The 115,343-nt window shown below is 60.3% G+C and carries 109 protein-coding genes (1 of these 109 running past the window's edge); 85 read left to right on the top strand and 24 right to left on the bottom strand.

Annotated features, from left to right (window positions below; all coding sequences use genetic code 11):
- A partial coding sequence (locus B5G40_RS00005; RefSeq protein ID WP_087398369.1) for a glycoside hydrolase family 3 protein occupies positions 1-1,073 on the top strand: 1,073 nt, incomplete at its 5' end.
- A gap of 60 nt (positions 1,074-1,133) precedes the next feature.
- Here the strand turns inward: B5G40_RS00005 and B5G40_RS00010 are convergent.
- Positions 1,134-1,718: a dipicolinate synthase subunit B gene (locus tag B5G40_RS00010; RefSeq protein WP_087331443.1), complete on the bottom strand. Its 585-nt coding sequence runs from the start codon at positions 1,716-1,718 to the stop codon at positions 1,134-1,136.
- Positions 1,719-1,720: 2 nt separating this feature from the next.
- Positions 1,721-2,593 (bottom strand): dipicolinate synthase subunit DpsA, encoded by an 873-nt coding sequence (gene dpsA / locus B5G40_RS00015; protein WP_087331445.1) that lies wholly within the window; start codon positions 2,591-2,593, stop codon positions 1,721-1,723.
- 137 nt (positions 2,594-2,730) lie between these two features.
- Here dpsA and B5G40_RS00020 point away from each other — a divergent pair, with 137 nt between their 5' ends.
- The 9 genes from B5G40_RS00020 to aroE all read left to right on the top strand — a co-directional run bounded on the left by B5G40_RS00020 (position 2,731) and on the right by aroE (position 12,372).
- Positions 2,731-4,095, top strand: coding sequence for an MATE family efflux transporter (locus B5G40_RS00020; RefSeq protein ID WP_087398370.1), 1,365 nt, complete (start codon positions 2,731-2,733; stop codon positions 4,093-4,095).
- A 337-nt stretch (positions 4,096-4,432) separates the two neighbouring features.
- A complete protein-coding gene (gene aroF, locus B5G40_RS00025) occupies positions 4,433-5,452 on the top strand; it encodes a 3-deoxy-7-phosphoheptulonate synthase (RefSeq protein WP_087398371.1) in 1,020 nt (339 codons plus the stop codon).
- Positions 5,453-5,518: 66 nt separating this feature from the next.
- Entirely contained in the window at positions 5,519-6,583 is a 1,065-nt protein-coding gene (aroB, locus tag B5G40_RS00030) for a 3-dehydroquinate synthase (protein WP_087398372.1), read from the top strand.
- Complete coding sequence (locus B5G40_RS00035; protein WP_087398373.1) at positions 6,580-7,809, top strand: 3-phosphoshikimate 1-carboxyvinyltransferase; 1,230 nt, start codon at positions 6,580-6,582, stop codon at positions 7,807-7,809. Before aroB ends, B5G40_RS00035 begins: the two co-directional genes overlap by 4 nt.
- Positions 7,806-8,840 carry a chorismate synthase gene (gene aroC, locus B5G40_RS00040; protein WP_343286351.1) on the top strand — a complete coding sequence of 345 codons (1,035 nt, stop codon included), beginning with the start codon at positions 7,806-7,808 and terminating at the stop codon, positions 8,838-8,840. Before B5G40_RS00035 ends, aroC begins: the two co-directional genes overlap by 4 nt.
- Before the next feature lie 15 nt (positions 8,841-8,855).
- A complete protein-coding gene (gene pheA / locus B5G40_RS00045; RefSeq protein ID WP_087398374.1) occupies positions 8,856-10,019 on the top strand; it encodes a prephenate dehydratase in 1,164 nt (387 codons plus the stop codon).
- Positions 10,016-10,510, top strand: coding sequence for a shikimate kinase (locus tag B5G40_RS00050; RefSeq protein ID WP_087328887.1), 495 nt, complete (start codon positions 10,016-10,018; stop codon positions 10,508-10,510). The genes pheA and B5G40_RS00050 overlap by 4 nt, the downstream gene beginning before the upstream one ends.
- Positions 10,507-10,938, top strand: coding sequence for a type II 3-dehydroquinate dehydratase (gene aroQ / locus B5G40_RS00055; protein ID WP_087398375.1), 432 nt, complete (start codon positions 10,507-10,509; stop codon positions 10,936-10,938). Before B5G40_RS00050 ends, aroQ begins: the two co-directional genes overlap by 4 nt.
- Positions 10,939-10,974: 36 nt before the next feature.
- Positions 10,975-12,372, top strand: coding sequence for a shikimate dehydrogenase (gene aroE, locus B5G40_RS00060; RefSeq protein WP_087398376.1), 1,398 nt, complete (start codon positions 10,975-10,977; stop codon positions 12,370-12,372).
- Positions 12,373-12,425: 53 nt separating this feature from the next.
- Here the strand turns inward: aroE and B5G40_RS00065 are convergent, their stop codons facing one another.
- Positions 12,426-12,674: a helix-turn-helix domain-containing protein gene (locus tag B5G40_RS00065; RefSeq protein ID WP_087187779.1), complete on the bottom strand. Its 249-nt coding sequence runs from the start codon at positions 12,672-12,674 to the stop codon at positions 12,426-12,428.
- A gap of 120 nt (positions 12,675-12,794) precedes the next feature.
- Here B5G40_RS00065 and B5G40_RS00070 point away from each other — a divergent pair, with 120 nt between their 5' ends.
- The 35 genes from B5G40_RS00070 to B5G40_RS00240 all read left to right on the top strand — a co-directional run bounded on the left by B5G40_RS00070 (position 12,795) and on the right by B5G40_RS00240 (position 32,790).
- A complete protein-coding gene (locus tag B5G40_RS00070; protein ID WP_087398377.1) occupies positions 12,795-13,634 on the top strand; it encodes a hypothetical protein in 840 nt (279 codons plus the stop codon).
- Between the two features lie 327 nt (positions 13,635-13,961).
- Positions 13,962-14,276: a 30S ribosomal protein S10 gene (rpsJ, locus tag B5G40_RS00075; RefSeq protein ID WP_006573401.1), complete on the top strand. Its 315-nt coding sequence runs from the start codon at positions 13,962-13,964 to the stop codon at positions 14,274-14,276.
- Between the two features lie 131 nt (positions 14,277-14,407).
- A complete protein-coding gene (rplC, locus tag B5G40_RS00080) occupies positions 14,408-15,133 on the top strand; it encodes a 50S ribosomal protein L3 (protein ID WP_087187781.1) in 726 nt (241 codons plus the stop codon).
- Positions 15,134-15,150: 17 nt separating this feature from the next.
- Complete coding sequence (gene rplD, locus B5G40_RS00085) at positions 15,151-15,771, top strand: 50S ribosomal protein L4 (RefSeq protein ID WP_087187782.1); 621 nt, start codon at positions 15,151-15,153, stop codon at positions 15,769-15,771.
- A complete protein-coding gene (gene rplW, locus B5G40_RS00090; RefSeq protein ID WP_087187783.1) occupies positions 15,771-16,070 on the top strand; it encodes a 50S ribosomal protein L23 in 300 nt (99 codons plus the stop codon). Before rplD ends, rplW begins: the two co-directional genes overlap by 1 nt.
- A gap of 15 nt (positions 16,071-16,085) precedes the next feature.
- Positions 16,086-16,919 carry a 50S ribosomal protein L2 gene (rplB, locus tag B5G40_RS00095; protein WP_087187784.1) on the top strand — a complete coding sequence of 278 codons (834 nt, stop codon included), beginning with the start codon at positions 16,086-16,088 and terminating at the stop codon, positions 16,917-16,919.
- A gap of 15 nt (positions 16,920-16,934) precedes the next feature.
- Positions 16,935-17,207 (top strand): 30S ribosomal protein S19, encoded by a 273-nt coding sequence (gene rpsS, locus B5G40_RS00100; protein WP_087187785.1) that lies wholly within the window; start codon positions 16,935-16,937, stop codon positions 17,205-17,207.
- A gap of 14 nt (positions 17,208-17,221) precedes the next feature.
- On the top strand, positions 17,222-17,554 hold the full coding sequence (gene rplV, locus B5G40_RS00105; protein ID WP_087398378.1) for a 50S ribosomal protein L22: 333 nt from the start codon (positions 17,222-17,224) through the stop codon (positions 17,552-17,554).
- Positions 17,555-17,569: 15 nt separating this feature from the next.
- Complete coding sequence (rpsC, locus tag B5G40_RS00110; protein WP_087187787.1) at positions 17,570-18,433, top strand: 30S ribosomal protein S3; 864 nt, start codon at positions 17,570-17,572, stop codon at positions 18,431-18,433.
- A complete protein-coding gene (gene rplP, locus B5G40_RS00115; protein WP_087269167.1) occupies positions 18,433-18,867 on the top strand; it encodes a 50S ribosomal protein L16 in 435 nt (144 codons plus the stop codon). The genes rpsC and rplP overlap by 1 nt, the downstream gene beginning before the upstream one ends.
- A gap of 2 nt (positions 18,868-18,869) precedes the next feature.
- On the top strand, positions 18,870-19,067 hold the full coding sequence (gene rpmC, locus B5G40_RS00120; protein WP_204220740.1) for a 50S ribosomal protein L29: 198 nt from the start codon (positions 18,870-18,872) through the stop codon (positions 19,065-19,067).
- Between the two features lie 17 nt (positions 19,068-19,084).
- Positions 19,085-19,345 (top strand): 30S ribosomal protein S17, encoded by a 261-nt coding sequence (gene rpsQ / locus B5G40_RS00125; RefSeq protein WP_050617190.1) that lies wholly within the window; start codon positions 19,085-19,087, stop codon positions 19,343-19,345.
- Positions 19,346-19,357: 12 nt separating this feature from the next.
- Positions 19,358-19,726, top strand: a complete 369-nt coding sequence (gene rplN, locus B5G40_RS00130; protein WP_087187790.1) for a 50S ribosomal protein L14 — start codon at positions 19,358-19,360, stop codon at positions 19,724-19,726.
- A 16-nt stretch (positions 19,727-19,742) separates the two neighbouring features.
- Positions 19,743-20,060: a 50S ribosomal protein L24 gene (rplX, locus tag B5G40_RS00135; RefSeq protein ID WP_087398379.1), complete on the top strand. Its 318-nt coding sequence runs from the start codon at positions 19,743-19,745 to the stop codon at positions 20,058-20,060.
- A 19-nt stretch (positions 20,061-20,079) separates the two neighbouring features.
- Positions 20,080-20,634: a 50S ribosomal protein L5 gene (gene rplE, locus B5G40_RS00140; RefSeq protein ID WP_087187792.1), complete on the top strand. Its 555-nt coding sequence runs from the start codon at positions 20,080-20,082 to the stop codon at positions 20,632-20,634.
- A 14-nt stretch (positions 20,635-20,648) separates the two neighbouring features.
- The gene (locus B5G40_RS00145) at positions 20,649-20,834 is read left to right on the top strand and encodes a type Z 30S ribosomal protein S14 (protein ID WP_006573415.1); all 186 of its coding nucleotides are present in this window, start codon (positions 20,649-20,651) and stop codon (positions 20,832-20,834) included.
- A gap of 372 nt (positions 20,835-21,206) precedes the next feature.
- A complete protein-coding gene (gene rpsH / locus B5G40_RS00150) occupies positions 21,207-21,605 on the top strand; it encodes a 30S ribosomal protein S8 (protein ID WP_007494638.1) in 399 nt (132 codons plus the stop codon).
- 16 nt (positions 21,606-21,621) lie between these two features.
- Positions 21,622-22,170, top strand: coding sequence for a 50S ribosomal protein L6 (gene rplF, locus B5G40_RS00155; protein WP_087269164.1), 549 nt, complete (start codon positions 21,622-21,624; stop codon positions 22,168-22,170).
- A 14-nt stretch (positions 22,171-22,184) separates the two neighbouring features.
- Positions 22,185-22,544 (top strand): 50S ribosomal protein L18, encoded by a 360-nt coding sequence (gene rplR, locus B5G40_RS00160; protein WP_087187794.1) that lies wholly within the window; start codon positions 22,185-22,187, stop codon positions 22,542-22,544.
- Between the two features lie 17 nt (positions 22,545-22,561).
- Positions 22,562-23,062, top strand: a complete 501-nt coding sequence (gene rpsE, locus B5G40_RS00165; RefSeq protein ID WP_087328901.1) for a 30S ribosomal protein S5 — start codon at positions 22,562-22,564, stop codon at positions 23,060-23,062.
- Positions 23,063-23,076: 14 nt separating this feature from the next.
- Positions 23,077-23,259: a 50S ribosomal protein L30 gene (gene rpmD, locus B5G40_RS00170; RefSeq protein WP_087187796.1), complete on the top strand. Its 183-nt coding sequence runs from the start codon at positions 23,077-23,079 to the stop codon at positions 23,257-23,259.
- A 13-nt stretch (positions 23,260-23,272) separates the two neighbouring features.
- Positions 23,273-23,713, top strand: coding sequence for a 50S ribosomal protein L15 (gene rplO, locus B5G40_RS00175; protein ID WP_087187797.1), 441 nt, complete (start codon positions 23,273-23,275; stop codon positions 23,711-23,713).
- A complete protein-coding gene (gene secY, locus B5G40_RS00180) occupies positions 23,714-25,036 on the top strand; it encodes a preprotein translocase subunit SecY (protein ID WP_087398380.1) in 1,323 nt (440 codons plus the stop codon).
- 12 nt (positions 25,037-25,048) lie between these two features.
- Positions 25,049-25,681, top strand: a complete 633-nt coding sequence (locus B5G40_RS00185) for an adenylate kinase (RefSeq protein WP_087269159.1) — start codon at positions 25,049-25,051, stop codon at positions 25,679-25,681.
- A 12-nt stretch (positions 25,682-25,693) separates the two neighbouring features.
- Positions 25,694-26,446, top strand: coding sequence for a type I methionyl aminopeptidase (map, locus tag B5G40_RS00190; RefSeq protein WP_087328960.1), 753 nt, complete (start codon positions 25,694-25,696; stop codon positions 26,444-26,446).
- A gap of 2 nt (positions 26,447-26,448) precedes the next feature.
- On the top strand, positions 26,449-26,727 hold the full coding sequence (locus B5G40_RS00195; RefSeq protein ID WP_087187800.1) for a KOW domain-containing RNA-binding protein: 279 nt from the start codon (positions 26,449-26,451) through the stop codon (positions 26,725-26,727).
- Positions 26,728-26,731: 4 nt separating this feature from the next.
- Positions 26,732-26,950 (top strand): translation initiation factor IF-1, encoded by a 219-nt coding sequence (gene infA, locus B5G40_RS00200; RefSeq protein WP_009258089.1) that lies wholly within the window; start codon positions 26,732-26,734, stop codon positions 26,948-26,950.
- Positions 26,951-27,064: 114 nt separating this feature from the next.
- The gene (rpmJ, locus tag B5G40_RS00205; RefSeq protein ID WP_006573428.1) at positions 27,065-27,178 is read left to right on the top strand and encodes a 50S ribosomal protein L36; all 114 of its coding nucleotides are present in this window, start codon (positions 27,065-27,067) and stop codon (positions 27,176-27,178) included.
- Between the two features lie 19 nt (positions 27,179-27,197).
- Positions 27,198-27,566, top strand: coding sequence for a 30S ribosomal protein S13 (rpsM, locus tag B5G40_RS00210; protein WP_087187801.1), 369 nt, complete (start codon positions 27,198-27,200; stop codon positions 27,564-27,566).
- A 15-nt stretch (positions 27,567-27,581) separates the two neighbouring features.
- Positions 27,582-27,983 (top strand): 30S ribosomal protein S11, encoded by a 402-nt coding sequence (rpsK, locus tag B5G40_RS00215; protein ID WP_007494608.1) that lies wholly within the window; start codon positions 27,582-27,584, stop codon positions 27,981-27,983.
- A 20-nt stretch (positions 27,984-28,003) separates the two neighbouring features.
- On the top strand, positions 28,004-28,633 hold the full coding sequence (gene rpsD / locus B5G40_RS00220) for a 30S ribosomal protein S4 (RefSeq protein ID WP_087398381.1): 630 nt from the start codon (positions 28,004-28,006) through the stop codon (positions 28,631-28,633).
- 79 nt (positions 28,634-28,712) lie between these two features.
- Positions 28,713-29,660: a DNA-directed RNA polymerase subunit alpha gene (locus B5G40_RS00225; protein ID WP_087398382.1), complete on the top strand. Its 948-nt coding sequence runs from the start codon at positions 28,713-28,715 to the stop codon at positions 29,658-29,660.
- 148 nt (positions 29,661-29,808) lie between these two features.
- Positions 29,809-30,150, top strand: a complete 342-nt coding sequence (gene rplQ, locus B5G40_RS00230) for a 50S ribosomal protein L17 (protein ID WP_087269154.1) — start codon at positions 29,809-29,811, stop codon at positions 30,148-30,150.
- 256 nt (positions 30,151-30,406) lie between these two features.
- Entirely contained in the window at positions 30,407-31,687 is a 1,281-nt protein-coding gene (locus tag B5G40_RS00235) for an HlyC/CorC family transporter (RefSeq protein ID WP_087398383.1), read from the top strand.
- 11 nt (positions 31,688-31,698) lie between these two features.
- Positions 31,699-32,790, top strand: coding sequence for a M20 metallopeptidase family protein (locus B5G40_RS00240; RefSeq protein ID WP_242959093.1), 1,092 nt, complete (start codon positions 31,699-31,701; stop codon positions 32,788-32,790).
- Between the two features lie 33 nt (positions 32,791-32,823).
- Here the strand turns inward: B5G40_RS00240 and B5G40_RS00245 are convergent, their stop codons facing one another.
- A complete protein-coding gene (locus tag B5G40_RS00245; RefSeq protein ID WP_087389655.1) occupies positions 32,824-33,306 on the bottom strand; it encodes a hypothetical protein in 483 nt (160 codons plus the stop codon).
- Between the two features lie 12 nt (positions 33,307-33,318).
- Positions 33,319-34,293, bottom strand: a complete 975-nt coding sequence (locus tag B5G40_RS00250) for a lysine exporter LysO family protein (RefSeq protein ID WP_087269141.1) — start codon at positions 34,291-34,293, stop codon at positions 33,319-33,321.
- A gap of 340 nt (positions 34,294-34,633) precedes the next feature.
- Here B5G40_RS00250 and B5G40_RS00255 point away from each other — a divergent pair, with 340 nt between their 5' ends.
- Positions 34,634-35,962 carry a uracil-xanthine permease family protein gene (locus B5G40_RS00255; protein ID WP_087398385.1) on the top strand — a complete coding sequence of 443 codons (1,329 nt, stop codon included), beginning with the start codon at positions 34,634-34,636 and terminating at the stop codon, positions 35,960-35,962.
- 53 nt (positions 35,963-36,015) lie between these two features.
- Here the strand turns inward: B5G40_RS00255 and B5G40_RS00260 are convergent, their stop codons facing one another.
- Positions 36,016-36,654 carry a helix-turn-helix transcriptional regulator gene (locus B5G40_RS00260; protein WP_087187810.1) on the bottom strand — a complete coding sequence of 213 codons (639 nt, stop codon included), beginning with the start codon at positions 36,652-36,654 and terminating at the stop codon, positions 36,016-36,018.
- Positions 36,655-37,081: 427 nt separating this feature from the next.
- On the opposite strand from B5G40_RS00260, the gene ssnA reads away from it, so the two are divergent.
- The 8 genes from ssnA to arcC all read left to right on the top strand — a co-directional run bounded on the left by ssnA (position 37,082) and on the right by arcC (position 50,358).
- Positions 37,082-38,422 carry a putative aminohydrolase SsnA gene (gene ssnA / locus B5G40_RS00265; protein WP_087398386.1) on the top strand — a complete coding sequence of 447 codons (1,341 nt, stop codon included), beginning with the start codon at positions 37,082-37,084 and terminating at the stop codon, positions 38,420-38,422.
- 65 nt (positions 38,423-38,487) lie between these two features.
- Positions 38,488-41,484, top strand: coding sequence for a putative selenate reductase subunit YgfK (gene ygfK / locus B5G40_RS00270; protein WP_087398387.1), 2,997 nt, complete (start codon positions 38,488-38,490; stop codon positions 41,482-41,484).
- 158 nt (positions 41,485-41,642) lie between these two features.
- On the top strand, positions 41,643-42,194 hold the full coding sequence (locus B5G40_RS00275; protein WP_087398550.1) for a 4Fe-4S binding protein: 552 nt from the start codon (positions 41,643-41,645) through the stop codon (positions 42,192-42,194).
- Positions 42,195-42,210: 16 nt separating this feature from the next.
- A complete protein-coding gene (xdh, locus tag B5G40_RS00280) occupies positions 42,211-44,781 on the top strand; it encodes a selenium-dependent xanthine dehydrogenase (RefSeq protein WP_087398388.1) in 2,571 nt (856 codons plus the stop codon).
- 298 nt (positions 44,782-45,079) lie between these two features.
- The gene (gene dpaL / locus B5G40_RS00285) at positions 45,080-46,315 is read left to right on the top strand and encodes a diaminopropionate ammonia-lyase (RefSeq protein WP_087269129.1); all 1,236 of its coding nucleotides are present in this window, start codon (positions 45,080-45,082) and stop codon (positions 46,313-46,315) included.
- Positions 46,316-46,380: 65 nt separating this feature from the next.
- Positions 46,381-47,772 (top strand): YgeY family selenium metabolism-linked hydrolase, encoded by a 1,392-nt coding sequence (locus B5G40_RS00290; protein ID WP_087328920.1) that lies wholly within the window; start codon positions 46,381-46,383, stop codon positions 47,770-47,772.
- Positions 47,773-47,877: 105 nt separating this feature from the next.
- Positions 47,878-49,077, top strand: coding sequence for a knotted carbamoyltransferase YgeW (ygeW, locus tag B5G40_RS00295; protein ID WP_087328922.1), 1,200 nt, complete (start codon positions 47,878-47,880; stop codon positions 49,075-49,077).
- A 339-nt stretch (positions 49,078-49,416) separates the two neighbouring features.
- The gene (gene arcC, locus B5G40_RS00300; RefSeq protein WP_087328924.1) at positions 49,417-50,358 is read left to right on the top strand and encodes a carbamate kinase; all 942 of its coding nucleotides are present in this window, start codon (positions 49,417-49,419) and stop codon (positions 50,356-50,358) included.
- Positions 50,359-50,470: 112 nt separating this feature from the next.
- Here arcC and B5G40_RS00305 read toward each other — a convergent pair whose 3' ends face one another.
- The 7 genes from B5G40_RS00305 to B5G40_RS00335 form a co-directional block, all read right to left on the bottom strand.
- Positions 50,471-52,204: a sensor histidine kinase gene (locus B5G40_RS00305; RefSeq protein ID WP_087398389.1), complete on the bottom strand. Its 1,734-nt coding sequence runs from the start codon at positions 52,202-52,204 to the stop codon at positions 50,471-50,473.
- An 88-nt stretch (positions 52,205-52,292) separates the two neighbouring features.
- The gene (locus B5G40_RS00310; RefSeq protein ID WP_087398390.1) at positions 52,293-52,961 is read right to left on the bottom strand and encodes a response regulator transcription factor; all 669 of its coding nucleotides are present in this window, start codon (positions 52,959-52,961) and stop codon (positions 52,293-52,295) included.
- 29 nt (positions 52,962-52,990) lie between these two features.
- The gene (gene phoU, locus B5G40_RS00315; RefSeq protein WP_087398391.1) at positions 52,991-53,641 is read right to left on the bottom strand and encodes a phosphate signaling complex protein PhoU; all 651 of its coding nucleotides are present in this window, start codon (positions 53,639-53,641) and stop codon (positions 52,991-52,993) included.
- 12 nt (positions 53,642-53,653) lie between these two features.
- Positions 53,654-54,415: a phosphate ABC transporter ATP-binding protein PstB gene (pstB, locus tag B5G40_RS00320; RefSeq protein WP_087187821.1), complete on the bottom strand. Its 762-nt coding sequence runs from the start codon at positions 54,413-54,415 to the stop codon at positions 53,654-53,656.
- Positions 54,416-54,427: 12 nt separating this feature from the next.
- Positions 54,428-55,294: a phosphate ABC transporter permease PstA gene (pstA, locus tag B5G40_RS00325; protein WP_087398551.1), complete on the bottom strand. Its 867-nt coding sequence runs from the start codon at positions 55,292-55,294 to the stop codon at positions 54,428-54,430.
- Positions 55,295-55,303: 9 nt separating this feature from the next.
- The gene (gene pstC / locus B5G40_RS00330) at positions 55,304-56,170 is read right to left on the bottom strand and encodes a phosphate ABC transporter permease subunit PstC (protein WP_087187822.1); all 867 of its coding nucleotides are present in this window, start codon (positions 56,168-56,170) and stop codon (positions 55,304-55,306) included.
- Positions 56,171-56,256: 86 nt separating this feature from the next.
- Complete coding sequence (locus tag B5G40_RS00335) at positions 56,257-57,147, bottom strand: phosphate ABC transporter substrate-binding protein (protein ID WP_087398392.1); 891 nt, start codon at positions 57,145-57,147, stop codon at positions 56,257-56,259.
- A 350-nt stretch (positions 57,148-57,497) separates the two neighbouring features.
- Between B5G40_RS00335 and B5G40_RS00340 the strand changes: the two genes are divergently transcribed.
- The 5 genes from B5G40_RS00340 to B5G40_RS00365 all read left to right on the top strand — a co-directional run bounded on the left by B5G40_RS00340 (position 57,498) and on the right by B5G40_RS00365 (position 69,997).
- Entirely contained in the window at positions 57,498-58,070 is a 573-nt protein-coding gene (locus B5G40_RS00340; protein WP_087398393.1) for an inorganic diphosphatase, read from the top strand.
- 138 nt (positions 58,071-58,208) lie between these two features.
- Positions 58,209-59,378: a UDP-galactopyranose mutase gene (glf, locus tag B5G40_RS00345; protein WP_087398394.1), complete on the top strand. Its 1,170-nt coding sequence runs from the start codon at positions 58,209-58,211 to the stop codon at positions 59,376-59,378.
- A 12-nt stretch (positions 59,379-59,390) separates the two neighbouring features.
- Positions 59,391-60,419, top strand: coding sequence for a glycosyltransferase family 2 protein (locus tag B5G40_RS00350; RefSeq protein WP_087187826.1), 1,029 nt, complete (start codon positions 59,391-59,393; stop codon positions 60,417-60,419).
- A gap of 307 nt (positions 60,420-60,726) precedes the next feature.
- Positions 60,727-61,932: a LuxR C-terminal-related transcriptional regulator gene (locus B5G40_RS17515; RefSeq protein ID WP_087398395.1), complete on the top strand. Its 1,206-nt coding sequence runs from the start codon at positions 60,727-60,729 to the stop codon at positions 61,930-61,932.
- A gap of 436 nt (positions 61,933-62,368) precedes the next feature.
- Positions 62,369-69,997 (top strand): InlB B-repeat-containing protein, encoded by a 7,629-nt coding sequence (locus tag B5G40_RS00365; protein ID WP_087398396.1) that lies wholly within the window; start codon positions 62,369-62,371, stop codon positions 69,995-69,997.
- A 193-nt stretch (positions 69,998-70,190) separates the two neighbouring features.
- On the opposite strand, the gene B5G40_RS00370 is transcribed toward B5G40_RS00365, so the two are convergent.
- Positions 70,191-70,901, bottom strand: coding sequence for a DUF554 domain-containing protein (locus tag B5G40_RS00370; RefSeq protein WP_087398397.1), 711 nt, complete (start codon positions 70,899-70,901; stop codon positions 70,191-70,193).
- A 149-nt stretch (positions 70,902-71,050) separates the two neighbouring features.
- Here B5G40_RS00370 and B5G40_RS00375 point away from each other — a divergent pair, with 149 nt between their 5' ends.
- A complete protein-coding gene (locus B5G40_RS00375) occupies positions 71,051-72,580 on the top strand; it encodes a putative polysaccharide biosynthesis protein (RefSeq protein ID WP_242959094.1) in 1,530 nt (509 codons plus the stop codon).
- Between the two features lies 1 nt (position 72,581).
- Here the strand turns inward: B5G40_RS00375 and B5G40_RS00380 are convergent, their stop codons facing one another.
- A complete protein-coding gene (locus B5G40_RS00380; RefSeq protein WP_087398398.1) occupies positions 72,582-73,499 on the bottom strand; it encodes a CPBP family intramembrane glutamic endopeptidase in 918 nt (305 codons plus the stop codon).
- A gap of 163 nt (positions 73,500-73,662) precedes the next feature.
- Between B5G40_RS00380 and B5G40_RS00385 the strand changes: the two genes are divergently transcribed.
- The 10 genes from B5G40_RS00385 to B5G40_RS00430 all read left to right on the top strand — a co-directional run bounded on the left by B5G40_RS00385 (position 73,663) and on the right by B5G40_RS00430 (position 85,584).
- Entirely contained in the window at positions 73,663-76,020 is a 2,358-nt protein-coding gene (locus B5G40_RS00385; RefSeq protein WP_275533045.1) for a vitamin B12-dependent ribonucleotide reductase, read from the top strand.
- A 123-nt stretch (positions 76,021-76,143) separates the two neighbouring features.
- Positions 76,144-77,115, top strand: coding sequence for a choloylglycine hydrolase (gene bsh, locus B5G40_RS00390; RefSeq protein ID WP_087328944.1), 972 nt, complete (start codon positions 76,144-76,146; stop codon positions 77,113-77,115).
- Positions 77,116-77,415: 300 nt separating this feature from the next.
- A complete protein-coding gene (locus B5G40_RS00395; RefSeq protein WP_087398400.1) occupies positions 77,416-78,192 on the top strand; it encodes an enoyl-CoA hydratase-related protein in 777 nt (258 codons plus the stop codon).
- Positions 78,193-78,483: 291 nt separating this feature from the next.
- Positions 78,484-79,335 (top strand): 3-hydroxybutyryl-CoA dehydrogenase, encoded by an 852-nt coding sequence (locus B5G40_RS00400; protein ID WP_087398401.1) that lies wholly within the window; start codon positions 78,484-78,486, stop codon positions 79,333-79,335.
- 92 nt (positions 79,336-79,427) lie between these two features.
- Positions 79,428-80,588 (top strand): acyl-CoA dehydrogenase, encoded by a 1,161-nt coding sequence (locus tag B5G40_RS00405; RefSeq protein ID WP_087398402.1) that lies wholly within the window; start codon positions 79,428-79,430, stop codon positions 80,586-80,588.
- Positions 80,589-80,611: 23 nt separating this feature from the next.
- A complete protein-coding gene (gene acrB / locus B5G40_RS00410) occupies positions 80,612-81,412 on the top strand; it encodes an acryloyl-CoA reductase electron transfer subunit gamma (RefSeq protein WP_087398403.1) in 801 nt (266 codons plus the stop codon).
- 19 nt (positions 81,413-81,431) lie between these two features.
- Positions 81,432-82,535 carry an acryloyl-CoA reductase electron transfer subunit beta gene (gene acrA / locus B5G40_RS00415; RefSeq protein ID WP_087398404.1) on the top strand — a complete coding sequence of 368 codons (1,104 nt, stop codon included), beginning with the start codon at positions 81,432-81,434 and terminating at the stop codon, positions 82,533-82,535.
- 137 nt (positions 82,536-82,672) lie between these two features.
- Complete coding sequence (locus B5G40_RS00420; RefSeq protein ID WP_206407195.1) at positions 82,673-83,542, top strand: DMT family transporter; 870 nt, start codon at positions 82,673-82,675, stop codon at positions 83,540-83,542.
- Positions 83,543-83,647: 105 nt separating this feature from the next.
- On the top strand, positions 83,648-83,896 hold the full coding sequence (locus tag B5G40_RS00425) for a DUF6514 family protein (protein WP_087328954.1): 249 nt from the start codon (positions 83,648-83,650) through the stop codon (positions 83,894-83,896).
- A gap of 302 nt (positions 83,897-84,198) precedes the next feature.
- On the top strand, positions 84,199-85,584 hold the full coding sequence (locus B5G40_RS00430; RefSeq protein WP_087389601.1) for a sodium-dependent transporter: 1,386 nt from the start codon (positions 84,199-84,201) through the stop codon (positions 85,582-85,584).
- Between the two features lie 41 nt (positions 85,585-85,625).
- Here the strand turns inward: B5G40_RS00430 and B5G40_RS00435 are convergent, their stop codons facing one another.
- The 3 genes from B5G40_RS00435 to B5G40_RS00445 form a co-directional block, all read right to left on the bottom strand.
- The gene (locus tag B5G40_RS00435; RefSeq protein WP_242959095.1) at positions 85,626-86,351 is read right to left on the bottom strand and encodes a polysaccharide deacetylase family protein; all 726 of its coding nucleotides are present in this window, start codon (positions 86,349-86,351) and stop codon (positions 85,626-85,628) included.
- Between the two features lie 78 nt (positions 86,352-86,429).
- The gene (locus B5G40_RS00440; RefSeq protein WP_087269249.1) at positions 86,430-87,107 is read right to left on the bottom strand and encodes a DUF2461 domain-containing protein; all 678 of its coding nucleotides are present in this window, start codon (positions 87,105-87,107) and stop codon (positions 86,430-86,432) included.
- Between the two features lie 74 nt (positions 87,108-87,181).
- Positions 87,182-89,068 (bottom strand): VanW family protein, encoded by a 1,887-nt coding sequence (locus B5G40_RS00445; protein WP_087398406.1) that lies wholly within the window; start codon positions 89,066-89,068, stop codon positions 87,182-87,184.
- 363 nt (positions 89,069-89,431) lie between these two features.
- Here B5G40_RS00445 and B5G40_RS00450 point away from each other — a divergent pair, with 363 nt between their 5' ends.
- Complete coding sequence (locus B5G40_RS00450; RefSeq protein ID WP_087398407.1) at positions 89,432-90,544, top strand: 5-bromo-4-chloroindolyl phosphate hydrolysis family protein; 1,113 nt, start codon at positions 89,432-89,434, stop codon at positions 90,542-90,544.
- Positions 90,545-90,836: 292 nt separating this feature from the next.
- Here the strand turns inward: B5G40_RS00450 and B5G40_RS00455 are convergent, their stop codons facing one another.
- A complete protein-coding gene (locus B5G40_RS00455) occupies positions 90,837-91,787 on the bottom strand; it encodes an Ig-like domain-containing protein (protein WP_087398408.1) in 951 nt (316 codons plus the stop codon).
- A gap of 178 nt (positions 91,788-91,965) precedes the next feature.
- Between B5G40_RS00455 and B5G40_RS00460 the strand changes: the two genes are divergently transcribed.
- Positions 91,966-93,387, top strand: a complete 1,422-nt coding sequence (locus B5G40_RS00460) for an AAA family ATPase (RefSeq protein ID WP_087398409.1) — start codon at positions 91,966-91,968, stop codon at positions 93,385-93,387.
- Between the two features lie 39 nt (positions 93,388-93,426).
- On the opposite strand, the gene B5G40_RS00465 is transcribed toward B5G40_RS00460, so the two are convergent.
- Positions 93,427-93,843 carry a hypothetical protein gene (locus B5G40_RS00465; RefSeq protein WP_087187848.1) on the bottom strand — a complete coding sequence of 139 codons (417 nt, stop codon included), beginning with the start codon at positions 93,841-93,843 and terminating at the stop codon, positions 93,427-93,429.
- 183 nt (positions 93,844-94,026) lie between these two features.
- Between B5G40_RS00465 and murI the strand changes: the two genes are divergently transcribed.
- The 8 genes from murI to B5G40_RS00505 all read left to right on the top strand — a co-directional run bounded on the left by murI (position 94,027) and on the right by B5G40_RS00505 (position 104,906).
- Positions 94,027-94,842 carry a glutamate racemase gene (murI, locus tag B5G40_RS00470; protein ID WP_087398410.1) on the top strand — a complete coding sequence of 272 codons (816 nt, stop codon included), beginning with the start codon at positions 94,027-94,029 and terminating at the stop codon, positions 94,840-94,842.
- A gap of 88 nt (positions 94,843-94,930) precedes the next feature.
- Positions 94,931-95,374, top strand: coding sequence for a DUF1934 domain-containing protein (locus B5G40_RS00475; protein ID WP_087329342.1), 444 nt, complete (start codon positions 94,931-94,933; stop codon positions 95,372-95,374).
- A 194-nt stretch (positions 95,375-95,568) separates the two neighbouring features.
- A complete protein-coding gene (gene argS / locus B5G40_RS00480; RefSeq protein WP_087398411.1) occupies positions 95,569-97,317 on the top strand; it encodes an arginine--tRNA ligase in 1,749 nt (582 codons plus the stop codon).
- Positions 97,318-97,651: 334 nt separating this feature from the next.
- Positions 97,652-98,926 carry a glycosyltransferase family 2 protein gene (locus tag B5G40_RS00485; RefSeq protein WP_087398412.1) on the top strand — a complete coding sequence of 425 codons (1,275 nt, stop codon included), beginning with the start codon at positions 97,652-97,654 and terminating at the stop codon, positions 98,924-98,926.
- 129 nt (positions 98,927-99,055) lie between these two features.
- Complete coding sequence (locus B5G40_RS00490; RefSeq protein WP_087398413.1) at positions 99,056-100,276, top strand: homocysteine S-methyltransferase family protein; 1,221 nt, start codon at positions 99,056-99,058, stop codon at positions 100,274-100,276.
- A gap of 222 nt (positions 100,277-100,498) precedes the next feature.
- The gene (locus B5G40_RS00495; RefSeq protein ID WP_087398414.1) at positions 100,499-102,820 is read left to right on the top strand and encodes an anaerobic ribonucleoside triphosphate reductase; all 2,322 of its coding nucleotides are present in this window, start codon (positions 100,499-100,501) and stop codon (positions 102,818-102,820) included.
- Positions 102,821-102,910: 90 nt separating this feature from the next.
- Complete coding sequence (locus B5G40_RS00500) at positions 102,911-104,116, top strand: class I SAM-dependent rRNA methyltransferase (protein ID WP_087398415.1); 1,206 nt, start codon at positions 102,911-102,913, stop codon at positions 104,114-104,116.
- Positions 104,117-104,141: 25 nt separating this feature from the next.
- The gene (locus B5G40_RS00505) at positions 104,142-104,906 is read left to right on the top strand and encodes a class I SAM-dependent methyltransferase (protein ID WP_087398416.1); all 765 of its coding nucleotides are present in this window, start codon (positions 104,142-104,144) and stop codon (positions 104,904-104,906) included.
- A 54-nt stretch (positions 104,907-104,960) separates the two neighbouring features.
- Here B5G40_RS00505 and B5G40_RS00510 read toward each other — a convergent pair whose 3' ends face one another.
- The 3 genes from B5G40_RS00510 to proB all read right to left on the bottom strand — a co-directional run bounded on the left by B5G40_RS00510 (position 104,961) and on the right by proB (position 107,485).
- Positions 104,961-105,296 (bottom strand): hypothetical protein, encoded by a 336-nt coding sequence (locus B5G40_RS00510; RefSeq protein ID WP_087398417.1) that lies wholly within the window; start codon positions 105,294-105,296, stop codon positions 104,961-104,963.
- An 87-nt stretch (positions 105,297-105,383) separates the two neighbouring features.
- Positions 105,384-106,631 carry a glutamate-5-semialdehyde dehydrogenase gene (locus B5G40_RS00515; RefSeq protein ID WP_087398418.1) on the bottom strand — a complete coding sequence of 416 codons (1,248 nt, stop codon included), beginning with the start codon at positions 106,629-106,631 and terminating at the stop codon, positions 105,384-105,386.
- A 41-nt stretch (positions 106,632-106,672) separates the two neighbouring features.
- Positions 106,673-107,485: a glutamate 5-kinase gene (proB, locus tag B5G40_RS00520; protein WP_087398419.1), complete on the bottom strand. Its 813-nt coding sequence runs from the start codon at positions 107,483-107,485 to the stop codon at positions 106,673-106,675.
- A 193-nt stretch (positions 107,486-107,678) separates the two neighbouring features.
- On the opposite strand from proB, the gene B5G40_RS00525 reads away from it, so the two are divergent.
- The 5 genes from B5G40_RS00525 (at position 107,679) to eno (ending at position 113,490) form a co-directional block, all read left to right on the top strand.
- Entirely contained in the window at positions 107,679-108,173 is a 495-nt protein-coding gene (locus B5G40_RS00525) for a tRNA (cytidine(34)-2'-O)-methyltransferase (RefSeq protein WP_087269297.1), read from the top strand.
- On the top strand, positions 108,170-109,441 hold the full coding sequence (locus B5G40_RS00530) for a phosphoglycerate kinase (RefSeq protein ID WP_087329320.1): 1,272 nt from the start codon (positions 108,170-108,172) through the stop codon (positions 109,439-109,441). Before B5G40_RS00525 ends, B5G40_RS00530 begins: the two co-directional genes overlap by 4 nt.
- A gap of 87 nt (positions 109,442-109,528) precedes the next feature.
- On the top strand, positions 109,529-110,302 hold the full coding sequence (tpiA, locus tag B5G40_RS00535) for a triose-phosphate isomerase (RefSeq protein WP_087187861.1): 774 nt from the start codon (positions 109,529-109,531) through the stop codon (positions 110,300-110,302).
- 34 nt (positions 110,303-110,336) lie between these two features.
- A complete protein-coding gene (gpmI, locus tag B5G40_RS00540) occupies positions 110,337-111,857 on the top strand; it encodes a 2,3-bisphosphoglycerate-independent phosphoglycerate mutase (RefSeq protein WP_087398420.1) in 1,521 nt (506 codons plus the stop codon).
- A 331-nt stretch (positions 111,858-112,188) separates the two neighbouring features.
- Positions 112,189-113,490: a phosphopyruvate hydratase gene (gene eno, locus B5G40_RS00550; RefSeq protein ID WP_087398422.1), complete on the top strand. Its 1,302-nt coding sequence runs from the start codon at positions 112,189-112,191 to the stop codon at positions 113,488-113,490.
- A gap of 308 nt (positions 113,491-113,798) precedes the next feature.
- Here eno and B5G40_RS00555 read toward each other — a convergent pair whose 3' ends face one another.
- On the bottom strand, positions 113,799-115,343 hold the 3' portion of the coding sequence (locus B5G40_RS00555; RefSeq protein ID WP_164496938.1) for a ribonuclease J. Its footprint extends 114 nt past the window's final position; only the last 1,545 of its 1,659 coding nucleotides appear in the window; its start codon lies off the right edge, out of view; its stop codon occupies positions 113,799-113,801.

Below are 115,343 nucleotides of genomic sequence, written 5' to 3' on the forward strand. Positions count from 1 at the left end.
CCCCTACCCCCACCCCCACGGTGGAGGAGCGGACGGCGGCTCTGGCGGCGGAGATGACGGCTGAGATGAGCCAGTATGAAAAGATCTGCCAGCTTATCATCGTATCTCCCGAGGATCTTACCGGCGTAAGCACTGCCACCCAGGCGGGTGCGGCCACCAAAGCGGGGCTGGAGCGCTACCCTATCTGCGGTATTCTGTACCGCAAGCCCAATATGCTCAGCCAGAGCCAGCTCAAGCAGATGCTGGACAACAGCCAGAGCTATTCCAAGATCCCCCTCATCTTGACCTGCGACGAGGAGGGGGGACGGGTCACCCGCCTCATGAGCACCGTGGGTACCACCTGGGTGGGCCCCATGCTGGACTATGAGGACCAGGGCCCCGAGACCGCCTACGACAACGCCTACACCATCGGCTCCGACCTGGCCAGCTGCGGCTTCAACACCGACCTGGCCCCGGTGGCCGACGTGTGGACCAATCCGGAGAACACCGTCATCGGCGACCGGGCCTATTCTACCGACTTCAATACCGCGGCGGAGCTGGTGGCGGCGGCGGTGAAGGGTTTCCACGACGGCGGCGTGGGGGCGGTGCTCAAGCACTTCCCCGGCCACGGCGGTACCTCCACCGATTCCCACGACGGGGCCACCTATCTGTATCGCACCCTGGACCAGCTGCGGCAGGGGGAGCTGATCCCCTTCCAGGCGGGCATTGAGGCGGGGGCGGACGCGGTGATGATGGGCCATCTCATTGTTCCCGACCTGGACGATCAACCCGCCCCTCTGTCCTATGAGATCGTCACCGGTCTGCTCCGGGAGGAGATGGGCTTTAACGGGGTGGTCATGACCGACGCCATGGAGATGTCTGCCCTTACCAAGTATTATACCGGCGGTCAGGCGGCGGTGATGGCCATTCAGGCTGGGGTGGATATCCTGCTGTGTCCCGGCGATCTGGACGGTACCATTGCGGCCCTGGAGGCGGCGGTGGAGGACGGCTCCATCTCGGAGGAGCGGCTGGACGAGAGCGTACAGCGCATTCTCACCTTCAAGATCAACCGGGGCCTCATCCCTTTGGAGTGAATGAAACAGGAAAAAGGACTGCTGTATCACAGCAGTCCTTTTTTTATGACTGACGCGATCTCAGGCGGGGCTGCCCAGCAGCAGGGGCTGGAGCTGGCGTCCCTCCAGAGCGGCGGCAATGGTGTCGGGCACCAGAGAGAAGTCGGCCACCACCGAGGTGGGTTTGCCCTGGGGATCGTCCTGCCGGAAGGGGACAAAGTAGACGTGCTTCTTGTCCAGCAACGCCCCGATGTTCTTGGCCGAAGCGGCCAGAGCGTCATTGGTGGCGGGACAGATCACCAGTGGGCGGCCGTTGCGCAGATGGGCCTTGGCCGCCAGGGTAACGGTGGAATCGGTGACGCCGTTTGCCAGCTTTGCCAGGGTGTTGCCGGTGCAGGGGCAGATAACCAGCACATCCAGCAGCTTTTTGGGCCCGATGGGCTCCGCCTTCACCAGAGAGTCGATGACCCGCTTGTCACAGATGCGCTCCATCTCCCGCATAAACTCATGGGCCGGGCCGAACCGGGTATCGTTGGCGGCAGCGGCCTCCGATACGATGGGGGTCACATCCCCGAACCGGGCCTTCACCTGTTCCAGGGCGGTCATAGCCATACTCAATGTACAAAAGGACCCGCAAAAGGCGAATCCAACCTTCGCTTGTTCCATGCTCACACTCCCAATTCCCGCAATATGTTGTAGATGGTGGTCTGAATACACTGGCCCGCCGTCACCGGCGCGACCTTGCCCGGCAGGGAGAGGGCCCAGATCACTTTGACCCCCAGCCGGGCCGCCGCATCAAAGTCCACGCCCCCCGGCTTGGAGGCCAGATCGATGACCAGGCAGCCCGGTTTCAGGTCGGAAAGCTCCGTGAGGCCCAGCACAGGGGCGGGGACGGTGTTGACTACCAGGTCGTAGCCGCACAGCCAGCCCGCCAGGTGCTCGGTCTGCTCCCCGCAGTAGCCGCAGCTCTCTGCCCAGGCCAGATCGGCCCACTTGCGGGCGGCCACGCTCACCTTGGCCCCCAGGCCGGCCAGACGCTGGGACAGGGCCTTGCCCACTCGGCCGAAACCGATGACCAGCACCCGGGCGCCGTGGAGGGTGATGGGCAGTTCCTCCAGTGCGATCTGGATGGCACCCTCTGCGGTGGGCACCGCGTTGGCCACCGCCAGTTCCTCCCGGGCGAAGTAGTCCTGAAGGACCAGCCCTTTTTGGGCGGCCAGGGCGGTGAGATTGGGGCCCACCATCCCGGCGCACACCAGTTGGCCGGGCCGCAGAGGGGAGAGCAGATCCTCCAGCTTATGGGGCTGGTCGGACAGAGGGGCGTGGAGCAGGCCGCCCTCCTCCTCCGCCGGCAGAGGCAGGATCAGGCAGTCGGCCAGTTCCACCCCCGCCGGGTCGGTCTCCATCTGTACCCCCGTCAGAGGGCCGTGGCCCTCCAGGGCCCAGGTATGTACTGTGTGGCCGTCGGCGGCCAGCAGCTCCGCCAGTTTGGCCTGCCGCAAATCGCCCCCCGCCACCCACAGGTTCAGTTCATGTCTCATGGTAAGCCCTCCGTTCCCAGTGACTGCTCCATCCTATTCCGCCGCCGGAAAAGGGTGACTGGGTGGCACAGCTTGACTTTTTGCTTTAACAGGCTAATAATAAAAAGACAGATCAAGAGAGAGCGGAGATGGACCCGATGGACCGAAACGAACAAAATCGCCTGACCGAAGGCAGCGTCCCCAAAAAGATGCTGGCCTTCGCCCTGCCCATCTTTTTCAGTAACCTGTTTCAGCAATTATATAATGCGGTGGATTCCCTCATTGTGGGCAACTTCATCGGTCGGTCCGCTCTGGCGGCGGTCAGCTCCTCCAGCAGCATGATTTTGCTCATGGTGGGCTTTATCAACGGTGTATCCCTGGGTGCGGGCGTGCTCATCGCACGGTACTACGGGGCGGAGGACGACGACCATATGGAGCGGGCGGTCCACACCACCGTGGCCCTGGGCCTGACAGCAGGTGTGATCCTGACAGTAGTGGGGGTCATATTAACCCCCCAGATCCTCCAGTGGATCGGCACCCCTGCCGACGTCATTGACAACTCCATTCTTTACTTCCGCATTTACTTCTTCGGCTCCTCCGCTGTGGTGCTCTACAACATGGGGGCCAGTATCCTCCAGTCGGTGGGCGACAGCCGCAGCCCTATGAAGTACCTCATCGCCGCCTCCCTCGCCAACGTGGTACTGGACCTGCTCTTTGTGGCGGTGCTGAAAATGGGGGTGGGCAGCGCTGCCCTGGCTACCATCCTCAGCCAGTGCCTGTCCGCCTTTCTGGCTTTCCGCAAGCTGACCCTCACCAAAGCGGGCTACCGGGTGAACTGGCGGCGGGTGCGTTTTGAGGGCCCGACGTTCAAGCAGATCATCACCCTGGGTATTCCCTCGGGGGTGCAGAGCTCGGTGGTCTCTCTGGCCAACGTCATTGTCCAGGCCAACATCAATTCCTTTGATTCCGCTGCCATGGCGGGCTGCGGCGCCTACAGCCGTATCGAAGGCTTTGCATTCCTGCCGGTAACCTGTTTTGCCCTGGCCCTGTCCACCTTTATCAGCCAGAACCTGGGCGCCCACCGCTTCGACCGGGTGCGGGCGGGTATGAAGTTCGGCCTGGTGTGCAGCCCCATTTTGGCAGAGGCCATCGGCGGGATCATCTTCCTGGCCTCCCCGCTGCTGGTGGCCGCCTTCAACAGCGAGCCGGAGGTGGTGGCCTTTGGTGTGGCCTACGCCCGTACGGTGTCCCTGTTCTACTGCCTGCTGTCCTTCTCCCACTGCTGCGCCGGCATCCTGCGGGGCATGGGGCGGCCCATCGTACCCATGGCCATTATGCTGACGGTGTGGTGCGCCCTGCGTATCACCTACATCACCCTTACCGTGCGGGTCATCCCCGACATCCGGGTGGTCTATTGGGCCTATCCCCTCACCTGGTCCATCAGCTCGGTGCTCTTCGCCCTGTGTCTGCGGCAGCTGCTGCGGCATATGCCCCCCGGCGAGCTGCAAAGCGCGCCCATGTGACCGGACAGGGAGAAAACACAGTGAGAGTGGAGAAAACTCCGGCGGTATTTGTACACAATTCCCGTTGCAATCACGGGAAAAAGAGGGTATAATGACTCCAACCTAGAAAAGTGAGGCGTACAGGCATGACCAGACGTTCCCTCACAACTGCATCCTTCCTGTTTTCCTTTGGCTGGGCTCGATTTATGGGCACCGGCTTTTTTGGCATGGGAAAATAGCAGGATGGAGTAAATGGGTGGGCCCTATGGGGCCTGATATTACCTTGTAACACAGACAGGGCGCTCATTGATTTCATCAATGAGCGCCTATTTTTGTCACTGGAAAGGAAGCGTGTCATATGGTAGTCGTCATGAAGCCCGGTACCCGGCAGGAGGATATTCAACATCTGGCAGATAAACTGAAGCAGCTGGGCCTGGAAGTGGGCATTACCAACGGCGTGGGCTGCACCATCCTGGGCCTGGTGGGTGATACCACCGCCGTGGATATGGACAAGATTTCCATCAACCCCAACGTGGAGCGGGTCATGCGGGTGCAGGAGCCCTACAAGAAGGCCAACCGCAAGTTCCACCCCGAGGACACCGTGGTCACCGTGGGCAGCGCCAAGATCGGCGGCGGCAACTTCTCCGTCATTGCCGGCCCCTGCTCGGTGGAGAGCGAGGAGCAGATCTGCGCCGTGGCCGAGGACGTGAAGCGCTCCGGCGCGGCCATGCTGCGGGGCGGCGCCTTCAAGCCTCGTACTTCCCCCTACTCCTTCCAGGGCATGGGCGCTCCCGGCCTGGATCTGCTGGTGGAGGCCCGGGCCAAGACCGGTCTGCCCATCGTCACCGAGATCATGGATCCCCGGATGGCCGACCTCTTTGAGCGGGAGGTGGACGTGGTCCAGGTGGGCGCCCGCAATATGCAGAACTTTGAGCTGCTCAAGGAAGTGGGCAAGATGAGCAAGCCCATCCTGCTCAAACGGGGCCTGTCCAACACCTACGAGGAATGGATCATGTCCGCCGAGTATATTATGGCCGAGGGCAATGAGAACGTGATCCTGTGCGAGCGGGGCGTGCGTACCTTTGAGACCTACACCCGCAACACCCTGGACGTGTCCGCCATCCCCGCCATCAAGCAGATGAGCCACCTGCCCGTCATCGTGGACCCCTCCCACGCTGCCGGTATGTACTGGATGGTGGAGCCTCTGGCCCTGGCCGCCGTGGCGGCGGGCGCCGACGGCCTCATCATCGAGGTCCACAACGATCCCGCCCACGCCAAGTGCGACGGCCAGCAGTCCCTTACCCCCCAGAAGTTCGACGCCCTCATGCACAAGGTGGGTATGCTGGTTGACCTGGTGGAGAAAAAGTTGGTAAAATAAAAAGAAATGACGCAGGGGTGGCCAGAAAGATTGCTCCTACGGTATTATGGAAAGGACGAAGTGCCCATGAAGACCCTCACCGTTGCCCTGCCGGGGCGGGAATATGATATCCTGATCCAGCGGGGCCTGCTGGACCAGGCGGGAGCATACTGCCGGAAGGCCCTGCCCCGGGCGGGCAGGCTCTTTGTGGTCACCGACTCCAATGTGGCCCCCCTCTATGCCCCCCGGCTGGAAGCAAGCCTCACCGCCGCCGGGTTTTCTGTGACGGTCCATGTTGTGCCCGCTGGAGAGGCCTCCAAGTGTGCCGGTCAGCTGGCCGGGCTGTGGGAGGCCATGATGGCCGCCGGGCTCACCCGCACTGACGCCGTGGTGGCCCTGGGCGGCGGCGTGGTGGGGGATCTGGCGGGCTTTGCCGCAGCTACTATCCTGCGTGGGGTGGACTTTGTCCAGATCCCCACCACCCTGCTTGCCCAGGTGGACTCCTCTGTGGGAGGCAAGGTGGCCATCGACCTGGAGGCGGGCAAGAATCTGGCCGGTGCCTTCTGGCAGCCCAAGCTGGTGCTGATGGACCCGGATACCCTGGATACCCTGCCCGACGCCACTTTTGCCGACGGTATGGCAGAGGTCATCAAGTACGGCTGTATCCTGGACGGGACCTTCTTTGATTTCCTGGCCCACCGGCCCAGCCGAAAGGAAATTATGGCGGAAATCGAACACGTTCTGTATACCTGCTGCAATTTAAAACGAATTGTTGTGGAAGAGGACGAGCGGGACACGGGAAAACGGATGCTGCTCAACTTCGGTCACACCCTGGGTCACGCCTATGAGAAGGCGGGCCACTATGAAACATGGACCCACGGTCAGGCGGTGGCCGCCGGTATGGTGAAGGCCGCCGGACTGGGGGAGCGGCTGGGGATTACTCCGGCGGGGACGGCGGACAGGATTGCCGCCGTTCTCACCGCTCTGGATCTGCCGGTGGAGATCTCTTGTACGGCGGAGGAGTATGCCGCCGCCATTGGTCTGGACAAGAAGGGGGCGGGGGCGGACATCAGCGTGATCCTGCTGGAAGAGATGGGCCGGGCCATCCCCCATAAAATGCCCAAAGCCGCACTGCTGGAGGAACTGAAATGAATGTGACCATTACGCCGGCGGTCCTGAAAGGGACGGTGACGCCGCCCCCGTCCAAGAGCCAGGCCCATCGGCTCATCATTGCTGCCGCTCTGTCCGACGGCTTCTGCAAGCTATCCAACGTGGACCTGTCGGAGGATATCCAGGCCACCCTGCGGTGTATGCGCACCCTGGACGCCGACGCCTCCGCCGACGGTACTATCATCCGGGGGGCCGACCTGGTGGACGGCCATGAGGAGCCCGCCCCCGAGGTGATGGACTGCGGGGAGAGCGGCTCCACCCTCCGCTTTCTCATTCCGGTGGCTCTGGCCCTCAAGGGGGGCGGCAAGTTCACCGGCCACGGGCGGCTGATGGAGCGGCCTCAGGACCCCTACTTCGCCCTCTTCCGGGAGAAGGGCATCTTCTATGAGCAGAAGGACGGGGTGCTGACGGTGCGGGGCAAGCTGGCCCCCGGCGTCTACACCCTGCCGGGCAACGTGTCCTCCCAGTTTATTACCGGCCTGCTGTACGCCCTGCCCCTGCTGGAGGGGGACAGCGAAATCGTACTCACCACCGGCCTGGAGAGCCGGGGCTATGTGGACATGACCCTGGACGCCCTGGAACGGTTTGGAGTAAAGGCGGAATACGACGGCAAGCGCACCTTCCGTGTGCCGGGAAATCAGTATTACCAGCATCAGAATCTGGCCATTGAGGCCGACTGGTCCAACGCCGCCTTCTGGTACGGAGCCAAATGCCTGGGCTGCCCGGTGGAGATCGGCGGGCTGGATCAGGCCTCCGTTCAGGGGGACCGGGCCATTGCCGGATTTTATGACCAGCTGCAGGGGACCGGCAGCCTGGACCTGGATGTAAGCCAGTGCCCCGATCTGGTGCCCCCTCTGGCCGCCATGGCCGCCCTGCGAGCGGGGGAGACCACCCGCATTGTCAACGCCGGGCGGCTGCGGATCAAGGAGAGCGACCGGCTGGCTACCGTGACCGAAGTGCTCAACGCCCTGGGGGCCCAGGTAGAGGAATATGAGGACTACCTGGTGATCCATGGGAAGGAGAAGCTGGCGGGGGGTGTTACCGTCTCCGGCCACAATGACCACCGCATTGCCATGATGGCGGCCATTGCCGCCATCCGGTGTGAAGCGCCGGTGACCATCACTGGTGCGGAGTGCGTCAAGAAGTCCTATCCACGGTTCTGGGAGGATTACCGCAGATTGGGAGGAGAACTGATATGCGACATATGATCTTCGGGGAGTCCCACGGCCCTGCCATCGGCGTGGTGCTGGAGGGGGTACCCGCCGGGCTGGAGCTGGATCTGGAGCAGGTGCAGAAGGAACTGGACCGGCGCAAGCCGGGCCAGGACCCCACCGCAACTGCCCGGAAGGAGAGCGACCTGGTGGAGGTGCTCTCCGGGGTGTTTGAGGGCAAGACCACCGGGGCCCCTCTGGCCATGGTGATCCGCAACTCCGACCAGCACTCCAAGGACTATGAATCCATCCGGTACACCCCCCGGCCCAGCCACGGGGATTACGCCGGATTCATCAAGAGCAGAGGCTGTCTGGACTATCGGGGAGGCGGCCACTTTTCCGGCCGCCTCACCGCCCCGCTGGTGGCCGCCGGCGCGGTAGCCAAGCAGGTGCTGGCGGGCCGGGGCGTTCAGGTGGGTGCCCACATCAGCTCCATCTACGGCATCTGCGACGCCGCCCTGGAGGACCCGGAGGAACTGAAAGCTGTGGCGGCCAAATCCTTCCCGGTACTGAATGACAGCAAGGGAGAGGAGATGCGCCAGGCCATTCTGGAGGCCAAGGAGGAGCAGGACAGCGTGGGCGGCGCCATCGAGTGCGCCGTCACCGGCCTGCCCGCCGGACTGGGCGCCCCCGACTTTGGCTGCAATGTGGAGGGCATTTTCTCCCAGTATCTCTTTGCCGTACCCGCGGTGAAGGGCATCGAGTTCGGGGCCGGTGTGGCCTTCTCCCTCATGCGGGGCAGCGAGGCCAACGACCCCTTCGCCGTGGAGGACGGCAAAGTGGTCACCAAGACCAACCACGCCGGGGGAATCAACGGCGGCATCACCAACGGGATGCCGGTGACCTTTGAGGTCACCATCCGGCCCACTCCCTCCATCTCTCTGCCTCAGGAGAGCGTGGACCTGCGGACTGGGGAGGAGACGGAAATTGAGATCCACGGCCGCCATGATCCCTGCATCGTCCCCCGGGCGGTGCCGGTGATCGAGGCGGCGGCTGCCCTGGCGGCCTGCGCTGTATTGGGCATCTGATAAGGAGCGATGGATATGACGGAACTGGAGCAATATCGGCAGGAGATCGACCGCATCGACGGGGAACTGGTCAAACTCTTTCTGGAGCGGATGGCCGTCACCGGCAAGGTGGGGGAATACAAGCAGCGGGAGGGCATCCCGGTGCTGGACGCCAGCCGGGAGAAGCAGGTCATTGCCGCCAAGACGGCCCTGACCGACGATCCCGCCCGGAAGGCGGATCTGGCGGCGCTCTATGAGAGCATCATGGCCATCTCCCGCCGCCAGCAGCGCCATCTGGTGAAGGAGGGGGCGGAGGACCCGGGCTACGCCGCCTATCTGGCCGACCTGGCCAGAGTGCGTCAGCCGGTGGCCAATCCCCGGGTGGCCTACCAGGGGGAGCCGGGCTGCTACAGCGAGGAGGCCACCGTGGGTTTCTTCGGCGGGGACGTGAACAGCGTGGGCAAGCCCTGGTTCAACGATGTGTTCGCTGCGCTGGAGAGTGGTGAGGTGGATTACGCCGTGCTGCCGGTGGAGAACTCCTCCACCGGGTCTATCCGGCAGGTATACGACCTGATGGCCCAGTACCGCTATTACATTGTGGGAGAGTGGCAGGTGCCGGTGGAGCACTGCCTGGCAGCACTGCCGGGCGTGGAACTGTCCCAGATTACAACCGTCTATTCCCATGAGCAGGGGCTGATGCAGAGCGAGAAGTATCTGGATGCCCATCGGGACTGGAAGCGGGTGCCCACCCTGGACACCGCCGGTTCTGCCAAGCTGGTGGCGGAGAAGGGAGACCACACCGCTGCCGCCATCTGCTCCAAGCGGGCTGCCCAGTTGTACGGCCTCAACATCCTGGCTGAACGGGTCAACCACAATACCATGAACCATACCCGGTTTGCGGTGGTGTCCCCGGTGCCTGAACTGCGGCCGGAGCGCAATAAGATCAGCGCCGTGTTCCGTCTGCCCCACCAAAGCGGCTCCCTCCATGAGATCCTCACCATCTTTGCAGTCCAGGGGCTCAACCTGCTGAAGATCGAGTCCCGGCCCATCCCCGGGCGGGGTTTTGAGTACCTCTTCTTCCTGGATTTCACCGGCGACCTCACCGCCCCCGGCATGGACGGGGTGCTCCACGAGCTGAGCCAGCTGGCCACCGAGGTGCGCATTCTGGGCAACTACAAAGCCTGGGAGGAACAGGCATGAGGGACAACGTGGTGCTCATCGGCATGATGGGCTGCGGCAAGTCCACGGTGGGCAGGTTGCTGGCCAAGGAACTGGGCTTCACCTTCGTGGATACCGACCAATATATTGAGGAGGCCTTGGGCCGGTCCATCCCCGACATCTTTGCCAAGGAGGGAGAGGCCTTCTTCCGGGACTGGGAGTTGGGCGCGGCGGAGGAACTGGCCCAGCGGAAGAGTCAGGTCATTGCCTGCGGCGGCGGCCTGCCCACCCGGGCGGATTCCATTGCTTCCCTGAAAGAGAGTGGTACGGTGATTTTCCTACGGCGGGACCCGGGGGAGATCTACGACAATGTGTCTATGGGTGGCCGCCCCCTGGGCCAGCAGGGGAGAGAGGCCTTCCTGGAGCGGTACGCCGGACGGGAGCCCATCTACCTGGAGTGGGCGGACCATGTGGTGGATGTCCAGGCCACCCCGGCGGAGACCGTCCAGCGGATTTTGGAGGTGCTGAAATGAAATTTCTCGTCATCAACGGACCCAACCTGAACCTGCTGGGCAAGCGGGAGCCGGGTATTTATGGGGAGAACACCTATGAGAGCCTGTGCAAGCGGCTGGAGGAGTTTGCCGCCGCCCACGGTTCCACCGCCAGCTGCTTCCAGTCCAACCACGAGGGGGCCATCATTGACGCCATCCACGCCGCAGACGGGGTGTATGACGCCATCGTCATGAATCCGGGGGCCTTTACCCACTACTCCTACGCCATTCTGGACGCCCTGAAGGCGGTGGATGTGCCCTGCATCGAGGTCCATATCTCCAACGTCCACCAGCGGGAGGAGTTCCGGCACAAGAGTGTCACCGCCCCCGCCTGTGTGGGTCAGATCTGCGGCCTGGGGCTGTATGGCTACGAGGCAGCAATGGGTTACTTTCTCGCCGGAGAGATGTAACCGAAGAGAGCTTCCATAAATGAGCAAGGAGAGATTATGAAACATCCTTCCGTTCCCCTGCCCCGCATCGGAATGCGGGTCATCAAGACCGCTGTGGCGGTGATGGTGTCCTATGCGCTGTTCCTTCCCTTTGGCCTCACCTATCGGGAGGAGCTGGGAGGTATTTGGGGGCAGATGGGGCCTCTGTATGCCTGTATTGCCTGCATCATCTGCACCCAGAGCACCCTGGGTCAGACCTTCCGCCAGGGTATTTCCCGCCTCATCGGCGTCATTGTGGGCGGCGCCCTGGGTACCGCCACCCTGCTGCTGGGACCGGCCCTGGAGCATTTCTGGCTCAAGACCATCATTCTTGGTGTGGTATGTGTGGCAGGGGTTTGGCTGTGTCTGCTCATCAAGCGGCCCACCGCCTGCGGCATGGCCTGCATCCTGCCCTGTGTCATTCTCATCACCGGTGTCACCGGCGTGACCCGGTATTACTACGCCGCCGCCCGCATGATCGAGACCATTGTGGGATTGCTGGTGGCCCTGGCAATCAACGCCGCCCTCCCCGACCACCGGCCGGAGGGCGAACGGGGAGAGATGGATATGAATGTGGAACTGAAAAACAGCACCCGCAAGCTGTGCGTCATTGGGGACCCGGTGGCCCACTCCAAGTCCCCTCTGATCCAGAATACCATGCTCAAGGCTCTGGGTCTGGACTATGTGTATCTGTGTCAGCCGGTGCCCCGGGGACAGTGCAAGGAATGGCTGGAGTGTGCCAAATTTGCCGGATACGCAGGATTCAACGCTACCATGCCCCATAAGGAGGAGTTGGTGCCCCTGCTGGATGAGCTGGACGAGGATGCCAGACTCATCGGAGCGGTGAATACCGTCTGCATCCGGGACGGCAAAACCTACGGCTATAACACCGATGGCGAGGGCTTCCTCCGGGCTCTGGCCGACGAGGGCATCGATCCGGCGGGTAAAAAGGTGACGGTATTGGGAGCGGGAGGCGCCGCCAAGGCGGTATGTCTCAAGCTGGCCCAGGCTGGAGCGGGGGTCATCGTGTGCAACCGTACCCTCGACAAGGCTCAGGCCATCTGTGACCACGACCTGGAGCATCTTCATCCGGCGGGCTTTTCCCAGGATGAACTGGCCCGGGCGGCGGAGGAGTGCGACCTGCTGGTGAACTGCACCTCTCTGGGAATGGCGGACACCGCCGGACAGTTTGCCGACTTCTCCTTCCTGGATCAGTTGAAGCCCGGCGTACCGGTGGTGGATCTGATCTACATTCCCGCTGAAACCGAATTGCTCCGCCAGGCCAAAAAGCGGGGCCACAAGGCCATCAACGGGCTGGGCTTGCTGGTCAACCAGGCGGTGCTGGCTCTGGAGCACTTTACCCAGACCGAAATTGACGCCGCCGAGATGAAAAAGCGGATTGCCGAAGTGCTATAAGATAACGTAGAAAGGAGCCCCCGACGTTCCAATGGACGTCGGGGGCTCCTTTTTTATTGCTCGTCGGGACCAAAGAGCTGGGAGATGGGCACCCCCAGCACCTGGGACAGGCCGTACAGCTCGATGTCGGTGACCGTACGCTGCCGGTCCTCAATTCGGGAGACCGAGCCCCGGCAGACATAGATCGCCATGGTTTCCAGCTTATCGGACAGGGCCTGCTGGCTCATGCCCCGCTTGATGCGCAGGGCCCGCACCTGCTCGCCCACCAGGTTTTTGGCAGTCCCGTCAATGATCCTGGCCATGAGAATACACCTCCTTTTGTCTTGACATAGGACAACCCCAACGTTATACTGAAAACCGTCCTGAGTTGTCCTATTATAGGACAAGACTAAAAAATGTAAGGTCAGGAGGGGGCGAAGACGATGGAACGGCGTTTGACGGCAGGGGCCGGCCTTTTGACAAGGAATATGCTGGGGCTGACGCTGGCCCTGCTGCTTGGCGGGCTGGTGCTGCGGTGGTTCAACGGGGTGCGTCCCATTGCGGCAGTGGTGATCATTGCTCTACTGAGCTGGCGCCTGGTGCTGAAGCCGGAAGAATGGCTGCTGGAAGAATCCCGGCGGTACTGGCTGGGGCTGCTGGCCGCCCTGCTGGCGGTCTATGCCGTCACCGGCCTGCTGTGGCAGGCCAATTTGACCCGCCGCATTGGGGAGGAGCCCTCCACCACACCGGGCTACAGTGTTCTGGTGGGATTCAACCAAGATTCCGGCGGGGCATGGAACCAGGAGGACAGCCAGCTGCTCTTTTCCCTCGGCGATGCGCCGGGGGCCACCGCCCAGCAGGCTCAGGAGGGAGCGCTGGAGGCTGCCAAAGACCGCATCACCTCCGGGAAGGTGGCCTTGCTGCCTCTGCTGCGGGATAAACTGAGGGCTTTTCTGGGCTCTGACCACGCCTGCGTGGGCTATGTGGGCAGCGTGGTGCGGCATACCAAGCTGTTTGCCCTGGCCTGCAACGGATTCTATTATGCAGCCATGGTACTGGCGGGAGGTGCCCTGGTCCGGCTGTGGCGAAACCGGGAGCGCTTCGCTGTGGTTTTGCTGCCCCTGTATGTGCTGGGGCTGACCTGCGCCCAGATGCTGGTGGAGGTGGCGGGGCGGTACCACTATTCCCTGATTCCCGTGCTTTTGCTGCTGGGACAGGCGGCCCTTTTCCTGCCTGCTCCGGCAGAGACAAAAATTTTTCAAAAAAACCGGGAAAGCTCTTGACAGGGAATTGGTTTTAGAGTATCATAATCAAGCGCCTGTTTGGGGCGCAGTCTGCGATGATGCGGGAGATTGCTCAGCAATGAGGTAACTTCCGCGGAGTATGTCCGAGCTAGAATCGGGCGGCTGAGGGATCTGTACACGGCGTATATCGCCATGTATGGGTAAAACCGGCCTGCTTGTGCCGGTTTTCTTCATGTCACGGAGTGATACGCACGGAAACGTGTACTGAAATCTCTCACCGTACGAAGCGAGGAAAGACACCGCGCTTTGGCCCCGTGGACCCGGCAAAAGCGCACCACTTCGTATGTTTAAGGAGGAACAAACACCATGGCAGCTCAGAAAGAAATGATCCGCATCCGTCTGAAGGCCTACGATCATCAGCTCATCGACCAGAGCGCTGAGAAGATCGTTGAGACCGCCAAGCGCACCGGCGCTTCCGTGTCCGGCCCCATCCCCCTGCCCACCAAGAAGGAAGTCGTCACCATCCTGCGCGCCGTCCATAAGTACAAGGACTCCCGCGAGCAGTTCGAGCGCCGCACTCACAAGCGCCTGATCGACATCCTCAAGCCCTCTCCCAAGACCGTCGAGGCCCTGATGAGCCTGGAGCTCCCCGCCGGTGTGGAGATCGAGATCAAGCTGTAAGAGACAGCGATCCATTCCTTTGTTTGTACCGCAGTCCGCCGCGTTTTGAGGCGGACGGGTCAAGTTGGCCGAGCAATACCAGTCCAATGGGTAACTCGCCCAACCAATAACCTTATTAAGGAGGAAAACACATGGAAAAGGCCATTATCGGCAAGAAGGTCGGCATGACGCAGATCTTCGACGAAGCCGGCAAGGTCATCCCGGTCACCGTCATCGAGGCGGGCCCCTGCACCGTGGTGCAGAAGAAGACCGAGGAGAAGGACGGCTACAACGCCGTTCAGCTGGGCTACGGCGACGTAGCTGAGAAGAAGCTCACCAAGCCTGAGCTGGGTCACCTGAAGAAGGCTGGCGACGCTCGCAAGAGCACCCTGAAGGAGTTCAAGCTGGACAACTGCGACGCCCTCAACGTGGGCGACGAGGTCAAGGTTGACGTGTTCGCCGAGGGCGACCGCGTGGACGTGACCGGCATCAGCAAGGGCCACGGCTATCAGGGCGTTATCAAGCGTCACGGCGCTCACCGCCTGAAGGAATCCCACGGTACCGGCCCTGTGCACCGTCACGCCGGCTCCATGGGCTCCAGCACCGATCCCTCCCGTATCTTCAAGGGTAAGATCGGCGCCGGCCAGATGGGTAACGAGCAGGTCACTGTTCTGAACCTGGACGTCATCAAGGTTGACTCCGAGCTGGGCATCATCGCTGTCCGCGGCGCCATCCCCGGCCCCAAGGGCGGCATCGTGTACCTGCGCAACTCCGTGATCAACGTCAAGGAGAAGGGCGCCGCTGCCAACGCCAGCGTCAACCCGCAGAAGGCTTCCGCCCGCGTCAATCCCCAGAAGGCTTCCGCCCGTAACAAGTAAGAAAGGAGAGAACTCAAATGCCTAAGGCAATTCTTGTGAACATGGCCGGCAACCAGGTCGGCGAAGTGGAGCTCTCCGAAGCTGTGTTCGGGATCGAGCCCAATCAGACCGTTGTCCACGAGGTGGTTAAGAACCACCTGGCCAACTGCCGTCAGGGCACCCAGTCCGCTCTGACCCGCGCCGAGGTTTCCGGCGGCGGCATCAAGCCCTGGCGCCAGAAGGGCACCGGCCGTGCCCGTCAGGGTTCCACCCGCGCTCCCCAGTGGACTCACGGTGGTATCGTCTTTGCTCCCAAGCCCCGCGACTACAGCTACGTGCTGAACAAGAAGGTCAAGCGTCTGGCTCTGAAGTCCGCTCTGTCCGCCAAGGCCGCCTCCGGCGACATCGTGGTTGTGGACAGCCTGACCATGGACTCCATCAAGACCAAGGCCATGCAGGGCTTCCTGAGCACTGTGGGCGCCAAGAAGGCCGTCATCGTGACCCCCGAGGTCAACGAGACCGTCATCAAGTCCGCCCGCAACATCCCCGGCGTGGTGACCACCACTGCCAAGATCCTCAGCGTGTACGACATCGTGAACGCTGGCAAGTTTATCGTAGATAAGGCCGCTCTGGCCGTCATCGAGGAGGTGTTTGCGTAATGGCTACCACCGCTTATGATATCATCAAGCGCCCCATCATCACCGAGCAGTCCATGGCCGAGACCGAGGCCAAGAAGTACACCTTCGAGGTGGCCAAGAGCGCGAACAAGATCGAGATCGCCAAGGCCGTCGAGGAGATCTTCGGCGTGAAGGTCGCCAAGGTCAACACCCTGAATATGCAGGGTAAGGCCAAGCGCACCGGCCGCTTCCCCGCTGGCCGCCGCGCCAACTGGAAGAAGGCTATGGTTACCCTGACCGAGGACTCCAAGACCATCGAGTTCTTCGAGGGCATGGTGTAAGGAGGATAAGGAACAATGGCTATCAAAACTTATAAGCCCACTACGCCCTCCCGCCGCCACATGACCGTGAGCGCCTTCGAGGGCATCGACAAGAAGGCCAAGCCCGAGCGCAGCCTGCTGGAGAACCTGAAGAAGAATGCCGGCCGCAACAGCTACGGCCGCATCACCGTCCGCCATCGCGGCGGCGGTAACAAGAAGAAGTACCGCATCATCGACTTCAAGCGCGACAAGGAAGGCACCGCTACTGTCATCAATCTGCAGTACGATCCCAACCGTTCCGCCAACATCGCCCTCATCCAGTATGAGGACGGCGAGAAGCGCTATATCCTGGCTCCTGTGGGCCTGAAGTCCGGCCACATCATCATGACCGGTCCCGACGCCGACATCCTGCCCGGCAACTGCCTGCCCATCGCCAACATCCCCGTGGGCGAAATGATCCACTGCATCGAGCTCTACCCCGGCAAGGGCGCCCAGCTGGTCCGCGCTGCCGGTGAGGCCGCTCAGCTGATGGCCAAGGAGAACGGTATGGCTCAGGTCCGTCTGCCCTCCGGCGAGGTGCGTTATATTCGCGAGAACTGCAAGGCCACCATCGGCCAGGTCGGCAACACCGACTGGGCCAACATCCAGATCGGTAAGGCCGGCCGTAAGCGTCACATGGGTTGGCGTCCCACCGTGCGTGGTTCCGTCATGAACCCCAATGACCACCCCCACGGCGGCGGCGAGGGCAAGAGCCCTGTCGGTCGTCCCGGCCCTGTTACCCCCTGGGGCAAGCCTGCTATGGGTTACAAGACCCGCAAGCTGAAGAACCGCACCGAGAAGTTCATCGTCAAGCACCGCAACGCGAAGTAAGGGAGGCAGTAAAAGATGAGCAGAAGTATCAAGAAGGGCCCCTTTTGCGCTCCCGAGCTGCTGAAGCGGGTCGACGAAATGAATCAGACCGGCGAGAAGAAGGTTCTGAAGACCTGGAGCCGCGCCTCCACCATCTTCCCCTCCTTCGTCGGACACACCTTTGCCGTGCACGACGGCCGCAAGCACGTTCCCGTCTATGTGACCGAGGATATGGTTGGCCACAAGCTGGGCGAGTTCGCCCCCACCCGTACCTTCCGCGGCCACGCCGGCGCCAAGTCTGGTAAGTAAGGAGGAGAGAGAATATGGAAGCTAAAGCACATCTGAGATATACCCGTATCTCTCCCCGTAAGGTCCAGATCGTCTGTGACCTGATCCGTGGCAAGAGCGTAGCCCAGGCCACCGCCATCCTGATGGCCACCCCCAAGGCTGCCTCCGAGCTGCTGCTCAAGCTCCTCAAGAGCGCCGCTGCCAACGCGGAGAACAACCATCAGATGGACCCCGAGAAGCTGTATGTTTCCCAGGTGTTCGCCTGCCCCGGCCCCATCATCAAGCGGATGCGTCCCCGGGCTAAGGGCCGCGCCTATCGGATCAACAAGCGCACTTCTCACATCACCATCTGCGTGGCTGAGCGCTAAGGGAGGAGGAAGAATATGGGACAGAAAGTGAATCCCCACGGCCTGCGCGTGGGTGTCATTAAGGATTGGGACTCCCGCTGGTATGCCCGCAACGAGAAGGTGGGCGACCTGCTGGTGGAGGACAAGAAGATCCGGGACTACCTGAAGAAGACCCTGTATTCCGCCGGTATCCCCAAGATCGAGATCGAGCGCGACAACGCCAAGGTGCGCATCTATCTGCACTGCGCCCGTCCCGGTGTGGTCATCGGTAAGGGCGGCGAGGCCATCGAGGCCCTGCGCCTGAAGGTGGAGAAGATGATCGGCAAGCCCGTGGCCCTCAACATCGTTGAGGTCAAGAGCCCCGACATGGACGCTCAGCTGGTGGCCGAGAACATCGCTCAGCAGCTGGAGAAGCGCATCGGCTTCCGCCGCGCCATGAAGAACGCCATGGGCCGCGCTATGCGCATCGGCGCCCGCGGCATCAAGACTCAGGTGTCCGGCCGTCTGGGCGGCGCTGAGATCGCCCGCACCGAGCACTATCACGACGGCACCATCCCCCTGCAGACTCTGCGCGCCGACATCGACTACGGTTTCGCTGAGGCTGCCACCACCTACGGCCGCATCGGCGTGAAGGTGTGGATCTACAAGGGCGAGGTGCTCACTCAGACCCTGCGCACCACCCCCCGCACCCTGGACACCAAGAACTTCAAGGAGCGTTCCGACCGTCCCCGCCGCGACCGCCGCGACGGCGACCGTAAGGGCGGCTTCAACCGCAACGGTGGCTTCAACCGCAACGGCGGCAACCGCCAGGGTGGTTTCAATAACAACCGTCCCCAGGGCGGTGCCCGTCCTCAGGGCGGCGCTCGTCCTGCCGCTGCCAAGGAAGGAGGCGCTCAGTAATGCTGCTGCCTAAGCGCGTTAAGTATCGCCGCGTGCACCGCGGCCGCCTGAAGGGCAAGGCCCTGAAGGGCAACACCGTGACCTATGGTGATTTCGGTCTGCAGGCCACTGAGCCCAGCTGGATCACCAGCAACCAGATCGAGGCCGCCCGTATCGCCATGACCCGTTACACCAAGCGTGGCGGTAAGGTTTGGATCAAGATCTTCCCCGATAAGCCCATCACTGAGAAGCCCGCTGAGACCCGCATGGGTTCCGGTAAGGGTTCCCCCGAGTACTGGGTGGCCGTGGTGAAACCCGGCCGTGTTATGTTCGAGATCGCTGGCGTCTCCGAGGAGATCGCCCGCGAGGCCCTGCGTCTCGCTTCCCACAAGCTGCCTGTCAAGTGCAAGATCGTGGCGAAAGAGACCGCCGAGACCGAGAATGGTGGTGAATGAAGATGAAGGCTACTGAAATCCGTAAGATGAGCGCCGAGGAGCTGACCAGCAAGCTGGGCGACCTGAAGAAGGATCTCTTCCAGCTCCGTCTTCAGCACGCCACCAATCAGCTGGACAACCCGGTGAAGATCGCTGAGGTCAAGCGGGATATCGCCCGCGTCAAGACCATCATCCGTGAGCTCGAGCTCGCAGGCCGATAAGAAGGAGGAACTAGATCATGGAAAACAGAACTTCTTCCCGCAAGACCAGAGTCGGCCTGGTGGTTTCCGATAAGATGGACAAGACCGTGGTGGTGGCCATCGCCGACCGTGTGGCCCACCCCCTGTACAAGAAGATCGTCAAGAGCACTTACAAGCTGAAGGCCCACGACGAGAACAACGAGTGTGGCATCGGCGACCGCGTGCGGGTCATGGAGACCCGGCCCCTGTCCAAGGACAAGCGCTGGCGCGTCGTCGAGATCATCGAGAAGGCGAAGTAAGGAGGTGCCGGTATGATTCAGCAGGAAACTTATCTGAAGGTGGCCGACAACACCGGCGCCAAGGAAATTAAGACCATCCGCGTGCTGGGCGGCTCCAGCCGCAAGTTTGGCAACATCGGCGACGTGATCGTGGCTTCCGTCCGCAAGGCTCAGCCCGGCGGCACCGTGAAGAAGGGCGAGGTCGTGAAGGCCGTTATCGTCCGTTCCGCTAAGGGCGTCCGCCGCGCCGACGGCAGCTACGTCCGCTTTGACGAGAACGCCGCCGTCCTCATCAAGGACGACAAGAATCCCCGCGGTACCCGTATCTTTGGGCCCGTGGCCCGCGAGCTGCGCGACAAGGATTATATGAAGATCCTGTCCCTGGCTCCCGAAGTGCTGTAAGGGGGTAGGAGAAGACATGAATAAGATGAGCATTCGTAAGGACGATACCGTCATCGTCCTGTCCGGTAAGGACAAGGGCAAGCAGGGCAAGGTCCTGGAGGTCATGCCCAAGGAGGGCAAGGTCGTCGTCGAGAAGATCAACGTGGTCTCCCGTCACACCAAGCCCCGCAAGCAGGGCGAGCAGGGCGGCATCATCAAGAAGGAAGCCCCCATCTACGCCTGCAAGGTGCAGCGCGTCTGCCCCAAGTGCAACAAGCCCACCCGGCCCACTCACAAGCTGCTGGCCGACGGCAAGAAGGTCCGCATCTGCAAGAAGTGCGGCGCCGAGATCTGAGAGAGGAGGAGTATAGACAATGGCTGATAAGAAAGTGCCCAACCTGAAGGCGAAGTACCAGGCCGAGGTCGCTCCTGCTCTGATGCAGAAGTTCGGCTACAAGTCCACCATGCAGATCCCCAAGATCGACAAGATCGTGGTCAACTGCGGCTGCGGCGAGGCCCGCGACAATGCCAAGGTTCTGGAGGCTGTTGTGGGCGATCTGACCAAGATCACCGGCCAGAAGGCCATCATCACCAAGGCTAAGAAGTCCGTGGCTAACTTTAAGCTGCGTGAGGGTATGCCCATCGGCGCCAAGGTCACCCTGCGTGCCGACCGTATGTGGGAGTTCCTGGACCGCCTGTTCAACGTGGCCCTGCCCCGCGTGCGTGACTTCCGGGGCATCAACGGCAACTCTTTCGATGGCCGCGGCAACTACGCCCTGGGCATCAAGGAGCAGCTGATCTTCCCCGAGATCGAGTACGATAAGATCGACAAGATCCGCGGCCTGGACGTGGTCATCTGCACCACCGCCAAGACCGACGAAGAGGCCAAAGAGCTGCTGACCCTGATCGGCGCTCCCTTTGCCCGCTAAAGGAGGAGAACGTAATGGCTAAGAAGTCTATGATCCTGAAGCAGCAGGCGGAGCCCAAGTTCTCCACCCGCCGCTACAATCGCTGCAAGATCTGCGGCCGTCCCCACGCCTACCTGCGGGACTACGGCATCTGCCGTATCTGCTTCCGCGAGCTGGCTTACAAGGGCCAGATCCCCGGTGTGAAGAAGGCCTCCTGGTAATCCGGGAGCGCCTCCCATGACGCAAACGCCGCGCCCGGCGTGCGAAAGCACGTCAGGCGCTTGCGTTGCGTGATGAGGTTTTTGGATTTGCCTTGCAGTCCAAAAAATAAAATTCTCCGTTTAGGAGAAAAACCCTGAGATTGTGTCAATCCGACTGTGAAAAATGAATAAGTGACGCCCTCTCCACGGGGTAGGGCAGGGCATTCCTACAAAAGTTTGGCGGAACGTCACTTTTTCCTTTTCACACAAGGGTTTTCACGATATAATAATTCCTTGGCAGACGGTTAAAAGGTCGGAGCCCCGCGAACTCCGATACCTTACCGCCTTAACGGGTCTTCTCACGGCCCGTAATTCAAAAAGGAGGGTAAACTCATGCACATCACAGACCCCATTGCGGATATGCTGACCCGCATCCGCAACGCGAACAACGCCAAGCATGACACCGTGGACGTCCCCGCGTCCAACATGAAGAAGTCCATCGCGCAGATCCTGCTGGATGAGGGCTATATCAAGAACTTCCAGCTGATCGACGACGGCACTCAGGGCGTCATCCGCGTTACTCTGAAGTACAACCCCGGCAAGGAGAAGGTCATCACTGGTCTTCGCCGCGTTTCCAAGCCCGGCCTGCGTGTCTATGCCGGTGCTGACGAGCTGCCCCGGGTCCTCCACGGCCTGGGTATTGCCATCGTGTCCACGTCCAAGGGCGTCATGACTGACAAGGCTGCCCGCGCAGCCCATGTCGGCGGCGAGGTCCTGGCGTTTGTCTGGTAAGGAGGGAGAGTAGAAAATGTCTCGTATCGGAAGAATGCCGATCTCCATCCCCGCCGGTGTGGACGTGAAGATCGAAGCCGGTAACCTGGTTACCGTGAAGGGTCCCAAGGGCACCCTGACCCAGCAGCTGCACCCCAACATGAACATTGCCCAGGAGGGCGATGTCATCCATGTCACCCGCCCCAATGACGAGAAGGAGAACCGCAGCCTCCACGGCCTGACCCGCACCCTGCTGCACAACATGGTGGTGGGCGTGACCGAGGGCTACAAGAAGGAGCTGGACGTCAACGGCGTCGGCTACCGTGTGGCCAAGGAAGGCAACAAGCTGGTCATGAACCTGGGCTTCTCTCATCAGGTGGTCGTCGAGGAGATCGACGGCATCTCCATCGAAGTGCCCAGCGCCAACAAGATCGTCATCAGCGGCGTCGACAAGCAGAAGGTCGGCCAGTTCGCCGCCGAAGTGCGCGAGAAGCGTCCCCCCGAGCCTTATAAGGGCAAGGGCATCAAATACACCGACGAGGTCATCCGCCGCAAGGAAGGCAAGACCGGCGTCAAGAAGAAATAAGGAGGTGTGCCACTATGATCAACAGACCCGATACCAACGCTCAGCGGCTTAAGCGCCACAAGAGAGTGCGCGGCAAGATTTCCGGCACGCCCGAGCGTCCCCGTCTCAACGTGTTCCGCAGCAACACCAACATCTATGCCCAGATCATCGACGATGTGAACGGCAAGACTCTGGTGTCTGCTTCCTCCATGGAAAAGGGCTTTGAGGGCAAGGGCTCCGACTGCGAGGCCGCCAAGAAGGTTGGCCTGGCTGTCGCCGAGCGCGCCAAGGCCGCCGGCATCGAGAACGTCGTGTTCGACCGCGGCGGTTACGTCTACCACGGCCGCGTGCAGGCCCTGGCCGAAGGCGCCCGTGAGGGCGGCCTGCAGTTCTAAGGGAGGAGGAAGATTAAATGGCTCGTTTTGAAAGAGAACCCAGCGAGTTCACCGAGAAGCTGGTTGCCCTGAACCGCGTGTCCAAGACCGTCAAGGGCGGTCGTATCTTCAAGTTTGCCGCCCTGATGGTGGTAGGCGACGAGAAGGGCCGCGTGGGCTTCGGCCTGGGCAAGGCCGCTGAGGTGCCCGAGGCCATCCGCAAGGGCATCGAGGATGCCAAGAAGAATATGTGCAACGTGACTCTGTCCGGCACTACCATTCCCCACGAGGTCATTGGTGAGTTCGGCGCCGGCCGCGTGCTCCTGAAGCCCGCTGCCCCCGGTACCGGCATCATCGCCGGCGGCCCCGTCCGCGCCGTCATGGAGGCCGCCGGCATCCGTGACATCCGCGCCAAGTGCCTGCGCTCCAACAACCCGCAGAACGTGGTCTCCGCCACCTTCGAGGGCCTGAAGGCTCTCCGTGGCCCTGAGGAGGTCGCCCGCATCCGCGGCAAGAGCGTCAGCGAGATCGTAGGTTAAGGAGGGCCGTGAACATGGCTAATCTGAACATCAAGCTGGTCAAGAGCCTGAACGGCCGCATCGCCAAGCATAAGGCCACCGCCGAGGCTCTGGGGCTGCGCCACATCGGCGACACCACCGTACAGCCCGACAACGAGGCTACCCGCGGCAAGATTGCCCACATCGGCTATCTGCTGCAGGTGACCGAGGAAAAGTAAGGAGGTGCGCGAAATGAATCTGCATGATCTTTCCCCCGCTGCCGGTTCCAACCCCAAGGCTTACCGCAAGGGCCGCGGCAACGGTTCCGGTAACGGCAAGACTGCCGGCCGCGGTCAGAAGGGCCAGTGGTCCCGCTCCGGCGGCGGCGTCCGCGTGGGTTTTGAGGGCGGCCAGATGCCTCTGACCCGCCGTATCCCCAAGCGGGGCTTCAACAACATCTTTGCCAAGCCCCTGGAGGCCATCAACGTGTCCGTCCTGAACAAGTTCGAGGATGGCGCTGTGGTCAATGTGTGCGACCTGCTGGAGAAGGGTATCCTCTCCAAGTGTGAGTATGGCTACAAGGTGCTGGGCAACGGCACCCTGACCAAGAAGCTGACCGTCCGTGCCTCCGCTTTCTCTGCCTCCGCCAAGGAGAAGATCGTGGCGGCAGGTGGAAAGTACGAGGTGGTCTAAGTGATCGAGACCATCCGTAACGCGTGGAAGATCCCCGAGCTGCGCAAGAAGATCCTCTTTACCATCTTCGCGCTGCTCATCTTCCGGCTGGGCTCGGTGGTTCCTGTTCCCTTTATCAACAGCGACCTGCTGGGCAATACGCTCAACAGCATGGGTGGTATCTTCTCCCTGCTGGGCACCATGAACGGCACCGCCTTCTCCATGGCCGCCGTTTTCGCCCTGGGCGTACAGCCGTATATCAACAGCTCCATCATCATCCAGCTGCTCACCGTTGCTATCCCTGCTCTGGAGCGTCTCCAGCGGGACGGCGGCGAGGAGGGCCGGAAGAAGATCGCGGCCATCACCCGTTACGTGACCGTGGCTATCGCTATCCTGCAGGGCCTGGGTTACTACACCCTCATCAGCAGCTACAACCTGATCGACACCGCCGGCCTGCCCGGCTGGTGGGTGGCTGTTGTGATCATCCTGTGCTTCACCGCCGGCTCCGCCTTTGTTATGTGGCTGGGTGAGCAGATCACCGAGTTCGGCATCGGCAACGGCATCTCCATCATCCTGTTCGCCGGCATCCTGTCCCGGGTGCCCGGTATGGTGGAGTCCATCTACACCGGTATCAGCAACAACCTCAACGGCGTCACCGGCGAGGGTGTCTTTAACATTCCCTGGTGGGGCGCCATCCTCATCGTCATTGGTATGCTGGCCATCGTGGTGCTCATCGTGTTCATCCAGAACTCCGAGCGCCGCATCCCCGTCCAGTACGCCAAGCGGGTGGTGGGCCGCAAGATGTATGGCGGCCAGTCCAGCCACATCCCCCTGAAGGTGAACATGAGCGGCGTTATGCCCATCATCTTCGCCCAGGCCATTGCCTCCCTGCCGTCTACCATCGGTATGTTCTTCGGCAAGAGCGCCAACAGCGAGGGTGGCTGGGGCGTGTTCCTCAGCGTGTTCAACACCACCAGCATTGTTTATATCATCGTTTACTTCCTGCTGATTGTGGGCTTCAGCTACTTCTATTCCACCATGCAGTTCAACCCGGTGGAAGTGGCCAACAATCTCAAGAAGAACGGCGGCTTTATCCCCGGCTTCCGTCCCGGCAAGCCTACCGCCGACTTTATCCACAAGGTTCTGGGTAAGATCACCATGTTTGGTGCTCTCTATCTGGCCATTATTGCCATCGCTCCCATTGTCACCGGCGCCATCATCGGCGTCAGCAGCCTGGCCATCGGCGGTACTTCCGTCATCATCGTGGTGGGTGTTGCTCTGGAGACTACCAAGGCGATGGAGGCTCAGATGATGATGCGCCACTACAAGGGCTTCCTGGAGTAAGGGGCGAGGAAAATGAAAATCATTCTTCTGGGCGCCCCCGGCGCCGGAAAGGGTACTCAGGCTGAGATCATCAGCAAGAAGCTGGGTATCCCTACCATCTCCACCGGCAACATCCTCCGGGCCGCCGTCAAGGCCGGCACCCCCATCGGGCTGGAGGCTAAGAGCTATATGGACGCCGGCAAGCTGGTCCCTGATGAGGTCATCATCGGCATCATTCAGGAGCGGCTGGCCGAGTCCGATTGTGCCAACGGTTTTATCCTGGACGGCGTGCCCCGCACCATCGCCCAGGCTGAGGCTCTGGATGCCCACGGCATCCACTTTGACGCGGTGCTCTCCCTGGAGATCGCCGACAGCGTCATCGAGGCCCGTATGACGGGCCGTCGGACCTGCCACACCTGCGGCGCCACCTACCACATTGTGGCCGCTCCTCCCAAGCAGGAGGGGATCTGCGACAAGTGCGGCGGTGAGCTGGAGCAGCGCAAGGACGACCAGCCTGAGACTGTTAAGCACCGGCTGGAGGTCTATCACAACGAGACCGAGCCCCTCAAGGACTATTACCAGGCTCACGGCGTGCTGATGAGCGTGCCTGATCTGGGCGGGATCGAAGAGACCAACAACAAGATCATGGAACTGCTGGAGAAGTGATTTGAGATGGAAATGATCTCACTGAAATCTCCCCGTGAAATCGAGCTGATGCGCCGGGCCGGGCGGTTGACCGCCCAGGCCCGGGCGCTGGCCGGTTCCATGGTGCGGCCCGGTGTCACCACCCATGAGATTGACACCGCGGTACGCAAATTTATCGAAAGTCACGGAGCCAAGCCCTCCTTCCTGGGATATGGCGGCTTTTCCGGCTCCGCCTGCATCTCCATCAATGAGCAGGTTATCCACGGCATTCCCGGCCCCCGGAAGCTGCAGGAAGGCGACATCGTCTCTATTGACGTGGGCGCTTACCTCAACGGCTTTCATGGTGACTGTGCCGCCACCTTCCCCTGCGGAGAGGTGAGCGACGAGGCCATGCGGCTCATTCGGGTCACCGAGCAGAGCTTCTGGGAGGGCATCCGTCTGGCCCGGCCGGGCAAGCGGGTGTACGACATCTCCCACGCCGTTCAGCAGTATGTGGAGGCCAACGGCTTCTCCGTGGTGCGGGACTTTGTGGGTCACGGTGTGGGCGCCAAGCTCCACGAGGCTCCGGAGGTACCCAACTACGGGCCTGCCGGACACGGTCCCCGGCTCCAGCCGGGCATGACCATCGCCGTGGAGCCCATGGTGTGTGCCGGTGACTGGCGGGTGAAGGTGCTCAAGGACGGCTGGACCACCGTGTCCGCCGACGGCAGCATGACCGCCCACTATGAAAATACCATCCTCATCACCGACGGCGAGCCCGAAGTGCTTACCGTGGCGGAGGACTGAGTATGGCGGCGGAGCATCCGCGGATCGTCCGCTCACTGGCAGGGCATGACAAGGGGCAGCTGTTCTGCGTATTGGATCAAGACGGCCCCTATCTGCTGCTCTGCGACGGCAGACGGCGAAAGGCAGAGTCCCCCAAGCGGAAGAAAACCGTACACACGGCCGACGCCGGGGACTTCCAACACCCCGTTCTGGAGAAGATCCGGACAGGGGAACCCATCACAAACCGAGAGGTGCGGAGGGCGCTGGCCGCTTTCCGAGCTGAGGAGTCAAGGAGGGTATGACGCTTTGGCAAAAGACGATATGATCGAAGTGGAGGGCGTCGTCACCGAGTCCCTTCCCAATACCACGTTCCATGTGGACATCGGAAACGGCCACATCATTCTGGCCCACATCTCCGGCAAGCTGCGGATGAACTTCATCCGCATTCTGCCCGGCGATAAGGTCACCGTCCAGATGTCCCCCTACGACGTAACCCGGGGCCGGATCACTTGGCGAAGCAAGTAATCCGGCTCATTCCGGCGGGCGCAGGCCTGCCGACCCTATCAATGACCGGTGCGGGTCAGCGGGGCCTTGCCTCCGCCGTACCGGGGCCATCAGGCTCTACAGGAGGTTAATGACATGAAAGTTAGACCGTCCGTGAAGCCCATGTGCGAGAAGTGCAAGATCATCAAGCGCAAGGGCAAGGTCATGGTTATTTGCGAAAACCCCAAGCATAAGCAGAGACAAGGTTAATAGGAGGTGCTGAAACAGTATGGCACGTATTGCTGGCATTGATTTGCCCAAGGATAAGCGGGTCGAGATCGGCCTTACCTATATCTTTGGTATTGGGCGCACCAGCGCCAACAAGATCCTGGCTGAGGCCGGTATCAACCCCGACACCCGCGTGAAGGATCTGACTGAGGCCGATGAGGCTAAGCTGCGCGAGATCATCAGCCACAGCTACACTGTGGAGGGCGACCTCCGTCGTGACGTGGCGATGGACATCAAGCGTCTGACCGAGATCGGCTGCTACCGCGGCCTGCGTCACCGCAAGGGCCTGCCCGTCCGCGGTCAGCGTTCCAAGACCAACGCTCGTACCCGCAAGGGTCCCAAGCGCACCGTCGCTAACAAGAAGAAGTAAGGGAGGGAGAAACACATGGCTACCGCTACCAAGGGTAAGAAAGTTATCCGTAAGCGCCGCGAGCGCAAGAACGTTGAAAAGGGCCAGGTGCATATCCGCTCTTCCTTCAACAACACCATGGTCACCGTGACCGATATGGGGGGCAACGCCCTGTCCTGGGCCTCTTCCGGCGGCCTGGGCTTCCGTGGTTCCCGTAAGTCCACCCCCTTCGCCGCTCAGACCGCTGCCGAGACCGCCGCTAAGGCTGCCATGGAGCACGGCCTGAAGACCGTGGAGGTGTACGTGAAGGGCCCCGGCGCCGGCCGTGAGGCTGCCATCCGCGCCCTGCAGGCCGTGGGCCTGGAGGTCACCCTGATCAAGGACGTGACCCCCATTCCCCACAACGGCTGCCGTCCGCCCAAGCGCCGCCGCGTGTAAGAGAAGGAGGAGTACGAATTATGGCTAGATATACCGGAGCAGTCTGCCGCCAGTGCCGCAGAGAGGGCCAGAAGCTCTTCCTGAAGGGCGACCGCTGCTACACCGACAAGTGCGCCATGGAGCGCCGTCCCTTTGCCCCTGGTATGCACAACCAGGGCCGCGCCAAGAAGCTGTCCGAGTACGGTATGCAGCTGCGTGAGAAGCAGAAGGCCCGCCGTTACTACGGCGTGCTGGAGAGCCAGTTCCACAAGTATTACGAGATGGCTGCCGCCCGCAAGGGCGTGACCGGCGACAACCTGCTGAGCATCCTGGAGACCCGCCTGGACAATGTGATCTATCGTCTGGGCTTCGCCATGAGCCGTCCTGAGGCTCGTCAGCTGGTCCGTCACGGCCACTTCACCATCAACGGCCATCGCGTGGACATCCCCTCCTACCTGGTCAAGCCCGGCGAGGTCATCGCCCTGAAGGAGACCAGCCGGAGCAAGGAGAAGTTCAAGGCTTCTCTGGAGGCCAACGGCTCTCGTCCCGCCCCCAAGTGGCTGGACTTTGACCAGAACAACCTGGTGGCCAAGGTGGTTGCGCTCCCCGCCCGCGAGGACGTGGACCTGCCCATCGAGGAGCACCTCATCGTCGAGCTGTACTCCAAGTAATCGTGCTTGTACCCTCGATTATTGGTGAGCTGTATAAGGCGGCGGACAGAGTCCGCCGCCGCGAAAAGGAGGGTAACACATGGTAGAAATCGAGAAGCCCCGCATCGAATGTGTGGAGAACCCCGGCGACGGCTCCTACGGCAAATACGTCGTGGAGCCCCTGGAGCGTGGCTATGGTACCACGCTGGGTAACTCCCTGCGCCGCATCCTGCTCTCGTCCCTGCCCGGCACGGCGGTTACCTCCATTAAGATCGCCGGCGTGCAGCACGAGTTTTCCACCATTCCCGGAGTGAAGGAGGACGTCACCGAGATCGTCCTCAATGTGAAGAGCATTATTGCTAAGCTCCACTCCGAGGGCGTGAAAACGGTCTATATTGAAGCCAGCGGTGAGTGCGAAGTCACCGCCGCCGATATCAAGGCCGACAGCGAAGTGGAGATCCTCAACCCGGAACTCCACATTGCCACCTTGGGACCGGACGCCAGCCTCAACATGGAGCTGACGCTGTCCCATGGCCGGGGCTATGTCCCAGCCGACCGGAACAAGCCGGCCCAGACCATCATCGGTCTGATCCCGGTGGACTCCATTTACACGCCGGTGCGGAAGGTCAATTACACGGTGGAAAATACCCGTGTGGGTGACCTGACCGACTTCGACAAGCTGACCCTGGAGGTGTGGACCAACGGTACCATCACCGCCCGGGACGCTGTCAGCCTGGGCGCCCGCATCCTCTGCGACCACTTTGTCCTCTTCACCGATCTCTCTGAGACCATGGGCTCCAAGTCCACGGTGGTGGAGAAGGCCGAGGCCCAGCGGGATAAGGTGCTGGAGCTGACCATCGAGGAGTTGGACCTGTCCGTCCGTTCCTTCAACTGCCTCAAGCGCGCCAACATCAACACAGTGGAGGATCTGATTTCCAAGACCGAGGACGAGATGATGAAGGTGCGCAACCTGGGCCGCAAGTCCCTGGAAGAGGTCATTAACAAGCTGGCCATGATGGGCCTGCACCTGGCCGACGAGGAAAACTGAGGCTAGGGAAGAGGGCGGCCCGGGGGCACGTAACGTCCCCTCCCGGACCCGCAGGCCGCAAGGCGCTCTCTTCAGGGGATTTCATCCCCCCGGACGAATTTAAATTGTGGAGTTCGCCTTGGCGAACATCCGATAGGAGTTGGATTTCATGTCTCACAACCGTAAGCTGGGCAAGCCCACTGATCAGCGCATCGCCATGCTGCGCGCCATGACCACCTACCTGCTGGAGAATGGTCAGATCAAGACCACCTATGCCCGTGCCAAGGAAGTTGCTCCCATGGCCGAGAAGATGATCACCCTGGCCAAGAACCCCAACCTGGCCAATTACCGCAAGGCCCTGTCCTACCTAACCAAGGAGGACGTGGCCAAGAAGACCTTCGACGAGCTGGGCCCCAAGTATGCCAGCCGTAACGGCGGTTATACCCGCGTGGTCAAGATCGGCCCCCGCCGCGGCGATGCCGCCGAGATGGCCATCGTGCAGCTGGTGTAATTCCACCTTAAAAAGCGCCCTGCCTTTTGGCAGGGCGCTTTTTCTATACGCAACTTCTTGCAATTTGTGGAATGCTATGGTATACTATGCAACAATAAACTATAAAGGAGACGGTGAGCCCTCGTGGACGAACCTCCGCCCAGTAACAACTGCAAAAAAGACTATGTGGAACAGGACAGCCTTACCCTGAGCAGGGGATAGGGTTGTCCTTTTGCGCGTTCCACAGATTTTGAACATTGGAGTTGATGATTTTCCTATGCCTGACAGTTCAAGTTTGACCATGATCGTGATTTTGATTGTTCTGGTGATCCTGTCCGCCTACTTCTCCGCCACGGAGACCGCCTTTACCTCCCTTAACCGCATCCGCCTGAAGAGCAAGGCCGACGCCGGCAACCGCCGGGCCGCCCTGGCCCTCCGTCTGGTGGACCAGTACGACAACCTGCTGTCCACCATTCTGGTGGGCAACAACATCGTCAACCTGTCCGCCTCCTCTCTGGCTACCGTGTTCTTTACCGAGGGCCTGCGGCTGCAAAACGGCGCGGTGATTTCCACCGCCGTTATTACCATCGTGGTGCTGGTGTTCGGCGAGGTCTCCCCCAAGAGCCTGGCCAAGGAGTACCCGGAGAGCTTCGCCATGTTCTCCGCTCCCATTATGCGCATCCTGATGGTGATCCTCACCCCGGTGAACTTCCTGTTCAGCCTGCTGAAAAAGCTGCTGTCCAAGGTGTTCCATAAGCAAGGCGACAGCGGCATCACCGAGGAGGAGCTGGTGACCATGGTGGACCAGGCTGAGAGCGAGGGTGGTCTGGACCAGCACGAGAGTAAGCTCATCCGCTCTGCCATTGAGTTCAATGACATGGAAGTGGATGAGATCCTCACCCCCCGTGTGGATATCGTGGCGGTGGAGGACACCGACTCCATGGACAATATTGCTCAGGCCTTTGCTGAGAGCGGTTACTCCCGTCTGCCGGTGTACCACGAGGATATTGACGACATCATCGGTGTGATCCATGAGAAGGACTTCCACGCCGCCCGCTATCGCGGTCAGACCGACGTAAAGGCCATTACCGGCCCCATGCTGTACACCACCGGCAATACCAAGATCTCCGAGCTGCTGCGAATTCTCCAGCGGGAGAAGGCCCACATGGTTATCGTGGTGGATGAGTACGGCGGCACCGAGGGCCTGGTGACCCTGGAGGATATCGTAGAGGAACTGGTGGGCGAAATCTGGGACGAACACGACGAGGTCATCGAGGAGTTTAAGAAGCAGGAGGACGGCAGCTACCTGATCTCCTGCTCTGCCGACCTGACCGATCTGTTTGACCTGTTCTCCATCAAGGGCGAGTGCGATGCCAACACCATCTCCGGCTGGGTGATGGAGCAGATCGGCCGTATTCCCGAGGAGGGAGACCACTTTGTCTCCGACGGGCTGGATGTCACCGTTACCAAGGTGGATCACCGGCGGGTGCTGGAGATTCGGGTGGAGGTGCTCCCCCAGCCGGAAGAGGATAAAAAAGAGAAGGCGAAGGACCAGTGAATCAGGCAGATTTGAATTTGGCGGTTACCCTGCGCCATGAACTCCACGCCCATCCGGAGTTGTCCGGACAGGAGACATGGACCAAAGCACGGCTGATGGATTTTTTACAGGAACATACCAAGTTGGAGCTGCATGACCGGGGAAACTGGTTTTACGCCCTGTATCGAGGCAGGGGAGTGGGGAAGATCGCCTTCCGGGCGGACTTTGACGCCCTGCCCATGGAGGAGACCTGTGAGTTGCCTTACCGCTCCCAGTGTCCCGGCGTGGCCCACAAATGCGGTCATGACGGCCACAGCGCTGCCCTGGCTCTGCTGGGGTTGACCCTGGAGCGCACCGGGGCGGACCGGGACGTGTACCTAATCTTCCAGCCTGCCGAAGAGGTGGGGGCCGGCGGCGAAGCCTGCGCGGCTCTGCTGAAGGAGGAGCACATCGGGGAGGTATACGCCTTCCACAATATGCCCGGCTATCCTCTGCATACCGTAGCCCTGCGGAAGGGTACCATGAACTGTGCCTCCAAAGGCGTGGCCTACCGCTTTGAAGGGGTGTCCACCCATGCCAGTACTCCGGAGCTGGGCCGAAACCCTGCCCAGGCGGTGGCTCGGATTGTAGGCGCCCTGCCGGGCTTGACCCGGCAGGAGGACCACCGGGGCCTTGTAATGGCCACTGTGGTCCAGATAGCTGTGGGAGAGCCGGCCTTTGGTATCTCAGCTTACCGGGGGGCGCTGCTGCTCACCCTGCGGGCCCAGTACCAGGAGGAGCTGGACGCCCTGTCCCAACAGGTGACCGATCTGGCCCGCCAGGCGGCGGAGGAGGACGGCCTGACCCTGACCATAGAGGAGCAGGATGTGTTCCCCGAGACTGCCAATCACCCCGCCGGGGTGGAACGGGTGGAAAAGGCCGCCCAGGCCCTGGGCCTGCCGGTGGTGGAGATGGCCGAGCCCATGCGGGGCTCGGAGGATTTTGGATGGTATCTCCGCCAGGCGGAGGGGGCCATTTTCTTGCTGGGGGACGGGGAGGACCATCCGCCGCTCCACAGAACGGATTTCGATTTCCCGGATGCGCTGCTGGGAACGGCTTGCGCTCTGTTCCAAAAACTGATCTGAAAAAAGCCCTGCGGCATTGCCGCAGGGCTTTTGTTATTCCGTTCGGGTTCGTGCCCAGTAGGCTGCCATACTCTCACCGGGCTGTCCGGTGACCTCCTGGGAGAGATAGGCTTTCAAGTCTTCGGGCGGTGTCCAGGCCAGAGCAGAGGCCTCGTCGGGAAACTCCACTTCAGCGTAGAAGAAGCCGGTTTCCAGGTGGGGGTCTACCGAGTTGACCTCCAGCGTAAATCCGCCGGGCAGGGGATAGCGGTGCTGCTCCTTCTGGATCATGGGCTTGCCAAGCATGGCCTTCAGACGCTGATAGCGATCCCGATCTACTGAGATCTCGATCTCCTCCCGCACCAGCCCGGCTCCTCCTTTGAAGCATAGGACATAGGCGGTAGTGCCCCCTTCAAGGGCCTCCTCCCGGATGCGGATCGCGGGACGGGTAGAAAAATAGCCCTGTTCCATATAAAAGGTAGCGGCGGGGGACAGGTTGGGCCAGTCCTGCACCAGCCAGCGGCGTTCAATTTCCATAGCAGCGCCTCCTCAGATGGGCAGAGCGATGATGGCGGGCACCAGTACGGGGACCGCCAGGGAGAGTACCACGCCGGAAGTAAAGGAATAGATGGTGATACGCTCATGGGTGGCTCCCACCACCACCGGCAGCACTGTGTCCATGGCGGCGGCACCAGGGAGGGCGGCACACTCCACATAGCCCACATACCGGGCCACAAAGGGAATGGCCAGGATGGAGAAGATCTCCCGCATCACATTGGACAGGAAGGCTACTGCCGATACCGACAGGGAATAGGGAGCCAGCAGAGTGGGGGCCAGGGAGTACCAGCCCATGCCGGCGGAGGCGGCCATAGAGTCCTTGATGCCGAGAGGGAGAAAAAGACCAGCCAGAGCGGCAAAGACCAGAGTACCGGCGCACACCGCCACCGGAACCAGCAGCACCTGGAAACCGGCGGTCTTGATGTCGCTGACAAAGGTGCCCTGCTTGCCCATATCCATGCCTACCATAAACAGAAGCAGGTAGAGGCCGAAGTTGATGACGGTACCGCAGTGGGCGGTGACGGCGGGGGGAAATACAAAGCGGCCGGCCAGCATACCCAGCACTACCGCAATGACGATCCATTTGGTGAGAGAGTTGTCCGCCTTGCCTGCGGAGTGGGCAGTATCTTCACCGGTCTGGTTGCTGCCCCGGGGCAGACCCACATGGTTCAGCTTGAGGACGAACCGGCGCAGTAGGGTAAGAAAGAGGATGGAGCCAAACATAGCCAACACGGTAATGAGCAGCGCGGCCAGACCGATCTGGCCCAGAGAGGCAATGACCTCATCATTGGCGCCCAGATTGACGCCCAGGGTAACAATCAGAATCATCAGAGCTACAAATTGCAGCTTGCCCACCCATACCAGGGGACGACTGCGTACCCCGGGCCGGGAGCCGATCAGTGCGCCCAGAATTACCAGCGCGATGTAGATCGCCAGATTGCTCAGGGTGCTGAGTGTAGTGCCCATAGAAGTACATCCTTTCTGAACCATAAAATGTGAGAAAAAACGCGGAAACAGGCAGCAGGGCCATTCTAGCATATCTCCTATGGAAAGTCCACCCCTGAACGACAGCGGTCAATAAGTGAAAGTCAACTCGCATTTTTAAAACTATTTAGTTTGTGAAGAATACTAAAGTTATAAGATCTGCCCTAATATTCTGGATATAATTTTATGATTTGCACAAAAAAAGGAAAAGAATTTTGGGGGGCGTGCTCCATTTTTCACTTGCATCTGAAGTTTAAATGGGTTATAGTTTGGTTGAGCAAAAAAACTATTTGGGCAAAAAAATTTTTGTGAGGTGATTGGAATGGGTACACCAAAAACAAAGAACTCTGATACCGTATTTCAATGGAACGGTATCCCCCAGCCGGGACAGCTGGTCCCCCTGGGCCTCCAGCACGTGGTGGCCGCGGTAGTGGGTATCATTACGCCTGCTATTCTGGTCTCCAACACCTGTGGCTTGAGCGAGGCGGAGAAGACCTTGATGATCCAGGTCTCCCTGATCCTGACTGCCCTTGCCACGCTGCTCCAGCTCTTCCCAATTTTCCGGCGCATCGGTGCCGGTCTGCCCGTTATCATGGGCATCAGCTTCGCATACATCCCCACCCTGCAGGCGATCGGAACGGAATTCGATATTGCCACAATTCTTGGCGCCGAGATTATTGGCGGTTGTGTGGCCATTGTTTTTGGCATCTTTGTCAAGTGGATCCGCCCCCTCTTCCCGCCTCTGGTCACCGGTACCGTTATCTTCACCATTGGCCTGTCTCTCTATCCCACTGCGGTGCGCTATATGGCTGGTGGTGCCGGCACCCCTGAGTTCGGAACTCCGAAGAGCTGGCTGGTAGCCCTCATTACCTTGGCGGTGGTGTTTATTCTCACCAACTTCACCAAGGGTATCTTCAAGCTGGGTGCCATTCTCATCGGTATGATTGTGGGTTACTTTGTGGCCATGGCCCTGGGTATGGTGAATTTCTCCGGCGTGGAGACCGCTCAGTGGGCCGCGCTGCCCCAGTTTATGCCCTTTGAGATCAAGTTTGTCCCCGCTGCTGCCGTGTCTTTGGGTATCGTGTATGTGGTTAACGCGGTGCAGACCATCGGCGACCTGTCCTCCACCACCATGGGCGGCATGGACCGGATGCCCTCCGATCGCGAACTGTCCGGCGGTATCATTGGCCAGGGCGTTATGAGCATCCTGGGCGCCTTCTTCGGCGGCCTCCCTGCTGCTACTTACAGCCAGAACGTGGGTATCGTTACCGTCAACAAGGTCATCAACCGGGCGGTCTTTGCTCTGGCTGCCGGTATCCTGTTGGTGGCCGGTCTGATGCCCAAGTTTGCCTCCCTGCTCACCACCATTCCCCAGAGCGTCATCGGCGGCGCCACCATCTCGGTGTTTGCCACCATTACCATGACTGGCATCCGCATGATCACCGAGGGCGGCTTTACCCCCCGCAAGAGCTCCGTGGTAGGCCTGTCTGTGGCTCTGGGCGTTGGTATCACCCAGGTGTCCGGCTGCCTGGCCGGCGAGGGCTTCCCCACCTGGGTCAACACCGTGTTCGGTTCCTCCTCCGTGGTAGTTGCCACCATCATGGCCATCATCCTCAATCTGGTCCTGCCCAAGGACAAGGAGAGTAAATAAACCAAAGACAATAAAAGGCCCGGCTCCCTGGGGAGCCGGGCCCTTTCCTGGGATCATTCCTTAGCTTCATCAATGTAGCTGTACAGCGTATACTTGGAGATTCCGAAGAACTTGCATACTTTGTCGCCGCTTTTGGTGATAAGGAAGGCGCCGGTGTCGTTCAGGAACTGAATGGCCTTCACCTTGTCTTCCTTATTCATCAGCGCCACCGGCTTGCCCACGATCTTCACGCTCTGCTCCATCAGTTCATCCAGCAGGTCGGAGACATTGCGGGAGATGGGCTCGGGCTCCTTCTCCTCCCGCTCAGTGGCGGTGAACTGCTTGAGCGCAGTCTCCATGGCCAGCATCAGGGTGATATCGTAGTTGATGCCGAAGATCCCGATGGGGGTGCCGTCGTCATCCCGGATGTAGATGGTGGTGGACTTGAGGATCTTGCCGTCCTTGGTGCGGGTCAGGTAGCACAGGTGATCCTGCAGCTGGTCCTGATTGCCCCGCAGGGCCTCCAGGACCACATGAGACGGTCCATCGCCCACCTTCCGTCCCGTAACCTGTCCGTTTTCAATGGCGACGATGGAACTTTCCGGATCGTTGGTGGCCAGGTCATGGACCACCACCTCGCAGTTGGGACCAAACTGGCTGGCGATCCCTTTGGCCAGTTTGAAGAGGAATTGCAGGGTAGATGCTTCTGGCACGTAGATTCCCTCCTTTCAGAGTCTGCGCCAGAGCGGCAGGCACCCCCGGAGGAATGGGCACCAAAGGTCACCGATTCAGCGGCAGACGGTAAAATATATCTCTATCATTTTACCACATTTCAGCTCAGATTCAACTCATTTTGCAGACCTAAAAAATTTTTTGTTTTTCTAACAAAAGTATTGCATATCCGTGCGAAGTGTGGTAACATAGAAACAACAAGAGATTGAAACTATGCAAGATGCACAAATTTCCATATAAAAAGTTGTAGCTGCAACGGAGTGCTTTCGCGCACGGGCTGGATGGACATGGAATTCGGCTGGGTTGCGGATGCAACCTGGCGAAGAACGAATTTGTACTGTCCATTCCACCAGGAATGGACAATTTTTTTGCGGAGAAAAAGGACGAAATAAAAAGGAGGAACTTATTATGCTGCTGGTCGGTAATGGCAGACTCATCACCCGGAGCGAGGAGCTCCCTTATCTGGAAGACGGCGCCGTCGTTCTGGACGGCGAGGTGGTCAAGGAGGTCGGCTCCCTGGCCGACATGAAGGCCAAGTATCCCAACGCCGAGTTCGTGGACGCCAAGGGCGGCGTCATCATGCCCGGCCTTATCAATGTCCATACTCACATCTATTCCGGTCTGGCCCGGGGCCTGTCCATCAACGGCTTCAACCCCACCAACTTTTTTGAGGTGCTGGACGGCCAGTGGTGGTACATCGACCGCCACCTGACTCTGGACGGCACCCGCGCCTGCGCCTACGCCACCATCCTGGACTGCATCCGGGACGGTGTGACTACCATCTTTGATCACCACGCCTCCTTCTGTGAGATCCCCGGTTCCCTCTTTGCCATCAAGGATGTGTGCAAGGAGCTGGGTATGCGCGCCAACCTCTGCTACGAGGTGTCCGAGCGTGACGGCCAGGAGAAGTGCGATCAGTCCATTCAGGAGAACGCCGACTTCGCTAAGTGGGCCAAGGAGCAGGACGACGACATGATCAAGGCCATGTTCGGCGGCCACGCCCTGTTTACCATCTCCGATAAGACCTTTGAGAAGATGGTCAAGGCCAACGACGGAATGACCGGTTTCCATATCCACGTGGCCGAGGGCATGAACGACGTGTACGACTCCCTGCAGAACTACGGCTGCCGCCCCGTCAACCGCCTGCTGTACAACGGCATCCTGGGCGAGAAGACCATGCTGGGCCACTGCATCCACGTCTCTCCCGCCGAGATGGACATCATCAAGGAGACCAACACCATGGTCTGCCACAACCCCGAGTCCAACATGGGCAACGCCGTGGGCTGCTCCCCCGTGCTGCAGCTGTACAACCGGGGCATCCTCATCGGCCTGGGCACCGACGCCTACACCCACGATATGCTGGAGAGCCTGAAGGTCCTGCTGCCCATGCAGCGCCACAACGTCTGTCAGCCCAACGTGGGTTGGTGCGAGGCCACCGGGATGCTCTTCCAGAACAACGCCAAGATCTGCTCCCGCTACTTCAAGAAGCCTCTGGGCGTGCTGAAGCCCGGCGCCGCTGCCGACGTGATCGTCATGGACTACAAGCCCTTCACTCCCTTCTCCGACGCCAACATCGACGGCCATATGCTCTTTGGCATGATGGGCAAGAACTGCCGCACCACCATCATCAACGGCAAGGTGCTGTACAAGGACCGCGAGTTCGTGGGCATTGACGAGGACAAGATCAACGCCTGGTGCATGGAGCAGTCCAAGAAGCTGTGGGGCGAGCTGAACCACTGCACTTACTGAGAAAAGCCCCAAAACTGAAAACAAAATGTAATTCCGAGTTATAACGATAACTGGAGGTTTTGATTATGAGCGATATTATGCGTCCCATGCCTTTTGCCCACCTGATGAACTGGATCCTCAGCGAGTATAAGAGCCAGGGCTCCATTTTCGGCGTGTCCAAGCTGGTCAAGCACACCAACGGCAAGACCCTGCCCATCTTTGAGGAAAAGATCGAGTCTCCCTACGGCCCCGCCGCCGGCCCCCACACTCAGCTGGCCCAGAACATCATCGCCGCCTACGCCGCCGGCAGCCGCTTCTTTGAGGTCAAGACCGTTCAGGTCATGGACGGCGACGAGCTGAGCAAGTGCGTCAACAAGCCCTGCATCACCGCCGCCGACGAGTGCTACAACTGCGAGTGGTCCACCGAGCTGTATGTGCCCCAGGCTTTCGCCGAGTACGTCAAGGCCTGGTTCGCCTGCAAGCTGCTGGCCAAGGAGCTGGAGCTGGGGGATCCCAACGGCTTCGTGTTCAACATGAGCGTGGGCTACGACCTGGCCGGTATCAAGAGCGAGAAGATCGACAAGTATATTGAGGGCATGAAGGATGCTTCCGGCTCTGAGGTGTGGCAGGAGTGCATGGACTGGGCTCTGGCTAACCTGGATAAGTTCCAGAACGTGGATGAGGCCTATGTGAAGGCCATCTCCCCCAAGGTGTCCGACTCCATCACCGAGTCCACCCTCCACGGCTGCCCCCCCGATGAGATCGAGCGCATCGCCACCTACCTCATCACCGAGAAGAACCTGAACACCTACATTAAGTGCAACCCCACTCTGCTGGGGTATGAGTTCGCCCGCAAGACCCTGGACGGTCTGGGCTTTGACTATATCGCCTTTGACGACCACCACTTCCTGGAGGATCTGCAGTGGGAGGATGCCATCCCCATGTTCCACCGCCTGATGAAGCTTACCGGCGAGCGGGACCTGGAGTTTGGCGTAAAGATCACCAACACCTTCCCCGTAGACGTAAAGGCCGGCGAGCTGCCCAGCGGGGAGATGTATATGTCCGGCCGCTCCCTGTACCCCCTGTCCCTGTCTCTGGCCGGGATGCTGTCCAAGGAGTTCAAGGGCAAGCTGCGCATTTCCTACTCCGGCGGCGCCGACATCCATTCCATCAAGAAGCTGGTGGAAGCCGGTATCTGGCCCGTCACCATGGCTACCACCGTCCTCAAGCCCGGCGGATACCAGCGTTTCAGCCAGATCGGCAAGGAGCTGATGGACATCAGCTATGAGCCCTGGACCGGCGTGGACGTGGCCAAGGCCGACGCTCTGGTGAAGGAGTTTGTCACCGACGTCCACTACCAGAAGCCCATGAAGCCCATCCCCAGCCGCAAGATGGATAAGAAGGTGCCTCTCATCGACTGCTTCGAGGCCCCCTGCCGCAACGGCTGCCCCATTGAGCAGGATATCCCTGCCTACCTGATGAAGGTCAACGAGGGCAAGTACGAGGAGGCCCTCCAGATCATCACCCACCGCAACGCTCTGCCCTTCATCACCGGCACCATCTGCTCTCACCGCTGCCAGGACAAGTGTATGCGCAACGCCTATGACGAGAGCGTGTACATCCGCACCCAGAAGCTGAAGGCTGCCGAGGGCGGCTTTGAGGCCCTGCTGCCCAAGCTGAAGCCCGCTGCTCCTGTGGCCGGCAAGAAGGTTGCCGTCATCGGCGGCGGCCCCGCCGGTATGTCCGCCGCCTACTTCCTGGGCCGCTCCGGTGTGGACGTGACCATCTTTGAGCGCAAGGACTCCCTGGGCGGCATCGTCCGTCACGTGATCCCCGCCTTCCGGATCAGCGATGAGGCCATCGACAACGATGTCAAGCTGATGAACGCCATGGGCGTGAAGGTGGAGCTGAATACCGAGGTCAAGAGCGTGCAGGACCTCTTTGACAAGGGTTACACCCAGGTCATCCTGGCCACCGGCGCCTGGCACAAGGGCAGCGCCGGCATGGAGTACGGCGAGGAAATGAACGTCATCGAGTTCCTGGAGAAGGCCAAGAAGGCCCCCGAGAGCCTGGATCTGGGCAAGAACGTGGTGGTCATCGGCGGCGGCAACACCGCTATGGACGCTGCCCGGGCCGCCAAGCGCATCCCCGGCGTGGAGAAGGTCTCCCTGGTCTACCGCCGTACCAAGCGCTATATGCCCGCCGATCAGGAGGAGCTGGAGCTGGCTCTGGAGGACGGCGTGGAGTTCTGCGAGCTGCTGGCTCCCGTGGGTGTGAAGGACGGCGTGCTCACCTGCCACCAGATGGAGCTGGGTGCTCCCGACGCCTCCGGCCGCCGGTCCCCCGTGGACACCGGCAAGGTGGTTGAGGTCCCCGCCTGCACCGTCATCACCGCCGTGGGCGAGAAGGTGGACACCGAGCTGTACACCGCCAACGGCCTGGAAGTGGATAACCGCGGCAAGGCTGTGGTCAACGCCGACACCCTGGAGTCCTCCGTGAAGAACGTCTACGTCATCGGCGACGGCCAGAAGGGCCCCGGCACCGTGGTGGAGGCCATTGCCGGCGCTACCAAGGCCGCCCGCGCCATTCAGGACTTCGACGTGAACGTCTATGTGGACAAGAACGTCAACCCCGACTATCAGAAGCCTCTGGCCAAGCGGGGCGACATCTGCACCGATTGCAGCAGCTGCGATGACAGCCGCTGCCTGGGCTGCGCCACCGTGTGCGAGACCTGCACCGAGGTGTGCCCCAACCGTGCCAACGTGGCCATCGCTGTGCCCGGTATGCGGATGCGCCAGATCATCCACGTGGATGGTATGTGTAACGAGTGCGGCAACTGCGGCACCTTCTGCCCCTACGACAGCCGTCCTTACAAGGATAAGTTCACCCTGTTCTGGAGTGAGGAGGATTTCGTCAACAGCGAGAACGAGGGCTTCCTGAAGCTGGAGGGCACCAAGACCCGGGTCCGTCTGGGCGGCCAGGTCAAGGAGTACGATGTGGCCGACGCCGGCTGCGGTCTGTACGAGCCCCTGCGCAAGCTGATCTGCGCTGTGTATGACAGCTACAGCTATCTGCTGAAGTAAAAGTGTAAATCGGTTCCACTGCCACCCCCCACGGCAGCGCGCATCGCCTCAGTGTTGACTGAGGCTTTGCGTGCGCGTGGGGGATAGGTGGATTGGACGATGGAATACTGACCGGGCGGGAATCCCTGGAGCCCGCCCTGTGTAAGGAGGAACCCAACATGGCACCGACCCAAAACAACCGTATCGCCATGGTGTACTGCGCCGGCGGCAGCCGGGCCAAGCGCCGGGGAGAGGCGGACCTGTCCTACCTGGATTGCAGCATGGCAAAGCAGGCCTTTGCCGACGGAGTGCTGGAGTGCGCTCAGGGGTGCCTGGGCCTGGGCAGCTGCGTGGAGGCCTGCCGTCTGGACGCCATCCACATCGGTGTCCACGGCGCTGCCGTGGTGGACCGGGAGGCCTGCGTGGGCTGCGGCCTGTGCGTGGAGGCCTGCCCCCAGGGCCTGATCCGTCTGGTGGACGCGGACATCACCATCGTGCCCCGCTGCTCCAATCAGGATGCCGGCCCCGTGGCCCGGAATGCCTGCGACGTCAGCTGCATCACCTGCCGTATGTGCGAGCGCAACTGTCCGGCGGCCGCCATTACCATGGTGGACAACCACGCGGTCATCGATCCGGAGCGCTGCATCTCCTGCGGAATGTGCGCGGTAAAGTGCCCCCGGGGCGTGATTGTGGACGCTGACGGCGTCTTTACCGTGGCTGACTTTGCATAGGAAAGAGGGACCACAGATGAGCTATTCTTTTACCGTAAACGGCCTCCTCCGTACCACCGAGGAGGATAAGCCCCTGCTGCGCTATCTGCGCGACGATCTGCACCTCTATTCCGTCAAGGACGGGTGCAGCGAAGGCGCCTGCGGCACCTGTACCATCGTGGTGGACGGCAAGGCCGTCAAGTCCTGTGTCCTCACCACCAAGAAGGCGGTGGGTAAGACCATCCTTACCGTAGAGGGCCTGTCCCACGACGAGCAGGAGGCCTTTGTGTACGCCTTCGGCAAGGTGGGCGCCGTCCAGTGCGGCTTCTGTATCCCCGGCATGGTGATGGCGGGTAAGGCCCTCATCGACCAGAATCCCAACCCCTCTGAGACTGACATCAAGAAGGCCATCCGGGGCAACATCTGCCGGTGTACCGGCTACAAAAAGATCATTGAGGGCATTTCCCTCACCGCCGCCATCCTCCGGGGAGAGGAGAAGATCGACCCCGAGCTGGAGAAGGGCGACGTATACGGCGTGGGCGACCGGGCCTTCCGCACTGACGTGCGGGGCAAGGTGCTGGGCAGCGGCGCCTACTGTGACGACATCGAGATGGAGGGCATGGTTCACGCCTCCGCCGTCCGCTCCCAGTATCCCAGAGCAAAGGTGCTGGACATTGACGCCTCCAAGGCCCTGGAGCTGCCCGGCGTGCTGGCTGTCCTCACCGCTGAGGACGTGCCCAACAACAAGGTGGGCCACATCCAGCAGGACTGGGATGTGTTCATCGCCAAGGGCGATATCACCCGCTGTGTGGGCGACGCCATCTGCCTGGTGGTTGCTGAGAACGAGAAGGCGCTGGCCCAGGCCAAGAAGCTGGTGAAGATCAGCTACGAGCAGCTGGAGCCGGTGCGCTCCATCCAGGAGGCCATGGCCGAGAATGCGCCCAAGCTCCACCCCAACGGCAACCTGTGCCAGCAGCGCCATGTGACCCGGGGCGACGCCAAGACCGCTCTGGCCAACTCCAAGTATGTGGTGACCCAGAGCTACAAGACTCCCTTTACTGAGCACGCCTTCCTGGAGCCCGAGTGCGCCGTGGCCTTCCCCTACAAGGACGGCGTGAAGGTGTACACCTCCGACCAGGGTGTGTACGACACCCGGAAGGAGATCTCCATCATGCTGGGCTGGGAGCCCGACCGCATCGTGGTGGAGAACAAGTTCGTGGGCGGCGGCTTCGGCGGCAAGGAGGACGTGTCCGTGCAGCACCTGGCGGTGCTGGCGGCCCTGAAGGTCCAGAAGCCGGTGAAGTGTAAGCTCACCCGGCAGGAGTCCATCAACTTCCACCCCAAGCGCCACTACATGGAGGGTACCTTCACCCTGGGCTGCGATGAGAACGGCATCTTCACCGGTCTGGACTGCGAGATCTACTTCGATACCGGCGCCTATGCCTCCCTGTGCGGCCCCGTGCTGGAGCGTGCCTGCACCCACTCCGTGGGCCCCTACTGCTATCAGAATACCGACATCCGTGGCTTCGGCTACTACACCAACAATCCTCCCGCCGGTGCCTTCCGTGGCTTCGGCGTGTGCCAGAGCGAGTTTGCCCTGGAGTCCAACATCAACCTGCTGGCCGAGAAGGTGGGCATCTCTCCCTGGGAGATCCGCTACCGCAACGCCATTGAGCCCGGCAAGGTGCTGCCTAACGGCCAGATCGCCGACTGCTCCACCGCTCTGAAGGAGACCCTGCTGGCGGTCAAGGACGTGTACGAGGCCAACATGGACCACGCGGGCATCGCCTGCGCCATGAAGAACGCCGGCGTGGGCGTGGGCCTGCCCGACAAGGGCCGCTGCAAGCTGGTGGTGCGGGACGGTATGGTGGAACTGTACGCCGCCGCCTCCGACATCGGTCAGGGCTGCGCCACCGTATTCCTCCAGGTCCTCTCCCAGACCACCGGGCTGCCCCGGCTGCTGCTGCGGAACATGGGTGCCAACTCTGAAGTGGCTCCCGACTCCGGCACCACCTCCGGCTCCCGTCAGACCCTGATCACCGGCGAGGCCGTGCGTATGGCCGCCGTGGATCTGAAGAAGGATATGGATGAGGTAAACGGCGACCTGTCCAAGCTGGAGGGTAAGGAGTACTTTGCCGAGTTCTTCGATCCCACCGACAAGCTGGGCTCCGACAAGCCCAATCCCAAGAGCCATGTGGCCTACGGCTTTGCCACCCATGTGGTCATCCTGGACGACGAGGGCCAGGTCAAGGAAGTCTACGCAGCTCACGACTCCGGCAAGGTGGTCAACCCCACCTCCATCCAGGGTCAGATTGAAGGCGGCGTGCTCATGGGTCTGGGCTACGCCCTCACCGAGGACTTCCCCCTGAAGGACTGTGTGCCCCAGGCCAAGTACGGTACTCTGGGCCTGATGCGGTCCAACCAGATCCCCGATATCCACGCCATCTATGTGGAGAAGGACGAGCTGCTGCCCTTCGCCTACGGCGCCAAGGGCATCGGTGAGATCGCCACCATCCCCACTGCACCGGCTGTCCAGGGCGCCTATTACGCCAAGGATCACATCCTGCGTACCAGCCTGCCCATGGAAAAGACCTACTACAAAAAGTAAGCAACGCTCATACCCAGTTACCCAGTCACGGAGGCCGCCCAAAGACCTTCCAGGGGGCCTCAGATCAGCGGTGGAAAAACCACCGCTCTGAGGCCTCCTTTTTTGCTCTGACCGGGAAGAGGGGAGGGGGGAAAACCCACTGAAACCAGAGGGTTTGAGACGTCACCAAAAAAATTTTTAGTATCTCAATATTTTTTTCTGATTTCCTCTTGACAACTGGAAAACAAGTGGTATGATGGTCTCAGAAAACAAAAGAAAGTTTGCGAGTGCGCAAAGAAAATTTGGAGGCGAGTGTTCGATGAAAGACCAGCTCAAATGGGTCCTCAATAAAATGCCGAAGAGCGACGACAAGCAGCTGGACGTCATGTCCCTGTCCAACGTGGCCAAGGCCCGCTTCTTCCACAGCTCCTTCCCCCAGTACTCCATCACCCCCCTGGCTCAGCTGGAGGGCATGGCCAAGTACCTGGGCCTGGGCGGCGTGTATGTGAAGGATGAGTCCTACCGCTTCGGCCTCAACGCCTTTAAGGTGCTGGGCGGCTCCTTCGCCATGGCTAAGTACATTGCCAAGGAGATGGGCCGGGACGTTTCCGAGATGACCTACGACTACCTGACCAGCGAGGCCTTCCGCAAGGAGTTCGGCCAGGCCACCTTCTTCACCGCCACCGACGGCAACCACGGCCGCGGCGTGGCCTGGGCTGCCAACAAGCTGGGCCAGAAGGCTGTGGTACATATGCCCAAGGGCAGCGCCAAGTCCCGCTTTGACAACATCGCCAAGGAGGGCGCCAAGGTCACCATCGAGGAAGTCAACTACGACGACTGCGTGCGTATGGCCGCCGCCGAGGCTGAGCAGACCGAGCATGGCGTCATCGTACAGGACACCGCTTGGGACGGCTACGAGGAGATCCCCTCCTGGATCATGCAGGGCTACGGCACCATGGCCAACGAGGCTGCTGATCAGCTCCGTCAGTGCGGCGTGAACCGCCCCACCCACGTGTTCGTGCAGGCTGGCGTGGGCTCTCTGGCCGGCGCTGTGGTGGGTTACTTCACCAACCTGTTCCCCAACGATCCTCCCAAGTTCGTGGTGATGGAAGCCCGCGCTGCTGACTGCCTCTATCAGGGTGCTCTGGCCAACGACGGCAAGCCCCGCATCGTCACCGGCGACCTCCAGACCATCATGGCCGGTCTGGCCTGCGGCGAGCCCAACACCATCTCCTGGGACATCCTCCGCAACCATGTTTCCGCCTTCATTTCCTGCCCCGACTGGGTGAGCGCCAAGGGTATGCGTATGCTGGGCGTGCCTGTCAAGGGCGATCCCACTGTGATCTCCGGCGAGTCCGGTGCCGTGGGTATGGGCGTGCTGGACGCCATCATGTGCGACGACACTTACAAGGAGCTGCGTGACGCTCTGGAGCTCAACCGCTTCAGCCAGGTGCTCATGTTCTCCACCGAGGGCAACACCGATCCCCTGAAGTTCCGTCGGGTGATCTGGGACGGCGAGTATCCCACCGTCGACACCCCCCAGAAGCCTTACTAAGTTTGTGCTGACCGGGAAATGTCCCGATGAAACCGTGAAATAAATTGAAAATGGAGGTCATTACCATGGATTTTGAGAAGATCAAAGCTGCTGCCGAAGGTTATAAGGCCGACATGACCCGCTTCCTGCGGGACATGATCCGCATCCCCAGCGAGAGCTGCGAGGAGAAGGGCGTTTGCGAGTGCATCAAGGCCGAGATGGAGAAGCTGGGCTTTGACAAGGCCGAGTTCGACGGCCTGGGCAACGTGATCGGCTGGATGGGCGAGGGCGACAAGATCATCGCCATCGACTCCCACATCGACACCGTGGGCATCGGCAATATCAACAACTGGACCCACGACCCCTACGAGGGCTATGAGGACGACGAGGTCATCTACGGCCGCGGCGGTTCCGACCAGGAGGGCGGCATGGCTTCCGCCGTGTACGGCGCCAAGATCATGAAGGATCTGGGCCTGATCCCCGCCGGCTACAAGATCATGGTCGTCGGCTCCGTGCAGGAAGAGGACTGCGACGGTATGTGCTGGCAGTACATCGTCAACAAGTTCTTCCCCGCCAACGGCATCAAGAAGGAGCAGGTTGAGTTCGTCATCTCCACCGAGCCCACCGACGGCGGCATCTACCGTGGTCACCGCGGCCGTATGGAGATCCGCGTGGACGTGAAGGGCGTTTCCTGCCACGGCTCCGCTCCCGAGCGCGGCGACAACGCCATCTACAAGATGGCTGACATTCTCCAGGACGTGCGCGCCCTCAACGAGAACGACGATGCCGACTCCACCGAGATCAAGGGCCTCGTGAAGATGCTCAACCCCAAGTACAACCCCGAGCACTACGAGGATGCCCGCTTCCTGGGCCGCGGCACCTGCACCACCTCCCAGATCTTCTACACCTCTCCCAGCCGCTGCGCTGTGGCTGACTCCTGCTCCATCTCCATCGACCGCCGCATGACCGCCGGCGAGACCTGGGATTCCTGCCTGGATGAGATCCGCAACCTGCCCAGCGTGAAGAAGTACGGCGACGACGTGAAGGTCTCCATGTATATGTATGACCGTCCCTCCTGGACCGGCGAGGTGTACGAGACCGAGGCTTACTTCCCCACCTGGATCAACAAGGAGAACGCCGCTCACGTTCAGGCTCTGGCCGACGCTCACCACGCCCTGTTCGGCGAGGAGCGCATCGGGCCCGACGGCGCCATGCACCTGCGTCACCGTCCTCTGATCGACAAGTGGACCTTCTCCACCAACGGCGTTGCCATCCAGGGCCGCTACGGCATCCCCTGCGTGGGCTTCGGCCCCGGTGCTGAGTCTCAGGCTCACGCCCCCAACGAGATCACCTGGAAGCAGGACCTGGTTTCCTGCGCCGCCCTGTACGCTGCCGTGCCCGGCCTGTACAAGGAGGAGAACAAGACCGCTGACGTGACCCAGTTCCGCGCCGGCAAGACCAACAACGACATTAAGTAAGAAGCGCTGACATAGGCCATATGGGGCGGCGCAAGCCGCCCCTGCGGATATGAAACCCGTATCCATCCACCAACCGACTAAATATTGAAAAGGAGATCGATTGCAATGGACAAGACTCTGCAGATGTATATCGACAAGCTGAATGCCCTGAACTTCAAGGAGATGTACGAGGGCGATTTCTTCCTGACCTGGGACAAGACCGACGACGAGATCGAGGCCGTCTTCACCGTGGCCGACGCTCTGCGCTATATGCGTGAGAACAACATCTCCACCAAGATCTTCGAGTCCGGCCTGGGCATCTCCCTGTTCCGCGACAACTCCACCCGCACCCGTTTCTCCTTCGCTTCCGCTTGTAACCTGCTGGGCCTGGAGGTTCAGGACCTGGACGAGGGCAAGAGCCAGATCGCTCACGGCGAGACCGTCCGCGAGACCGCTAACATGATCTCCTTCATGGCCGACGTCATCGGCATCCGCGACGATATGTATATCGGCAAGGGCCACACCTATCAGAAGGAAGTGGTTGAGGCCGTGACCCAGGGCCACAAGGACGGCGTTCTGGAGCAGAAGCCCACCCTGGTCAACCTGCAGTGCGACATCGACCACCCCACCCAGGCTATGGCCGATATGCTGCACATCATCCATCACTTCGGCGGCGTTGAGAACCTGAAGGGCAAGAAGATCGCCATGACCTGGGCTTACAGCCCCTCTTACGGCAAGCCCCTCTCCGTGCCCCAGGGCATCATCGGCCTGATGAGCCGCTTCGGTATGGACGTCGTCCTGGCTCACCCCGAGGGATACGAGGTTATGCCCGAGGTCGAGGAGGTCGCCAAGAAGAACGCCGAGAAGTCCGGCGGTACCTTCACCAAGACCAACAGCATGGCTGAGGCCTTCAAGGATGCCGACATCGTGTATCCCAAGAGTTGGGCTCCCTTCGCCGCCATGGAGAAGCGCACCAACCTGTACGCCGAGGGCGACAGCGAGGGCATCAAGGCTCTGGAGAAGGAGCTGCTGGCTCAGAACGCCAACCACAAGGATTGGTGCTGCACCGAGGAGCTGATGAAGACCACCAAGGACGGCAAGGCTCTGTATATGCACTGCCTGCCCGCCGACATCAACGACGTGTCCTGCAAGGACGGCGAGGTCGAGGCTTCCGTGTTCGATCGCTATCGTGATCCTCTGTACAAGGAGGCTTCCTACAAGCCCTACATCATCGCCGCTATGATCTTCCTGGCTAAGGTTAAGGATCCCCAGGCCACGCTGAAGGCCCTGGAGGAGCGCGGCATCGCCCGTTGGTTCCAGAAGTAAGATTCTGATCCATATCTGACTTCCATTTTTCCTTCCCCTTCCTTTTAAAGGCCCGTCCGCATAGGTCAACCTGCCTGTATCTGTGCGGACGGGCCCCACTATTTTACGAATATTGAGGTGTTTAACATGGGCAAGCGTATTGTGATTGCCCTGGGCGGCAGTTTTCCCAGAGCAGCACGCTGCCCTGGGAACCCCTCAAGATTTGAACTTGCTTGGCGGAAATGAATTCCGCCTGCGCCAAGGTTTTGCCAGGGGCAAAACGCTTGTGCGCGCGAAAGGCGCGGTGAGCATTGCCGCCGCCCGGACTCTAGCAAAATTATTGAGTATGAGGTGTTTATTATGGGCAAGCGTATTGTGATTGCTCTGGGCGGCAATGCTCTGGGCAACAATCTTCCTGAGCAGATGATCGCCGTGAAGCAGACCGCCAAGGCCATCGTGGACCTGATCCAGGAGGGCCATGAGGTCATCATTGCCCACGGCAACGGTCCCCAGGTTGGCATGATCCAGAAGGCCATGACCGAGCTGACCCGGTCCGACCCCGAGAAGTATATCCCCTGCCCCCTGTCCGTGTGCGTGGCCATGAGCCAGGGCTACATCGGCTACGATCTGCAGAACGCTCTGCGTGAGGAGCTGCTGGACCGCGGCATCAACAAGGGCGTGGCTACCGTGCTGACCCAGGTTGAGGTGGACCCCGAGGACAAGGCTTTCCAGAATCCCACCAAGCCCATCGGCGCCTTCATGACCAAGGAAGAGGCCGACAAGATGGTGGCCGAGCGCGGCTACAACGTCATTGAGGACGCCGGCCGCGGCTATCGCCGTGTGGTGGCTTCTCCCAAGCCCCAGTCCATCATTGAGATCCAGTCCATCCGTGACATGGTGGCTGCCGGCCTGGTGGTGGTGGCCTGCGGCGGCGGCGGTATCCCCGTCTACAAGACCGAGGGTCATCACCTGAAGGGCGCTGCTGCCGTTATCGACAAGGACTTCGCCTCCTGCGTGCTGGCTCAGCAGGTGGAGGCCGACACCCTTATCATCCTCACCGCTGTGGAGAAGGTGGCCATCAACTTCGGCAAGCCCAACGAGCAGTGGCTGGACTCTCTGACCCCCGACGAGGCCCGCAAGTACATCGCTGAGGGTCACTTCGCTCCCGGTTCCATGCTGCCCAAGGTGCAGGCTGCCGTGGAGTTTGCCGAGAGCGCTCCCGGCCGCTCCGCCCTCATCACCCTGCTGGAGAAGGCCAAGGACGGCGTGGCCGGCAAGACTGGTACCGCTATCCATCAGTAATCCAAGCAAACTCCAAACGAACAAAGCAAAACGGCCCGCTCCGGAAGGCTCCGGGGCGGGCACGTTTATGGCATAAAAAATCCCCTGCCGGTTCTCCGGCAGGGGATTTGTCTTAGTTGTTGGGAATGGGAAGGATCACAGTGAAGGTGGAACCTTTGCCTACCTGGCTCTCCAGGCTGACGGTGCCGCCGTAAAGTTGCGTGATGTGCTTGACGATGGCCAACCCCAGGCCGGTACCGCCGTTCTTGCGGGCCCGGCCTTTTTCCACCCGGTAGAACCGCTCGAACACCCGGCTCTGATCTTCCTCGGGGATACCGATGCCATGGTCCTCCACCGAGATCACAGCCTTGCCGTCCTGTACATGGATACGGGTGGTCACCATACCGCCGTTTTCGCTGTACTTGATGCCGTTGCCCATCAGATTGAAGAGCAGCTCCTTCAGCCGGCTCATGGGGACGCCTACGGTGACGCTCTCGCCCTCCACGGCCAGGGTCACGCCGGCGGCCTTGGCGGAGGGCTCCAGCAGGGAGGCGGTTTCTCGGGCCGCGTCCAGCACAGCGGAGCGCTCCTCGGTCTGGTCGATGGCCACCGATTCCAACTCGGACAGCTTGAGAATGTCGTTGATGAGATCGATGAGCCGGTCCACCTCCACACCGATCATGGTGATAAACCGCTTTTGATCGGCGGGAGAGGTCACCATGCCGCTGGACAGCATATCGGTAAAGCCCTTGATGCTGGTCAGGGGGGTTTTCAGTTCATGGGATACATTGGCGGTAAATTCGCTGCGGATACCCTCAGCCTTCTTCAGCTCGGTGACGTCGGACACCAGAATGGAAGTACCCACCGGCTGGCCCTCATACTGCCGGCCGGAGACGGGGGAGACAAACAGCCGCAGGGAGCGGGCATCCTCGGTGAGAGCATCCACATCCAGCATGATGGAGGAATGCTTCTCCTGGCAGTCATGGATGGCCTCACGGAGCCGGCGGCTGCGGGTGAGCAGCAGAGCGCCGTCCTCCTGCTCTCCTCCCTCAGGGAAGCCGAACAGAATACGGGCGGCCCGGTTGATGGCCAGAACTTTACCCTCCTCATCCAGCAGGATCAGGCCCTCGTCCATGCAGTCCAAGATCAGGCTGACCTTGTCCCGCTCGGCGGTAATGGACTGAATGTAGCCGCCCAGCTGATCCATCAGCTTGTCAATGTAGCGCAGGATGGGACGCAGCTCGTCATCGGCCTGAAGATCCTCCAGTCCGGGTGTCTTTTTGCCGTCCAATACGCCCTGGAGAGCGCCGCCTACCGAGTTGAGAGGGGTTATGATACGGTTGGCGGTGCGGTGGGACAGCAGGAAGGCCAGCAGCAGGGCGGCAATGGAGGCGATCAGGAAACCCCAGACGCCGCTCATCACCAGAGAGTTGATGGAGGACAGGGGCATGGCGGCCCGGCCGATCATGCCGTCGGCAAAGCGCTTGGCAACATAGAACATGGAGGTTCCAAGGGTATCAGAATGGCGTGCCGCCTCGCCCCAGCCGGAGCGCTCGGCGTCAATCACCTCGGGACGGCTGTTGTGATCCTCCAGCTGGGAGGCGTCCGCGTCGGTATCCGCCAACACGGTGCCGTCGGTGTCGATGATGGTGAGACGCTTGTCGGGGGCGGCGGCATGGAACTGCTCCATCAAAGCCTCCGGCTCGGTGATGGCGCTCTGGGCGTCCATCAGCTCCAGCAGCTCCTGCAAGGTGGAGCGGGCGGCGTCCATCTCCCGGCTGCGGAACATCAGGATCCCCACAACATTGGAGATCAGCAGGGCGAACACCACGGTGAGCAGTGTTGCGCCGATGATTCGTTTCTTCATAATAGGCTCCTCTCGCAGATAATGGGAAAACGGGCGGATGGAGGCCGCCCGTGGTGCGACGGCAGCCGCCCGGCAGGGAGACGGGCCGTCAGGACATTTTATAGCCCACGCCACGGACCGTGGTAATCACGTCCTCGCCCAGCTTCTGCCGCAGGGCCTTGACGTGCATATCCACAGTACGGGTCTCGCCGGTATAGTCGTAATCCCAAACCGTCTGGAGGATCTCGTCCCGGGTGAGGGCCACGCCCCGGCGGGCACACAGCAGCTTGAGCAGCTCAAACTCCTTGAAGGTAAGCTCTACCAGCTTGCCGCCCTTGCGGACTTCCCGGGCGGCGGGATCGATCTCCAGATCCCCGCAGGTCAGCACCTGGTCGCCCCGGCGCTCGGTGCGGCGAAGCACCGCCTTCACCCGGGCCTGGAGCTCCATGATGCCGAAGGGCTTGACCACATAGTCGTCGGCGCCGTTTTCCAGACCGGATACCCGGTCCATCTCGGCGCTGCGGGCGGTGAGCATGATGACCGGCACCTCAGCGGTGTTCCGGCCCTCCCGCAGGCGGCGGAGGATCTCCAGACCATCCATGCCGGGGAGCATGATGTCCAGAATAAACAGCACGGGAAGGCTGTGGGCCGTCTCGCCCTCGAACATGGCCTCGCCGGATTCATAGGGGCGAACGGTATAGCCCACGGATTGAAAATAGTACCGGAGCATCTCCCGGATGCTCTCGTCGTCCTCCACCACTACGATGGCTCTGGACATGGGATCACCTTCCATTTCGTATTGGGGGCTCAGGCCTGGAGCTGGATCTCTCCGGTGACACAGAAAATAGCCCACTGGGCGATGTTTACCGCGTGGTCCGCGATGCGCTCCAGATACTTGGCGATGATAATCAGGTCGATGGCCTGGTCAGCCGTCTCCCGGTTCTCCAGGATGAGCTCCACCAGCTCGCTCTTGATGGTACGGAAGAGCTGGTCGATCTCGTCGTCCAGGCTGACCACGGCATTGGCCGCATCGGTATCCCGGTTAACGTAGGCGAAAATGGCCCGCTTCACCATGACGCCGGCCTTCTGGCTCATGGTGCGGATGTCCGCCAGAGTCTGGGTCTGCTGCTGTTCCTTCAGAAGCAGGGAGATCTCAGCGATGTTGGAGCACTGGTCGCCGATGCGCTGCAGGTCGGTGACCATCTTCAGGGCGGCGGAGATGGTGCGCAGGTCCCGGGCCACGGGCTGCTGCTGGAGGAGGAGACGCAGGCAGCGGTTTTCGATATCCCGCTCCATCTCGTCCATGTGCTTGGTCATTTCCACCGCGGATTTGGCGGCGGCATCGTCGCTGGAGGCCAGAGACTCCACCACCACGTCGATAGCGTCCTCAGCGGCGGCCGCCATGTCGATCATTTCATAATTGAGCTCCTGGAGCTCGGCGTCAAAGGTTTTTCTCATGAGAGCCTCCTGTTAACCGAAGCGGCCGGTGATGTAGTCCTCGGTGCGCTTATCCTTGGGCACGGAGAAGAGCTGGGTGGTATCCCCAAACTCGATGAGCTGGCCCAGCAGGAAGAAGGCGCATTTGTCGGACACACGGGTGGCCTGCTGCATATTGTGGGTGACGATGACAATGGTGTAATCTTTCTTCAGATCGGCGATCAGGTCCTCGATCTTGGAGGTGGAGATGGGGTCCAGAGCGGAGGTGGCCTCGTCCATCAGCAGAATGTCGGGCTCCACGGCCAGAGCGCGAGCGATGCAGATACGCTGCTGCTGGCCGCCGGACAGGCCCAGGGCCGACTTTTTCAGGCGGTCCTTCACCTCGTCCCAGATGGCGGCGCCCTGGAGGGACTTTTCCACGATGTCGTCCAGACGGCTCTTGTTCTTGATGCCGTGGGTACGGGGACCGTAGGCGATGTTGTCGTAGATGGACATGGGGAAGGGGTTGGGCTTCTGGAACACCATGCCGATCTGCTTGCGCAGCCAGGTTACGTCCACCTTAGAGTCATAGATCTCCTGACCCCGGTACTGGATGGAGCCGGTGATCTTGATGCCGGGGACCAGATCATTCATCCGGTCCAGGGTTTTCAGGAAGGTGGACTTGCCGCAGCCGGAGGGACCGATGAGGGCGGTGACCTGCTTTTCGGGAATATCCACGCTGACATCCTTCAGGGCCTGGGTCTGGCCGTACCAGAGGTCCAGCCCCTTTACAGACAGAATCGTATTTTCATCCATGGTTGGAACTCCTTATTTCTTCTTTAATTTCTTGCCCACCAGCTTGGCGGTCAAGTTGATGACCAGGGTGAGCAGCATCAGGATGGCGGCGATGGCAAAGGCCACGTCAAACTCGGCCCGCTCCTTGGCATACACATACAGAGCCACGGTGAGGGAAGCACCGGAGGAGTGGATAAACTGGTCAAAGGAGCCGAAGAAGTCGTTGAGCGCCATGCCCATACCGGCGGTAAAGAGCAGGGCGGCGGACTCGCCCACAATGCGGCCGATGGACAGGATGCAGCCGGTGACGATGCCGTCCACCGAGGAGGGAAGCACCACCGTGCGGATCATCCGCCACTTGCCGGCGCCCAGGCCCAGAGCGGCCTCCCGGTAGGACTGGGGAACGGTCTTGAGGGCCTCCTGGGTGGTGCGGACGATGGTGGGCAGGGTCATGATGACCAGGGTGAGGGAGCCAGCCAGCAGGGAGGCCTTCAGGCCCAGAAACTGACAGAAGAACAGCATACCCACCAGACCGAAAATAATGGAGGGGATGCCGGTGAGAGTCTCGGTGGCAAACTCCAGAATGCTTACCAGCCGCCGGTTGCGGGCGTACTCGGTGAGGTAGATGGCGGCGCCCACGCCCAGAGGCAGGATAAAGATCAGGGTGACCACCACAATATAGACCGTGTTGAGGATGTTGGGCAGGATACCGATGGTGTCCTTGATATAGCTGGTTTCGGAGGTCAGGAACTCCCAGGAGATGTGGGGCAGACCATTGATGAAGATATAGCCGATGACGAACACCAGCAGCGCGCAGGTCAGGATCGCGCAGAAGTAAAGCAGGAAGCGGAGGATACGGTCATAGGCCTTCCGCTTTCCGGAGAGAGGTTTCATTTCGATCACAGTATATCACCCCTTCTTCCGTTTGAGAAGCGTGTTGAGGATCACATTGATGAGCATGATAAAGAGGAAGAGCACCAGAGCGATGGAAAACAGGGCCTGACGCTGGAGGCCGGAGGCGTAGGACATCTCGCTGGCCACGGCGGTGGTGAGGAAGCGGACGGAAGAGAAGAGGGAGGGCATATTGGCCACGTTGCCGGCCACCATGATGACGGCCATGGCCTCGCCGATGGCACGGCCGATGCCCAGCACAATGGAAGCGGCGATACCGCTGGAGGCGGCGGGAACGCTTACCCGGAAGACCGTCTCAATGTGGGTGGCGCCCAGGGCCAGGGAGGCCTCCTCATACTCCTTGGGGACCGCCTTCAGGGCGGTCTCGGACACGGAGATGATGGAGGGCAGGATCATGACGGCCAGCACGATGATGGCGCAGAACAGGCTGGCGCCGTCAGGCAGGTTGAACAGTTCCCGGACGGCGGGAACCAGCACCATCATGCCGATGAGACCGTAGACTACCGAGGGAATGCCTGCCAGCAGGTCCACGGCGGTGCGCACGGCGGAGGCGACTCTGGGCGGGGCGATCTTGGCCAGGAATACCGCCGTCATAAAGCCCACCGGAACGCCCAGCACAATGGCGCCGGCGGTGCCGTAGATGGAGGTCAGAATAAAAGGAAGGATACCGAAGGAAGGCTCTGCTGCGGTGGAGGCCCACTTGGTCCCGAACAGAAATTCCACCAGCCCGATCTCCTTGATGGCGGGCAGGCCGGAGATGATCAGGTAGATGCTGATGAACAGGACGAAGACGACCGCAATGAAACCGCAGAGGAAGAACAGCAGATTCATGGTCACTTCCAACGGTCGGAGCTTTTGTTTCATGGTTGATGACCGGCCTTTCGTAAAAAGTTGAAATCATGGAGATTGCCCCCTCGTGACCGAGGGGGCAATCAAAACGGCGGATGGATTTACTCGGCCACAGGCACCGCGCCGGCGCCGGCGATCAGATCGGCGGCATCAGCGGAGGTAGCCCAGTCGATGAAGGCCTGAGCCGCGTCGGAGAGCTCGGCGCTGTCGCTGACGATGAAGTTGAAGTTACGCTGAATGGCGTAGGTGCCGTCCAGAACGGTCTCCTCGGTGGGAGCCACACCGCCCACGGTGATGGCCTTCACGGTGTCATCCACAGCGGACAGGGAGGCGTAGCCGATGGCGTTGGGGTTGGAAGCCACATTGGCGATCACTTCGCCGGTGGAGGTCAGTTCGTTCTGGTACTTGCAGGCGTCCTCAGTGCCGGTGATGGACTCGAAGCCGTCGCGGGTGCCGGAACCGGCCTCACGGCCGATGAACACGACCTGAGCGTCGTTACCGCCAACCTCGGACCAGTTGGTGATCTCGCCGGTGGCCAGCTGAGCGATCTGCTCAACGCTCAGGTCAGCCACGGGGTTCTCGGGGTTGATGATGATGGCGATGCCGTCCTTAGCCACGGTGATGGCCTTGACGCCGGTCTCGTCGTCCTTCAGGTCGCGGCTGGCCAGACCGATGTCGGCGGTGCCGTCCTGAGCGGAGGTGATGCCGGCGCCGGAGCCGGAACCGGTGTACTGAACCTGGATGCCGGGCTGGACCTCACGGAAGGCCTCGGTTAGGGAGCCCATCACACTCTCCATAGAAGTGGAGCCGTTGGTAACTACGGTGCCGGACAGCTCGGTGTTGTTGCCGGGAGTCTCAGACTCGGTTGCAGCGGGGCTGTTGGAATTGCCGGCGGGGGTGTTGGCGCTGCCGGTATCGCCGCCGCCGCAGCCGGCCAGCATACCCACGCACAGAGCGGCGGAAAGCATCAGCGCAAGAGTTCTCTTTTTCATGGTGTTCAATCTCCAATCATGCAATGTATTCTTGGTGTCTCGGAACAAGCTACAGTATAACGACCGATTGTAAAGTTGTCCTTCAACGAATTGTAAAGAATGAGTAAAGCCGCTCTCTCCCAGTCGTTTCCGGACTTTACATTGTAGGATGTCCCATTTTACAAAAGGAATACCGGCCAATTTGGAGCAGTGGGCAGAAAAAGACAAAACGTGGAAAAATGAACGGGGCAAGGTATTGTATTCTTTCGGGAGGAAAGATATAATAATGATTACTGAATCAGCTTATTCTGTGTCCGGCGGGCGACCCAGAACGGACGTAAGCAGATTATAAGATAAAAGGAGATACAGAGATGTCTAACATTTGGCATGATATCAGCCCAAGCCGTATCCAGCCTGAGGACTTTGTGGCGGTCATTGAGATTCCCAAGGGCAGCAAGAAGAAGTATGAGCTGGATAAGGAGACCGGCCTCATTATTCTGGACCGGGTGCTCCACACCTCTACCCACTATCCCGCCAACTACGGGTTCATTCCCCGGACCTACGGCGATGACGGCGACCCCCTGGACGTGCTGGTGCTCTGCTCCGAGGCCATGGACCCCCTGACTCTGGTGCGCTGCTATCCGGTGGGTTTCATCTCCATGCTGGACGGCGGCAAGAACGACGAAAAGATCATCGCCATCCCCTTCTCCGATCCTACCTATAATACCTATCAGGACCTGATGGATCTGCCCGGCCACATCTTTGATGAGATGGCTCACTTCTTCACGGTCTATAAGGCTCTGGAGGGCAAGGAGGCTGTGGCCGGTGACGTGAACGACCGGCAGGCCGCCATTCAGGTCATCCAGCGGGCCATGGATCACTATGCCGAGTGCTTCCTGGGCGGAGCCGCCCCCCGGGTGGATCACCGGGCTTCGGACCGATAACACCGTTAAGGAAAACTTAATGGATTCTTTTCCCCCATTTCTTTGATTCTGTGTTAAAATGAATCCGTTATATGCCTGGACTGGGCATATGGCCGCATCCAATCGCTGCGATCATTCCAATGAGAGAGGACGGATACCATGGGTCATCCATTTGACTGCCTGGTCATCGGCGCCGGTATGGCGGGTGCCATCTGCGCCCGGGAGCTGGCCGAGCGGGGCGGGAAAAAGGTGCTGGTGCTGGAGCGCCGGGACCATGTGGGCGGCAACGCCTACGACTGCTTTGACCAGGCCGGTGTGCTCATCCACCGGTACGGTCCCCATATCTTTCACACCAACGATAAGCGGGTCTTTGACTACCTGTCCCGCTTCACCCCCTGGCTGAATTATCAGCATCAGGTGGTGGCCAATATTCCGGCGGAAGACGGCCGGATGGAAATGCCGGTGCCCTTCAATCTGGTGTCCATGCGGGCGGCCTTCGGACCGGAGAAGGCCGACAGCCTGGCCAAGCGGCTCATCGCTGCCTACGGCGCGGAGAAGAAGGTCACCATTCTGGAGCTGCGGCAGAATCCCGATCCAGAGATCGCCGCTCTGGCTGATTATGTGTATGAGCACGTCTTTGTCCACTACACCATGAAGCAGTGGGGACAGCGCCCGGAGGACATCGATCCCAACACCACCGCCCGGGTGCCGGTGTTCCTGTCCGAGGACTGCCGCTACTTCCAGGACACTCATCAGGGGATGCCCAAGGAGGGCTATACCCCCATGTTCGAGCGGATGCTGGACCATCCGGACATCACCGTGGAGCTGAATGTTGACGCCGGGGAACGCCTGACCCTGGCCGACGGAGCGGTGCTGTTGGACGGGGAGCCCTTCGATGGTACGATAATCTATACCGGCGCGGCGGACGAGCTGTTCGGCTGCAAGTACGGCCGGCTGCCCTACCGCACCCTGACCTTCCAGTTTGAGACCTACCCGGTGGATTACTGGCAGAGCCACGGCACGGTGAACTACACCGTGGACCAGGACTATACCCGTATCACCGAGTTCAAGTATCTCACCGGCCAGGATCTGCCCGGAGTGACCACCATTATGAAGGAGTACTCCAGCGTTTACACCGGGGCGGAGGGAGAGATTCCCTACTACGCCATTATCAATGAGACCAACAACGCCCTCTACGCCAAGTACAAGGCGGAGGCCGACCGCTTCCACCGGTTCCACCTGCTGGGCCGGCTGGCGGAATACAAGTATTACAACATGGACGCCATCGCCGCCCGGGCTCTGGCGCTGTGTGATGATCTGTTGAAGTGAGGAAAGGTACATATGTCAAAGCTCATTACTTTCGCGGTGCCCTGTTACAACTCCGCGGCCTACATGGAGCACTGTGTGGAGACCCTGCTTACCGGCGGGGAGGACGTTGAGATTATCCTGGTGGACGACGGCTCCACCAAGGACGATACCCCCGCCATCTGCGACCGCTACGCTGCCCAGTATCCCAACATCGTCAAGGCCATCCACCAGGAGAACGGCGGCCACGGTGAGGGCGTCAACCAGGGCATCCGAAACGCCACCGGTTTTTATTTCAAGGTGGTGGATTCCGACGACTGGTTGGATGAGGCCGCCCTCCAGAAGGCTCTGGAGAAACTGCGGAAGTTTGCCAAAATGGAGAAGCCGGTGGATATGTTCGTGGCCAACTACGTCTACGAGCACGTGGAGGACAACACCCAGAAGGTGGTCCGGTACACCAATGTGTTCCCCCAGAACAAGATCTTTTCCTGGAGCAAGGTGGGCCGGTTCCGCCCCTCCCAGTTCCTGCTGATGCACAGCGTGATCTACCGCACCCAGCTGTTGCGGGACTGCGGCCTGGAGCTGCCTAAGCACACCTTCTATGTGGACAACATCTTTGTCTACCAGCCTCTGCCCTATGTGAAGCGGATCTATTACATGGACATTGATCTGTACCGCTACTTCATCGGCCGGGCTGACCAGAGCGTCAACGAGCAGGTGATGGTGGGCCGGGTGGACCAGCAGTTGCGGGTCAACAAGATCATGATCGATAGTCACGATCTCCGCAAACTCCACGCTCAGCAGCCCCGACTGGCCCGGTATATGAGCAGCTACCTGTCCATGATGATGACCATCTCCTCCATCTTCCTCATTCTGGACGGCTCTCCTGAGGCCCTGGGCAAAAAGACCGAGCTGTGGGAGTACCTGCGGCATAAGGATGTGGGGCTCTACCACAAGTATAAGTACCGCTCCCTCTCCTTTGTAGGCAATATCCCCGGCTATCAGGGCCGGAAACTATCGGTGAAGCTGTACCGGCTGGCCCGCAAGATCTATAAGTTCAACTGAGCATAAAAGGAAAATGTGTCTTCCTTATAATAAGGGAAAACAATATGTTCAGACGGAAGCGTCTGAATATCGGGAAATGTTAATATCATAAGAAAAAGAGTGCTGATATGGAATATCAGCACTCTTTTTTCCATCCATAATATGATGATTCCCATCGTCAATTATGATTTGCTTGCTTGAAAATCTACTGATATTCGCATACAATATACTTGAAAAAACGTATGTGCTCCCAATTTTTTACTAGGAGTGCCCTCTTGCCGTGATTACAGCATAGACACAGCAGATTTTCTTGAAAGGCGGTACGGAAGTGAACGGGTATCTTTCCATTAAAGAAGCTTCCTGTAAATGGAGCATATCCGAACGGCGGGTCAATCAATATTGTGCGGAAGGCCGTATTCCCGGTGCGGAACGATTTGGCGGATCTTGGGCGATCCCGGAAGACGCTGAAAAACCAGGTGATCCCCGTAAACAAAAGAAACTGTCCCAAGCAGTACCCCAAACACAGCGGCCCCAAGAACTCTTTCCTGGTTTTATGCCTCTGATGAACACAGCCTTTCAGCCGGGTCATTGCCTGGAAACCATCAATCAAATGAAAGCAGGACCCCAAAAGGACATTGCCCTGGCAGAGTACCACTATTTCAGCGGACAGGCGGAAAAAGCCATGCAGGAGACCGAACCCTACCTCAATGCGGAGGATGGGGCGACCAAGTTGTCTGCCTGCTGGATTTTTGCCTATGCCTGCCTGTCCATGGGGCGGATCGATCATGCCCGATACGCTCTGAATGAAATCAAAAGCACCCTGGCTGCCGGAGGAGAAAATGCCCCGCCCATCCGCGCCATGGAAGTCTTTGTGGCCTTTGCGGCGGCGGTGCTGCTGCATCTGCCTTTGCCGGCGGAAATGCCGCCCACGAAGGAATTCCTGCCGCTGCTGCCTCCCGGTCTGCGGGCATTTGCGCTGTATGTGCAGGCCCACTATCTCTATTTAAAAGAGGAATACGCATGCAGCGCCGGGGTGGTGGAAGCCACCCTTGCCATGGGAGCCAGTGCCTACCCCATCTCCGCCATTTATCTCCATCTGGTGGCGGTGATGGACTACATGAGCATGAAACAGCCGGATCGTGCCCAGACACATCTTCTGGCGGCGTGGGAGATTGCACGCCCGGATGATCTCATAGAGGGCTTCGGCGAGCACCACGGGCTTTTGGGCGCGATGCTGGAGGCGACCATCAAACCAAACTGGCCGGAAGACTTCAAGCGGATTATTGACATAACCTATCGGTTCTCTTCCGGCTGGCGTAGAGTTCATAACCCCATCACCGGCCATGATGTGGCGGACGATCTGACCACCACGGAGTTTGCCATGGCAATGCTGGCCGCCCGCAGCTGGACCAACCAGGAAATTGCGGACTATCTGAATATTTCGGTCAATACGGTCAAGCGCCACATTTCCGAGGCGATGAAAAAGCTCAACGTGGAGAATCGAAAAGACTTGAAGCAGTATATGCTTCGGTAAAAAAGCAACAAGAGGTATGCCCATATGCCTCACCCATTTTAGGGGTCAAAATGGGTAATGGTAACCCCGGATTCTTTTCGCTATAATGTAAATACGCTATTTTACGAAATGCGCAGAGACACGGCGGTGCTTACCGGAATGAGAGAGGTGATGGGGTGAAGAGTTACGGCAAATATCTTGACAAATGGATGTCCACTTCCATGGCCAGACAGACAGAACAGGTCTGCCCCTTTATGAAATTCCAAATTTTAGATTTTTCCAAAGAGTGCGTTGCGCTTGCGTTTCTTTCGCGGCGTGGCGCGCCCTTTTTGTGTCGTCAAAAGCCCGCCATTTTGGGAAAGGAGGATGACGAGCGGCTGAGACAGTCAACGTTAATCCGGTAAATGCACTCCGGTACGGAAACTTCTACCCCTTCGGAAGCAAAGGAGGAAAGCAAATGAAAAAACGAATCCTTGCGGCTTTTGTCAGCCTGTGCCTGCTGGTATCCCTGATGCCCGGCATGACGCTGCCTGCCGCGGCGGCGGGTTCGTCCCAGTTCGATAGCATCCTGAACATGGGACAGCCCTCGGAGTTTGACCCCAACAGCACTGAAAACCCCTACGGCTACGCTGTGGACCAGCCCTTCCTGATGAACGAGATGTCCGAGCTGGGCATCTACGGCATCAACAGCAACGGTAACTACCACTCTTTTTTGTGGTACGACGGCTGGGACGGCGAAAGCGACTCGATCCCCAGCGCCTTTGGAAAGGACGGCGTAAACGGCAGCTTCAGCCAGTATGAGTACTACAACGACGGCTTCAGAGCACTGTCCTTTGTGGAGGCCGTCGCCTTTGACCCCACCGGCTCGGGCCGGAAGGACCACATCGCCTACATCGGCTTTGATACCGGGTCGAACAAAATCGTCCTCCATGTGCAGGATGCGGAGAACGGCGCCAAGTACGCCAACTACGAATTCCCGGGCAATGCGGGCTGGATCAAAAACAACAACCCGGAAAACTGGCGGGCGGGCAACTACTTCGACCTGACTGCCGGCGACTTTGACGGCGACGGCAAGGAGACCGTGGTGGCCTTTGTCACCGCCGACAATGCCAATGACTACGGCCTCTATGAGGTGAGCTGCAGCAGTACCAGCTCCAGCCTGACCGTGTCCCAGAAGGCCGCGGGCAAGTCCATGCTCCACTGGCGCTACGTCAATGAGAACCACGGCATCGACATGGCCAACACCACCGACCAGTTCGGCAACAAGCTCTGCTGCGATCTGGCCGCCGGCGACTTCAACGGCGACGGCGTGGACGATCTGGTGGCCGTCTCGTATCTCATGGCGCCCCCGGATGCAAACAAGCACTTCGACTGCGAATACTATCTCCCCATGATGGGGGTGTCCTATGGCGGCACAGCTTCCAGTCCGGTGACAGACGGCGGCCGTCAATCTGTTTTTGTGGCGGTGGATAACGGCATCAGCAGCGGCCGGAGAAGCTATCAGACCATGACCGCCGTGGGCCTGGACGCCGGCGACGTGGACGGCGACGGCACCGACGAGATCGTGGTGGGCGGCACCAGGAACACTGTTACTTCAAAAGCCAACTCTGCCGATGCAGGGACTGCCTATGCGCTGGACGGCGAGACCTGGAACATCGCTGTCTTCAATGCCCGGTCCGACGGCAGCTTTGCCTCCCCCGGCACGGATGACAGCGTCACCCGGTTTCACACCATCGCCGCCACCGGCTGGTTTGCCGGCGGCACCGGCGGTGAGAACAGCCGCTCGCCCCTGAGCCTTGCCTGCGTGGCGTTTAACGGCAACATCAATGCGGAATACGTCTTTGTGGGCGGCAAGATCGTTGACTTCTCCACCGGCGGGGCAAGGGAACTCTACACCGTCTCGTTTGTCAAGGACAATGACGATTCCATTCAGAGCACCGTGTGCGACGAGACCTTCATCCCCTCGGTGGCGGTGGGCAATTTCGACGGCAACGACTACGGCTATGAGCAGATCTTCTTTGTCTATGCCAATAGACAACGCTACGAAGACGACTATTTCTACCGTCTGGGCGCCGTGGGCGGCAAGAATTATGACGGCGAAGGCGGCGGCGTGGGCAGTGCCGGAGGCACCGACACCAGCATGTTCTACGCAAAGTCCAGCGGCTTCTTCATTGGCGGCAACAATGGACAGGGTGGCGCCGGCGCCGAGGGCCACTGGAATTACAACACCAACTTCGTGCTGCTCTCCATGGACCGGGACGACGATGGCGTGCTGGCCCGCTACAAGGGCAAGGACTGGACCTATACCGACCCGCAGGTAGCAGCTGTGCTCCAGATGGCCCCGTATTTTGACGGCATTGATTTGGGCAGCGACTCCGGCGAGACCACCTATTCCTTCACCCAGAGCTATGAGTATACCACGGGCACCGGCAACGAAACCTCCTTCGGCGTGGGCTTTACGGGAGAGATGGAGACAAACGTTTCCACGGTGGAACTGCAGGCCGGTTCCTCTAACACCTGGACCGAGACCTTTGAGGAGACCCTGACCACCTCCACCACCGACAGCTTTGCCACCAAGGCCTACGACAGCGTGGTGCTCCAGCGCACCCCGGTCATCACCTACACCTACGAGCTTTACGACAAGGACAAGGGCGGCTGGTCGTGGGATAATCTGGAGTCTACGAAAGCCGGTGTGGGTTTTGCCATCTCCGTGCCCAAGACTCCTGCCTACGTACAGATGTCCGTGGTGGACTACAACACCTTTGTGGACGAGTACAACGCCCTGATGGAAGAAGAGGCCGAGGGGGAGAAATTCACCCCTATGGTGAAGATCGACGGCCAGAGGAGTTATCTGGGCCAGGAGGGCAACCCCTGGGGCTATGCCAGCAATCTGGATCAGATCAGCTCCTCCAACTATCAGCTGGGCTACAACGGCGGCGAGACCCAGAGCACCAAATCCGACGGCAGCGCCACCACAGAAAGCATTGAGAGCCAGAGCGGCTTCTCCTTTGAAATGAGCATCATGGCAGGCCTCGAGATTTTTGGCAATGGTGCCAAGGCCGGCGCCTATGCCAGCCTGGAGTATATGCACTCCAATAGTTCCTCCACCACCACCGCCAGCGAGACCGAGACCAGCGGCGCGGTGCAGAACCTGGACTGGCAGTACCTGCTGGAGGAATACGGCATCCCCGAAAATGTCACCAAGTCCTACGGCTTTACCTGGAACCTGGCCAGGGACACCATTGATCTGGGCGTCGCGGGCAAAGATGCGCTCATCATTGCCTACAATGTATCCAACATTTCCGCACCTGCGCCGGCAGTGAACGATCTGGCAGCAGAGCTGCAGGGTTTGGATTCCGTCCACCTCACCTGGAGTGATCCGAGGGTCCCGGGACGTCTGGCTGTGCTGGGCTACAATGTCTATGTCAGGAGCGAGGACGAGGACGCATTCCGGAAGGTCAATGAGGAGCCTCTCGACAGCAGTACCCTTGAGTACACCGTGACAGGACTGGACAGCAACACGGAATATACCTTCGTGGTCACCACCGACAGTGAGAACGGTGAGAGCGTCTGGTCCAACGAGGCAGTCATTACCACGCCCAAGGCCTATGTACCGCTGACCATAGACTACAACGAGAATGAGGTCAGCGTCAAAGCCGTCCATCTGGGCAATGTGGAAATCCACAGCGGCGACAAGGTGGAAGAGGAGACCATCGTCTATGTGGATGTGGAGCCCGAACCCGGCTATACCGTCACAGAAGTGACCCTGGAAACGGAGGACGGCACGGAGACTGTCACTCCGGTGGACGGCCAGTTCAACTTCGCCATTCAGAAGGCCACCACCATCACCGTGACCGCCGCTGTAGTGGCGGAGGAGAGCATCGTCACTTATACTGCTGACGATGCCAACGGTACCGTGAGTGCGACTGTGAATGGGGAGGCATTCCCCTCCACCGGCGCTACCTTCGGCAGCGACGATGAGATCATCTTTACCGCCGCTCCCGCTGACGGCTATGCCCTCAAGGAGTGGAAAGTGACCGACGGAAGCGGCACAGACAAGACCTACGCCGCCGCCGGCAATACCTTCACCTTCCACGCCTATGCCGCAGAGCACCATGTGTCCGCTGTGTTCGTGCCGATGGCTGAGGTTGCCAAGACCGTTACGCTGAACGTCACCGCCGGCGGCTCCATTATCGTCAAAGACGGCGACACGGTTCTGACTCCGGATGAGAACGGCAAGATCAGCGTTCCCAAGGGCACCACTCTGACCTTTGAGGCGGAGGCCGATCGGTATTACACCTTCGAGAACTGGACGGACGCGTTTGCGGACTACAAGAACGACGTCACTTCCATCAGCCTGAAGATCGACAATGATGTGACCGTAGGCGCGGTCTTTGAGTCCTTCCTGGCCTATACCCTCACCTACGGTACCCAGAGTGTGGATGGCGGCAGCGGCACCCTGACGGCCGAGGCCAACGGCATTGCCGTTCAGTCCGGCACCACCCTGACCCCGGGGACCACCGTTGATTTTGATGCAGAGGCCGGAAGCGACAGCCGCATCCAGAAATGGGCTGTCACCGAAAACGGCATTACAAGCTTTAAGGAGCTGGATTCCCTGGGCATTGTTACGGAGGACGCCTATCAGCTGATCCTCCGGGCCAATAGCAATGTGGAGGCCGCCTTCAAGACCATCGAGAAATACGACCTGACCGGCTCGGCCTTTGGCGGGAACGGCACCGTCACCGTCCAGCGCGGCAGCGGCACCGTCAACAGCGGTACCGACGTCCTGCGCTACTACGACGACCTCACCATCACTCTGGTCCCCAACAAGGGCTATGTGATCACGCAGTACCCCGATCTGGATGGTACCGATACCTATTCTTACACCGTCAGCGATGTCACAGCTGATGTTGACGTCAATTACACCTGGACAGCGCTGAATCAATATTCAGTCACCTACTCCGTGGTGGATACTGTCGGTGACGGCAGCGGCACCCACGGCACCATCTCCGCTGCGGCGGAGCGCAAGGGCATGAAGCTGTATGATGACAGCAAGCCCAGCGTGGTCTATGAGGACGGCACCATCACCTTTACCGCTGCGCCTGATGAGGGCTACCGGGTGAAGGAGTGGATCGTCAACGGTGTGGTACAGCCGGAAACCGGCAACACCCTCACCCTTACCCCGATGCAGGACCTGAATGTGACGGTTCAGTACACCTCCGGCCTGCCCAAGGTGAGCTTTGCCGATCCTGCCCACGGCACACTGACCGCCAAGATGGGCGAATATTCCATCGAGAGCGGCGCTGCCGTGTCCGGACCTGTTACCTTTACCGTGGTTCCTGACGAGCACTACGAAGTGAAGTGCTGGACAGTGAACGGTGTGGAGCAGCCCGGTGAGACCGGCAACACCTTTACCTATGCGGCCACCGACGACTGCACCGTGGCTGTGGAACTCTGGGGCGTGGAGCAGCAGGTGACCCTGAGAACCGGCACCGGCGGCACCGCCTCGGCTACCGATCCCGCCCGCTATGGCGAGACCATCACCATTACCGCCACCCCGGATGACGGCTATGTGGTGGATGCGATCACCATCCGCGGTGCGGATGATGTTCTCTATGAGAACACCGCCAGGGCGAACGGCGTGCAGACGGCGGAATACCTCATCACTGCCGATACCGCCTTTACCATCACCTTCGCCAGGAAGCCGGTGGTGACCTTCTCCGTGGACAACGGCAGCCTGACCGCCAGCGGCACCGCGGACGGCGTAGCTGCCGAGCTGAAGAGCGGCGATTATGTGGACTTCGGTTCCGCCGTTACCTTTACTGCTGTTGCCGACAGCGGTTACAGCCTTGAGGGCTGGTATGTGGACGGCGCAAAGATCGAGCATACCGATCTCACCTACACCACCGGCGCCCTTTCCGACAATGTGAACGTGGAGGCCCGCTTTGCCGCCATTGCCGGCATTGCCGTGAACTACGGGGTGAATGACGATGCCATGGGTACCATCACCGCCACCGCAGATGGCCGCGGCTTCCAGTCCGGCGACCAGCTCTCCGGCGGCCAGAAGATCGTCTTTACCGTAAGTCCGGCGGAGGGCTACCGCGTGAAGGACTGGACCGGTCTGCCGGCTGATGCCCAGATCAGTGCAGACAAGACCACCGTCACTGTGCCCGTTCTGACCCCAGGCACATGGAATGTGACGGCAAATCTGGAGGCCATTCCCCAGTATACCGTTATCATTGAAGAGACCACCCACGGCAGCATCACCGCCGCTGTGGACGGTCAGCCCCTTAACTCCGGCGACACCGTGCCCGACGGCACCCAGGTGACCTTTACCGCCACGGCGGACGACTACTGGATGCTCAAGGAGTGGACGGGCGACGCGTCCGGCAGCGATAAGACCATCACCCTGACGGTGGGCAGCGACATCACCGTGGGTGCGACCTTCACCGAGGCGCTTCTGTATGAGGTGGAGTATTCCGTGGTTGGCGGGAATGGCACGGCCTCCGGTATGTGCGAGGATACCCCCATTGCTGCCGATACCGCGGTGCAGTTTGCCGGCGGCAGCGAGATCCAGTTCACCGCTACCCCGAATTCTGGATACATGGTAAAGGCGTGGACCATCAACGGCGAAGTGGTGGAAGGCAATCTTACCAACACCCTGACCATCGATGCCCTCGGTGAAAACACCACCGTTACCGTGGAGTTTGAGACGTACCAGGGCTTTGCGGTTCCCGCAGGCGGCGAAGGCTATACCGTTACCATCGATCAGCGGAACCCTGCAGACACCTATCCCGGCGCGCCGGAAAATGAGATCCGCCGGGGCGGCGACGTGACCTTCACCGTGGCGCCTACTGCGGACAGCGCCATCAAGACTGTGACTGTGGCCCGGGAGGATGCGACCATCACACCCAACGGCGACGGCACTGTGACTGTGTTTATTCCCAATGTGCAGGAGAAGATCGGCCTGACGGTGGATATTCTGGCTGGCATTCCTCTGACCATCGAAACCGCTGAAAACGGTACTGTGACGGTCACCCGTGACGGCGTTGCCCTGAAGAGCGGCGTGAAGGTGGTTGCCGGTGACAAACTGGTGATCACCGGACAGCCCGACAGCGGCTATCGCCTGAGTACTCTCACGGTGAACGGCAAGAACTTTGCCAGCGGCAGTACCTATACGGTTGCGGAAACCGATACCGCTTTGACCGTTGCGGCCACCTTTGAAGTGCAGTCCAGCGGCGGTGGTGGCGGTGGCGGAGGCGGCGGTGTCTCCAGCTACAAGATCACCGTGGAGGACAGCGACCACGGCACCGTCGTCGCGGACCGGAACAGCGCCAACGCCGACACGACGGTTACTCTGACCGTCACCCCGGACGACGGCTATCGGCTTGACAGCCTTACCGTAACGCAGCAGGATGGAAAAACCATCACGCTGGATGAAGAGAAGGATGGTACATACACCTTTACCATGCCGGACAGTGCCGTTACGGTGAAAGCCGCCTTTACTGAGGTGACTCAGATTGAACTGCCCTTCGTGGATGTGCCCGCGGATATCTGGTATGAGGACGGCGTGTATTACGTCTATAGACACGGCCTGATGGACGGTACCAGCAGCATCACCTTCAGCCCGGATATGACCACCACCCGAAGCATGGTTGCCACCATTCTGTGGCGGCTGGAGGGCAGCCCTGTGGTAGATTACGCCGTGCCGTTCGATGATGTGGATCTGGATTCCTGGTACGGCGAGGCAGTCCGGTGGGCCGCCAGTGAAGGAATCATTACCGGATACGGAAACAACAAATTTGGGCCTGACGATCTTATCACCCGAGAGCAGATGGCTACCATGCTCCACCGCTATGCGCAGTACAAGGGTTACGATGTGAGCATCGGAGAGAACACCAACATTCTCTCCTACACGGACGCTGCCGATGTGGGCGAATACGCCATTCCCGCCATGCAGTGGGCTGTGGGCGCTGAAATCATCAACGGTACCAGTGACCATACCCTCAGCCCGGAAGGGGATGCGACCCGTGCCGAGGTTGCTGTGATCCTGATGCGGTTTTGCGAAGGGCTTGTTGATGAATAAGGTTTCATCTGTTCCCGTTTGGTAAAAAACGAGAGGGGCTTCCCGAGCGATGGTTTTCGCTGGGAAGCCCCTTTTCCTATCCAAATATTCGGTCTGTCGAGCGGCGGAAACGGCAAGATCTTTGATAAAGTTAAGTGGGCAAGACAAAGGCAGACACATGGGAAACCACCATGTGTCTGCCTTTTTATGCCGCTCAGCCCAGCGTTGCCATGAGCCAGTCCCGGATGGGAATATAGGCCAGAGGCAGGAAGATGGCGGGGAGCATATTGCCCACCCGCAGCTTCTCCTTGGGCAGACCCAGCATATTGATGCCGATGCCGACGATAATGGTGCCGCCCACGGAACTCATTTCATTGACGATAGCTGGGTCGATCTGCTGGCCTACCAGGCCGAAAATCAAAGTCATGCCGCCTTCATATACCAGAATCGGTAGAGCGGAGAAGGCCACTCCGATGCCCATGGCCGCAGAGAAGGTGATGGCGGTGACGCCGTCCATCACAGACTTGGAGACCAGGATATCGTAATTGCCGTTCATGCCTGCCTCCATAGCGCCGTTGATGGCCATAGCGCCCACGCAGAAGAGGACGGAGGCGGTGACGAAGCCCTCCACAAAACGGCTGTTTTCATCCTTGCGGAGCAGTTTCCGGTGAAGCAGCTCCCCCACGCCGTCCATCCGGCCCTCAATATTGATTGCCTCACCGATCAGAGTACCGATCACCATACACACAATGACGCACAGAGTGTCCGCCGTGCCGATCATGCCGGTGATGCCGATACCCATGGTGCACAGACCCAGAGCAAAGGTGATGCCTGAGGCAAAGCGGGGGCTGATGCGGTTTTTGAACAGAAGGCCCAGACAGCTGCCCAGCAGGATCAGGACCACATTGATGACGGTGGCGATCATAGGGATTCCTCACTTTTATACTGCAATTCACTAAAATATACGGTTCTATGATAAAACCTTTGCCGTCATTTGTCAAAAGGTTTCTGGATGTATGCCGGACGACCCTGCGGAATAGAGTGGAAGTGGACCATTGAAAGGGGGAGGGCCCATTGAAGCTCGACCGGACATCCATGCTCTACGGCACCCTGCTGCTCACCGGCACCGGCATTGCCGGGCAGTTTTTGGGCTTTGTCTACCGGATCTTACTCTCCCGCCTCATCGGAGCGGAGATCATGGGCCTCTACCAGCTCATTATGCCGGTCTATTCCGTGCTGCTCTCTCTAACGGCGGTGGGGCTGACAGCAGCGGTATCCAACCTGTCTGCCGGATACTATGCCCGAGGGCAGCGGGGAGCGGCGGCCCAGGTGCTCCGCCGGTGCCTGCTGTGCTTCCTGGGACTGTTTGGGGTGCTGGCCACGGTTACTGCCCTGCTGTATGACCCTATTTCGGTGTACTTGCTGGGGGATGCCCGCACCCAGATGGGGCTTTTGCTGCTGCTGCCCTGTATTCTCCTTACCGGTGTGGAGAACCTGCACAAGCACTTTTTCTACGGTACCGGCGCCATCCGGCCCCCGGCGGCGGTGGAGCTGTGCGAGCAGGTCATCCGGGCGGCTGCGGTTCTCGGGCTGCTGGTGCTCTTCCTGCCCCAGAATCCGGAGCGGACTGTGGCCGTCATCGTGGTGGGCATGATCGTGTGCGAACTCTTTTCCTCCATCACGCTGATGCTGCTGGCCCGCCGCAGGCTGGCAGGGGAGAAGCTGGGAGAGCCGGGGGCCTCCCGGCGGATGAACCGCCAGATCCTGGCCATCGCCCTGCCGGTGGGGTTCACCAGCCTGCTGGGCAACCTGATGGGCTCGGCCAACGCGGTGCTTATTCCCCAGCGGCTGGTGGCCGCCGGGGCGGAGGTGAGCCGGGCCATGGAGGAGTTCGGTGTGCTGTGCGGCATGACCATGCCCATGCTCTGCCTGCCCACCGCCTTCATCGGCGCCCTGGGGCTGGTCCTTATGCCCAAGCTGGCTCAGGGGGCAGCCCTGGGCAACACCCCGCTGATCCGGCGGCGGATCGACCGGTCTATGCTGGCCACCTCGGTGCTTATGTTTCCCGCCATGGCTCTGCTGGTGGTAGTAGGCCCTACCCTGGGTCAGCTTCTCTTTCGGGAGGAGGGGGTGGGCCGGTATCTGCTCCCTCTGTCGGTAGGGGTGCTGCTGTCCTGTTGGCAGGCAGTGCTGGGGTGTGCGCTCAACGGCCTGGGCAGACAAAAAGCTGCAGCCCGCAGTTCCATTCTGTCCGGCGGGCTGCAGCTGGGCTGCACCTATCTGTTATTGGGACTCCCCGGTGTGGGGATCGGCGGCTACTGGGTGGGGGTGGTGGCCTCCTCCGCCCTGGGGGTGCTCCTGAACTGGTTCCAGGTGCGGCGAGTTACCGGACTGAAACTGCGGCTCTTTGACTGGGGGGTAGCTCCCGGCCTGGCGGCCCTGCTGACCGGCCTCACCGGCAACCTGCTCTTTCAGGTGCTGCTGGACAGCGGAGTAGGGGAGTGGACGGCGGTGGGGGCCTGCACCCTCTTCGGTGTGGTGCTCTACCTGGCGGCCCTCCAGGCCCAGGGGGTGCGGCTGCATCGGCTTTTCCGCTTGAGGTAGGTTACAGAACATAGCTGGCCATCAGGATGAGCGCCAGCAGACAGAAGGCGATGACACCGGGATTTTCAAAGAAGAGCCGCCATTTCATGCCCTCGGAGAAGGGGACCAGGCCGGATTCCAGTTTGATCTCCCGCCAGCTGGTGACCAGAAAGGTCATGCCGACCACGATGGACCCCAGCACCAGCAGGGAGGTCAGCAGTTCTCCGGTCTGGCCCAGCAGCTCCAGCAGGGGCACCAGGCCCACCGAGGTAAAGTTGATCAGGGCGTGGAGCAGGATGGACTGCCACAGGCAGCCGGTTCGGAGCACCACATAGGCAAAGAGAGCCCCCACGGCAAAGGCATAGAACAGCTGATTCAGATTGCCGTGAAACAGGCCGAAGCACAGGGCGGAGGCCAGGATGGCAAATTTATCCCCGTAAGGCCGCAGACGGTTCAGCAGCAAATAGCGGAAGAGATATTCCTCTGACAGGGGCGCAATGACGCAGCCCAGCAGAAGGTTGAGTACCGTAGGGTAGCCAGCCAGACTGTCCACCGGATTGGTGACCGCCTGGCCCCGGAGAATCCCAATCAGTTGGGTGAGAAGCAGGGTGAGCAGATTGGACAAATAGACCAGACCAAGGGTGGTCACCAGGGCTTTGCCCAGGTTCAGCGGCCCCATGGGGCGGCGTGCGGAGGGGCCCGGGGCGGGCACGCCGCGCAGCACCAGGCAGAAGGCGGGCACACCCGCGCCGTAGGCTGAGCCCACGGAGAGGCACCAGCGGGAGATGGGGTGATTCAAAACGCTGGGGACGATGCCGGCCACCAGCAGCTGGACCGCCAGCATGGCGGCCATCTGGGCAAACAGGGCCCATCCCAGCCGGGAGAACCATTGACAGTGGGGGCGCAGCAGTTGGGCCCGGTCCGGTTGATGGAGATCCATTCCGTCACCTCGCACAAAAATAAATCCAAATTGAGCCCAGCCGGGCCGTCAAAGCACGGTCCGAAATTCGCACCTGCTTCAGGCACAAGGGCTTCCGGGCTCCATTATAGCAAGAACGGGTGAAAAGGGCAAGAAATCGGACATATTGACATGGCGCTTTTCTATGATACAATATCTTGTGTTCACGCATGATACTAACTCAGAGGAGAGATACGATATGCCTATTTCTGAAAACGCCAAGGCTGTGCTGGAGCGGCGTTATCTGGCCCGGGATGAGCGGGGAAATCCCACCGAGACAGTGGACGGTCTGTTCCATCGTGTGGCCAACGCGGTGGCCGAAGGCGACCGCCATTTTGACCCCAAGGCCGATGTGGTGGCCACAGCGGCGGAATTCTATGAGATGATGACCAATCTGGACTTCCTGCCCAACTCCCCCACCCTGATGAACGCCGGCCGCCCTCTGGGACAGCTGTCCGCCTGCTTTGTGCTGCCGGTGGCCGACTCTATGGAGGACATCTTTGACGCCATTAAGAACGCCGCCCTCATCCACAAGAGCGGCGGCGGCACCGGTTTTTCCTTCTCCCGGCTGCGGCCCAAGGGTTCCACCGTCAACTCCACCGGCGGTGTGGCCAGCGGCCCCATCTCCTTTATGAAAGTGTTCAATGCCGCCACCGAGGCGGTGAAGCAGGGCGGTACCCGCCGGGGCGCTAACATGGGCATCCTCCGGGTGGATCACCCCGATATTATGGACTTTATTACCTGCAAGAACGATACCTCCGAGATCACCAACTTCAACATCTCCGTGGGCATCACCGAGGCCTTTATGGAGGCGGTGAGTGCGGACGGGATGTACGATCTGGTGGACCCGGCCACCGGCCGGGTGGTGGGCCAGCTGAAGGCCCGGGAGGTCTTTGACACCATCGTCACCTCTGCCTGGCAGACCGGCGAGCCCGGCATCATCTTCCTGGACCGGCTCAACCGGGACAACGCGGTGCCCAGCCAGGGCGAGATCGAGTCCACCAACCCCTGCGGTGAGCAGCCTCTGCTGCCCTATGAGAGCTGCAATCTGGGCTCTATCAACCTGGTCAACCACATCACCAAGACCGTGGCGGGCTGGGTGCTGGACCGGGCCAAGCTGGAAAAGACCATCCGTGCCGCCGTCCACTTCCTGGACAACGTCATTGAGGTCAACCAGTACCCCCTGCCCGAGATTGACAAGATGACTCGCTCCACCCGGAAGATCGGCCTGGGCGTCATGGGCTTTGCCGATATGCTCCTCTACATGGGTGTGCCCTACAACAGCGAGGAGGGCGTGGCCCTGGCCCAGGAGATCATGGACACCATCAACACCATCGGCCACCAGGAGAGCGAGAAGCTGGCCGAGAGCCGGGGCGCCTTCCCCCTCTTTGACCAGAGCATCTATAAGGACGGCAAGCCCATCCGCAATGCCACTGTTACCACCATCGCCCCCACCGGCACCCTGTCCATCATTGCCGGCGTGTCCTCCGGTGTGGAGCCGGTGTTTGCCTATGCCTATATCCGCAACGTCATGGACAATACCCACCTCATTGAGACCAACCAGATCCTGAAGGACAAGCTGGTGGAGGCGGGGATCTACTCTGAGGCTCTGATGAAGCAGATTGTGGAGCAGGGTTCTCTGGCCCATGTGGACGGTATCCCCGAGGAGATCAAGCGGGTATTTGTGTGTGCCCACGATGTGTCCCCCATCTGGCATGTGAAGATGCAGGCCGCCTTCCAGCAGTACACCGACAACGCCGTCAGCAAGACGGTGAACTTCCCCAACTCCGCCACCAAGGCCGAGGTGGCCGAGGTCTACCGCCTGGCTTATACCCTGGGCTGCAAGGGCACCACCATCTACCGGGACGGCAGCCGCAACGAGCAGGTGCTCAACATCGGCAAGGTCAACGACGGTAAGGAGGCTGCCCCCGCCCCCACCGGCCGGGTGTGTGAGGAGTGCCAGGTGCCTCAGGAGGCTTATGGCCACATCCAGCCCCGGCCCCGCCCGGCGGTGACCACCGGCTTCACCGAGAAGGTGCGCATCGGCTGCGGCAACCTGTATATCACTGTAAACTATGATGAGAACGGTATCTGCGAGGTGTTCACCAACACCGGTCGGGCCGGCGGCTGCCCCAGCCAGTCTGAGGCCACCGCCCGGCTGGTCAGCGTGGGTATCCGCTCCGGCATGGACCCCAAGGAGATCATCCAGCAGCTCAAGGGCATCCGCTGTCCCTCCTGCCTGCGCCAGCCCGGCGTACCGGTGACCTCCTGCCCCGACGCCATTGCCAAATCCTTGGAGAAGGTGCTCAAGGTGTCCCAGGGCAATCGCGAGACTGTTCCCGCCCCCATCAGCGCCACCACCAAAGCGGCGCCCATTCCCCGGCCGGGCATGACTCCCGCCGAGGCCAAGCTGGCCAAGTTCTGCCCCGAATGCGGAGCAAAGCTGGAGCACGAAGGCGGCTGCGTCACCTGCCGTGACTGCGGCTACTCCAAGTGCGGCTAAAACAGAAAAGGGCCTGCTCCGGCAGGCCCTTTTTGTAACAGAATCCGGATAACCTGGAGCGGGGACAGTCACACTAAGGGATGCGCCGGAAGGCATTTCATTTGAATACAGGAGGCGTCAGCCATGTGTACCAGCCTGACCTTTACCACCGACCACACTTATTTTGGGCGGAACCTGGATCTGGAATACCAGTTTGGCCAGCAGGTGGTCATTACTCCACGTAATTACCCATTTTCCTTTCAAGCCATGCCCACCCTGAAGAAGCACTATGCCATCATCGGCATGGCCACAGTGGCGGAGGACTACCCCCTCTATGCTGAGGGGGTCAACGAGAAGGGCCTCTATATGGCAGGCCTCAACTTCCCGGGTAACGCCTGTTATCCCTGCGGCTCGAAGGACGGTACCCCCGCCGCCCCCTATGAGCTGATCCCCTGGCTGCTGGGCAGCTGCGACAGCGTGGACCAGGCGGAGGAAAAGCTGCGCTCTGTCCGTATTTTGGATACCCCCTTTGCCCCCAATATGCCAAACGCCCCCCTCCATTGGCACCTGGCCGACGGAAAGCGGGCCCTGGTGGCGGAGCCTATGGCCGACGGCCTGAGACTGTTTGAGGACCCGGTGGGGGTGCTTACCAACAACCCCACCTTTGATTTCCACCTGACCAATCTGAACCAGTATATGGGCCTGTCCGCCGCCCAGCCGGAGAACCGCTTCGGAGGAGTGGAACTGCGTCCCTTTGGCCAGGGAATGGGCACGTTGGGCCTGCCGGGAGACTGGTCACCTGCCTCCCGCTTTGTCCGGGCCGCCTTCCTTAAGTGGAACAGCGTCTGCGAGCGGGACGAGATATCCAGTGTCAGCCAGGTCTTTCACATCCTGGACGCGGTGGCCATGCCCCGGGGTGCAGTGCGGACACCGGAGGGGAAGTGGGACCTCACGGATTACTCCTGCTGCATCGACGGCTGGACGGGCACCTATTACTACAAGACCTATGACAACAGTCAGATCACCGCGGTGTCCATGGACGAGGCAAAGCGGGAGGGAGAAACGCTGATCTGCCATCCTCTGGTCACGGAGCAGCAGATCCACTTTGTGCCGTGAGCCCCGCCGGGGCGTTTGCCCCGGCACTTGTACATATTGCATAAATGCGGCGCCTTGCCAACAGGGCGAAAAAAGGGAAAACCGGGCCAAAAACCATGTGGTTTGCCAATTCGGCTGAGAGTTAAGGTGGCTTTCTGAAACCGAGTTGTGCATATTGGCTATAATCATTGATAAAAAAATAACGAATTTCTCTTGCATTTTACTTGCCTGTTGGGCGGCGGTGCGTTATACTTATTAGGTGAGAACTTGTTAAAAATATAACAATTCTAGATAGGTTACAGGACAAGGAGGCAGAACATAATGGGTTTTGTGAAGCTGGAAAAGCAGGGCCACGTTGGCGTGGTCACCATTGACCGGCAGGAGGCGCTGAACGCGCTGAACAGCCAGGTTCTGAGCGATCTGGACGCGGTCATCGATCAGGTAGCTGCCGACGACGAGATCTATGTGATGATCCTCACCGGCGCGGGCCGTTCCTTTGTGGCGGGCGCTGACATCGGCGAGATGAAGAACTTCTCTTCCATCGACGGCAAGAAGTTCGGCGTACACGGCGGCGGTGTGTTCCTGAAGCTGGAGAATATGGCCAAGCCGGTCATCGCCGCCATCAACGGGTTCGCTCTGGGCGGCGGCTGCGAGCTGAGCATGGCCTGCGATATCCGTCTGGCCAGCGAGAAGGCCAAGTTTGGTCAGCCCGAGGTGGGCCTGGGCATTACCCCCGGCTTCGCCGGCACTCAGCGGCTGCCCCGCATCGTGGGCGTTTCCAAGGCTATGGAGCTGATCCTCACCGCCAAGGTCATCAAGGCCGACGAGGCCAAGGCCATCGGCCTGGTCAGCGAGGTCTATCCCGCCGAGGAGCTGATGGACAAGGCCATGGAGCTGGCCAACGCCATCTGTGCCAACGCTCAGATCGCCGTGCAGGAGTCCAAGCGCTGCATCCGCATGGGTATGCAGACTGACATCGCCACCGGCTCCGCTTTTGAGGCCGAGGCTTTCGGTGTCTGCTGCGGCACTGCCGACAAGGATGAGGGCATGGGCGCTTTCCTGGAGAAGCGCGCTGAGAAGCACTTCCAGAACAAGTAAACTATCCGGAAGTGAGTACTTACCTGGCCCATGGCTGAGTCCCCGGCGCTTGCGCCGTCAAGCGTTTTGGCCTGTGGTCAAAACCTTGAAATCGGCGGAATTCATTTCCGGCGATTTGAGTGAAATCATGGGGATCCCGCACGGTGCGCAGCACCGGGTGGGGCGGGGGCATGGGCGCTTTCCTGGAGAAGCGCGCTGAGAAGCACTTCCAGAACAAGTAAGGAAGTTCGGCGAATTTGATTCAGCAAACCAACTACATACATTATAGTATTTGAAAAGAGGTTTTCTGCTATGAAAAAGATTGTTGTCATCGGTGGCGGCACCATGGGTCTGGACATTGCCCAGGTTTTTGCCAAGAAGGATTTTGACGTTGTTGTCCGCGACATCAACGACGACATCATCAAGGCTTCCGAGGCCCGCCTGAACAAGAGCCTGGACAAGCTGGTGGCCAAGGGCAAGATGGACGAGGCCAAGAAGGCCGACATCCTGGCTCACATGACCTTCACCACCGATCTGAAGGCTGCTGCCGATGCTGACCTGGTTGTTGAGGCCGCTATCGAGAACCTGGACATCAAGAAGAGCATCTTTGCCGAGCTGGACAGCATCTGCAAGCCCGAGACCATCCTGGCCTCCAACACCTCTTCTATCTCCATCACCGCCATCGCCGCTGCTACCAAGCGCGCCGACAAGTTCATCGGTATGCACTTCTTTAACCCCGCTACCGTCATGAAGCTGGTTGAGGTCATCCGGGGCGCTCACACCTCCGACGAGACCTTCAACACCATCCGCGACCTGTCCGTTGAGATCGGTAAGGAGCCCGTCGAGGTCAACGAGGCCCCCGGCTTCGTGGTCAACAAGATCCTGATCCCCATGATCAACGAGGGCATCGATCTGGTGTACACCGGTGTTGCTTCCGTTGAGGGCGTTGACACCGCTATGAAGCTGGGCGCCAACCACCCCATGGGCCCCCTGGCCCTGGGCGATCTGGTGGGCCTGGACGTGTGCCTGGCCATCATGGACACCCTGTACAACGAGACCCACGATCCCAAGTACCGCGCCTCCCTGCTGCTGCGGAAGATGGTCCGCGCCGGCAAGCTGGGCCGCAAGACTGGCATCGGCTTCTACGACTACACCAAGAAGTAAGAAGCTCATTCATACTGCGCAAAACGACGGGCGGGAGCCCAAAACACTCCCGCCCGCCGTTGTGAAATACATATCTAGGAGGAAGGCAACAAATGGATCTGCACCTTTCCAAAGAGCAGGAAATGCTCCGCAAGATGTACCGTGACTTTGCCGAAAACGAAGTCAAGCCCCTGGCTGAGTGGGTGGACGAGAACGAGGCGTTCCCCGAGGAGACCGTCAAGAAGATGGCCAAGCTGGGCATGATGGGCATCTATTTCCCCAAGGAGTATGGCGGCGCCGGCGCGGACGTTCTGTCCTACGTCATGGCCGTCGAGGAGATGAGCAAGGTCTGTGGTACCACCGGCGTTATCATCTCCGCTCACACCTCCCTGTGCTGCGCTCCCATTTATGAGAACGGCACCGAGGAGCAGAAGATGAAGTATCTGCCCAAGCTGTGCTCCGGCGAGTGGATCGGCGCCTTCGGTCTGACCGAGCCCGGCGCCGGCACCGACGCCCAGGGCCAGCAGACCACCGCCGTGAAGGACGAGAACGGCAACTGGGTACTCAACGGCTCCAAGATCTTCATCACCAACGCCGGCTATGCCAATGTGTTCGTGATCTTCGCCATCACCGGTGTCTCCACCGACAAGCGCGGCCGCAAGAAGAAGGAAATTTCCGCCTTCATCGTGGAGCGCACTGATCCCGGCTTCTCCGTGGGCAAGCACGAGAAGAAGATGGGCATCAAGGGCTCCTCCACCTGCGAGCTGATCATGGAGGACTGCGTGATCCCCGCCGACCGTCTGCTGGGCAAGCAGGGCAAGGGCTTCGGCATCGCCATGAAGACCCTGGACGGCGGCCGTATCGGTATCGCTTCTCAGGCTCTGGGCCTGGCTGAGGGCGCCATCGAGGAGACCATCAAGTACACCAAGGAGCGTGTCCAGTTCGGTAAGCGCATTTCCCAGTTCCAGAACACTCAGTTCCAGCTTGCTGATATGCACGCCAAGACTGAGGCTGCCAAGTGGCTGGTTTACTCCGCCGCTATGAAGAAGCAGAACCATGAGCCCTACACCATGGACGCCGCCATGGCCAAGCTGGTTGCCGCTGAGACCGCCAGCGACGTGACCCGCCGCTGCGTGCAGCTGTTCGGCGGCTACGGCTACACCCGTGAGTACCCCGTGGAGCGCATGATGCGCGACGCCAAGATCACTGAGATCTACGAGGGCACCAGCGAGGTCCAGCGCATGGTCATTTCTGCCAACCTGGGCGTGAACTAAAGGAACTGGAGGGAAGTTACGATATGAAAGCAATCGTTTGTGTCAAGCAGGTCCCGGATACCTCCGGTGTGGTGGCGGTGAAGGAAGACGGCACCATGGACCGTGCCGCCATGGCTACCATCACCAACCACGACGACCTGGCTGCTGTCGAGGCCGCTCTGCGGATCAAGGACGCCACCGGCTGCAAGGTCGTGGTGGTCTCCATGGGCCCCCCGCCCGCCGAGGGTATGCTCCGCGAGCTGCTGGCCATGGGCTGCGACGAGGCCGTTCTGGTTTCCGCCCGTGAGTTCGGTGGTTCCGATACTTACGCCACTTCTCAGATCCTGGCTGCTGCCATCAAGAAGATCGGCGTGGACGACGATGACATCGTCTTCTGCGGCCGTCAGGCTATCGACGGCGACACCGCTCAGGTGGGTCCCCAGATCGCCGAGAAGCTGGGCCTGCCCCAGGTTTCCTACGTGGCCGAGATCAAGGTGGAGGGCAAGGCCGTCACCGTGAAGCGTCTGCTGGAGGACGGCTACATGACCATCAAGGTCCAGACCCCCTGCCTGCTGACCTGCGTGAAGGAGCTCAACGACGCCCGTTACATGAGCGTCGGCGGCATCATGGAGTGCTACCAGAAGCCTCTGGAAGTCTACAACTATGAGACTCTGAAGGACGATCCCCTGATTGATGTTACTACCATCGGCCTGAAGGGCTCTCCCACGAATGTGTACAAGTCCTTCTCTCCCCCGGTGAAGGGCGCCGGTATGATGATGGAGGGCGCCGACAAGGCGACTGTCGAGAAGCTGGTCTCCATCCTCAACGACAAGCACATTATCTAATCGAAAGGAGAGCAATAGAATGGCTTTCAATAGTAGCGATACCGCCGCCTTCAAGGGCGTATGGGTTTTCTGTGAGCAGCGCGAGGGCGTTATCATGTCCACCAGCTACCAGCTCCTCTCCGAGGGCCGTAAGCTGGCCAACGACCTGGGCGTGGAGCTGTGCGGCGTGGTCCTGGGCAAGGACATCAAGGAAGAGTACCTGAAGGCTCTGGGCGGCTACGGCGCCGACAAGGTGTACTACTGCAACCACGAGCTGCTGGACGTTTACACCACCGACGCCTACACCAAGGTCATCTGCGACCTGGTGGAGGACAAGAAGCCCGAGATCTTCCTCATCGGCGCCACCAACATCGGCCGTGACCTGGGCCCCCGCTGCGCTGCCCGGCTGCACACCGGTCTGACCGCCGACTGTACCCACCTGGATGTGGACGTGGCCAAGTACAAGGAGTTCCTGAAGACCACCTCCACCATCGACGTGGACAACACCGTGTTCGAGGAGAACACCAACCTGAAGATGACCCGTCCTGCTTTCGGCGGTCACCTGATGGCTACCATCATCTGCCCCCGCTTCCGTCCCCAGATGTCCACCGTCCGTCCCGGCGTGATGCAGACCCAGCCCTACGACGAGGCCGGCGCTGCCAAGACCGTCATCGAGAACGTGGACGTCAAGCTGGACAAGTCCGACATCCATGTTGAGGTGCTGGAGGTCAAGAAGGCTGCCAAGAAGCTGGTCGACCTGATCGGCGCTGACGTGGTGGTCTCCGTAGGCCGCGGCATCAGCAAGGACGTTGAGGGCGGCATCAAGCTGGCTGAGGAGCTGGCTTCCGTCCTGGGCGGCGTTGTGGGCTCCTCCCGTGCCTGCGTGGACGCCGGCTGGATCGGTGCTGACCACCAGGTCGGCCAGACCGGCAAGACCGTCCATCCCCGCATCTATGTTGCTCTGGGTATCTCCGGCGCTATCCAGCACCTGGCTGGTATGCAGGACTCCGAGTGCATCATCGCGGTGAACAAGAACGAGTCTGCCCCCATCTTCGACGTGGCTTCCTACGGCATCGTGGGCGACCTGTACAAGGTCACTCCCATGCTCATCGAGGCCATCCGGGCTGCCAAGGCTGCCAAGTAAGAAGGCTTACATCAAAAGGACCTGTTGCAATCGCAACAGGTCCTTTTTTATGCTATCGATTGAGTAGACTTCTGCTGTTTTGAATTGCACCCACGGGATGGAGGGAGTATACTGGGAAAAGATTGGGGGCGAAAACAATGTGGGAACGACATCCCAAAGGAATCTTGCTGCTGGGAGTGGTGGGCATCTCCATTTCTGCCATCCTGGTGCGCTACTCCCAGGCCCCTTCGGTGATCACCGCAGTCTACCGCCTGGGCTGGACGGTACTGCTGTTGCTGCCGGCGGTACTGACCAAGTTTCGGCAGGAGCTCAAGCGGGTGCGGGGGAGAGATGTACTGCTGTGTACGCTCAGCGGAATCTGTCTGGCCCTCCACTTCCTCACTTGGTTTGAATCCCTGAAATGGACCGGTGTGGCGGTATCCACCGTGCTGGTGAGTACGGAAGTGATCTTCACCGCCCTGGGCTTTGCACTCTTTCTGAAAGGTAAGATCCCGCCCCTGGGAGTGGCCGCCATCCTGCTGGCCTTCGGCGGCAGCGCAATACTGGCCCTGGCAGGAGGCGGACAGGGCAGCGAGTGGTATGGAAATATCCTGGCATTGTTAGCGGCTTTCTTTGTCGCTCTGTATACTTTGATTGGAAGAATACAGAGAGGATACCTTTCTACCACAGTATATACCTTTTTAACCTACCTGGCCTGCTTCCTGACTCTACTGATCATGGCACTGGCCAGCGGCACCCCCCTGGTGGGCTATGGGGGACGAGAGTGGCTCATCGGTCTGGGTCTGGCAGTGCTGTGTACCCTGATGGGACACAGCCTGTTCAGCTGGTGCCTGAAATATCTGTCCCCTGCCTATGTGTCGGCTGCTAAGCTGTGCGAGCCGGTGTTCTCCGGGGTGCTGGCCGTCCCCCTGTTTGGAGAGATCCCCGCCCCTATGCAGCTGCTGGGCGCAGGAATTATCCTGGGAGCGGTGCTCCTCTATACCTGGGCGGAGCGGAAGGAAACCTAATCCTCTATGGCGATTTATGACGAAAGAATACGAACGGTAAAACTTTACAATTTATGGTAAAGTTGTATAATTGAGTCATAGAATCGTACAAAGGGGGAGAACGCCATGCGAGAGCTGCTGCTGGAGAGTCCGGAGGGCTGCGGTTACCGCTATGCCATCCTGGTGGATGAGATGGCAGTAGGAGGGCTGTGCTGCGAGAGCTACGGCATCAAGGTGACCGGCCCGGATGGGGACAGTCAGGCGGTGCCCAATATCACGGTGAGCGTCGGGCGTATTGATGAGTTGGCCGAGCTGGTCCGGCGCAATCAGGTGTCGCCGGTGACGCTGCGGGATGTGGTGGAGGACTGGCTGTAAGAAAAATGGATAATGATGCAGATCAATGTAACGCTTTGCATTGACAGAGCCGGTAAAATCGGCTATGATATTGTCTGCTGAATCAACTGCTTTGCGCTCCGCTTGGGCAGACGTTCGAGAGGAAAAAAGACAAAAAACTGCTGTTTAGGCGGCAAAGTAGTTTGTTTCCCGCGGTGAGGGCCGCGGGAATTCTCTTTGTGGAGGACCTTCCCTCCCGGGAAAACAGCGGGGCTGAGGCCGGATATTGAACGGAATCGGCTCAGAAGGCCGCCGTCAGGCGGCCAAGCCAAGGAGGAAAAATCGTGAAAGAGAGAGAGACCTTTGCGTCCCGGCTGGGCTTTGTGCTCATCTCTGCCGGGTGCGCCATCGGCCTGGGCAACGTCTGGCGTTTCCCCTACATCGTGGGGCAGTACGGCGGCGCCGCCTTTGTGCTGATCTATCTGGTATTTCTGGTGGCCATGGGCCTGCCTATCATGGCAATGGAGTTTGCCGTGGGCCGGGCCAGCCGGAAAAGCATCATTGTGTCCTTCCAGGAACTGGAGCCCAAGGGCACCAAGTGGCACTGGTACGGCTGGTTTGGTATGGCGGGCAACTACCTGCTGATGATGTTCTATACCACCATTGCCGGCTGGCTGCTGATGTATTTCTTCAAGATCGCTGCCGGTCAATTTGAGGGACTGGACAAGTCTGGTGTGGAGCAGAGCTTCGGTACCATGGTGTCTCAGCCTGGAATCCAGCTGCTCTTCATGGCCATTGTGGTGGTTCTTGGTATGGTGATCTGCAGCCGGGGCCTGCGCAACGGCGTGGAGAAGGCCAACAAGTTTATGATGCTCTGCCTGCTCTGCCTGCTGGTGATCCTGGCCATCCGGGCCATCACCCTGCCCGGGGCCATCAAGGGCCTGGAGTTCTATCTGGTGCCTAATTTCGACAACCTGATGTACGATGCCAACGGCAACTTCCGGCTGGGCGAGGCCATCTACGCCGCCATGGGACAGGCCTTCTTTACCCTGAGCCTGGGCATCGGCGCCATGGCCATCTTCGGCAGCTACATCGGCAAAGACCGCCGCCTCTTCGGCGAGACCATCAGCGTGGGCATCCTGGATACCTGCGTGGCCTTTGTATCTGGCCTGATTATCTTTCCCTCTGCCTTCGCCTTCGGTGTCAATCCCGACGCCGGTTCCAACCTGATCTTCATCACCCTGCCCAATGTGTTCAACGCCATGCCCGGCGGACGGCTGTGGGGCGCGCTGTTCTTCGTGTTCCTGTTCTTTGCCGCCCTGTCCACCATCACCGCCGTGTTTGAGAACATCCTGGCCTGCTGGATGGACAAGTGGGGGGTGTCCCGTGGTAAGGCGGTGGCCATCAACCTGGTGCTTATCTTCCTGCTCAGCCTGCCCTGCCTGCTGGGCAACAACATCTGGAGCGGTATCAAGATCCTGGGCATGGGCGTCATGGACTTTGAGGACTTCTTGGTGAGCAACAACCTGCTGCCCCTGGGTTCCGTGATCTATCTGCTGTTCTGCTGCCTGTCCAAGAAGATTGCCTGGGGCTTCGACGGCTTCCTGGCCGAGGCCGACCAGGGCAAGGGCGTGCGCTTCCCCGCAAAGCTGCGGATGTATTTCACCGTGGTGGTGCCCATCATCGTACTGATCATCTTTGTCATGGGCTACATTGAGAAATTTGCATAAACCTGCAAAAAGGACCTGCCGTAAGGCAGGTCCTTTTTGGTTCATGGGTAGGCATTCCAATATACCTCACCCGGGTCCAGAGAGAGCCCCCGGGCGGCAAAGAGCTGATCAATGGTGCAGAAATAGTAGCCCTGGGCGTGGAGCTTGTCCACAATCTGCAACGCGGCATCCACCGACTCTGGATAGATGTCGTGGAGCAGGATAATGCCGCCGTCCCGGGCCTGGTTTACCACCATGTTTACCACCCGGTCGGTGTTTTTGTCGTCCCAGTCCTCCGGATCAATGGACCACAGGATGATGGGACAGCCCGCCCGCTTTTTTACGCCCTCATCCCACTTGCCGTAGGGCGGGCGGAGGAGAAAATCGTTGTGTCCCAGCAGATCCTTCAGCAGGGTGCGGGTGGACTCCACCTGGGCGTCAAAATCCGTCTGGTTCAAGTCGGTGAGCTGCACATGGTCAAAGGTATGGATGCCAATCTGGTGGCCCTCCCGGTCCATCCGCTCCACCACATCCTCGTTGTCCGCAATCTGACGGCCAATGAGGAAGAAGGTGGCTTTTACACCCCGTTCCGCCAGACCATCCAGCAGGCGGGTGGTGGTGGAGCGGCGGGGGCCGTCATCAAAGGTAAGGGCGATGAGTTTTTGCTGAGGCAGCTGGGTGGGGGCGTCAACCGACAGCACACTCTGCCGGACACCCAGGGAGAAGGTCAGACAGACTATAGAAACTGCCAGAATGACCACCATCCACCGCTTTTGAAGCTGACTCACGCCCCTCGCCCCCGTTTCGCCGTTGTGTGGCATAGTATGTGCAGGGCGGCGGGGAAGTTTTCACACAAAATCTGTCAGTCAGGCCTGGCGGGGATCGGGATCGCCGCTGAGGGAAAGAATGTACTGGTAATAGGGCAGCAGGAATTCGTAACTGTCAACCAGCACATCGGCCAGTTCATGGCTCCACAGCAGATCCTGATGGGGGGCGCTGTGGGAGATGGCAAAGCTCTTTTTATCATACCAGGGCTGCAGCAGGGGGGAGGGCGCAGCCTTGGGCCGTTTGTAGTCCGTACCTTCCAAGATAAACTGGTCCTGTTTATTGAGACGGCGGGTCAGCTGCTCCATGGGCTTGGGGTCCCGGTCCATCCGGGCCCGGAATTTGGCCATGGTCACCGCGGGAGCCATCCAGAACCCCATGCCGCAGGACCAGCCCTCCGGCTCCAGTTCAAACCAGAACACCGGCTCGGAGCCAGCTTCCACATGGGGGCGAACCAAACTCATCCACAGGTGGTCCTTGTAGGGGCCACGGCCAAAGAGCCGCCGGGCGTCCCGATAGATGCGGGAGACCTTGCACACCAGATCCAGGTCGGGGTGCTTGTCCAGAAAACGGGCGTATACCTCGTTGGCCAGCTCCTTCATAGGGCGCTGGAAGTGGGTGAGGTACTCCTCTTTATGGGCCTCAAACCAGGACTTTTCATTGTTGAAGCGGATGCCCCACATAAAGTCCACGGTGGCCCCGGAAAATCCTTCAAACATAGTAATTCCTTTCTCATTTCGTATTTGGGCAAGCAAGGCCCCCCGCCGGGCGGGGGGCCTTGCAGAAGGTTGTATCAGACTGCGGGAGTCTCCGCTGCGGGCGCCGCGCTGTCCTCAGGCAGCATACCGGGACCGGTGGTAGGTGTGGGCTCCGGTGTGGGAGTGGCACTGGGCGCCGGACTGGGCGTTGCCGAGGGCGTTGCGGAAGGTGTGGCGGAGGGGGTAGCCGACGGGGTTGCGCTGGGGGTTGCGGAAGGTGTGGCGCTGGGTGTGGCCGACGGCGTGGCGGCAGGCGTGGGAGTGGGCTGCACCGGGGTCAGTGTTTTCAGTCCCGTAGAGGGATCAATGCCCCAGCGGGCTGCGTCGGCGGGGTTGTAGTAGTACACCGCGTCGGAGGACTTGTAGCTGTTGCGGTAGAGGAAGATGGTATCTACCGTATTGCCGTTTTTATCCACCAGCTTCTGGTACACATCCACGGTGACGCCGTTGTAGCGGGAGTAATTGGGGTCCCGCCGGGGCTCGGCGCCCGCAGGGTGGTTGGGATCGGGCTTATAGGTGTTTTTATAAGGAGTTGTAGAGACGGTAACAGAGTAGGGTTCGCCGTGGATGCCGGTGGTATCGGTGCCGTAGATGGTGACGTGGAGCTTGTGGTTTTTATCCTGATAGGTTTCGATTTTGATGGGATAGTCGGTACTGTTTTTGAATTTAAAGTCGATCTGGTTGCTCCAGACGGTGGCATCAGTGCCGATCACCGGCATATAGCCGCCATTGAAGGCGTGCTTGGATCGTTCCACGGTCTCCAGATTGGCCTTCAGGGTGACCCAGTAAATGGTGGAGGAGAGCTGGCAGATGCCGCCGGCGGTGGCGTCGATGCTCTGGCCGTTCTGGTAGGTGCCGGCGTCCTTATAGCCGCTGGATTTGGTATAGGGGCCGGCCAGATCGTTGTAGGAGAATACCTCACCGGGCAGCAGGATGGTGCCGTTGACCCGGCTGGCAGCCAGGTCGATGTTGTACCAGCGATTGGAGGGACCGGCGCAGCTGGTGGTGCCGGTGCCCAGCACATCCTTGAAGAGGTTGGCCTCCAGGTCGGCGGTGGTCATTTTGGGCTCAGTCTTGGTCAGGGGTACGGAGACATCGGAGCCCTCCGCCGCGCTGTCCAGGGCAGACTTGGCGGCGGCAGTATCCAAGCTGACGCCGGTGACAGAGGGCACGATCTGCTTGGTGCTCTTGTCTAAGTAGGCGTCGGCTGCCTCCACGGTGACCTCCTTCTGGATGGCATCAAAATCCGGGTCCAGGGGAGGAGCGGTGGTGACCTGGGTCTCCAGGGGGGCATTTTCCGCGCTGCTGTCGTTGAGCAGCTGAGTAAAGCGCTCTGCGGCGGCGTCGGTGAGGGCGTTTACGTCGATGGTGCGGCCAGTAACACCTTTGTGGAACACCAGCTGATCACCGGACACCTCCCAGGTGGTCTGGGCCTCCGGGTCCGCGTGTTTTTCCACCGCCTCAGTCACAACAGCGGGAGTGTCCTTCAGGGTCACAGGAACGGAGTACTGGGCCCCTCCGGTGATGGCTCCCAGATACTGGACGCCGCGAGTGAAGAAGCTGCCCGACTGCTGGTCCAGGGCCTCCTGGAGGGCGGATTCCACTGCCTGGTCATCCACCGTGGCGTCGCTGCCCGGGATGGTAAATTCCTGCCCCTCGCACACAAAGGGTACGGAGAGCTGAGAAAGCCGGTCAGGCAGCTGGGTTTTGAGGGTATCCAGGGCCTGTTCCTGGGTTTGACCGCCCAGGTCGATCCCGGCGACGGTCGTATTGGGCAGGAAAGTGCCGCTGCCCGCGGCGGCGCACAGAATGAGGTAGCCGCCAATCAGGATGACGACCACCGCCAGTGCCACAATGAGGGCGATCTTACCGCCCTTGGGCTTTTCGGCCTGAGCGGTTCGCTTGCCCGCTGTTTGTGCCATATTCGATCACTCCAACTCGTATAATTGCCCGGCCTGAGGCCTGGGCAGAAAATCCGGCAGATCGTTACCAGAAAGACAGCAGAAACTGCCGGGCTGCATCAAAAATGATTCAGTAACCCATATTATAGGTGTTTCCTATGAGAAAAGCAATTACAGATTGGTTACATGGTCCGGCGGCGGAAATCGCTTTACAGAAAAGCGGATTCAGTGTATGATTATATGCACCTGGACGGCGGATCATATCGGCGATTGTCCGCTATTACAGCATGGCCCGTCCAGCGGATCATATCCAGCGAAACTTTGACACTTTTGTGATGGAATGACAACATTTTTTGACTTTAGAGAGCAAAAGGGGCGGTATCCATGTCATATGACCGATACAGACGTCCGGACGGGAACGGGGATCTGGGTTCCTGGATCGTGACGCTGATCCTGTTGATCAGCCCGTTGTGGTTTGTGGGACTGATCCTGCTGTTCCGCAAGCTGAACGCGCTGGGCCGCAGACCGCAGTTTCCTTATCTGGGGCCCAGTCCCGGTACACAGGGATTTCACACCCCGCCCGCAGGGGCGGCGGGCAGAGGGCTGGGCCTTGGGAAAGGCAAGGCCATGACCATCGGCGGAGCTATCATGGCTGTTATCTTCGGCATTGCCACCGCGGCGGGACTGCCGGTGGTGAGCAGCATCATGGGCTTCCCTCTGTCGCTGGCAGCCATGTCTCCGGTGATCGGTCTGTGTGCCGGTGGCCTGGCCCTTATGCTGGCGGGCAGTCTCAATACCCGTAAGATCCGGCGGTTCCGGAAATATCTGGCCCTCATTGGCCGGAGGGAGAGCGTGTCGGTGGTACAGCTGGCCCACGCCATGCCGGTGCCTGTGCGCAAGGCGTGCAACGATTTGCAGGAGATGCTGGACCGGGGCATCCTGCCCGCGGGATATCTGGATATGTCCTCCTATCAGCTGATCCTCAGCGACGAGGGCCTGAAGGATGAGCCGGAACCGGTGGAAGAGACTCAGGACCAGAGCCCGGAAGAGGAGGAACCCCTGGATATCCGGGACGACGACGCGGTACTCCGGGAGATCCGCCGCCTCAACGACGACATCGACGACCCCGAGATGAGCCGCAAGATTGACCGGATCGGGGAGATCACCAGCAAGATCTATGGCTATGTAAAACAGAATCCCAGCAAGGAGGGGCAGCTGCGCTCCTTCCTCAACTACTATCTGCCCACCACCCTGAAGATCCTTAAGGCCTACGCCCGTATGGAGGACCAGGGCGTGGAGGGAGAGAACATCCGTACTGCCAAGGCCCGCATCGAGGGTATGATGGACAAGGTGGTGGACGGCTTCGAGAAGCAGCTGGACCGCCTCTTTGAGGTGGACACCATGGACATCACTGCCGACGTGGAGGTGCTGGAGCGGATGCTGGAGAAGGACGGCTTATCCGGCGGCATGGACTTCGGACAGAAGGGCACTTCATAAATCGTTTACATAAGGTCCAAAAATTATCCATCACTCGACAGAGTGGCTGTGGTATCTTATAGGCACAGCCAAGCAAGACGGCAAGGGCGCCGCGCCGGGAGCGTGCGGAGGACAAATGCCATCCGGAGCGCGTTCAACAGACCGGCCCGCCCTTGTGACTGCCCCCCGGCTGTGGGGGCAGACCAAAGACAACACCTGGCTCTGCCGAGTGATGAGATACAGATGGAATCCTCCAAACAAACAAAGGAAGCCCCGGACGGCATCGCCGTCCGGGGCTTCCTTGTTATTTGAATCAGGTACAGCGTACGGTGCAGGTCAGAGTCTGGCCGTCCACGGTGCAGGTCAGGGTGGTGGTGCCCTTGCCCACATAGGTCACGGTGCCGTTGGAGGACACGGTGGCCACGGCGCTGTTGCCAATGCTCCACACGGGGGTGGAGGAGGTGCCGCTCACTTTCACCTGGAAGGAGGGGTAGGTCTTGCTCAGGGTGAAATCCGTCCGGCTCAGGGACAGAGAGGTAGACGTAGTGGTGCCGGAGCCGGTGGTGGTGGAGCCGCCGGTAGTTACCGAGTTGTGGACCAGACAGGTGTGGGTCACGCCGCCGGGCATGGTGGCGGTAATGGTGGCGTTGCCTGTCTTGGTCCCGGCGCTTACCTTGCCGGTCTCATCCACGCTGACCACCTCGGGATCGCTGCTGGTCCAGGTGATGGTGCCGGTGGAACCCTCAGGGATAAAGGTAACGGTGAGGGTGATGGGATCGGGATAGCGGTTACTGAGGGAGAACTCCGTCAGACTCAGGGTGAAGTCGGTGGCCGTCTGGTCGGCGGGAATGGTCTCCGACGGATCGGGCGATTCGGTGGGTTCTATGCTGGGCTGAGCGGAGTCGGTGGGCATGACGCTTTCCACGCCGGACGGATCGTCCACAGAGCCGCCCTTGGTCACCAGAGGAATGATCACCGAGATCACAATGATCACCGCCGCGATGATAATAGCCAGAGAGACGATGATCCCCACCAGACGGAGGGGAGAGGGGCCGCGGCCATAGCCGCCGCCTCTGGTGTTGGTCACCAGCCGCTTGCCGCCCCGGGCACGGCGGGGGGAATCCTCATCGCCGTCAAAGTCCTCGCCGTCCAGCGGAATCTCGTCACAGAACGGGCAGTGCTTATAAGTAGAGGCGTAGTCTTCGCCGCAGTATTCGCAATGAATCATTTTGGGACGGTCGTCCCTGCTTCGTCTGGATGCCATAGGAAATCCCTCCAATCGACATTCTTGTATCTATTGTACAACGCAGACGCGCAGCCCGTCAACGGTACTTCCGGAAATATAAAAGTTTTTTAACAATTATGTCAACTGATGGGCGGGGTTGCGCCGTCAAAACAAATTGGATATAATAGCAGGCAGAACGGCAGGGGAGGCGGAGCATATGAAAGGTTCCATCAGTGCTGCGGAAGCCCACAAACAGTACAGCGAAGCTGTGGCCGCGTTCCGGCGTCAGATCCCGGACCAGGTGCTGCGGGAGCGGTTTGGCCGGGAGGCCGATCCCTTCTTTCGTGCCTGCGCTCTGGGCCTGTGGCAGCGGGATGGGGCCTCTCCCACACCCAGATATGTGGAATTTTACAACGCCATCTACACCAAGGGCAATCCGGCCCCATCGGTGCTGTTTTGGGAACTGTCCTCGGAGGTGGCGGGTTATCCCGGATTCCGGCCGCCGGAATTTTTCAACCGGATGCGGGCCTGCGACAAGGTATCGGGCACCAGCCTGGCCCGCCGGTTTATCGATCTGACCACTCTGATGCTGCTGCTCTTTGCCGCGGTGGACGATCAGGTCAGCGAGGCCGAGGCCGGGTTTGTCAACCAGTGCGCCGATGCCCTCTCCGCCCTGTGTGATCAGGAGGGATTGAAGGGGGAGAAGGCGCCTCTGGACGTGGGGGACTTTGTGACCCGCAGGCCCGTCCCCCAAACGCCTCAGACCGCTCCGGCGGCGGAGCAAAAGGAGGAGGACAAGTCGGAGGAGCCGGAGCCTACTCTGGAGGAGCTGATGGCCCAGCTGGATGAGCTGTGCGGCCTGGAAAAGGTGAAGGCCGACGTGAAGAGTCTGGTCAACCTGGTGAAGGTGCGCAAGCTGCGGCAGGAGCACGATCTGCCGGTGCCGCCCCTGTCCCTTCATCTGGTGTTCATGGGCAATCCGGGCACCGGCAAGACCACCGTGGCCCGGCTGCTGGCCCAGCTGTACAAGGCCATCGGCATACTGTCCAAGGGACAGCTGGTGGAGGTGGACCGGTCCGGTCTGGTGGCCGGCTTCGTTGGACAGACCGCCATCAAGACCAGCGAGGTGATCCAGAAGGCCCTGGGAGGCGTGCTCTTCATCGACGAGGCCTACGCCCTGGCGGGGCAGGACAACCCCAACGACTTTGGCAGGGAGGCCATCGAGACTCTGCTGAAGGGGATGGAGGACCACCGGGCGGATCTGGTGGTCATCGTGGCGGGCTATACCCAGTTGATGGACCGCTTCCTCCACGCCAACCCCGGTTTGGAGAGCCGGTTCAACAAGTACTTTTATTTTGAGGACTACAACGGCGAGCAGCTGATGGAGATCTTCTGCTCCATGTGTGGGAAAAATGGATATACACTCAGTGATGAGAGTCGGAAGTATGCCGAAGAGTATTTTAAAACTCTGTATGAAGAGCGGGATGAGAACTTCGGAAACGCCCGGGACGTGCGCAATCTGTTCGAGCGGGCGGTGGCCCGGCAGTCCGACCGGGTGGCTGCGCTGGAGGCCCCCGGCAAGGAGGAGCTGATGGCTCTGACGGTGGAGGATCTGAAGGAGGATCAGCCGGAGGCATAAAAAGAGCCCCTGCCATATTGGCAGGGGCTTTGAGCCGTCTTACAGGTGATCGCTGTCTACCAGGATGTTATCGGTGCCGTGTTCCTCAAATTCAGCGATATAGGCGTCGATGCGGCTGGCCAGTTCGTCATAATTGCTCTCGTCGATAGGGGCGTCGTCCATGTCCCGGCGGGCCAGGTCCTCCGCCAGAATATCGAAGAACACATTGTTTTCGTATTCCATGATGGCCTCGTGGATGCCGCCTTCGGCAAAGGCGCGGGAGGGGACCACTTCGCCCTGCCAGTCCTCGGCCAGCGTGGGCATTCCCTCCGCCCGGGCCTTGGCAAAGAGCAGGCTCTCTACCTCGTCATAGTCCCTGAACCGGTCGTCGCCCCGGGTGGAATTCAAGATCCAGTTGCCGATATAGGCCATATCCAGCAGACGGCGAAACTGCTTGGTCGTCAGTTCCAGCTTCATACCAATGCGACCTCCTCGCTGTCATGACGTTGGGGCAGGAGGGACCATACCCCACTCTCATATTATAATCACCCCCGAAGAAATGTCAAACCAGGGAGGGAAAAATGTGAAAATAACCCCTTGTTTTCCTGCCCTGTTTCCCCTATCATTAAAAGAACCATAGTATTACAAGGAGGGAACGCCTTGGACAGTCGACCCATTGGCGTATTTGACTCCGGCCTGGGCGGCCTGACCACGGTGCGGGAGCTGTGCCGCCTGCTGCCGGGGGAGGATATCGTCTATTTTGGAGACACCGGACGGGTGCCATACGGCAGCCGCTCCAAGGAGACCATCATCCGGTACGCCCGCCAGGATGTGGCTTTTCTGCGTACCTTTGATTTGAAACTCATCGTCATTGCCTGTGGAACCGTGTCCACCACAGCCCTGAACATCCTGGCCAATGAGAACCCCATCCCGGTGCTGGGCGTGGTGGCCCCTGCTGCAGCCGCTGCCGCGGAGGCCACCCAAAACGGCAGGATCGGACTCATCGGCACCCAGGCATCCATCCGCAGCGGCGCCTATGAGGCCCTCATCCGCAAGGCCGACCCGGCGGCCCAGGTGACCGCCCAGCCCTGCCCCCTCTTTGTGCCCCTGGTGGAGAACGGGCGCTTCCGACCCGGCGATATCGTCATCGAGACGGTGGCGGGGGAGTACCTGGCCCCCCTGAAGGAGGCGGGAGTGGACACCCTGGTACTGGGCTGTACCCACTATCCTCTGCTCCAGGATGTGATCGCCGCCCAGATGGGGCCCCAGGTCCGGCTGGTCAACGCCGGAGCGGAGGGCGCCCGGGCCGCTGCCACCCGGCTGGCAGCCGACGACGCTTTGTCCGGAAAGACAGAGGGAGGCAGCTGCCGGTACTTTGTCAGCGACCGTCAGGAGGATTTCTCCCGGCTGGCCTCCATTTTCCTGGGCTGGGACGTTACCGGTGCCGTAGGTCAGGTGGATATCAGCTGCTATTGAAAACCAGCCCTTTACATTAGGGCGGGAATTGGATATAATATGGTGCAATTTGCGGCCGGAAGGGCCGATAAAGAGGGAACACAGAACCATGGAGAACAACGTTATCATATCCATTCAGGGCAAGCAGTCCTTTGAGGATCAGGAGCCGGAGGTCATCGAGCTGGTGACCGAGGGCAGACTGTCCCCCGATGGCGAGGACGGCTACACCCTCAGCTATCAGGAGAGCGAGCTCACCGGGTTGGAGGGTACCCTTACCACCTTCCAGATCGAGCCCGAGCGGGTAACTCTCCTGCGGGTGGGTGAGGTCAACTCCCAGATGGTATTTGAGGAGGGGCGGCGGCATCTGTCCATGTACAACACGCCCTACGGCGCTCTGGCGGTGGGCATCAACACCAAAAAGATGCGGACCCAGCTCAGCCCGGTAGGGGGCAGCATTGAGATCAACTATGCCCTGGAGATTGACCACTCGGTGGCGGGGGAAAATCTCTTCCACATCCGGGTACGGCAGAAGGGAAGCAGCATCCGGCAGTAAAACCCCGACAGATTCATCCCCAAACGGAGCAATAAAAATCCGTTTTTCCCGGGGACATGAGCCTCGGGAAAAAGACCTCTCAGCCCCCAAGTGTGGGATCTGGCCGCCTTAGCGGACAGAGGACGCGCGCGGCGGGCTGCATTCTCTCCCAAAAATGCCTGCATTTTTGAGAAGTAAAAGAAAAGGTGATAGATATGTCCAATATGATCCAGGCGGCCCGGGAGCAGGTCGCCCAGCTGACCCAGGCGGCTTATGAGAAGGCCGCGGCCCAAGGCCTGCTGCCCGCAGGGGCGGAGGTCAAGGCCACCATTGAGATCCCCAAGGACCCCACCCACGGAGACTACGCCTCCTCCTTTGCCATGGCGGGCGCCAAGGCCCTCCACAAGGCCCCCCGGCAGATCGCCCAGACCATTGTGGACAATCTGGATCTGGCGGACACCTTCTTTGATAAGGTGGAGATCGCCGGCCCCGGCTTCCTCAACTTTACCCTGGGCAGCAAATGGTACGGCGAGGTCCTCACCGATATCCAGGCCGAGGGCAACACTTACGGCGCGGTGGACGAGGGCCACGGCGAGAAGGTGATGGTGGAGTTTGTCTCTGCCAACCCTACTGGCCCCATGCACATTGGCAACGCCCGGGGCGGTGTGCTGGGTGACGCTCTGGCCAGTGTGCTTACCCGGGCCGGGTATGATGTGTGGCGTGAGTTCTACGTCAACGACGCAGGCAATCAGATCCACAAGTTCGCCATGTCCATCGACGCCCGGTACCTCCAGATTGTGCTGGGTGAGGAGAACTATCCCTTCCCCGAGGACGGTTACCACGGCGACGACATTAAGGAGCTGGCCCAGGCCTTTTACGACCAGCACGGCCCCGACTGGAAGGACAAGCCGGAGCAGGAGCGGCAGGAGGCCATGGCCCAGTACGGCCTGTCCGTCAACATCCCCAAGATGAAGGCTGATCTGCGCCGCTACCAGATTGAGTACGACGAGTGGTTCCTGGAGTCCGGCCTCCACAGCTCCGGCTATGTGGCCGAGACGGTGGGGATGCTGGCCGGCAAGGGCTGGACTTATGAAAAGGACGGCGCTCTGTGGCTCAACACCACCGATCTGCTCAAGCGGAAGTTCATGGCTGAGGGCAAGACCCAGGAGCAGGTGGACAAGCTGGACCTGAAGGACGATGTGCTCCGCCGGGCCAACGGCTTCTACACCTACTTCGCCGCCGACATTGCCTACCACCGCAACAAGCTGGAGAAGCGTGGATTCTCCAAGGCCATCAACATCTGGGGCGCCGACCACCACGGCCATGTGGCCCGCCTCCAGGCTGCCCTGGACGGCCTGGGCCTGGACGGTTCCCACCGGCTGGTAGTGGTGCTGATGCAGCTGGTCAATCTGCTGCAGGACGGTCAGCCCGTCCGGATGTCCAAGCGCTCCGGTAAGGCCATTGCCCTGCGGGACCTGCTGGACGAGGTCAGTGTGGATGCAGCCCGGTTCTTCTTCAACTCCCGGTCCTCCACCTCTGCCCTGGACTTCGATCTGGATCTGGCGGTGCGGCAGGACTCCGATAACCCGGTGTACTACGTCCAGTACGCCCACGCCCGCATCTGCTCTCTGGTGAGCCGCCTCACCGAGGAGGGCGCCCAGATGCCTGACGCGGCCGCTGTAAATGCCGACCTCTTCACCACCGCCGAGGAGAAGACCCTCATCAAGACCCTGTCCCAGCTGCCCGAGGTGATCCGTATCTCCGCCCGGGACTACGACCCCTCCCACGTCAACCGCTACCTCATTACCCTGGCCGGCGATTTCCACCGCTTCTACAACGCCTGCCGCATCAAGGGGGAGGAGGCCGGCCTGCTGTCCGCCCGCCTCAAGCTGGCGGACACCGTTCGTTCCGTCATTGCCAACTGCCTGGCCCTCATCGGCGTTACCGCTCCTGAAAAGATGTAAGGAAAAAGATCCCGCCTTTTTTCAAAAAGGCGGGATCTTTTTTTGTAAATTTTCGTCCAAGAAGAAACCGCGATGATACAAGAATATTATGTCTACCTGAAACTGTGCTGAATGTTTCAAAAACAGACGAATCAGAGGGATATGGAATCTGTTTACAGAGGAGAGGTCGGATTTCTTACATTTGTATAAAAGAAATAAAAACTTTCCCTTAATCTTCTGTTAATTGGTATGTAACACTCTTGTAATCTTTTTTGGGTGTGGTATGATATGCAATGCACGCGGCTATCCACCGCGGGCAGGTTCCTTCAGCGATCAACAGACGGAGGATCATGGAATGACGATATTAGAATTTGTAAAAGATTTGAATTTTGCAGTGGTGTTGCTTTTTACCCTGCTCTATCTTTACCAAGGCTTCTATGTGGTGGTGGGGCTGGTGCGCCGGCGCTGGAAAGAGACCCATCAGCCTGAAAAGCTCCATCGCTTTGCTGTGGTAGTATCCGCACGCAACGAAGAAGAGGTAATCGGAGAACTGCTGGATAGCTTAAACAAGCAAAATTATCCCAAAGAGCTGCTGGACCTCTATGTGGTGGCCGACAACTGCACTGACGATACCGCCGGTGTGGCCCGCAAGGCCGGTGCCTTTGTGTATGAGCGCTTCGACCAGCAGAAGAAGGGCAAGGGCTACGCGATGGATTACCTCTTCCACCGTCTGGAGGAGGAGGGTAAGGACGTCTACGACGGCTACTTCATCTTTGACGCCGACAACCTGGTGGACCCCAACTTTGTTGCCGAGATGAACCGTACCTTTGACAAGGGGTACGACGCCATCACCTGCTACCGCAACTCCAAGAACTTCGGGGACAACTGGATCTCCGCCGGATACTCCATCTGGTTCCTGCGGGAGGCCCGCTTCCTCAACTTCCCCCGTACCCTGCTGGGCACCAACTGCCATGTGTCCGGTACCGGTTTCCTGGTGTCCTCCAAGGTCATCCGGGACAACGGGGGCTGGCCCTTCCACCTGCTCACCGAAGATATCCAGTTCTCTGTGGACTGTGCCATCCAGGGCCGCAAGATCGGCTACTGCGATACCGCCGTGGTGTACGACGAGCAGCCCACCACCTTCCGCCAGTCCTGGGACCAGCGGCTGCGGTGGTCCAAGGGCTTCTATGAGGTGGACCGGGATTATACCGTGCCCCTGCTGAAGGGCTGTTTCCGCCCCGGACGGCTGGGTACCTCCTGCTACGATATGTTCGTGACCGTGGCCCCCGGTATGCTGCTCACCCTGGTGATGATCCTGTTCAACGGCATCATCCTGGCCAGCTGCATGACCCAGCCCGCCTATATCGCCGCCAAGGTCATCGATGTAACTGTCGGATTTATGCTGTCTGCCCTGTGGAACTTCTATGTGGGCCTGTTTTTCTACGGCCTGCTGACGGTACTTTCCGAATGGAAACACATCAGTGCGACTCCTCTGCGGAAGCTGGGTTACGTCTTTACCTTCCCCATTTTCATGTTTACGTATATTCCCATCTCCATCGCCGCTCTGGTGAAAAAGGTGGAGTGGAAACCCATCTACCACACCTCCACCAAGCGGGTGGGGGCGGGCTGAACCGGGACCACTGGAAAGAGACCTGCTTGACTGCAGGTCTCTTTTGCTTTCGCAATCAGGCTTGCATTGAATCGTGAAACTGTGATATAATACCATCCAAATGTGCAATACAGGAGGAACCGAGCAATTATGGACACCATTCCCTTATCCATGCCCATTCTGATGGACGGCGCTACCGGAACCGAGTTGCGCCGGTTGGGTATGCCCGACGGAGCCTGCACCGAGCAGTGGGTGCTGGAGCATCCCCAGGCTCTGCTGGAGGTACAGCGGCGCTATGTGCAGGCGGGCAGCCGTATTCTGCTGGCCCCCACCTTTGGGGCCAACCGGGCCAGCCTGGAGCGCAGGGGCATCATGGGACAGGTAAGAGAATACAACCAGCGGTTGGTGGAGCTCACCCGGCAGGCTGCAGGCGACGGCGTACTGGTGGCGGGTGACATGGCCCCCGCCGGGCTGACGCTGGTGCCCTTTGGCGAGAGCAGCTTTGAGGAGTTGGTGGCGGTCTACACCGAGCAGGCCGCCGCTCTGGAAGCTGCCGGGGTGGACCTGTTTTTCCTGGAGACTATGACCGACATGGCTCAGGCCCGGGCGGCGGTGCTGGCTTGCAAAAGCGTATCGGACAAGCCGGTGTGGGTATCCTTCACCTGCGACGATGAGGGCCGCACCCCCGGCGGCACCGATGTGCTGGCCGGTCTCATCGTTATGCAGGGCATGGGGGTGTCTGCTTTCGGCCTCAACTGCACCAGCCCCGAGGATACGGCGGAGCAGCTGGAGCGGCTGACACCCTATGCCTCCGTACCCCTGATTGCAAAGCCCTCTGCCGGGCTGCCCGGGGTCTGCTGTACCCCGGAGGAGCTGGCAGGCTTTGTACCCCAATACGCCGCTGCTGGAGCCCGTATGTTCGGAGGATGCTGCGGGGCGGGGCCGGAGCATCTGGAGGCAGTGGCACGGGCCATGGCTCAGGTGGACTTTTCCGCCTTCCGTCCGGTGGAGCGGGACCCCGATGTGATCCCCTGCGCCAGCGAGAAGGAGGCCCGGTTCATTACCCCCGATGTAGATGTGGGTGAGACCATCGAGTGTACCCCCGACCTGATGGAGGACATCCTGGAGGCCGAGGAGGAGTCCCCCCAGGGTGCACTGAAGATTGCCATCCTGGAGGAAGACGACCTGGACATCTTTGCCGAGAATCAGTATGTGGTGAAGGACGCCCTCTGCCTGTGGTCCGACGTACCCGAGCTGCTGGAGAAAGCCCTGCGGCTCTATCAGGGTCGGGCTTTCTGGGACGGTACCGGGGATCTGGAGGAGGAGTTCCTCCGGGAGATGGCAGGCCGGTACGGCCTGGTGCTGCTGTAAGAGGCCCTGTCAACGGGTCGTTGGGCCCAAAAATAAAATCAGCGAAACAGACAAAAAGCGCGTCCCCTTTTTGGGACGGGCTTTTTGTTTTGCGCCTTGACGGCGCATATCAAGATACTGTATCATAGATGTTGTGCAAAGAACCAAAACACAAGATATTGTGTCGAAATATAACGGGCGGTAATCGCCTGCAACAGTGGAGCGGGAAAGGAACGGATCGCAATGACACTCACCAAAATCAGAAAACGGGACGGCCGGCTGGCGGAGTTCAACGAGGACAAAATCGCCGGCGCCATAGACAAGGCCTTCCGGGCAACCTACAAGCCGGGCAAGGAGGCCGAGGCCAGACGGCTGGCCGACGAGGTCCTCTCCATCCTGGAGGTGGAGGGGGAGAAGCAGCCCGGCGTGGAGCATATTCAGGATCTGGTGGAGCGGGTACTGATGGACAACGGCTACATCCAGACTGCCCGGGCCTACATCCTGTACCGGGAGGAACGCAGCCGGGCCCGGGAGATGAATACCCGGCTGATGAAAACCTACGAGGACATCACCTTCTCCGCCGCCAAGGACTCGGACATCAAGCGGGAGAACGCCAATATTGACGGGGATACCGCCATGGGCTCCATGCTCAAGTTCGGCTCCGAGGGCGCCAAGCAGTTCTACGATATGTTCGTCCTCAATCCCGACCACGCCCGGGCCCACCGGGAGGGTGATATCCACATCCACGATCTGGACTTCCTGACACTCACCACCACCTGCTGTCAGATCGACATCAAGAAGCTGTTTGAAAGGGGCTTCTCCACCGGGCACGGCACCCTGCGGGAGCCCAACGACATTGCCTCCTACGCAGCTCTCTGCTGCATCGCCATCCAGTCCAATCAGAACGATCAGCACGGAGGCCAGAGCGTGGTGAACTTCGACTACGGCATGGCTGACGGCGTCCGCAAGACCTTCAAGCGGCTGTACCGCCAGAACCTGGCCCGGGCCCTCATGCTGCTGGAGGACGAGAGCGACCCCGAGCAGGAGCTGAAGGCTGTTATGGCCGATCTGGAAAAGAAGACCGGCCTGTGCCCCATTCTGGCGGGCAGTGGGGAGTACTTTGCTGCCGAGCGGGCGGCTTTGGTGCCCAAGTTCGGAGACGAGGCCACTGTGGAGAAGGCCCAGAAGTTTGCCCAGCAGCGGGCGGTAAAGGAGACCGACCGGGCCACCTATCAGGCCATGGAGGCCCTGATCCACAACCTGAACACCATGCACTCCCGGGCTGGTGCCCAGACTCCCTTCTCCTCCATCAACTACGGCATGGATACTTCCCCCGAAGGCCGTATGGTGATGAAGAACGTCATGCTGGCCACCGAAGCCGGCCTGGGCGGCGGCGAGACGCCCATTTTCCCCATCCAGATCTTCCGGGTGAAGGAAGGGGTCAACTACAACCCCGGTGAACCCAACTATGACCTGTTTCAGCTGGCCATGCGGTGCTCCGCCAAGCGGCTGTTCCCCAATTTCTCCTTCATCGACGCTCCTTTTAACCTGCAGTACTATAAGCCCGGCCATCCCGAGACCGAGATCGCCTACATGGGCTGCCGCACCCGGGTCATCGGCAACGTATACGACCCCGAGCGGGAGATCTGCAATGGCCGGGGCAACCTGTCCTTCACCACCATCAACCTGCCCCGGTTGGCCATCAAGGCCCGGGGGGACATCAACACCTTCTTCGAGTCCCTGGACCGAATGATGGACCTGTGTGTGGACCAGCTGCTGGAGCGGTTTGAGATCCAGTGCCGCAAGCACGTCTACAACTTCCCCTTCCTCATGGGCCAGGGGGTGTGGCTGGACAGCGAGAAGCTGGACTGGAACGACGAGGTACGGGAGGTCCTGAAGCACGGCACCCTGTCCGTAGGTTTCATCGGTCTGGCCGAGACCCTGAAGGCCCTCATCGGCGTCCACCACGGCGAGAGCGAGAAGGCCCGGGTGCTGGGTATGGAGATCATCTCTCATATGCGGGCCCGGATGGACGCTGAGAGCGAAAAGCGGGGCCTCAATTTCTCCCTGCTGGCCACCCCCGCCGAGGGATTGTCCGGCCGTTTCGTCCGGATGGACAAGGCCCGCTTTGGAGTCATGGAGGGGATCACCGACCGGGACTACTACACCAACTCCTTCCATGTGCCGGTGTATTACCCCATCTCCGCTTACGACAAAATCAAGATCGAGGCGCCCTACCACGCCCTCACCAACGCCGGGCATATCAGCTACATCGAGATGGACGGCGATCCCACTGACAATCTGGAGGCCTTTGAGAAGGTCATCCGCTGCATGAAGGAGAGCGGAATAGGCTACGGCTCCGTCAACCATCCGGTGGACCGGGACCCGGTGTGCGGCTTTTCCGGCATCATCGGAGACCGCTGCCCCGGCTGCGGCCGCACCGAGGCCGACGGCGTGCCCTTTGAGCGCATCCGCCGCATCACCGGCTACCTGGTGGGCACCCTGGACCGCTTCAACAACGCCAAGCGGGCCGAGGAGCACGACCGGGTGAAGCACGGAGTGTAATCAAAGCGGGCCTAACCACAGCCCATATCGGTAAAACCCAATGGGGCGGGGCTCTGCCCCGCCCCATTTTGAATAGAGAGGATTTTGTGTATGGCTGATATACCTGCTATCCGCCTGAAGCGGGGAGAGGGCCGGGCTTTCAAGGCCGGCGGCCCCTGGATCTATGACAATGAGATCGGTGAGATCGTGGGGCAGCCCGCCGACGGCGACGTGATCCGCATTGAGGACTACAACGGCTACCCCCTGGGTGTGGGCTTCCTCAACCGCACCTCCACCATCACGGTGCGGGTACTGTCCCGGAAAGCGGACACCGTGATTGACGAGGCTTTTCTGGAGATGCGGGTGCGGGCTGCCTGGCAGTACCGCAAGGACACGGTGGACACCTCCTCCTGCCGCATCATCTTCGGTGAGGCCGACTTCCTGCCCGGCCTGGTGGTGGATAAGTTCTCGGACGTGCTGGTGGTGGAGTCTCTGGCTCTGGGCATTGACCGGATGAAATCCACCATTTTGAAGCTGCTTGTGGATATTCTGGCCGAGGACGGCATCGCCATCCGGGGCATCTATGAACGCAGCGATGCCAAGGTGCGCCTGAAGGAGGGCATGGAGCGGGTGAAGGGCTTCCTGTCCGAGCCCTTCGACCCGGTGGTGGAAATTATGGAAAACGGGGTCCGGTACCAGGTGGATGTAGCCGAGGGCCAGAAAACCGGCTTCTTCCTGGACCAGAAGTACAACCGGCTGGCCATCCAGCCTCTGGCCAAGGGAGGACGAGTGCTGGACTGCTTCACCCACACCGGCGCCTTTGCCCTCAACGCCGCCAAAGGTGGCGCACGAGAGGTGCTGGGGGTGGACGCCTCCCAACTGGGTGTGGATCAGGCCACCCGCAATGCGGAGCTAAATGGCATGAGCGACCGGGTGCGCTTTGAGTGCTACGATGTCTTTGAATTGCTGCCTGAGCTGGAGAGAAAGGGCGAAAAATTTGACCTGGTGATCCTGGACCCGCCGGCCTTTACCAAGTCCCGGGCTTCTGTCAAGAAGGCGGTGACCGGCTACCGGGAGATCAACCTGCGGGGCATCAAGCTGGTGAAAAACGGAGGCTATCTGGCCACCTGCTCCTGCTCCCACTTCATGACCCCCGAGCTGCTGGCCAAGACCATCGGAGAGGCCGCCCGGGACGCCCACCGCCGCCTGCGGCAGGTGGAGTACCGCACCCAGGCCGCCGACCACCCGGTGCTGTGGGGGGCGGATCAGTCCCTCTATCTGAAGTTCTATATCTTCCAGGTGTGCGACGAGCGGTAAGCTGACCGGCGGAAAGGAGAAGGCCATGGACGGGACCAGGAAGTTCAGCGGTTTGGCGGATGTATATGCCAGGGGCAGGCCGTCCTACGCGGAGGCCCTCCTGGAGGCTCTGTACACCCGCTATGGTTTTTCGGAGCGGTCGGTGGTAGGGGACATCGGCTCGGGCACCGGCAAGTTTGCCAGGCAGCTTCTGGACAGGGGGAGCTTTGTGTACTGTGTGGAGCCCAACGGCGACATGCGGGCCGCCGCCGGCAGGGAATTGGCGGCATATCCCAACTGCCGCATTGTGGACGGCACGGCCGGCAGCACGACGCTGGCAGACGGGTCGGTGGATTTCGTGACGGCGGCCCAAGCGTTTCACTGGTTTGATCCCCGTGCCTTTCAGAAGGAGTGCGGCCGCATCCTGAAAAAAGAGGGCAAGGCCCTTCTGATATGGAATATGCGGGGAATGACGGACCCGGTAAATCAGGCCTGCTTTGAAATTTTCCGCCGGTACTGTCCCGCTTTTCAGGGCTTTGGCGGGGGAATTCAGAGGGATGATATCCGGATCAGGCAGTTCTTCGGAGGCTCGTATACGTATATGGAATATGAGAACCCGCTCTGCTACGACAGAGTCCGCTTTATCAGCCGCAGCCTGTCCGGCTCCTATTCGCTCAGACCGGGCGACAAGGACTATGCGTCCTATCTGGAAGCCCTGACGGAGCTCTTTGACCGCTATGCCCGAAACAAGGTGCTGTGCATCCCCAACAAAACCGTGGCCTATATGGGCCGGCCGGGAAATGGGGAATAGGGCGCTGTGAAGATCAAACAAGAAAGGCCGCTGCCTGCAGGCAGCGGCCTTTCTTTATGGTTCGGGCAGCAGACAGCGCTCGTTCCGGTCCACATAATGGGCGTCGGCCCGCAGGGTGAGGGGATGGTCGGCCCCCTGGGGCAGATAGAAGCGCAGGCCGGTGAGCCGCAGGTCGGCGGCCGCCCCCTCATGGTGGGGCGGAATGGTGAACAGCCGGGCCCCCAGACAGGTATCCCCGTCCATCAGCTCGGCTGCCAGAGCCACCCGCCGCTCCGGCAGCACCCCGGCCAGCGTCATGGAGCAGTCGATGATCTGCCCTGCCTCCGGGCACAGTTTGCCCAGGTCGCAGTACACCACGCCGCCCTCCGGCTTGATCTGGCGTTCCAGCATGGAAGCACCCCCTACAAATTCATACGGCGGGCATTGCTGCCCGCCGTATGTAACAAGAATTCAGTATGGGGCCGCTCCATCCTATGCTCAGCGGATCTGGCCGGTGCCGTAGATGACAAATTTGCTGGAGGTCAGCTCCTCCAGGCCCATAGGACCCCGGGCGTGCATCTTCTGGGTGGAGATGCCGATCTCGGCGCCCAGACCGAACTCGTTGCCGTCGGTGAAGCGGGTGGAGGCGTTGACATACACCGCTGCCGCGTCCACCCGGTCCAGGAACTGCTGGGCGGCAAAGTAGTTGTTGGTGACGATGGCCTCGGAGTGGCCGGTGCCGTGGGCGTGGATGAACTCCACCGCCTCGTCAAAGCCGCCCACCACCTTAACGGCCAGGATATAGTCGCCGAACTCGGTGTCCCAATCCTCCTCGGTGGCGGGGACCACGAAGTCGCCCAGGATGGCCCGGGTCTCGGGGCAGCCCCGCAGTTCCACGTTCTTGGTCTGGAGCAGCTGCCAGGCCATGGGCAGGAAGTCACGGGCCACTGCCCGGTCCACCAGCAGGCACTCAGCGGCGTTGCACACCGAGGGCCGGGAGGTCTTGGCATTGTGGATGATACGGGCGGCCATATCCAGGTCGGCCTCCCCGTGGACATACACATGGCACACACCCACGCCGGTCTGGATTACCGGCACCTTGGCGTGCTCTACCACATTTTTAATGAGACCAGCGCCACCCCGTGGGATGAGCACGTCCAGGTACTCCGTCAGGTTCATCAGCTCTGTGGCACTCTGGCGGGTGGTGTCGGTGACCAGGGCCACGCAGTCCCGGGGCAGGCCGGCGGATTCCAGGGCGTCCCGCATGATGGAGACAAAGGCCTGGTTGGAGTGAAAGGCCTCTTTGCCGCCCCGGAGAATGACGGCGTTGCCCGACTTCAGGCAGAGGGCGGCGGCGTCCACAGTGACGTTGGGCCGGGCCTCATAGATGATGCCAATGACACCCAGAGGCACCCGGCGCTTGCCGATGACCAGGCCGTTGGGCCGGGTGGACATCTTGGTGGTCTCACCGATGGGATCGGGAAGGGTGGCCACCTGCCGCACACCGTCCACGATACCTGCGATGCGGGAGCCGTCCAGCGCCAGCCGGTCCTGGAGGGAGGGGCGCATTCCGGCGGCTTTGGCGGCGGTCATATCTTCCTGGTTGGCGGCCAGAATTTCCTCCTGGCGGGCCTCCAGAGCGGAGGCGATGGCCTCCAGGGCGGCGTTCTTCTTAGCGGTGCCCGCAATGGAGAGCACCCGGCTGGCGTTTTTGGCGGCCAGACCCTGCATTTCCAGCTGCGTCATAACTTGTCACTCCTTTTATGTATAAGGTTGGGCGAGGGAATTCAGAGGGCGGCGAAGCGGGTGCCGATGTCGGCGCCGTTTACAATATCATAAAGAGACTCGATGTTGCTGCCATTGGCAATGACCATCTCGATACCGGCGTCCAGAGCGATCTGGGCGGCGTTGAGCTTGGTGGCCATGCCACCGGTGCCCCGCCAGGTGCCGGCGCCGCCGGCCATGGCCCGCAGCTCCGGGGTGACAGCCTCCACATGGTGGATCAGCTGGGCCTCGGGATGGGTGCGGGGGTCGGCGTCGTACAGTCCGTCAATGTCGCTGAGCAGCACCAGCAGGTCGGCCCCGCACAGCCGGGCCACGATGGCGGACAGGGTGTCGTTGTCGCCCAGCACCTTGCACTGGCCGGTCTCGATCTCCGCTGAGGACACCGAGTCGTTCTCGTTGACCACCGGGATGACCCCCAGCTCCAGCAGGGCCTCAAAGGTGTTGTGCAGGTGCTCCGACCGGACGGGGGCGTCTACATCCTCGCCGGTGAGCAGGATCTGAGCCACGGTGCGGTTATACTCTGCGAAAAGCTTGTCGTAGATGTGCATCATCATGCACTGGCCCACGGCGGCGGTGGCCTGCTTCATCCGCAGCTCGGTGGGGCGGGCATCCAGCCGCAGCTTCTTGGTGCCGATGCCGATGGCGCCGGACGAAACCAACACTACCTGATAGCCCATCCCCTCCAGATCGGAGAGCACCCTGGCCAGTCGTTCCATATTTTGAAGATTGAGGCTCCCGGTGTCCCGGGTGAGGGTGGAAGTACCCACCTTGACCACCAATCGATGTATCTCTTTCTTGCGCTGCAAAGCGTTCATCCTCCTTGCCTGATCTTGCGTCTGAGAGCATCATACCACAGTTTCGCAATGCAGTAAAGGAAAGAAGTGATGGTTTGCGCAAAGAAAACTATACGTTTTACCACTTTTTCATGCTTTTGCGGTTGAAATCCACGGAATTTTGGAGTACAATAGCCTGCGCTGAACAGTGATAGAGGTGTAAAGAGGGAATAAAATGCTGAATATCGTGCTCTACGAACCGGAAATACCCCAAAACACCGGCAACATTGCGCGTACCTGCGCTGTTACCGGGATTCGACTCCACCTGATTAAGCCGTTAGGCTTTGATATCAGTGATAAAGCCGTAAAAAGGGCCGGCTTAGACTACTGGCATCTGGTGGATCTGCGGGTGTATGAAAATCTGGAGGACTTCTTTCAGAAAACCGGCGCAGAGGATATCTGGCTGGCCACCTCCAAAGCCCCGAGGCCCTATACAGAGGCCACGTTCCGGGATGGGTGCTATCTCATCTTCGGTAAGGAGACCGCCGGGCTGCCGGAGGCCTTCCGGGAGAAATACCGCCAGCGCTGTATTCGTATCCCAATCCGGGCGGAGGCCCGGTGCCTCAATCTTTCCAACTCAGCGGCGATCCTAGCGTACGAAGCCCTGCGACAACTGGATTTTCCCGGATTGACCGGGGAAGGCGAGATGAAAGGAGCTAGTATAGTATGAACTACAACAAGAAAACCGTAAAAGACATCGACGTAGCCGGCAAGAAGGTACTGCTGCGCTGCGACTTTAACGTGCCCATGGCCAAGGACGGCAGCGGCGTCATCACCGACGACAAGCGCATCCGCGCGGCCCTGCCCACCATCCAGTACCTGCTGGATCAGAATGCCGCCGTCATCGCCTGCTCTCATATGGGCAAGCCCGTGGCTACTTTTGACTCCTATGTGAAGAAGCAGGCCGAGAAGGGCAAGGACCCCGCCTCCATCACCGAGGAGGAGTGGAAGAAGTCCCTGGCCAAGCTGTCTCTGGCTCCTGTGGCCAAGCGCCTGAGCGAGCTGCTGGGCCGTGAGGTCATCATGGCCTCCGATGTGGTGGGCCCCGACGCCCAGGCCAAGGCCGCCGCTCTCCAGCCCGGCCAGATCCTGCTGCTGGAGAACACCCGCTTTGAGAAGGGTGAGACCAAGAACGATCCCGCTCTGGCCAAGGCCATGGCTGATATGGCTGAGGTGTATGTGTCCGACGCCTTCGGCGCCGTCCACCGCGCTCACGCCTCCACCGCCGGTGTGGCTGCCTACCTGCCCGCCGTGTCCGGCTTCCTGATCCAGAAGGAGCTGGAGATCATCGGTGGCGCTCTGGCCAATCCCAAGCGTCCCCTGGTGGCTATCCTGGGCGGCTCCAAGGTGTCCTCCAAGATCGGCGTCATCAACAACCTGCTGGAGATTGCCGACACCATCATCATCGGCGGCGGCATGACCTACACCTTCCTCAAGGCTCAGGGCGGCTCCATCGGCAAGTCCCTGCTGGAAGAGGACTGGCTGGACTACTGCAACGACATGATGAAGAAGGCCAAGGAGAAGGGCGTCAAGCTGCTCCTGCCCGAGGATACCATCTGCGCCAAGGAGTTCTCTGCCGACGCCGAGCCCATCCTGGTGGACAGCATGAACATCCCCGACGACTGCATGGGCATGGACATTGGCCCCAAGGCCATCGCCGCCTACGCTGACGCCGTGAAGGATGCGGGCACTGTGATCTGGAACGGCCCCATGGGCGTGTTTGAGTTCCCCGCCTTTGCCAAGGGCACCCAGGCTGTGGCCGAGGCCCTGAGCAACAGCAACGCCATCACCATCATTGGCGGCGGCGACTCCGCTGCCGCTGTGCAGCAGCTGGGCTATGCCGATAAGATGACCCACATCTCCACCGGCGGCGGCGCTTCCCTGGAGTTTATGGAGGGCAAGGAGCTGCCCGGCGTGGCTTGCCTGCTGGACGCCTAAATAGATAAGCGCTGCTACAGCGTGACATCAGGCCCAACCGGGTCTAAACCTAAGAGAGAAGATTTGAAGAAAGGGGCCCATTTACCCATGAACAGAAGATATCGCAAGACCATCATTGCCGGCAACTGGAAGATGAACAAGACCCTCTCCGAGACCCGCGCCTTTGCTGAGGAGCTCAAGCCCCTCATCGGCAAGCCCAAGTGGTGCGAGGTTGTGCTGTGCGTGCCCTCTGTGAACCTCCAGGCCGCTGTGCGCCTCTTCAAGGAGAGCCGCGTGGCCATCGGCGCCGAGACCTGCCACTATGAGTCCCACGGCGCCTTCACCGGCGAGGTTTCTCCTGAGATGCTCAAGGAGATCGGCGTGAAGTACGTCATCATCGGCCACTCCGAGCGCCGTCAGTACTACAATGAGACCGACTTCACCGTCAACAAGAAGGTCCACGCCGCCCTGGAGGCTGGCCTGTACCCCATCGTGTGCGTGGGCGAGAGCCTGGAGCAGCGTGAGCTGGGTGTCACCATGGACCTGATCTCCTATCAGGTGAAGGCCGCTCTGGCCGGTGTGCCCGCCGACAAGATGCGTCATGTGGTCATCGCCTATGAGCCCATCTGGGCCATCGGCACCGGCAAGACCGCCACTGCCGAGCAGGCCAACGAGGTGTGCGAGGCCATCCGTGCCGTCATCCGCAAGCTGTACGGCGCCCGCGTGGCCCGCTCCGTCACCATCCAGTACGGCGGCTCCATGAATGCCAAGAACGCCCAGGAGCTGCTGGCTCAGCCCGACGTGGACGGCGGCCTCATCGGCGGCGCTTCCCTGAAGGCCCCCGACTTCGTGCAGATCATCAACGCTGCCAATCAGGAATAAGCCCCCGCTTTTGTGCAGAGAACAGAGGTAAACTATGAGTAAAACACCGACTACCCTCATTATCATGGACGGCTTCGGCCTGCGGGGCGACAAGACCGGCAACGCCATCGCCGCCGCCCACACCCCCAATCTGGACAAGATCTTTGCCGAGAACCCCGGCTGCAAGCTGGCGGCTTCCGGCATGGATGTGGGCCTGCCTGAGGGACAGATGGGTAACTCCGAGGTGGGTCACACCAACATCGGCGCAGGCCGGGTGGTGTTCCAGGACCTGCCCCGGATCACCAAGTCCATTCAGGACGGCACCTTCTTTGAGAATGAGGCCTATATCGAGGCTATGGACGACTGCAAGGAGCGGGACGGCGCACTGCACGTGTTCGGCCTGCTGTCCGACGGCGGCGTCCACAGCCACATCACCCACATCTTCGCCCTGCTGGAGATGGCCAAGAAGCGCGGCCTGCACAAGGTGTTCGTCCACTGCTTCCTGGATGGCCGTGACGTGCCCCCCGCCTCCGGCAAGGAGTACGTGGAGCAGCTGGCGAACAAGTGCAAGGAGCTGGGCGTGGGCCAGGTGGCCACCGTTATGGGCCGCTTCTACGCCATGGACCGCGATAAGCGCTGGGACCGCCTGCAGCGGGCCTATGACGCCATCGTGCTGGGTGTGGGCACTGAGAACGCCGATCCTGTGGACGGTGTACAGAAGTCCTATGATGCCGGCGTCACCGACGAGTTCGTGGAGCCCATCGTGTGCACCAAGGAGGGCAAGGTGAAGGAGGGCGACTCCATCATCTTCATGAACTTCCGCCCCGACCGGGCCCGGGAGATCACCCGCTGCTTTGTGGACCCCGCCTTCACCGACGTGGAGCGGAAGAAGGGTTACTTCCCCGTGACTTACGTCTGCACCACCGAGTACGACGCTACCATGCCCAATGTGCTCATTGCCTTCCCCCACCGGGAGCTGGAGAACATCTTTGGCGAGTATATTGCCCGCCAGGGCTACACCCAGCTGCGCATCGCCGAGACTGAGAAGTACGCCCATGTGACCTTCTTCTTCAACGGCGGCGCCGAGCAGGTCTTCCCTGGCGAGGATCGGTGCCTGATCCCCTCTCCCAAGGTGGCCACCTATGACCTGCAGCCCGAGATGAGTGCACCCGAGGTCACCGAGGAGGCCGTTAAGCGCATCGAGAGCGGCAAGTACGACGTCATCATCCTCAACTTCGCCAACTGCGACATGGTGGGTCACACCGGCGTGTTTGACGCCGCTGTGAAGGCCGTGGAGGCCGTGGACGAGGGCGTGGGCAAGGTGGTGGAGGCCACCACCAAGATGGGCGGCGTGACCCTCATCACCGCCGACCACGGCAACGCCGACCGGATGCTGGACGACGACGGGGTCACTCCCTACACCGCCCACACTACCAATCTGGTGCCCTTCTACATCGTGGGCGCCGACGTGAAGCTGCGGGACGGCCGCCTGGCCGACATCGCCCCCACCATGCTGGATCTGATGGGCCTGGAAAAGCCCGCAGAGATGGATGGCGAAACCTTGATTCTGAACTAAGGGCTTTTCAAGGCCCATCCCCGCCGGAGGCGGGCGGCGCTTGCGCCGTCCAAGCGTTTTGGCCGAAGGCCAAAAGCTTGATGCCGGGGCAATTCACTTGCCCCGAGCAGATAAAAAGATCCGGGGTCCCCGCGCGGCCTGCCGCGTGGGGTGCCTGGAGAAGCCCGCAGAGATGGATGGCGAAACTCTGATCCTCAACTAAGCGGTATCCGGCGGAAGTTCCGCCGTACCAAATATTGACCCGGCGGGCCGAAGGCCCGCCCCCCACAATCCGATACCCCTGTATGGCGGGGGTCATCCCCCGCCGCCAATACGAAAGGAGTTTTTTACCATGAAGCAGATCATCGAGATCGTTGACGTTCTGGGCCGTGAGATCCTGGACAGCCGCGGCAACCCCACCGTTGAGGTTGAGGTTTATCTGGAAGACGGCACCGTGGGCCGCGCTGCTGTGCCCTCCGGCGCTTCTACCGGCATCTATGAGGCCTGTGAGCTCCGCGACGGCGACAAGAGCCGTTACCTGGGCAAGGGCGTCCTCACCGCTGTGAAGAACGTCAACACCGAGATCGCCGAGTGCCTGGTGGGCATGAACGTGCTGGACCAGACCGCTATCGATAAGGCTCTCATCGCTCTGGACGGCACCCCCAACAAGACCAAGCTGGGCGCCAACGCCATCCTGGGCGCTTCCCTGGCCTGCGCCAAGGCTGCTGCCGAGAGCCTGGGCACCTCCCTGTACAACTACATTGGCGGCGTCAACGCCAAGGTTCTGCCCGTGCCTATGATGAACATCCTCAACGGCGGCGCTCACGCCACCAACAACGTGGAGATCCAGGAGTTCATGATCATGCCCGTGGGCGCCTGCTGCTTCCGTGAGGCTCTGCGGATGTGCGCCGAGGTCTTCCACAAGCTGAAGACCACCCTGAAGGAGAACGGCACTCCTGCCGCCGGCGTGGGCGACGAGGGCGGCTACGCTCCCAACCTGAAGAAGGACGAGGACGCTCTGAAGGTCATCGTGAAGGCCATCGAGGAGGCCGGCTTCAAGCCCGGCGAGGACTTCATGATCGCCATCGACGCCGCTTCTTCCGAGTGGTGGAACGAGGAAGAGAAGTGCTATATCCAGCCCAAGTCCGGCAAGAAGATGACTCAGCAGCAGCTGGTCAATATGTGGAAGAAGTTTGCCGAGACCTACCCCATCATCTCCCTGGAGGACGGCATGGCCGAGACCGACTGGGAAGGCTGGGCTATGCTGACCAAGGCCATCGGCGACAAGGTGCAGCTGGTGGGCGACGACCTGTTCGTCACCAACGTCACCCGTCTGGCTACCGGCATTGAGAAGAAGGTTGCCAACTCCATCCTGATCAAGGTCAACCAGATCGGCACCCTGACCGAGACCCTGGACGCCATCCAGATGGCCAACCGCGCCGGCTACACCGCCATCGTGTCTCACCGCTCCGGCGAGACCGAGGACGCCACCATTGCCGACATCGCTGTGGCTCTGAACGCTGGCCAGATCAAGACCGGCGCTCCCAGCCGCACCGACCGTGTGGCCAAGTACAACCAGCTGCTCCGCATCGAGGAGGAACTGGGCGATGTGGCTCAGTACCTGGGCAAGGACGCTTTCTTCAACCTGAAGTAAGTTTCGACAAGCACAACGGGGCCGCTGCCAATGGCAGCGGCCCCGTTTTTTGTATCGCCCGGCTCCTCCTGGGCCCCATCATGGATGGGGCGGCGCTTTGCGCCGTACAAGCGTTTTGGGCCCCCGCAGAAAGCTACAGCTTTCTGTGGGATTGCTGGGCGATGTGGCTCAGTACCTGGGCAAGGACGCTTTCTTCAACCTGAAGTAAGTTTTGACAAGCACAAGGGTCCGCTGCCAATGGCAGCGGACCCGTTTTTTATATAAAAAAGCGGCTGCCGCATCTGCGGCAGCCGCTTTCATTGTTTGCATCAGACCTCCATAATGACCGGGAGGATCATGGGGTTGCGCTTGGTTTTCTTGTACAGGAAGTTGGACATGGAGTTTTTGATCTCCGACTTGATGGCGGCCCAGTCGGTGAGACTGTCCCGCTGGCAGTTCTCCAGCGCCGTAATGGCCACCTTCCGCAGTTCCTCCATCAGACCCTCGGACTCCTTCACATAGACAAAGCCGCGGGTAATGATATCGGGGCCAGACACCACGGAGCCGTCCTCCCCGGACATGGACACCACCACCACGATCATGCCGTCCTCGGCCAGATGCTTGCGGTCCCGCAGCACCACGCTGCCCACATCGCCCACGCCATAGCCGTCCACGAATACCCGACCGGCGGGCACAGTGCCGTTGATCTTGGCGGAGTTGGGAGTCAGCTCGATGACCTTGCCGATGTCGCTGATGATGATATTCTTGGGGTTCATGCCCATCTGCTGGGCTAGCTTGGCGTGGATCTTCAGCATCCGCTGCTCGCCGTGAACGGGGATGAAGAATTTGGGCTTCACCAGAGCGTGGATGATCTTCAGCTCCTCCTGACAGGCGTGGCCCGACACATGGAGGGCACGCTCCCGCTCGTTCACCACTTCGGCGTCTTTGCGGTAGAGCTCGTTGATCACGCTGCCAATGGCATTTTCATTGCCGGGAATGGCGGAGGCGGAGAGAATCACCCGGTCACCGGCCTGGATATCCACCTGGCGGTGGGTGTTGAAGGCCATACGGGTGAGGGCCGACATGGTCTCGCCCTGGCTGCCGGTGGTGATGATGCAGATCTTGTTCTTGGGCAGGCTCTTGATGTGAGCCAGATCCACCAGCACGCCGTCGGGAATCTTCATATAGCCCAGCTCGGTGGACACCTTCATGGCGTTCTCCATGGAGCGGCCGGTCACCGCCACCTTGCGGCCATACCGGGCGGCTACATCAATGATTTGCTGGATGCGGTCCACATTGGAGGCAAAGGTGGTGATAATGATGCGCTGCTCACAGCCCCGGAACAGAGCGTCGAAGGAATCGCCTACGCTGCGCTCGCTCTTGGTGAAGCCGGGACGCTCCACATTGGTGGAGTCGGCCAACAGGGCCAGAACGCCCTCCTTGCCCAACTGCCCCAGACGGCCCAGGTCGATCATACCACCCTGGATGGGGGTGGGGTCGATCTTGAAGTCACCGGTATGGATGACGGTACCCACGGCGCACTTGATGGCAAAGCCGCAGGCGTCGGCGATGGAATGGTTCACGTGGATAAACTCCACGGTGAACTTGCCCGCCTTCACGGTCTCGCCCGCTTCACAGGTGATGAGCTTGGTCTTGTTCACAAGACGGTGCTCCTCCAGCTTCAGCTTCACCAGGCCGGCCGTCATCCGGGTGGCGTAGATGGGGACGTTCACATCCCGCAGAAGATAGGGGATGGAACCGATGTGGTCCTCGTGACCGTGGGTCAGGAAGATACCCCGAATACGGTCCTTGTTCTTGATCAAGTAGGAAAAGTCGGGGATGACTACGTCAATGCCGTACATATCGTCATCCGG

Origin of the sequence: Flavonifractor sp. An9 (genome assembly GCF_002161245.1) — a bacterium.
In the GTDB taxonomy this organism is placed as follows: domain Bacteria; phylum Bacillota; class Clostridia; order Oscillospirales; family Oscillospiraceae; genus Flavonifractor; species Flavonifractor avicola.

Bases quoted from the DNA above. Each gene is read 5' to 3' on its own strand.
- B5G40_RS00010 (WP_087331443.1), bottom strand. From the start codon at position 1,718: ATGGAACAAGCGAAGGTTGGATTCGCCTTTTGCGGGTCCTTTTGTACA.
- dpsA (WP_087331445.1), bottom strand. From the start codon at position 2,593: ATGAGACATGAACTGAACCTGTGGGTGGCGGGGGGCGATTTGCGGCAG.
- B5G40_RS00020 (WP_087398370.1), top strand. From the start codon at position 2,731: ATGGACCGAAACGAACAAAATCGCCTGACCGAAGGCAGCGTCCCCAAA.
- aroF (WP_087398371.1), top strand. From the start codon at position 4,433: ATGGTAGTCGTCATGAAGCCCGGTACCCGGCAGGAGGATATTCAACAT.
- aroB (WP_087398372.1), top strand. From the start codon at position 5,519: ATGAAGACCCTCACCGTTGCCCTGCCGGGGCGGGAATATGATATCCTG.
- B5G40_RS00035 (WP_087398373.1), top strand. From the start codon at position 6,580: ATGAATGTGACCATTACGCCGGCGGTCCTGAAAGGGACGGTGACGCCG.
- aroC (WP_343286351.1), top strand. From the start codon at position 7,806: ATGATCTTCGGGGAGTCCCACGGCCCTGCCATCGGCGTGGTGCTGGAG.
- pheA (WP_087398374.1), top strand. From the start codon at position 8,856: ATGACGGAACTGGAGCAATATCGGCAGGAGATCGACCGCATCGACGGG.
- B5G40_RS00050 (WP_087328887.1), top strand. From the start codon at position 10,016: ATGAGGGACAACGTGGTGCTCATCGGCATGATGGGCTGCGGCAAGTCC.
- aroQ (WP_087398375.1), top strand. From the start codon at position 10,507: ATGAAATTTCTCGTCATCAACGGACCCAACCTGAACCTGCTGGGCAAG.
- aroE (WP_087398376.1), top strand. From the start codon at position 10,975: ATGAAACATCCTTCCGTTCCCCTGCCCCGCATCGGAATGCGGGTCATC.
- B5G40_RS00065 (WP_087187779.1), bottom strand. From the start codon at position 12,674: ATGGCCAGGATCATTGACGGGACTGCCAAAAACCTGGTGGGCGAGCAG.
- B5G40_RS00070 (WP_087398377.1), top strand. From the start codon at position 12,795: ATGGAACGGCGTTTGACGGCAGGGGCCGGCCTTTTGACAAGGAATATG.
- rpsJ (WP_006573401.1), top strand. From the start codon at position 13,962: ATGGCAGCTCAGAAAGAAATGATCCGCATCCGTCTGAAGGCCTACGAT.
- rplC (WP_087187781.1), top strand. From the start codon at position 14,408: ATGGAAAAGGCCATTATCGGCAAGAAGGTCGGCATGACGCAGATCTTC.
- rplD (WP_087187782.1), top strand. From the start codon at position 15,151: ATGCCTAAGGCAATTCTTGTGAACATGGCCGGCAACCAGGTCGGCGAA.
- rplW (WP_087187783.1), top strand. From the start codon at position 15,771: ATGGCTACCACCGCTTATGATATCATCAAGCGCCCCATCATCACCGAG.
- rplB (WP_087187784.1), top strand. From the start codon at position 16,086: ATGGCTATCAAAACTTATAAGCCCACTACGCCCTCCCGCCGCCACATG.
- rpsS (WP_087187785.1), top strand. From the start codon at position 16,935: ATGAGCAGAAGTATCAAGAAGGGCCCCTTTTGCGCTCCCGAGCTGCTG.
- rplV (WP_087398378.1), top strand. From the start codon at position 17,222: ATGGAAGCTAAAGCACATCTGAGATATACCCGTATCTCTCCCCGTAAG.
- rpsC (WP_087187787.1), top strand. From the start codon at position 17,570: ATGGGACAGAAAGTGAATCCCCACGGCCTGCGCGTGGGTGTCATTAAG.
- rplP (WP_087269167.1), top strand. From the start codon at position 18,433: ATGCTGCTGCCTAAGCGCGTTAAGTATCGCCGCGTGCACCGCGGCCGC.
- rpmC (WP_204220740.1), top strand. From the start codon at position 18,870: ATGAAGGCTACTGAAATCCGTAAGATGAGCGCCGAGGAGCTGACCAGC.
- rpsQ (WP_050617190.1), top strand. From the start codon at position 19,085: ATGGAAAACAGAACTTCTTCCCGCAAGACCAGAGTCGGCCTGGTGGTT.
- rplN (WP_087187790.1), top strand. From the start codon at position 19,358: ATGATTCAGCAGGAAACTTATCTGAAGGTGGCCGACAACACCGGCGCC.
- rplX (WP_087398379.1), top strand. From the start codon at position 19,743: ATGAATAAGATGAGCATTCGTAAGGACGATACCGTCATCGTCCTGTCC.
- rplE (WP_087187792.1), top strand. From the start codon at position 20,080: ATGGCTGATAAGAAAGTGCCCAACCTGAAGGCGAAGTACCAGGCCGAG.
- B5G40_RS00145 (WP_006573415.1), top strand. From the start codon at position 20,649: ATGGCTAAGAAGTCTATGATCCTGAAGCAGCAGGCGGAGCCCAAGTTC.
- rpsH (WP_007494638.1), top strand. From the start codon at position 21,207: ATGCACATCACAGACCCCATTGCGGATATGCTGACCCGCATCCGCAAC.
- rplF (WP_087269164.1), top strand. From the start codon at position 21,622: ATGTCTCGTATCGGAAGAATGCCGATCTCCATCCCCGCCGGTGTGGAC.
- rplR (WP_087187794.1), top strand. From the start codon at position 22,185: ATGATCAACAGACCCGATACCAACGCTCAGCGGCTTAAGCGCCACAAG.
- rpsE (WP_087328901.1), top strand. From the start codon at position 22,562: ATGGCTCGTTTTGAAAGAGAACCCAGCGAGTTCACCGAGAAGCTGGTT.
- rpmD (WP_087187796.1), top strand. From the start codon at position 23,077: ATGGCTAATCTGAACATCAAGCTGGTCAAGAGCCTGAACGGCCGCATC.
- rplO (WP_087187797.1), top strand. From the start codon at position 23,273: ATGAATCTGCATGATCTTTCCCCCGCTGCCGGTTCCAACCCCAAGGCT.
- B5G40_RS00185 (WP_087269159.1), top strand. From the start codon at position 25,049: ATGAAAATCATTCTTCTGGGCGCCCCCGGCGCCGGAAAGGGTACTCAG.
- map (WP_087328960.1), top strand. From the start codon at position 25,694: ATGATCTCACTGAAATCTCCCCGTGAAATCGAGCTGATGCGCCGGGCC.
- B5G40_RS00195 (WP_087187800.1), top strand. From the start codon at position 26,449: ATGGCGGCGGAGCATCCGCGGATCGTCCGCTCACTGGCAGGGCATGAC.
- rpmJ (WP_006573428.1), top strand. From the start codon at position 27,065: ATGAAAGTTAGACCGTCCGTGAAGCCCATGTGCGAGAAGTGCAAGATC.
- rpsM (WP_087187801.1), top strand. From the start codon at position 27,198: ATGGCACGTATTGCTGGCATTGATTTGCCCAAGGATAAGCGGGTCGAG.
- rpsK (WP_007494608.1), top strand. From the start codon at position 27,582: ATGGCTACCGCTACCAAGGGTAAGAAAGTTATCCGTAAGCGCCGCGAG.
- rpsD (WP_087398381.1), top strand. From the start codon at position 28,004: ATGGCTAGATATACCGGAGCAGTCTGCCGCCAGTGCCGCAGAGAGGGC.
- B5G40_RS00225 (WP_087398382.1), top strand. From the start codon at position 28,713: ATGGTAGAAATCGAGAAGCCCCGCATCGAATGTGTGGAGAACCCCGGC.
- rplQ (WP_087269154.1), top strand. From the start codon at position 29,809: ATGTCTCACAACCGTAAGCTGGGCAAGCCCACTGATCAGCGCATCGCC.
- B5G40_RS00235 (WP_087398383.1), top strand. From the start codon at position 30,407: ATGCCTGACAGTTCAAGTTTGACCATGATCGTGATTTTGATTGTTCTG.
- B5G40_RS00245 (WP_087389655.1), bottom strand. From the start codon at position 33,306: ATGGAAATTGAACGCCGCTGGCTGGTGCAGGACTGGCCCAACCTGTCC.
- B5G40_RS00250 (WP_087269141.1), bottom strand. From the start codon at position 34,293: ATGGGCACTACACTCAGCACCCTGAGCAATCTGGCGATCTACATCGCG.
- B5G40_RS00255 (WP_087398385.1), top strand. From the start codon at position 34,634: ATGGGTACACCAAAAACAAAGAACTCTGATACCGTATTTCAATGGAAC.
- ssnA (WP_087398386.1), top strand. From the start codon at position 37,082: ATGCTGCTGGTCGGTAATGGCAGACTCATCACCCGGAGCGAGGAGCTC.
- ygfK (WP_087398387.1), top strand. From the start codon at position 38,488: ATGAGCGATATTATGCGTCCCATGCCTTTTGCCCACCTGATGAACTGG.
- B5G40_RS00275 (WP_087398550.1), top strand. From the start codon at position 41,643: ATGGCACCGACCCAAAACAACCGTATCGCCATGGTGTACTGCGCCGGC.
- xdh (WP_087398388.1), top strand. From the start codon at position 42,211: ATGAGCTATTCTTTTACCGTAAACGGCCTCCTCCGTACCACCGAGGAG.
- dpaL (WP_087269129.1), top strand. From the start codon at position 45,080: ATGAAAGACCAGCTCAAATGGGTCCTCAATAAAATGCCGAAGAGCGAC.
- B5G40_RS00290 (WP_087328920.1), top strand. From the start codon at position 46,381: ATGGATTTTGAGAAGATCAAAGCTGCTGCCGAAGGTTATAAGGCCGAC.
- ygeW (WP_087328922.1), top strand. From the start codon at position 47,878: ATGGACAAGACTCTGCAGATGTATATCGACAAGCTGAATGCCCTGAAC.
- arcC (WP_087328924.1), top strand. From the start codon at position 49,417: ATGGGCAAGCGTATTGTGATTGCTCTGGGCGGCAATGCTCTGGGCAAC.
- B5G40_RS00305 (WP_087398389.1), bottom strand. From the start codon at position 52,204: ATGAAGAAACGAATCATCGGCGCAACACTGCTCACCGTGGTGTTCGCC.
- B5G40_RS00310 (WP_087398390.1), bottom strand. From the start codon at position 52,961: ATGTCCAGAGCCATCGTAGTGGTGGAGGACGACGAGAGCATCCGGGAG.
- phoU (WP_087398391.1), bottom strand. From the start codon at position 53,641: ATGAGAAAAACCTTTGACGCCGAGCTCCAGGAGCTCAATTATGAAATG.
- pstB (WP_087187821.1), bottom strand. From the start codon at position 54,415: ATGGATGAAAATACGATTCTGTCTGTAAAGGGGCTGGACCTCTGGTAC.
- pstC (WP_087187822.1), bottom strand. From the start codon at position 56,170: ATGAAACAAAAGCTCCGACCGTTGGAAGTGACCATGAATCTGCTGTTC.
- B5G40_RS00335 (WP_087398392.1), bottom strand. From the start codon at position 57,147: ATGAAAAAGAGAACTCTTGCGCTGATGCTTTCCGCCGCTCTGTGCGTG.
- B5G40_RS00340 (WP_087398393.1), top strand. From the start codon at position 57,498: ATGTCTAACATTTGGCATGATATCAGCCCAAGCCGTATCCAGCCTGAG.
- glf (WP_087398394.1), top strand. From the start codon at position 58,209: ATGGGTCATCCATTTGACTGCCTGGTCATCGGCGCCGGTATGGCGGGT.
- B5G40_RS00350 (WP_087187826.1), top strand. From the start codon at position 59,391: ATGTCAAAGCTCATTACTTTCGCGGTGCCCTGTTACAACTCCGCGGCC.
- B5G40_RS00365 (WP_087398396.1), top strand. From the start codon at position 62,369: ATGAAAAAACGAATCCTTGCGGCTTTTGTCAGCCTGTGCCTGCTGGTA.
- B5G40_RS00370 (WP_087398397.1), bottom strand. From the start codon at position 70,901: ATGATCGCCACCGTCATCAATGTGGTCCTGATCCTGCTGGGCAGCTGT.
- B5G40_RS00380 (WP_087398398.1), bottom strand. From the start codon at position 73,499: ATGGATCTCCATCAACCGGACCGGGCCCAACTGCTGCGCCCCCACTGT.
- B5G40_RS00385 (WP_275533045.1), top strand. From the start codon at position 73,663: ATGATACAATATCTTGTGTTCACGCATGATACTAACTCAGAGGAGAGA.
- bsh (WP_087328944.1), top strand. From the start codon at position 76,144: ATGTGTACCAGCCTGACCTTTACCACCGACCACACTTATTTTGGGCGG.
- B5G40_RS00395 (WP_087398400.1), top strand. From the start codon at position 77,416: ATGGGTTTTGTGAAGCTGGAAAAGCAGGGCCACGTTGGCGTGGTCACC.
- B5G40_RS00400 (WP_087398401.1), top strand. From the start codon at position 78,484: ATGAAAAAGATTGTTGTCATCGGTGGCGGCACCATGGGTCTGGACATT.
- B5G40_RS00405 (WP_087398402.1), top strand. From the start codon at position 79,428: ATGGATCTGCACCTTTCCAAAGAGCAGGAAATGCTCCGCAAGATGTAC.
- acrB (WP_087398403.1), top strand. From the start codon at position 80,612: ATGAAAGCAATCGTTTGTGTCAAGCAGGTCCCGGATACCTCCGGTGTG.
- acrA (WP_087398404.1), top strand. From the start codon at position 81,432: ATGGCTTTCAATAGTAGCGATACCGCCGCCTTCAAGGGCGTATGGGTT.
- B5G40_RS00420 (WP_206407195.1), top strand. From the start codon at position 82,673: ATGTGGGAACGACATCCCAAAGGAATCTTGCTGCTGGGAGTGGTGGGC.
- B5G40_RS00425 (WP_087328954.1), top strand. From the start codon at position 83,648: ATGCGAGAGCTGCTGCTGGAGAGTCCGGAGGGCTGCGGTTACCGCTAT.
- B5G40_RS00440 (WP_087269249.1), bottom strand. From the start codon at position 87,107: ATGTTTGAAGGATTTTCCGGGGCCACCGTGGACTTTATGTGGGGCATC.
- B5G40_RS00445 (WP_087398406.1), bottom strand. From the start codon at position 89,068: ATGGCACAAACAGCGGGCAAGCGAACCGCTCAGGCCGAAAAGCCCAAG.
- B5G40_RS00450 (WP_087398407.1), top strand. From the start codon at position 89,432: ATGTCATATGACCGATACAGACGTCCGGACGGGAACGGGGATCTGGGT.
- B5G40_RS00455 (WP_087398408.1), bottom strand. From the start codon at position 91,787: ATGGCATCCAGACGAAGCAGGGACGACCGTCCCAAAATGATTCATTGC.
- B5G40_RS00460 (WP_087398409.1), top strand. From the start codon at position 91,966: ATGAAAGGTTCCATCAGTGCTGCGGAAGCCCACAAACAGTACAGCGAA.
- B5G40_RS00465 (WP_087187848.1), bottom strand. From the start codon at position 93,843: ATGAAGCTGGAACTGACGACCAAGCAGTTTCGCCGTCTGCTGGATATG.
- B5G40_RS00475 (WP_087329342.1), top strand. From the start codon at position 94,931: ATGGAGAACAACGTTATCATATCCATTCAGGGCAAGCAGTCCTTTGAG.
- argS (WP_087398411.1), top strand. From the start codon at position 95,569: ATGTCCAATATGATCCAGGCGGCCCGGGAGCAGGTCGCCCAGCTGACC.
- B5G40_RS00485 (WP_087398412.1), top strand. From the start codon at position 97,652: ATGACGATATTAGAATTTGTAAAAGATTTGAATTTTGCAGTGGTGTTG.
- B5G40_RS00490 (WP_087398413.1), top strand. From the start codon at position 99,056: ATGGACACCATTCCCTTATCCATGCCCATTCTGATGGACGGCGCTACC.
- B5G40_RS00495 (WP_087398414.1), top strand. From the start codon at position 100,499: ATGACACTCACCAAAATCAGAAAACGGGACGGCCGGCTGGCGGAGTTC.
- B5G40_RS00500 (WP_087398415.1), top strand. From the start codon at position 102,911: ATGGCTGATATACCTGCTATCCGCCTGAAGCGGGGAGAGGGCCGGGCT.
- B5G40_RS00505 (WP_087398416.1), top strand. From the start codon at position 104,142: ATGGACGGGACCAGGAAGTTCAGCGGTTTGGCGGATGTATATGCCAGG.
- B5G40_RS00510 (WP_087398417.1), bottom strand. From the start codon at position 105,296: ATGCTGGAACGCCAGATCAAGCCGGAGGGCGGCGTGGTGTACTGCGAC.
- B5G40_RS00515 (WP_087398418.1), bottom strand. From the start codon at position 106,631: ATGACGCAGCTGGAAATGCAGGGTCTGGCCGCCAAAAACGCCAGCCGG.
- proB (WP_087398419.1), bottom strand. From the start codon at position 107,485: ATGAACGCTTTGCAGCGCAAGAAAGAGATACATCGATTGGTGGTCAAG.
- B5G40_RS00525 (WP_087269297.1), top strand. From the start codon at position 107,679: ATGCTGAATATCGTGCTCTACGAACCGGAAATACCCCAAAACACCGGC.
- B5G40_RS00530 (WP_087329320.1), top strand. From the start codon at position 108,170: ATGAACTACAACAAGAAAACCGTAAAAGACATCGACGTAGCCGGCAAG.
- tpiA (WP_087187861.1), top strand. From the start codon at position 109,529: ATGAACAGAAGATATCGCAAGACCATCATTGCCGGCAACTGGAAGATG.
- gpmI (WP_087398420.1), top strand. From the start codon at position 110,337: ATGAGTAAAACACCGACTACCCTCATTATCATGGACGGCTTCGGCCTG.
- eno (WP_087398422.1), top strand. From the start codon at position 112,189: ATGAAGCAGATCATCGAGATCGTTGACGTTCTGGGCCGTGAGATCCTG.